The 113,142-nt window shown below is 59.2% G+C and carries 108 protein-coding genes and 1 pseudogene (2 of these 109 running past the window's edge); 59 read left to right on the plus strand and 50 right to left on the minus strand.

The annotated features are described in order from the left end of the window. The 3 genes from F3J36_RS03215 to F3J36_RS03225 form a co-directional block, all read left to right on the plus strand. On the plus strand, positions 1-491 hold the 3' portion of the coding sequence (locus F3J36_RS03215) for a helix-turn-helix domain-containing protein (protein WP_021506147.1). The gene continues 55 nt to the left of window position 1, outside the view; the window shows 491 of its 546 coding nt (coding positions 56-546); the start codon falls outside the window, past its left edge; its stop codon occupies positions 489-491. Positions 492-588: 97 nt separating this feature from the next. Next, a complete protein-coding gene (locus tag F3J36_RS03220) occupies positions 589-1,014 on the plus strand; it encodes a MarR family winged helix-turn-helix transcriptional regulator (protein WP_166718915.1) in 426 nt (141 codons plus the stop codon). A 16-nt stretch (positions 1,015-1,030) separates the two neighbouring features. Continuing rightward, complete coding sequence (locus F3J36_RS03225; protein ID WP_166718916.1) at positions 1,031-1,585, plus strand: isochorismatase family protein; 555 nt, start codon at positions 1,031-1,033, stop codon at positions 1,583-1,585. A 146-nt stretch (positions 1,586-1,731) separates the two neighbouring features. Here the strand turns inward: F3J36_RS03225 and F3J36_RS03230 are convergent, their stop codons facing one another. Together F3J36_RS03230 and F3J36_RS03235 are read right to left on the minus strand one after the other, a co-directional pair. Next, complete coding sequence (locus F3J36_RS03230) at positions 1,732-2,130, minus strand: hypothetical protein (RefSeq protein ID WP_247653122.1); 399 nt, start codon at positions 2,128-2,130, stop codon at positions 1,732-1,734. Beyond that, a complete protein-coding gene (locus F3J36_RS03235) occupies positions 2,131-3,141 on the minus strand; it encodes a hypothetical protein (protein ID WP_166718917.1) in 1,011 nt (336 codons plus the stop codon). Positions 3,142-3,557: 416 nt separating this feature from the next. Here F3J36_RS03235 and F3J36_RS03240 point away from each other — a divergent pair, with 416 nt between their 5' ends. Continuing rightward, entirely contained in the window at positions 3,558-4,037 is a 480-nt protein-coding gene (locus F3J36_RS03240; protein WP_166718918.1) for a DM13 domain-containing protein, read from the plus strand. A 35-nt stretch (positions 4,038-4,072) separates the two neighbouring features. On the opposite strand, the gene pqqU is transcribed toward F3J36_RS03240, so the two are convergent. Beyond that, positions 4,073-6,196, minus strand: coding sequence for a TonB-dependent receptor PqqU (gene pqqU / locus F3J36_RS03245; RefSeq protein WP_211072803.1), 2,124 nt, complete (start codon positions 6,194-6,196; stop codon positions 4,073-4,075). A 215-nt stretch (positions 6,197-6,411) separates the two neighbouring features. Here pqqU and F3J36_RS03250 point away from each other — a divergent pair, with 215 nt between their 5' ends. Beyond that, positions 6,412-7,275 (plus strand): NAD(P)-dependent oxidoreductase, encoded by an 864-nt coding sequence (locus F3J36_RS03250; protein WP_058774730.1) that lies wholly within the window; start codon positions 6,412-6,414, stop codon positions 7,273-7,275. After that, positions 7,276-8,058 (plus strand): annotated as a pseudogene (locus tag F3J36_RS03255) (helix-turn-helix transcriptional regulator). Here the strand turns inward: F3J36_RS03255 and leuA are convergent. Beyond that, on the minus strand, positions 8,009-9,694 hold the full coding sequence (gene leuA, locus F3J36_RS03260; RefSeq protein WP_166718920.1) for a 2-isopropylmalate synthase: 1,686 nt from the start codon (positions 9,692-9,694) through the stop codon (positions 8,009-8,011). The pseudogene F3J36_RS03255 and the gene leuA overlap by 50 nt on opposite strands. Before the next feature lie 119 nt (positions 9,695-9,813). Further along, the gene (pspF, locus tag F3J36_RS03265) at positions 9,814-10,809 is read right to left on the minus strand and encodes a phage shock protein operon transcriptional activator (protein ID WP_166718921.1); all 996 of its coding nucleotides are present in this window, start codon (positions 10,807-10,809) and stop codon (positions 9,814-9,816) included. A gap of 156 nt (positions 10,810-10,965) precedes the next feature. Here pspF and pspA point away from each other — a divergent pair, with 156 nt between their 5' ends. The 7 genes from pspA (at position 10,966) to tyrR (ending at position 16,781) form a co-directional block, all read left to right on the plus strand. After that, entirely contained in the window at positions 10,966-11,631 is a 666-nt protein-coding gene (gene pspA, locus F3J36_RS03270; protein WP_058758491.1) for a phage shock protein PspA, read from the plus strand. A gap of 57 nt (positions 11,632-11,688) precedes the next feature. Then, positions 11,689-11,913 carry an envelope stress response membrane protein PspB gene (gene pspB, locus F3J36_RS03275; RefSeq protein WP_058769745.1) on the plus strand — a complete coding sequence of 75 codons (225 nt, stop codon included), beginning with the start codon at positions 11,689-11,691 and terminating at the stop codon, positions 11,911-11,913. Next, a complete protein-coding gene (gene pspC / locus F3J36_RS03280) occupies positions 11,910-12,257 on the plus strand; it encodes an envelope stress response membrane protein PspC (protein ID WP_058758492.1) in 348 nt (115 codons plus the stop codon). Before pspB ends, pspC begins: the two co-directional genes overlap by 4 nt. Positions 12,258-12,305: 48 nt before the next feature. Further along, positions 12,306-12,554: a phage shock protein PspD gene (pspD, locus tag F3J36_RS03285; RefSeq protein ID WP_021506136.1), complete on the plus strand. Its 249-nt coding sequence runs from the start codon at positions 12,306-12,308 to the stop codon at positions 12,552-12,554. Continuing rightward, complete coding sequence (locus F3J36_RS03290; protein WP_166718922.1) at positions 12,535-13,932, plus strand: YcjX family protein; 1,398 nt, start codon at positions 12,535-12,537, stop codon at positions 13,930-13,932. Before pspD ends, F3J36_RS03290 begins: the two co-directional genes overlap by 20 nt. Then, the gene (locus F3J36_RS03295; RefSeq protein WP_166718923.1) at positions 13,929-15,002 is read left to right on the plus strand and encodes a YcjF family protein; all 1,074 of its coding nucleotides are present in this window, start codon (positions 13,929-13,931) and stop codon (positions 15,000-15,002) included. Before F3J36_RS03290 ends, F3J36_RS03295 begins: the two co-directional genes overlap by 4 nt. 213 nt (positions 15,003-15,215) lie before the next feature. Then, positions 15,216-16,781 (plus strand): transcriptional regulator TyrR, encoded by a 1,566-nt coding sequence (gene tyrR, locus F3J36_RS03300; RefSeq protein WP_021506133.1) that lies wholly within the window; start codon positions 15,216-15,218, stop codon positions 16,779-16,781. A gap of 58 nt (positions 16,782-16,839) precedes the next feature. Here tyrR and tpx read toward each other — a convergent pair whose 3' ends face one another. Then, a complete protein-coding gene (gene tpx / locus F3J36_RS03305) occupies positions 16,840-17,343 on the minus strand; it encodes a thiol peroxidase (RefSeq protein ID WP_058780606.1) in 504 nt (167 codons plus the stop codon). A gap of 151 nt (positions 17,344-17,494) precedes the next feature. On the opposite strand from tpx, the gene ycjG reads away from it, so the two are divergent. Next, entirely contained in the window at positions 17,495-18,481 is a 987-nt protein-coding gene (ycjG, locus tag F3J36_RS03310) for an L-Ala-D/L-Glu epimerase (RefSeq protein WP_166718924.1), read from the plus strand. Here ycjG and mpaA read toward each other — a convergent pair. After that, positions 18,450-19,163 carry a murein tripeptide amidase MpaA gene (gene mpaA, locus F3J36_RS03315; RefSeq protein WP_021506130.1) on the minus strand — a complete coding sequence of 238 codons (714 nt, stop codon included), beginning with the start codon at positions 19,161-19,163 and terminating at the stop codon, positions 18,450-18,452. The two genes, ycjG and mpaA, sit on opposite strands and share 32 nt — an antisense overlap. 188 nt (positions 19,164-19,351) lie before the next feature. On the opposite strand from mpaA, the gene F3J36_RS03320 reads away from it, so the two are divergent. From F3J36_RS03320 to F3J36_RS03330, 3 genes are all read left to right on the plus strand, one after another. After that, positions 19,352-20,971 (plus strand): ABC transporter substrate-binding protein, encoded by a 1,620-nt coding sequence (locus F3J36_RS03320; RefSeq protein ID WP_166718925.1) that lies wholly within the window; start codon positions 19,352-19,354, stop codon positions 20,969-20,971. 128 nt (positions 20,972-21,099) lie between these two features. After that, a complete protein-coding gene (gene zntB, locus F3J36_RS03325; protein ID WP_021506128.1) occupies positions 21,100-22,083 on the plus strand; it encodes a zinc transporter ZntB in 984 nt (327 codons plus the stop codon). Positions 22,084-22,390: 307 nt separating this feature from the next. Beyond that, positions 22,391-22,537, plus strand: a complete 147-nt coding sequence (locus tag F3J36_RS03330) for a hypothetical protein (RefSeq protein ID WP_021506127.1) — start codon at positions 22,391-22,393, stop codon at positions 22,535-22,537. A gap of 53 nt (positions 22,538-22,590) precedes the next feature. Here the strand turns inward: F3J36_RS03330 and ttcA are convergent, their stop codons facing one another. Then, the gene (gene ttcA, locus F3J36_RS03335; RefSeq protein ID WP_021506126.1) at positions 22,591-23,526 is read right to left on the minus strand and encodes a tRNA 2-thiocytidine(32) synthetase TtcA; all 936 of its coding nucleotides are present in this window, start codon (positions 23,524-23,526) and stop codon (positions 22,591-22,593) included. 325 nt (positions 23,527-23,851) lie between these two features. Between ttcA and iraP the strand changes: the two genes are divergently transcribed. Both iraP and F3J36_RS03345 read left to right on the plus strand, forming a co-directional pair. Then, on the plus strand, positions 23,852-24,217 hold the full coding sequence (iraP, locus tag F3J36_RS03340; RefSeq protein ID WP_010618425.1) for an anti-adapter protein IraP: 366 nt from the start codon (positions 23,852-23,854) through the stop codon (positions 24,215-24,217). Between the two features lie 146 nt (positions 24,218-24,363). Beyond that, positions 24,364-24,564, plus strand: coding sequence for a DUF2767 family protein (locus tag F3J36_RS03345; RefSeq protein ID WP_010618426.1), 201 nt, complete (start codon positions 24,364-24,366; stop codon positions 24,562-24,564). A gap of 76 nt (positions 24,565-24,640) precedes the next feature. Here the strand turns inward: F3J36_RS03345 and F3J36_RS03350 are convergent, their stop codons facing one another. Next, entirely contained in the window at positions 24,641-25,297 is a 657-nt protein-coding gene (locus F3J36_RS03350; protein ID WP_021506125.1) for an MgtC/SapB family protein, read from the minus strand. 188 nt (positions 25,298-25,485) lie between these two features. On the opposite strand from F3J36_RS03350, the gene F3J36_RS03355 reads away from it, so the two are divergent. Beyond that, the gene (locus tag F3J36_RS03355; RefSeq protein ID WP_021506124.1) at positions 25,486-25,758 is read left to right on the plus strand and encodes a DUF333 domain-containing protein; all 273 of its coding nucleotides are present in this window, start codon (positions 25,486-25,488) and stop codon (positions 25,756-25,758) included. A gap of 15 nt (positions 25,759-25,773) precedes the next feature. Here the strand turns inward: F3J36_RS03355 and F3J36_RS03360 are convergent, their stop codons facing one another. Continuing rightward, the gene (locus F3J36_RS03360) at positions 25,774-26,766 is read right to left on the minus strand and encodes a 2-hydroxyacid dehydrogenase (RefSeq protein ID WP_166718926.1); all 993 of its coding nucleotides are present in this window, start codon (positions 26,764-26,766) and stop codon (positions 25,774-25,776) included. 165 nt (positions 26,767-26,931) lie between these two features. Between F3J36_RS03360 and F3J36_RS03365 the strand changes: the two genes are divergently transcribed. From F3J36_RS03365 to F3J36_RS03375, 3 genes are read left to right on the plus strand one after another with little or no spacing between them, the layout of a single operon-like run. Continuing rightward, positions 26,932-29,550 (plus strand): YdbH family protein, encoded by a 2,619-nt coding sequence (locus tag F3J36_RS03365; protein ID WP_166718927.1) that lies wholly within the window; start codon positions 26,932-26,934, stop codon positions 29,548-29,550. Beyond that, entirely contained in the window at positions 29,547-29,735 is a 189-nt protein-coding gene (locus F3J36_RS03370) for a YnbE family lipoprotein (protein ID WP_010618431.1), read from the plus strand. The genes F3J36_RS03365 and F3J36_RS03370 overlap by 4 nt, the downstream gene beginning before the upstream one ends. An 11-nt stretch (positions 29,736-29,746) precedes the next feature. After that, a complete protein-coding gene (locus tag F3J36_RS03375) occupies positions 29,747-30,067 on the plus strand; it encodes a YdbL family protein (protein ID WP_166718928.1) in 321 nt (106 codons plus the stop codon). 78 nt (positions 30,068-30,145) lie between these two features. Here F3J36_RS03375 and azoR read toward each other — a convergent pair whose 3' ends face one another. Further along, positions 30,146-30,745, minus strand: a complete 600-nt coding sequence (azoR, locus tag F3J36_RS03380) for an FMN-dependent NADH-azoreductase (protein WP_021506120.1) — start codon at positions 30,743-30,745, stop codon at positions 30,146-30,148. A gap of 254 nt (positions 30,746-30,999) precedes the next feature. On the opposite strand from azoR, the gene hrpA reads away from it, so the two are divergent. Next, positions 31,000-34,896, plus strand: coding sequence for an ATP-dependent RNA helicase HrpA (gene hrpA, locus F3J36_RS03385; protein WP_166718929.1), 3,897 nt, complete (start codon positions 31,000-31,002; stop codon positions 34,894-34,896). Position 34,897: 1 nt separating this feature from the next. Here the strand turns inward: hrpA and F3J36_RS03390 are convergent, their stop codons facing one another. From F3J36_RS03390 to rstA, 5 genes are all read right to left on the minus strand, one after another. Continuing rightward, positions 34,898-35,704: a serine protease gene (locus tag F3J36_RS03390; protein ID WP_021506118.1), complete on the minus strand. Its 807-nt coding sequence runs from the start codon at positions 35,702-35,704 to the stop codon at positions 34,898-34,900. A 278-nt stretch (positions 35,705-35,982) separates the two neighbouring features. Continuing rightward, the gene (asr, locus tag F3J36_RS03395; RefSeq protein WP_071813568.1) at positions 35,983-36,459 is read right to left on the minus strand and encodes an acid resistance repetitive basic protein Asr; all 477 of its coding nucleotides are present in this window, start codon (positions 36,457-36,459) and stop codon (positions 35,983-35,985) included. A 203-nt stretch (positions 36,460-36,662) separates the two neighbouring features. Beyond that, positions 36,663-38,150, minus strand: coding sequence for a carboxypeptidase M32 (locus tag F3J36_RS03400; protein WP_104186709.1), 1,488 nt, complete (start codon positions 38,148-38,150; stop codon positions 36,663-36,665). Positions 38,151-38,162: 12 nt separating this feature from the next. Then, a complete protein-coding gene (gene rstB / locus F3J36_RS03405; protein WP_166718930.1) occupies positions 38,163-39,473 on the minus strand; it encodes a two-component system sensor histidine kinase RstB in 1,311 nt (436 codons plus the stop codon). After that, on the minus strand, positions 39,473-40,195 hold the full coding sequence (gene rstA / locus F3J36_RS03410) for a two-component system response regulator RstA (protein ID WP_021506113.1): 723 nt from the start codon (positions 40,193-40,195) through the stop codon (positions 39,473-39,475). The genes rstB and rstA overlap by 1 nt, the downstream gene beginning before the upstream one ends. Before the next feature lie 175 nt (positions 40,196-40,370). Here rstA and F3J36_RS03415 point away from each other — a divergent pair, with 175 nt between their 5' ends. Continuing rightward, positions 40,371-40,784 carry a hypothetical protein gene (locus tag F3J36_RS03415; protein WP_021506112.1) on the plus strand — a complete coding sequence of 138 codons (414 nt, stop codon included), beginning with the start codon at positions 40,371-40,373 and terminating at the stop codon, positions 40,782-40,784. Here the strand turns inward: F3J36_RS03415 and F3J36_RS03420 are convergent, their stop codons facing one another. Both F3J36_RS03420 and ydgH read right to left on the minus strand, forming a co-directional pair. Then, positions 40,785-42,176: a basic amino acid/polyamine antiporter gene (locus F3J36_RS03420; RefSeq protein WP_021506111.1), complete on the minus strand. Its 1,392-nt coding sequence runs from the start codon at positions 42,174-42,176 to the stop codon at positions 40,785-40,787. 206 nt (positions 42,177-42,382) lie between these two features. Next, entirely contained in the window at positions 42,383-43,339 is a 957-nt protein-coding gene (ydgH, locus tag F3J36_RS03425; RefSeq protein ID WP_021506110.1) for a DUF1471 family protein YdgH, read from the minus strand. Positions 43,340-43,877: 538 nt separating this feature from the next. Here ydgH and pntA point away from each other — a divergent pair. Beyond that, positions 43,878-45,410, plus strand: coding sequence for a Re/Si-specific NAD(P)(+) transhydrogenase subunit alpha (gene pntA / locus F3J36_RS03430; RefSeq protein ID WP_166718931.1), 1,533 nt, complete (start codon positions 43,878-43,880; stop codon positions 45,408-45,410). Positions 45,411-45,421: 11 nt separating this feature from the next. Further along, the gene (gene pntB / locus F3J36_RS03435; RefSeq protein WP_166718932.1) at positions 45,422-46,810 is read left to right on the plus strand and encodes a Re/Si-specific NAD(P)(+) transhydrogenase subunit beta; all 1,389 of its coding nucleotides are present in this window, start codon (positions 45,422-45,424) and stop codon (positions 46,808-46,810) included. 76 nt (positions 46,811-46,886) lie between these two features. Here pntB and uspE read toward each other — a convergent pair whose 3' ends face one another. Together uspE and F3J36_RS03445 are read right to left on the minus strand one after the other, a co-directional pair. Continuing rightward, positions 46,887-47,843 (minus strand): universal stress protein UspE, encoded by a 957-nt coding sequence (gene uspE / locus F3J36_RS03440; protein WP_058769760.1) that lies wholly within the window; start codon positions 47,841-47,843, stop codon positions 46,887-46,889. A 119-nt stretch (positions 47,844-47,962) separates the two neighbouring features. Then, positions 47,963-48,715, minus strand: a complete 753-nt coding sequence (locus F3J36_RS03445; RefSeq protein ID WP_031279133.1) for an FNR family transcription factor — start codon at positions 48,713-48,715, stop codon at positions 47,963-47,965. Positions 48,716-49,012: 297 nt separating this feature from the next. On the opposite strand from F3J36_RS03445, the gene smrA reads away from it, so the two are divergent. Beyond that, the gene (gene smrA / locus F3J36_RS03450; protein ID WP_021506105.1) at positions 49,013-49,579 is read left to right on the plus strand and encodes a DNA endonuclease SmrA; all 567 of its coding nucleotides are present in this window, start codon (positions 49,013-49,015) and stop codon (positions 49,577-49,579) included. On the opposite strand, the gene F3J36_RS03455 is transcribed toward smrA, so the two are convergent. Beyond that, the gene (locus F3J36_RS03455; RefSeq protein WP_021506104.1) at positions 49,576-50,496 is read right to left on the minus strand and encodes a LysR substrate-binding domain-containing protein; all 921 of its coding nucleotides are present in this window, start codon (positions 50,494-50,496) and stop codon (positions 49,576-49,578) included. The genes smrA and F3J36_RS03455 overlap by 4 nt on opposite strands. Positions 50,497-50,820: 324 nt before the next feature. Here F3J36_RS03455 and F3J36_RS03460 point away from each other — a divergent pair, with 324 nt between their 5' ends. Then, a complete protein-coding gene (locus F3J36_RS03460) occupies positions 50,821-52,155 on the plus strand; it encodes an aromatic acid/H+ symport family MFS transporter (RefSeq protein ID WP_058758506.1) in 1,335 nt (444 codons plus the stop codon). A gap of 88 nt (positions 52,156-52,243) precedes the next feature. Beyond that, complete coding sequence (locus F3J36_RS03465) at positions 52,244-53,584, plus strand: VOC family protein (protein ID WP_021506102.1); 1,341 nt, start codon at positions 52,244-52,246, stop codon at positions 53,582-53,584. 68 nt (positions 53,585-53,652) lie between these two features. Here F3J36_RS03465 and F3J36_RS03470 read toward each other — a convergent pair whose 3' ends face one another. Beyond that, a complete protein-coding gene (locus F3J36_RS03470; RefSeq protein WP_058769762.1) occupies positions 53,653-54,087 on the minus strand; it encodes a DoxX family protein in 435 nt (144 codons plus the stop codon). Positions 54,088-54,278: 191 nt separating this feature from the next. Here F3J36_RS03470 and F3J36_RS03475 point away from each other — a divergent pair, with 191 nt between their 5' ends. Continuing rightward, positions 54,279-55,802, plus strand: coding sequence for a carboxylesterase/lipase family protein (locus F3J36_RS03475; protein ID WP_166718933.1), 1,524 nt, complete (start codon positions 54,279-54,281; stop codon positions 55,800-55,802). A gap of 212 nt (positions 55,803-56,014) precedes the next feature. Then, positions 56,015-57,691 (plus strand): methyl-accepting chemotaxis protein, encoded by a 1,677-nt coding sequence (locus F3J36_RS03480; RefSeq protein ID WP_125308763.1) that lies wholly within the window; start codon positions 56,015-56,017, stop codon positions 57,689-57,691. Here F3J36_RS03480 and F3J36_RS03485 read toward each other — a convergent pair. Beyond that, complete coding sequence (locus F3J36_RS03485; protein ID WP_166718934.1) at positions 57,649-58,530, minus strand: LysR substrate-binding domain-containing protein; 882 nt, start codon at positions 58,528-58,530, stop codon at positions 57,649-57,651. The genes F3J36_RS03480 and F3J36_RS03485 overlap by 43 nt on opposite strands. 125 nt (positions 58,531-58,655) lie before the next feature. Here F3J36_RS03485 and F3J36_RS03490 point away from each other — a divergent pair, with 125 nt between their 5' ends. Together F3J36_RS03490 and F3J36_RS03495 are read left to right on the plus strand one after the other, a co-directional pair. After that, positions 58,656-59,822, plus strand: coding sequence for a methionine aminotransferase (locus F3J36_RS03490; RefSeq protein WP_059008773.1), 1,167 nt, complete (start codon positions 58,656-58,658; stop codon positions 59,820-59,822). Between the two features lie 13 nt (positions 59,823-59,835). Continuing rightward, positions 59,836-60,615 carry a transporter substrate-binding domain-containing protein gene (locus F3J36_RS03495; RefSeq protein WP_021506096.1) on the plus strand — a complete coding sequence of 260 codons (780 nt, stop codon included), beginning with the start codon at positions 59,836-59,838 and terminating at the stop codon, positions 60,613-60,615. Positions 60,616-60,678: 63 nt separating this feature from the next. Here the strand turns inward: F3J36_RS03495 and pepT are convergent, their stop codons facing one another. After that, positions 60,679-61,905, minus strand: coding sequence for a peptidase T (pepT, locus tag F3J36_RS03500; protein ID WP_166718935.1), 1,227 nt, complete (start codon positions 61,903-61,905; stop codon positions 60,679-60,681). 114 nt (positions 61,906-62,019) lie between these two features. On the opposite strand from pepT, the gene F3J36_RS03505 reads away from it, so the two are divergent. After that, complete coding sequence (locus F3J36_RS03505; RefSeq protein WP_166718936.1) at positions 62,020-63,615, plus strand: ABC transporter substrate-binding protein; 1,596 nt, start codon at positions 62,020-62,022, stop codon at positions 63,613-63,615. Here the strand turns inward: F3J36_RS03505 and F3J36_RS03510 are convergent. Beyond that, positions 63,605-64,519 (minus strand): LysR family transcriptional regulator, encoded by a 915-nt coding sequence (locus tag F3J36_RS03510; protein ID WP_166718937.1) that lies wholly within the window; start codon positions 64,517-64,519, stop codon positions 63,605-63,607. The two genes, F3J36_RS03505 and F3J36_RS03510, sit on opposite strands and share 11 nt — an antisense overlap. 147 nt (positions 64,520-64,666) lie before the next feature. Between F3J36_RS03510 and F3J36_RS03515 the strand changes: the two genes are divergently transcribed. Both F3J36_RS03515 and F3J36_RS03520 read left to right on the plus strand, forming a co-directional pair. Next, positions 64,667-66,088 carry a M20 family metallopeptidase gene (locus tag F3J36_RS03515; protein ID WP_166718938.1) on the plus strand — a complete coding sequence of 474 codons (1,422 nt, stop codon included), beginning with the start codon at positions 64,667-64,669 and terminating at the stop codon, positions 66,086-66,088. Then, on the plus strand, positions 66,085-67,359 hold the full coding sequence (locus F3J36_RS03520; protein ID WP_166718939.1) for an MFS transporter: 1,275 nt from the start codon (positions 66,085-66,087) through the stop codon (positions 67,357-67,359). The genes F3J36_RS03515 and F3J36_RS03520 overlap by 4 nt, the downstream gene beginning before the upstream one ends. Positions 67,360-67,399: 40 nt before the next feature. On the opposite strand, the gene aldA is transcribed toward F3J36_RS03520, so the two are convergent. The 3 genes from aldA to F3J36_RS03535 form a co-directional block, all read right to left on the minus strand. Further along, positions 67,400-68,836: an aldehyde dehydrogenase gene (gene aldA, locus F3J36_RS03525; protein ID WP_166718940.1), complete on the minus strand. Its 1,437-nt coding sequence runs from the start codon at positions 68,834-68,836 to the stop codon at positions 67,400-67,402. A gap of 159 nt (positions 68,837-68,995) precedes the next feature. Next, entirely contained in the window at positions 68,996-69,094 is a 99-nt protein-coding gene (locus tag F3J36_RS03530) for a YoaK family small membrane protein (protein WP_021313714.1), read from the minus strand. A gap of 14 nt (positions 69,095-69,108) precedes the next feature. Then, complete coding sequence (locus F3J36_RS03535; RefSeq protein WP_058780589.1) at positions 69,109-69,432, minus strand: hypothetical protein; 324 nt, start codon at positions 69,430-69,432, stop codon at positions 69,109-69,111. A gap of 367 nt (positions 69,433-69,799) precedes the next feature. On the opposite strand from F3J36_RS03535, the gene rhaT reads away from it, so the two are divergent. After that, entirely contained in the window at positions 69,800-70,834 is a 1,035-nt protein-coding gene (rhaT, locus tag F3J36_RS03540; RefSeq protein ID WP_021506088.1) for an L-rhamnose/proton symporter RhaT, read from the plus strand. Between the two features lie 41 nt (positions 70,835-70,875). Here the strand turns inward: rhaT and rhaR are convergent, their stop codons facing one another. Together rhaR and rhaS are read right to left on the minus strand one after the other, a co-directional pair. Continuing rightward, positions 70,876-71,742 carry an HTH-type transcriptional activator RhaR gene (rhaR, locus tag F3J36_RS03545; RefSeq protein WP_150058106.1) on the minus strand — a complete coding sequence of 289 codons (867 nt, stop codon included), beginning with the start codon at positions 71,740-71,742 and terminating at the stop codon, positions 70,876-70,878. Between the two features lie 13 nt (positions 71,743-71,755). Then, positions 71,756-72,577: an HTH-type transcriptional activator RhaS gene (rhaS, locus tag F3J36_RS03550; protein WP_166719124.1), complete on the minus strand. Its 822-nt coding sequence runs from the start codon at positions 72,575-72,577 to the stop codon at positions 71,756-71,758. A 289-nt stretch (positions 72,578-72,866) separates the two neighbouring features. Here rhaS and rhaB point away from each other — a divergent pair, with 289 nt between their 5' ends. Genes rhaB through rhaM form a run of 4 tightly spaced genes read left to right on the plus strand, consistent with a single transcriptional unit; the run spans position 72,867 to position 76,746 of the window. Continuing rightward, positions 72,867-74,339: a rhamnulokinase gene (gene rhaB, locus F3J36_RS03555; protein WP_166718941.1), complete on the plus strand. Its 1,473-nt coding sequence runs from the start codon at positions 72,867-72,869 to the stop codon at positions 74,337-74,339. After that, positions 74,332-75,588 (plus strand): L-rhamnose isomerase, encoded by a 1,257-nt coding sequence (locus F3J36_RS03560; RefSeq protein ID WP_166718942.1) that lies wholly within the window; start codon positions 74,332-74,334, stop codon positions 75,586-75,588. Before rhaB ends, F3J36_RS03560 begins: the two co-directional genes overlap by 8 nt. Before the next feature lie 11 nt (positions 75,589-75,599). After that, a complete protein-coding gene (rhaD, locus tag F3J36_RS03565; protein ID WP_088515799.1) occupies positions 75,600-76,442 on the plus strand; it encodes a rhamnulose-1-phosphate aldolase in 843 nt (280 codons plus the stop codon). Then, on the plus strand, positions 76,432-76,746 hold the full coding sequence (gene rhaM, locus F3J36_RS03570; protein WP_132462549.1) for an L-rhamnose mutarotase: 315 nt from the start codon (positions 76,432-76,434) through the stop codon (positions 76,744-76,746). The genes rhaD and rhaM overlap by 11 nt, the downstream gene beginning before the upstream one ends. A gap of 52 nt (positions 76,747-76,798) precedes the next feature. Here rhaM and F3J36_RS03575 read toward each other — a convergent pair whose 3' ends face one another. From F3J36_RS03575 to F3J36_RS03585, 3 genes are all read right to left on the minus strand, one after another. Further along, a complete protein-coding gene (locus F3J36_RS03575) occupies positions 76,799-77,983 on the minus strand; it encodes a sugar transporter (RefSeq protein WP_031279126.1) in 1,185 nt (394 codons plus the stop codon). 325 nt (positions 77,984-78,308) lie between these two features. Continuing rightward, positions 78,309-78,560, minus strand: a complete 252-nt coding sequence (locus tag F3J36_RS03580) for a hypothetical protein (protein ID WP_021506080.1) — start codon at positions 78,558-78,560, stop codon at positions 78,309-78,311. A 168-nt stretch (positions 78,561-78,728) separates the two neighbouring features. Further along, on the minus strand, positions 78,729-79,985 hold the full coding sequence (locus tag F3J36_RS03585) for an MFS transporter (protein ID WP_166718943.1): 1,257 nt from the start codon (positions 79,983-79,985) through the stop codon (positions 78,729-78,731). 94 nt (positions 79,986-80,079) lie between these two features. Here F3J36_RS03585 and F3J36_RS03590 point away from each other — a divergent pair, with 94 nt between their 5' ends. The 4 genes from F3J36_RS03590 to F3J36_RS03605 all read left to right on the plus strand — a co-directional run bounded on the left by F3J36_RS03590 (position 80,080) and on the right by F3J36_RS03605 (position 84,692). Then, positions 80,080-80,976 (plus strand): LysR family transcriptional regulator, encoded by an 897-nt coding sequence (locus F3J36_RS03590; protein WP_166718944.1) that lies wholly within the window; start codon positions 80,080-80,082, stop codon positions 80,974-80,976. A gap of 135 nt (positions 80,977-81,111) precedes the next feature. Continuing rightward, on the plus strand, positions 81,112-82,329 hold the full coding sequence (locus tag F3J36_RS03595; RefSeq protein WP_021506077.1) for an ROK family transcriptional regulator: 1,218 nt from the start codon (positions 81,112-81,114) through the stop codon (positions 82,327-82,329). 105 nt (positions 82,330-82,434) lie between these two features. Further along, positions 82,435-83,136: a dethiobiotin synthase gene (gene bioD, locus F3J36_RS03600; RefSeq protein WP_021506076.1), complete on the plus strand. Its 702-nt coding sequence runs from the start codon at positions 82,435-82,437 to the stop codon at positions 83,134-83,136. Between the two features lie 179 nt (positions 83,137-83,315). Next, positions 83,316-84,692, plus strand: coding sequence for a nucleobase:cation symporter-2 family protein (locus tag F3J36_RS03605; protein ID WP_088515793.1), 1,377 nt, complete (start codon positions 83,316-83,318; stop codon positions 84,690-84,692). A gap of 51 nt (positions 84,693-84,743) precedes the next feature. Here the strand turns inward: F3J36_RS03605 and osmV are convergent, their stop codons facing one another. Genes osmV through F3J36_RS03625 form a run of 4 tightly spaced genes read right to left on the minus strand, consistent with a single transcriptional unit; the run spans position 84,744 to position 88,196 of the window. Continuing rightward, the gene (gene osmV / locus F3J36_RS03610) at positions 84,744-85,880 is read right to left on the minus strand and encodes an osmoprotectant ABC transporter ATP-binding protein OsmV (protein WP_021506074.1); all 1,137 of its coding nucleotides are present in this window, start codon (positions 85,878-85,880) and stop codon (positions 84,744-84,746) included. Continuing rightward, positions 85,880-86,527 carry an osmoprotectant ABC transporter permease OsmW gene (osmW, locus tag F3J36_RS03615; RefSeq protein ID WP_021506073.1) on the minus strand — a complete coding sequence of 216 codons (648 nt, stop codon included), beginning with the start codon at positions 86,525-86,527 and terminating at the stop codon, positions 85,880-85,882. The genes osmV and osmW overlap by 1 nt, the downstream gene beginning before the upstream one ends. 9 nt (positions 86,528-86,536) lie before the next feature. Then, positions 86,537-87,463 (minus strand): glycine betaine ABC transporter substrate-binding protein, encoded by a 927-nt coding sequence (locus F3J36_RS03620; protein ID WP_166718945.1) that lies wholly within the window; start codon positions 87,461-87,463, stop codon positions 86,537-86,539. Between the two features lie 16 nt (positions 87,464-87,479). Continuing rightward, on the minus strand, positions 87,480-88,196 hold the full coding sequence (locus F3J36_RS03625) for an ABC transporter permease (protein ID WP_021506071.1): 717 nt from the start codon (positions 88,194-88,196) through the stop codon (positions 87,480-87,482). 17 nt (positions 88,197-88,213) lie between these two features. Here F3J36_RS03625 and F3J36_RS03630 point away from each other — a divergent pair, with 17 nt between their 5' ends. Together F3J36_RS03630 and F3J36_RS03635 are read left to right on the plus strand one after the other, a co-directional pair. After that, entirely contained in the window at positions 88,214-88,459 is a 246-nt protein-coding gene (locus F3J36_RS03630) for a hypothetical protein (protein ID WP_125308735.1), read from the plus strand. Positions 88,460-88,578: 119 nt separating this feature from the next. Continuing rightward, a complete protein-coding gene (locus F3J36_RS03635; RefSeq protein ID WP_166718946.1) occupies positions 88,579-90,039 on the plus strand; it encodes an MDR family MFS transporter in 1,461 nt (486 codons plus the stop codon). Between the two features lie 31 nt (positions 90,040-90,070). On the opposite strand, the gene F3J36_RS03640 is transcribed toward F3J36_RS03635, so the two are convergent. Next, complete coding sequence (locus F3J36_RS03640; RefSeq protein ID WP_058769782.1) at positions 90,071-90,367, minus strand: DUF1161 domain-containing protein; 297 nt, start codon at positions 90,365-90,367, stop codon at positions 90,071-90,073. 52 nt (positions 90,368-90,419) lie between these two features. Continuing rightward, on the minus strand, positions 90,420-90,755 hold the full coding sequence (locus tag F3J36_RS03645; RefSeq protein ID WP_058758533.1) for a DUF1283 family protein: 336 nt from the start codon (positions 90,753-90,755) through the stop codon (positions 90,420-90,422). A gap of 133 nt (positions 90,756-90,888) precedes the next feature. On the opposite strand from F3J36_RS03645, the gene F3J36_RS03650 reads away from it, so the two are divergent. After that, complete coding sequence (locus tag F3J36_RS03650; protein WP_031279118.1) at positions 90,889-91,215, plus strand: YnfA family protein; 327 nt, start codon at positions 90,889-90,891, stop codon at positions 91,213-91,215. A gap of 45 nt (positions 91,216-91,260) precedes the next feature. On the opposite strand, the gene ydfG is transcribed toward F3J36_RS03650, so the two are convergent. Beyond that, a complete protein-coding gene (ydfG, locus tag F3J36_RS03655) occupies positions 91,261-92,007 on the minus strand; it encodes a bifunctional NADP-dependent 3-hydroxy acid dehydrogenase/3-hydroxypropionate dehydrogenase YdfG (protein WP_010618462.1) in 747 nt (248 codons plus the stop codon). A gap of 66 nt (positions 92,008-92,073) precedes the next feature. On the opposite strand from ydfG, the gene F3J36_RS03660 reads away from it, so the two are divergent. The 3 genes from F3J36_RS03660 to dcp all read left to right on the plus strand — a co-directional run bounded on the left by F3J36_RS03660 (position 92,074) and on the right by dcp (position 95,841). Continuing rightward, positions 92,074-92,256: a hypothetical protein gene (locus F3J36_RS03660; RefSeq protein WP_166718947.1), complete on the plus strand. Its 183-nt coding sequence runs from the start codon at positions 92,074-92,076 to the stop codon at positions 92,254-92,256. A gap of 124 nt (positions 92,257-92,380) precedes the next feature. Next, positions 92,381-93,739: a guanine deaminase gene (gene guaD / locus F3J36_RS03665; protein ID WP_166718948.1), complete on the plus strand. Its 1,359-nt coding sequence runs from the start codon at positions 92,381-92,383 to the stop codon at positions 93,737-93,739. A 50-nt stretch (positions 93,740-93,789) separates the two neighbouring features. Further along, complete coding sequence (gene dcp, locus F3J36_RS03670; RefSeq protein ID WP_166718949.1) at positions 93,790-95,841, plus strand: peptidyl-dipeptidase Dcp; 2,052 nt, start codon at positions 93,790-93,792, stop codon at positions 95,839-95,841. 51 nt (positions 95,842-95,892) lie between these two features. On the opposite strand, the gene hpxO is transcribed toward dcp, so the two are convergent. After that, positions 95,893-97,050 carry an FAD-dependent urate hydroxylase HpxO gene (hpxO, locus tag F3J36_RS03675; RefSeq protein WP_166718950.1) on the minus strand — a complete coding sequence of 386 codons (1,158 nt, stop codon included), beginning with the start codon at positions 97,048-97,050 and terminating at the stop codon, positions 95,893-95,895. A 248-nt stretch (positions 97,051-97,298) separates the two neighbouring features. Here hpxO and F3J36_RS03680 point away from each other — a divergent pair, with 248 nt between their 5' ends. Next, on the plus strand, positions 97,299-97,541 hold the full coding sequence (locus F3J36_RS03680) for a hypothetical protein (RefSeq protein WP_369974293.1): 243 nt from the start codon (positions 97,299-97,301) through the stop codon (positions 97,539-97,541). 75 nt (positions 97,542-97,616) lie between these two features. Next, on the plus strand, positions 97,617-98,876 hold the full coding sequence (locus F3J36_RS03685; protein WP_166718951.1) for a phosphatase PAP2 family protein: 1,260 nt from the start codon (positions 97,617-97,619) through the stop codon (positions 98,874-98,876). A 20-nt stretch (positions 98,877-98,896) separates the two neighbouring features. Here the strand turns inward: F3J36_RS03685 and F3J36_RS03690 are convergent, their stop codons facing one another. The 5 genes from F3J36_RS03690 to F3J36_RS03710 all read right to left on the minus strand — a co-directional run bounded on the left by F3J36_RS03690 (position 98,897) and on the right by F3J36_RS03710 (position 104,110). Beyond that, positions 98,897-99,409 carry an RES family NAD+ phosphorylase gene (locus F3J36_RS03690; RefSeq protein ID WP_166718952.1) on the minus strand — a complete coding sequence of 171 codons (513 nt, stop codon included), beginning with the start codon at positions 99,407-99,409 and terminating at the stop codon, positions 98,897-98,899. After that, a complete protein-coding gene (locus F3J36_RS03695; protein ID WP_021506062.1) occupies positions 99,409-99,891 on the minus strand; it encodes an antitoxin Xre/MbcA/ParS toxin-binding domain-containing protein in 483 nt (160 codons plus the stop codon). Before F3J36_RS03695 ends, F3J36_RS03690 begins: the two co-directional genes overlap by 1 nt. A 95-nt stretch (positions 99,892-99,986) precedes the next feature. Beyond that, positions 99,987-101,474, minus strand: coding sequence for an FGGY-family carbohydrate kinase (locus tag F3J36_RS03700; protein WP_166718953.1), 1,488 nt, complete (start codon positions 101,472-101,474; stop codon positions 99,987-99,989). Between the two features lie 58 nt (positions 101,475-101,532). Further along, positions 101,533-102,372 (minus strand): class I fructose-bisphosphate aldolase, encoded by an 840-nt coding sequence (locus F3J36_RS03705; RefSeq protein WP_058758540.1) that lies wholly within the window; start codon positions 102,370-102,372, stop codon positions 101,533-101,535. Further along, positions 102,356-104,110 carry a glycerol-3-phosphate dehydrogenase/oxidase gene (locus F3J36_RS03710; RefSeq protein WP_166718954.1) on the minus strand — a complete coding sequence of 585 codons (1,755 nt, stop codon included), beginning with the start codon at positions 104,108-104,110 and terminating at the stop codon, positions 102,356-102,358. Before F3J36_RS03710 ends, F3J36_RS03705 begins: the two co-directional genes overlap by 17 nt. Before the next feature lie 184 nt (positions 104,111-104,294). On the opposite strand from F3J36_RS03710, the gene ampC reads away from it, so the two are divergent. The 5 genes from ampC (at position 104,295) to F3J36_RS03735 (ending at position 108,956) form a co-directional block, all read left to right on the plus strand. Continuing rightward, a complete protein-coding gene (ampC, locus tag F3J36_RS03715; RefSeq protein ID WP_166718955.1) occupies positions 104,295-105,425 on the plus strand; it encodes a class C beta-lactamase in 1,131 nt (376 codons plus the stop codon). After that, positions 105,422-105,871 (plus strand): GNAT family N-acetyltransferase, encoded by a 450-nt coding sequence (locus F3J36_RS03720; RefSeq protein WP_211072805.1) that lies wholly within the window; start codon positions 105,422-105,424, stop codon positions 105,869-105,871. The genes ampC and F3J36_RS03720 overlap by 4 nt, the downstream gene beginning before the upstream one ends. Before the next feature lie 234 nt (positions 105,872-106,105). Further along, positions 106,106-107,368 (plus strand): DUF1479 domain-containing protein, encoded by a 1,263-nt coding sequence (locus F3J36_RS03725; protein WP_166718956.1) that lies wholly within the window; start codon positions 106,106-106,108, stop codon positions 107,366-107,368. Between the two features lie 41 nt (positions 107,369-107,409). Further along, a complete protein-coding gene (locus F3J36_RS03730) occupies positions 107,410-108,150 on the plus strand; it encodes a DNA-binding transcriptional regulator YciT (protein WP_058769793.1) in 741 nt (246 codons plus the stop codon). Positions 108,151-108,260: 110 nt separating this feature from the next. Continuing rightward, the gene (locus F3J36_RS03735; protein ID WP_247653123.1) at positions 108,261-108,956 is read left to right on the plus strand and encodes a class I SAM-dependent methyltransferase; all 696 of its coding nucleotides are present in this window, start codon (positions 108,261-108,263) and stop codon (positions 108,954-108,956) included. 31 nt (positions 108,957-108,987) lie between these two features. Here the strand turns inward: F3J36_RS03735 and F3J36_RS03740 are convergent, their stop codons facing one another. The 4 genes from F3J36_RS03740 to F3J36_RS03755 form a co-directional block, all read right to left on the minus strand. Continuing rightward, positions 108,988-109,944 carry a sugar-binding transcriptional regulator gene (locus F3J36_RS03740; RefSeq protein ID WP_166718957.1) on the minus strand — a complete coding sequence of 319 codons (957 nt, stop codon included), beginning with the start codon at positions 109,942-109,944 and terminating at the stop codon, positions 108,988-108,990. Between the two features lie 62 nt (positions 109,945-110,006). Beyond that, a complete protein-coding gene (locus F3J36_RS03745; RefSeq protein ID WP_141495441.1) occupies positions 110,007-110,942 on the minus strand; it encodes a sugar phosphate isomerase/epimerase in 936 nt (311 codons plus the stop codon). A gap of 10 nt (positions 110,943-110,952) precedes the next feature. Further along, entirely contained in the window at positions 110,953-112,482 is a 1,530-nt protein-coding gene (locus F3J36_RS03750; RefSeq protein WP_166718958.1) for a glycerol-3-phosphate dehydrogenase, read from the minus strand. A 3-nt stretch (positions 112,483-112,485) separates the two neighbouring features. Beyond that, positions 112,486-113,142: the 3' end of an FGGY-family carbohydrate kinase gene (locus F3J36_RS03755; protein WP_104092940.1), read on the minus strand. Its footprint extends 900 nt past the window's final position; only the last 657 of its 1,557 coding nucleotides appear in the window; its start codon lies beyond the right edge, outside the window — the gene reads right to left on this strand; its stop codon occupies positions 112,486-112,488.

Here is a 113,142-nt window from a genome sequence, read left to right on the forward strand (position 1 = left end):
ATGGCTGGAGCCTGACGCTGGCGGCGGCGCGCACCGGCGTGAGTAAAGCCATGCTCGGTCAGATTGAGCGCGGCGAGTCGAGTCCAACGATCGCCACGCTATGGAAAATCGCCACCGGCTTTAATGTGCCGTTCTCCTTTTTTGTGCAGAGCGGGGCGCAGCCGTCGGGCGATGTGGCGACCTTCAGCCAGCCCAATGCACAAATGCAGGTGAAGCCGCTGCTGCCGTATGACGCGCGTTTGCGCTTCGATCTGCTGGAAGTGACGCTGGCGGCGGGCGCGCAAAGCGATTCGTCAGCGCACGAAAGCGGGGTGATTGAGCAGGTGGTGGTGCTGGAAGGTGAGCTGTTGCTGGGCATGGCGGGCAGCTGGCGTCGCCTGCAGGCCGGAGAAGCCAGCCAGTTCGCCGCCGATCAGCCGCACAGCTACCGCAATCCGCTGGCCAGCCCGTTGCGCTTTCATAGCCTGATTCACTATTTGCAGCGCAGCTGAGCGGCGGGATACACAATTACAAATTGATACGAAGGCAAACTACACAGTTTACCTGCGTATTTATATACTGCGGTCTCATCAGTAAAGGAGAAGGGCGATGAGCGAGCTGATTAGCGCCGCTGCCGCGTTACGCAGCATCAATGGCAAACTGATGCGCCGCCTGCGTGAATCGGCCCCGCCGGGCGATCTCACCTGGCCGCAGGTTTCCGTGCTGGGGTATCTGGTGCGCGACGGCGCAATGACGGTGACCGAGCTGGCCGCGCGCGAAGGGGTGCGCAGCCAGTCAATGAGTGCCACGGTCGCCAGCCTGCAGACGCTGGGCCTGGTACAGGGCGTGGCCGATGCGAAGGATGGCCGCAAAACCCGTTATCAGCCTACCGCTGCCTGCCTGCAGCTCATCGCCAGCAATCGCGCCCAGCGTGACGACTGGTTGCTGCACAGTATCAGCAGCCTGCTCAGCCCGCAGGAACAGCAAACACTGCTGGCCGCCATTCCCTTACTGCAACGACTCGCTGACCACTAATTTGAGAGGACTCACCATGGCTGTCACCACGTTAGATGCCCAAACCGCCCTGATTGTCATCGACCTGCAGCACGGCATCGTCCGCCTGCCGGTTACGCCGCGCCATCCGGATGAAGTGATTGCACGCGCCACGCAGCTGACGCAGGCGTTTCGCGCGAAACAGCTGCCGGTGGTGCTGGTGAACGTGGCGGGCGGCGCGCCGGGCCGCAATCAGCAGCCGCGTCACGATGCTGCTCTGCCGGCAGACTGGGCGGTGCTGGTGCCGGAAATGACACCGCAGCCGGGCGATATCAGCGTAACGAAAAAAACCTGGGGCGCGTTCCACAATACCGATCTGCACCAGCAGCTGCAGCAGCGTGGCGTAACGCAGGTGGTGGTGTGCGGGATTGCCACCAGTATCGGCGTGGAATCCACGGCGCGTCAGGCGTACGAGCTGGGCTACAACGTCACGCTGGCGACCGATGCGATGAGCTGCCTGAACGCCGAAACCCACCACAACAGCATTGAGCGCCTCTTCCCGCGCCTCGGCGAAACCGGCACCACTGACGAAATCCTCGCGCTGCTGAACTGATCTTTTCCCTCCAGGGCTGGTACTGCCGGCCCTGTTCTCAATATTTTCCTGCCGCAGCCAACCGTCTTCTGGCGGATGTCATCCTGCTGTTAAGCATTCTCTGTTACGGGAATGCTGCATCAGGTCTGAATCAGAAATCGGTCCTGTTATGGAAAAAATCTCGCTTTTAACTCAAGTGCAGCACCCAGGAGGGCTATCAATACACCACAGATGAAACTGGTGAAATGTGCGTAATAAAGCGCAGATATCCAGCCGATAGATTTGCCCTTGTTATCATCAAAAAAATCATAGGCGCTACTATCGCGGTTAAGGAAAAAAACTTTCTTTTTTTTCATAATGCCCATAAAGAAATATGACATGGGCGCAGCGCCAAAAAACCCCACGAGACAATGAAATGAATAGGGAGCCGGGAATACATGTCTTTTTTGAAACTCTTCCAAAAGCGTGTAATATTTCTTTCTGTTATAAGCATAAATCAGTATAGATAATAAGAAGCTGGCTAAACATAGCCCAATGATAAATATGCCAAGAAATTTTATCGTCATTTATAAGCCCATATGATTATAAAAAGCGTCGACACCCCAGTTCATAAACTCCCCGGCTGCATAACCAGCAGCAACTGAACCGACCGCGGCGCAGGCAACGCCTCCCACTCCTGCCGTGGCTATCCCGATAGCCGTGCAAAAACTCAGGCCAATCGCCGATCCTGCAGCGCCAGCGCCAATACCCGCAGCGGTTGAGAGTCCAAATTTCGAATACTGTCTAAACGCAGATCTACTGCACTCACCCTCACGTCCAACCGTACAGGCCTTCATAACATCATTCGTCGCCCCGGCAAAAGAAAACGCAATACCCACATAGCCGCCCATCTTAAGAAAACGTGCCGCTTTGGCGGCATTACCGACATAGGTTGAATAGCCTGGTATGCCTCCCAAACCCACAGTCGACCACTCATGTACTATTGAGCGACTTGAAAGGTTTAGCGCTCGTTTCATATTTTCGTACTGCTGGAATTTAATGGTATAGCGGGAGAGGTTTTTGAGTACAGGCTTATTGACTAGTTCTTTTAATTGATTCAGCAATTGATTACGCTCAACAAAGAACTGCTGGCTAATGAGGGTTCCCTGTGCGCGAAACTGATTCTGATAACTGGCCTCTATTTTTATTAACGTCTGCTCTATTGCACTGAAATATTTTGCTCCGGCATCCCCTGTGATACCAAAAATCTGATTGCCGGCACTCGTTAATGCAGCAATGGTGGCATAATGTTTTTGCATAAAATCCGCTTCATTAACACTGACGCCAATTAATGCATTGTTAATTCTGTGCTTAGCCTGTCTCAAAGCTGTCAAGGCATGCAGCGTAAGAGGAGCCTGAGTTTCAGGATCGGCGACGATTAATATCTGTCCCGGCCTTAACCAGGGCGTATCAGCGTTCAACTGCATAAACATGGTAACTGCTGGAGCACGGGTGTCGCGAAACAATTCTCTGGCCTGGTACTCCAGCGATCCAGCGCGTTCGACAACACAATATCCCGGGGCGATGTTACGTGTCATGAATCCTTTCTCCCTTCCCTGACTAACATCCTGCACGCCTGACTGCAGCAAACAATATAAGTAATTCTATTGCGCGGCGCAAAATATGTTGGCTAACAAATGTGGTGTGAGCGCTCAGATGCGTAAATGCGAAACCGGCACCACTGACGAAATTCTCGCGCTGCTGAACTGATCTTTTCCCTCCAGGGCTGGTGCTGCCGGCCCTTATCTTTGCGGCTCCCTGCCACTGGTTATTCTGCTGCGCCTCGCTTTCCCTGCCGCCGTTGAGAATTGGTTGTAACAGCGCTGGTTACTGTCACAGTATGCACAGCAACACGATAACCAATATTTAGCCTGACTTTACGTTTTTATTAACACCAGTGAGCAGCAGGATCGGGCAGAGCAGTACAGCGCTATTCTGCTGCAGGGAGGTAGGGATGCTAAAAAAATTAAACGTGCTTTATCTCATCGCCAGCCTGTTTTTTCTGGGCACCGGTATTACCTTAGGTCTGGTGCTGTCACCGTTAATTACCGCGGAAGTGAATGCCACGCAAAAGGAGGTTAATCTGGTGAAACAGCAAGCACTATATAGCGGTGAGTTTGATCGCCATCAGCCGGGCAGTGATGCGCTGTACTGGGCCAGCGGCAAGGTCTATCTCAATAAAAACGTCATCGCCTTTGAGGGGGACATTGCCCCCGGTCCACACTATAAAATTTACCTCACCAAAACTCAGGCGTTTGATCAGCACTCATTTCTGCAAATAAAACATCAATCGGCGTTAATTGGCGATTTAAATAACTTTGGTGATTTTATTAAATCGCTGCCGGAAGGCATCGATCCGCAGGAATATTGCGCCGTGCAAATCTGGAGTGAGCAATTTTCGAAATTTGTCGGCTCAGCGCGTTATCGCACCTGAATAAGGCACCGACGTGCGCCGGTGCCCCATTTAGATTACTGGAAAGCGTAGCTTAGCGTCAGGCCGACGCTGTAATTACGCCCCGGTGCGGGTTCGTAATACCGGCCATTGCTCTCATTAACGATGACCGAGCCGATATAGTGGCGGTCGAGCAGATTATCCACACGGCCAAACAGATCCAGCGTCCAGTTCTGCACCAGCCATTTATAGCCGCTGTTCAGTCCCACCACCGTATACGCCGGCGCTTTGACATCATTCTGGTCGTTGGCCGCAATGTCGCTCAGGTAGCGCAGGTCGCCGCCGGCATACCAGCCTTGCTCCGGCGCGTAGGCCAGTCCGGCGTAAGCCATATTGCGTGCAATACCGGGGATGCGCTTGCCGTCACAGCTGTCGCTGCCGCAGGCGTTACTGCGGTAGCGCGCGTCGAGCAGCGTCCACGCGGCTTTCAGGTGCCAGTCATAGCCAAACTGCTGATCGAGTCCGAGTTCCAGGCCTCGGCGGCGCGTCTCACCGGCGTTTTTGTAGCTGGTGCGGCCTTCGTAACTGCTGTCTGACACGATCTCGTTTTTGGTATCGGTCTGAAACAGCGCAGCGGTCAGCAGGCCGTTGCCGAGGCGTTTTTTGCTGCCGAGCTCCACGGTATTGCTGGTGGCCGGCTGCAGGTTGAGATTGAGCCCGGCCTGATCCGCCGCGCGGTAGGAGAGTTCATTGAGCGTCGGCGTTTCAAAGCCGCGACCAGCGGAAACATAGGCGTTCCAGCCATCATTAATCGCGTATTTGAGCGAGGCCGCAGGCAGCCAGCGGTGATAGCGGCGATTGCCGCTGTCATCCGGATCGCTGGCGGTCACGTAATAGTCGTTAGCATCGAAATTGACCGTGCTGAAGCGCACGCCGGCGTCCAGCGACCAGCGATCGCTCAGCTGCCACGCGGTCTGCAGATAGGGATCGAGGTTCCACATCAGGTTGCGCTCGTTGCGGCGCAGATCACCCTGCACGCCGTAGTCGGTGGCACCATCACTGCGGGTGAAGTTCTGATAGCCTTTGCGCTTCTCGCTCATGGTTTCATAGTCGAGGCCGCCGGTCAGGGTCACCGGCAGCGTCAACAGCGTCGCGCGGTGCGTCCAGCGGGTATCAATGCCCTGGTAGTGGCGCGCCAGTGAAATGACACCACCGGGATAGCCGGCTTTCAGCTGGGTTGCCAGCGGGATGGACTGATACTGGGTGGTTTCGCGCTCACCGGCATAGAGCATCACGCTGAGATCGTCGTTGTCGCTCATCTGGCGCTGGTAGTGCAGGCCCGCCTGGGTCTGGTCGACGGTTTTACGCGCGTTGTACAGCGTGACGTTGCTGGCCACCTGGCGCGGATTATCACGCCACTGATCCGGCGTCAGGCCGCCCGGATCCTGCGCCTGAACGTGAACGCTGTTGAACAGCAGCGTCAGGGTGCTGACATCGTCAATGCGCACGCCAAGCCTGGCATTGCCGAGGTTTTTCTGCGCGGCGCTGTGGTCGCGATAGCCGTGCGTGGTGAAGCGCGAAGCCGACACCGTATAGTCAACATCGCCGGCATGGCTGCCATCACCGGTGGCACCGCTCGCTTTTACGCTGTTGCGCCAGCTGCCGTAGCTGCCGTACCAGCTGCTGGCTTCCAGCGTGGTCGGCTGCTGGCCGCGCTGGGTTTCCACATTGATCACGCCGCCCGATGCGTTACCGTACAGCGCGGAGAACGGGCCGCGCAGCACTTCCACGCGATCGATGGAACCGATATCGATATTCGAGGTTTGCCCCTGGCCATCCGGCATGCTGGCCGGAATGCCGTCGACGTACATTCGGATGCCACGTACGCCGAAGGTGGAACGCGATCCAAAGCCGCGCACTGAAATCTGCAGATCCTGCGCATAATTCTGCCGGTTCTGGATTTGCAGACCGGGCACGCTGGTGAGGTTTTCAGACAGGTTAACGCGCGGTGCGGCGTGGCGCATATCGTCGCCGCTGACAACGCTGACCGCCGCCGGGGTATCCAGCTCGGAGAGTCCACTGGCCGCGGGCGCGGCGCTCACCACCAGGGTAGTGCTGGCATTGTCCGCCGCTAATAACGGCAGCGGCAGGAGTGCAGGCAGCATCAGCAACGGTGCCTGTCGCAAAAGAGCAATTTTCATTTTAATAACCGTAAAAGACGTGAAATGAACCAATCGGGACATTTATCGCGCGTATGTTAATCGTTTTAGCGCGGGTTTGAAAAGCGTTAATAGTAGGGCGGAACCCTGTTAAGTGTGGCATGAAAAATGTCCTTTCACCGCACCTCTGGCCTGGCTGTCAGTCCCGATTTCTGTCAGTGTGATCGTTTTGCCTGCGGTAAGAATAAGGAGAAAACATGAGTCAGCAACCCGTAGTGGCGGTACTGGGATTAGGCGCGATGGGGCACGCATTTGCCGCCAATCTGTTGAAGAAGGGCTTTACCGTGCGCGGCTGGAACCGCACGCGTGCCAAAGGCGAAGATCTGGTGGCCGCAGGCCTGACGCTGAGCGACAGCGCCGCGCAGGCTGTGGAAGGCGCAGACGTGGTGATTGCCATGCTGGCGGACGGCGCTACCACGCGCGCCACGCTTAACCAGGTGCAGAACGCACTGCAGCAGGGGGCTACCGTGGCGCAGATGGGCACCATCGGTGTTGAAGCGACCGACGCGCTGATCGCCGGGCTGGCGGCCGCACGGCCGGACGTGGTGTTTATTGATGCGCCGGTCTCCGGTACCAAAGCGCCGGCTGAAAACGCGCAGATTCTGGTGATGGCCAGCGGCGACCGGCAGCGCGCCCAGGCGGCGGAGCAGGTGTTCGCCGCGATTGGTAAAGGGACGCAGTGGCTGGGTGCCGCCGGCGCCAGCTCGCGCATGAAGCTGGTGGTGAATAGCTGGCTGATTGGCCTGATGCAGAGTCTTGCCGAAAGCACCCGGCTGGCAGAGCAGTTTGGTTTCACTACCGACGATCTCTGGCAGGTGCTGGAGGGCGGTCCGCTGGCAGCGCCGTACGCCAAAATGAAACTCGGCATGATTGCCAGCGGCGACTTTACGCCGCAGATGCATCTGATCTGGGCGCTGAAGGATGCGCGGCTGGCGCTGGATGCGGCCGGCGACGCTTCTCTGCCGGCGCTGGAAAACATCGTCGATGTCTGGCAGCAGGCGGTCGATGCCGGTTACGGCGAGCAGGATCTGGCGGCGGTTTATCAGTACCTGAAACGCTAAATGAGTCAGCGGCTCGACTTTGACTTCTCGCAGCGTCCGCTGGTGCCGTATGCGCATGATTATGCGCACGGCGATGCGGAGCCGTGGCACTATCACCACTGCGCGCAGCTGATACATACTTTGAGCGGCGTGGTGAAAGTGGAAACGCAACACGGCAGCTGGATTGTGCCGCCCAGCCGCGGCGTGTGGCTGCCGGCCGGCACGCGTCATGCGCTGCACATCGTTGGCAGCGTGGCGGCGCGCACCCTGTTTGTCGATCCGCTGGCGCGCGCCGATCTGCCCGCCAGCTGTCAGGTGGTGCAGATATCGCCGCTGCTGCGGGAGCTGATTGTCAGCGCGCTCACGCTGCCGGAGCATTACGCGTCTGGCAGTCGCGCCGAGCGCATTTACGAGCTGATTCTCGATGAGATTCGCGTGATGGACGTGCTGCCGTTTGGCCTGCCACTGCCGCACAGCGACCGGTTGCTGACGCTGTGCCAGCAGATTCAGCAGGCGCCGGGCGAGAGCTGGACGCTGGCGCGCGCAGCGGCGCAGCTGTGTGTCGCGGAGCGCACGCTGGCGCGCCATTTCAGTCGCGAAACCGGTTTGCAGTTTAGCGACTAGCTGCGGCGTGCCCGGCTGAGCGTGGCGCTGACCCGGCTGGCACAGGGCGATACGGTGCTGGCCGTGGCGCTCGACCTCGGCTACGACAGCCCGAGCGCCTTCAGCGCCATGTTTCGTCGCGTGCTGGGCGTTACGCCAGCGAACTACTTTCCGGCGGCAGAAAAGCGCCCGCCGCGTTAAGCAACGCCTGCAGCGAGGCGCGCGTCACGTCATTATCAATACCCACGCCCCACGCACGCTCGCCACGCGGCGTGATGCAGCTGATATAGCACACCGAACGGCTGTCGCTACGTTTGCCCAGCGTGTGTTCATGGTAATCCTCAATGGTTACGGCCAGATCGTAGCGCTGACACAGCGCGGCCACCGCCGCTGACAGCAGACCGTTGCCGCGCCCTTCCAGGGGCAGCTGCTGCGGACCCTGCTGCAAGCGCGCTTTAATCCGCGTCTCGCCCTGATCATTGCTATGGCTCTCCGCCTGCAGCAGGCGACACCGCGGCTGTTGCAGGCCGTACTGCTGACAGAACAGCTGCCACAGCGCGTGGTGCGTCATCTCCTGGCCGTGAGCATCGGTCTGCTGCTGCACGCAGCGGCTGAAATCCTGCTGCAGGCCGCGCGGCAGTTGCAGACCGTGATTTTGTTCCAGCAGCCAGGCGGCACCGCCTTTACCGGACTGGCTGTTCACGCGGATCACTGCTTCATAGCTGCAGCCGATGTCCAGCGGATCGAGCGGCAGGTAGGGCATTTGCCATACCACTTCATTACGCGCGCTGCGTTCGGCAAAGCCTTTGCGAATGGCATCCTGATGTGAGCCGGAGAAGGCGGTGAACACCAGTTCGCCGGCGTAAGGATGGCGCGGATGGACCGGCAGCTGGTTACAGCGCGTCACCACTTCCAGCACCTCGCGCATATCGCTAAAGTCCAGCTCAGGCGTCACGCCCTGGGTATAGAGATTCAGCGCCAGCGTCACCAGATCGACGTTGCCGGTGCGCTCGCCGTTACCAAACAGACAGCCTTCAACGCGATCGGCCCCGGCCAGCAGCGCCAGCTCGGCGCAGGCGATGCCGGTGCCGCGATCGTTATGCGGATGGACGCTGATGGCCACCTGCGAGCGCTGGCTGAAGTGGCGACAGAAATACTCGATCTGGTCGGCATACACGTTAGGCGTGTTGACTTCCACCGTGGCGGGCAGGTTGATGATCATCGGCCGCTGCGGTCCCGGCTGCCAGATGGCGGCAACCGCCTCACAGATTTCCAGCGCGAATTCCGGCTCGGTAAAACAGAAAGTTTCCGGCGAGTACTGAAAGGTCCAGCGCGTGGCGGGCTGCGCCGCACAGCGTGCGCGGATTTGCCGCGCGGCGGCGCAGGCCAGCTCGACGATTTCAGCTTTGCTCTGACGAAAGACGCGCTCACGGAACAGCGGGGCGGTGGCGTTATACAGATGGATAATCGCCTGCGGCGCGTCACGCAGCGCTGCAAAGGTGCGATCGATTAAATCGCCGCGCGCCTGGGTTAATACCTGAATAGTGACGTCGTGAGGGATGTGCTGCTGTTCAATCAGCAGGCGCACAAAGTCATAATCGGTTTGCGAGGCGGCGGGAAATGCCACTTCAATCTCTTTAAAGCCGCAGCGCAGCAGCAGTTGCCAGAATGCTAATTTGCGCGCGCTGTCCATCGGCGTAGCCAGCGCCTGATTGCCATCGCGCAAATCGGTTGAGAGCCAACGCGGCGTGCGGGTGATCTGGCGTGACGGCCACTGGCGATCCGCCAGATTGATGACAGGCCACGGGCGATATTTTTCAGCAGGTTGAGTCAGCATGGGGGTCTCCTTGAGGTCTGCCTGTAGTCTGCAGTTACCTGCCGGACGCGGCTCACGCATAGCTGACAACCCGGCGTGCAAAACTGACAGCTGCCGCAGCGATACCCGTCAGTAAAACCCTACTGTGCTTCGATCCCGTGTTTTTTCATCATCGCGCGCAGCTGATGATAAGTGACGCGCAACAGTTCAGCGGCGCGGCGCTGGTTGTATCGCGCCTGTTGCAGACTGGCTTCGACCAGGGCGCGCTCCTGCTGGTTTTGCCACTGGCGTAAATCCAGCGGCAGCGCCGGCAGGGTATTTTCACGCTGTTCTGCTTCCGCTTCAGTTACCGCAGGCGCGCTGCGTGGCGCAAACGGATTGATGATGATGGTGTCGAGCGCCTGTTCGGTGCTGTGATGACGGTACACCGAGCGCTCCACCACGTTTTTCAGTTCACGCACATTGCCCGGCCAGCTGTGCTGCAACAGGGTGAGCTGAGCGCGCTCGCTAAAGCCGGGAAACAGCGCCAGGCCCAGCTCGCGGCACATCTGAATGGCAAAATGCTCGGCCATCACCAGAATATCGCTGCGGCGCTCGCGCAGCGGCGGCAGCTGGACGACATCGAACGCCAGGCGATCGAGCAGGTCGGCGCGAAAACGGCCGGCGGCGGCCAATGCGGGCAGATCCTCGTTGGTGGCGCACACCAGCCGCACGTTAACCTGCAGCGACTGATTGCCGCCAACGCGTTCCAGCTGGCCATACTCAATCACGCGCAGCAGTTTCTCCTGCACCAGCATCGGCGCAGTGGCAAGCTCATCCAGAAACAGCGTGCCGCCATCGGCGCGCTCAAAGCGGCCAAGGTGGCGCTTCTGGGCGCCGGTAAAGGCACCGGCTTCATGGCCGAACAGCTCGGAATCCAGCAGATTTTCATTCAGCGCGGCGCAGTTGAGCGAAATAAACGGCCCCTGCCAGCGGTCGGAGAGGTAGTGCAGGCGGCTGGCAATCAGCTCTTTACCGGTACCGCGTTCACCAGTCACCAGCACCGGTTTCTCCAGTGGTGCCAGTTTCGATACCTGTTCCAGCACCTCTAAAAAGTTATTCGACTCGCCCAGCAGATTGTCTTTACCGTTTGCCATGATGAAATTCACCACTGATTAATTAATTTCACTACCTTAACGGATTGCGCCGCGCTTGTAAAACAGTCAAACCCAGTAAAATCAGCATATTAAAAACTGGCACGCATCTTGTATTAGTTATGGGCGTAAAGACATGACAACCAGAGGAACATCATTATGGGTATTTTTTCTCGTTTCGCCGATATCGTGAACGCTAACATCAACTCGCTGCTGGAGCGTGCCGAAGATCCGCAGAAACTGGTACGCCTGATGATTCAGGAAATGGAAGACACGCTGGTGGAAGTACGTTCCACCTCGGCCCGCGCGCTGGCAGAAAAGAAACAGCTGCTGCGCCGTATTGAGCAGGCCGAAATTCAGCAGGCCGAATGGCAGGAAAAAGCTGAGCTGGCGCTGAGTAAAGAGAAAGAAGATTTAGCCCGTTCGGCGCTGATTGAGAAACAGAAGCTGACCGACCTGATCGCTGCGCTGCAGCAGGAAGCCAGCCACGTTGAAGAGACGCTGGATCGCATGAAAGGCGAGATTGGCGAACTGGAGAAAAAACTCAGTGAAACCCGCGCTCGCCAGCAGGCCCTGACGCTGCGTCACCAGGCGGCTTCATCATCACGCGATGTGCGTCGTCAGCTCGACAGCGGCAAGCTGGATGAGGCGATGGCACGCTTCGAGTCGTTTGAACGTCGCATCGATCACATGGAAGCAGAAGCGGAAAGCCAGCGCTTTGGTAAAAGCAAAACGCTCGACCAGCAGTTTGCCGATCTGAAAGCCGATGACGAAATCAGCCAGCAGCTGGCTGCGCTGAAAGCCAAAATGAACCGCAGCGAGTGATCGCCCCGGGCCTGCTAACGGGCCCGGATTGCCGGGTGTACTGAAAAAGGAGAGTCAATGAGCGCACTATTTCTGGCCATACCGTTAACGATCTTCGTGCTGTTTGTGGCACCGATCTGGTTATGGCTGCACTACAGCAACAAACGCAACGGCGGGGCGCTTTCGTCCGGTGACCTGCAGCGCCTGCAGCAGCTGACGCAGGAAGCGCGCCGCATGCGTGACCGGGTCGAGGCGCTGGAAGCGATCCTCGATGCCGAACACCCGAACTGGAGGCAGCCATGATGAACGGACGCAAACTGTGGCGTATTCCGCAGCAGGGCAAAGTGCGCGGCGTGTGTGCCGGGCTGGCCGAGTACCTGGACATTCCGGTGCGGCTGCTGCGTGTGATTGTGGTGCTGTCGCTGTTTTTCGGTCTGTTTATGATCACCGTGACCGCCTATTTTATCCTTGGCTACGTGCTGGATGAAAAACCGCTGGACGCACCCTCTGAGCGCACACCAACGGCGCGCGAACTGCTGGATGAGCTGGAAAATACGCTCACCGCGGATGAGCGTAACGTACGCGATATTGAGCGTTACGTGACCTCAGAAACCTTCAGCGTACGCAGCCGTTTCCGCCAGATTTAATCCCTGTCGCGGGCCCGTCAGCGGGTCCGCTGCTCTAAGAGAGGCGCTATGCATACGCAACGTTTAACTGCTCTGCGCCGCCGCGCAACGCCTGCGTTGAAGTCGGCGGGAAAATTCATCATCATCAGTGCAGTAACCTATGCGCCCGGCGGCCTGGCCGGCTGGGCAGTGAAATCGGTGGCGCGCCGTCCGCTGCGCCTGTTGCTGGCGGCCGCCCTGGAACCGTTGCTGAGTAAGGCGTTTAACCGCCTGTCGGCACGTTTCATCAGGGAGAGCGATGAAAAGACTGCAAAATGAGTTGATGGGGCTGATGAACCGTGGCGTGGATCGTCATCTGCGCCTCGCCGTCACCGGCCTGAGCCGCAGCGGCAAAACCGCCTTTATCACCTCGCTGGTTAACCAGCTGCTCAATGTCCACAGCGGCGCGCGTTTGCCGCTGTTTTCCGTGGTGCGCGAAGAGCGGCTGCTGGGCGTGAAGCGCGTACCCCAGCGTGAGCTGGGCACGCCGCGCTTTACCTATGACGAAGGGCTGGCCCAGCTGTACGGCACGCCGCCGATGTGGCCGACCCCGACGCGCGGCGTCAGTGAGATGCGCCTGGCGCTGCGCTACCGGCCGGATCAGTCTCTGCTGCGTCATTTCAAAGATACCGCCACCCTTTACCTCGAAATTGTCGATTATCCCGGCGAGTGGCTGCTCGATCTGCCGATGCTGGCGCAGGATTATCTCAGCTGGTCACGCCAGATGGTCGGCCTGCTGCAGGGCGATCGGCAGCAGTGGGCCGCGCGCTGGCACAGCCTGAGCGCCGATCTCGACCCGTTCGCGCCCGCCGATGAAAACCGCCTGGCGGAGATCGCCGCGGCCTGGACCCACTACCTGCATCAGTGCAAAACCGAAGGATTGCACTTCATCCAGCCGGGACGTTTTGTGTTGCCGGGTGACATGGCTGGCGCGCCGGCATTGCAGTTTTTCCCGTGGCCCAACGTCGATGAACAGCAGGCCGGCAAGCTGCTGCAGGCACCGGCCGGCAGCAATTTCGCCATGCTGCAGCAGCGTTTCCACTACTACTGTCAGCATGTGGTGAAAGGGTTTTATAAAAATCACTTCCTGCGCTTCGATCGCCAGATCGTGCTGGTCGACTGCTTGCAGCCGCTCAACAGTGGACCGCAGGCGTTCAATGATATGCGGCTGGCGCTGACCCAGCTGATGCAAAGTTTTCACTATGGCCAGCGCACGCTGTTCCGCCGTCTGTTCTCGCCGGTCATCGATAAGTTGCTGTTTGCCGCCACCAAGGCCGATCACATCACCGCCGATCAGCACGCCAATATGGTGTCGCTGCTGCAGCAGCTGGTACAGGACGCGTGGCAGAACGCCGCGTTTGAAGGCATCAGCATGGATTGTCTGGGGCTGGCGTCGGTGCAGGCGACCGAGAGCGGGTTGGTGGATCATCGCGGAGAAAAATTACCGGCGCTGCGCGGTCATCGCCTCGCCGACGGTGAGCCGCTGACCTTTTACCCGGGCGAAGTACCGCCGCGCCTGCCGGGCAACAGCTTCTGGCAGCAGCAGGGGTTTCAGTTTGAACAGTTCCGGCCGCAGCAGCTGGATGTCGATCGGCCGTTGCCGCATATCCGCATGGATGCTGCGCTGGAATTTTTACTGGGAGATAAATTGCGATGAGCGATGAAACGCCACTCAAACCACGGATAGATTTTGCCCGCCCGTTGCAGGAGCCTGCGGAGCCAGCCCTGCGCGCGGCACACACCTTTAGCAGCGACGCGCAACAGGGGTTTCTGGTGACGCCTGACGCGGAGCCGCTGGAAGAGGGCGCCGGCGAGAAAGTGGTGGAAGCCGCGCTGCGGCCAAAGCGCAGCCTGTGGCGCAAAATGGTGGGCGTCGGGCTGGGTATTTTTGGCATCAGCGTGGTGGCGCAGGGCGCCCAGTGGCTGCACGATGCCTGGCTGACGCGCGACTGGTTTGCACTGGGCAGCGGCGTGGCCGGTGGGCTGATTGTCGCCGCTGGCGCTGGCGCGCTGATTGGCGAATGGCGTCGGCTGTATCGTCTGCGTCAGCGGGCGGAAGAGCGGGACGTGGGCCGTGAACTGCTGGCCAGCCACGGCATTGGCAAAGGCCGGGCGTTCTGCGAAAAGCTGGCGCGTCAGGCGCAGCTGGATCAGGCGCATCCGGCACTGCAGCGCTGGCACGCGGCACTGCACGAAACCCATAACGACCGCGAAATTGTCACGCTGTATGCGCAGCTGGTGCAGCCGGTGCTGGACCGTCAGGCGCGGCGCGAAATCAGCCGCCACGCGGCAGAATCGACGCTGATGATTGCCGTCAGCCCGCTGGCGCTGGTGGACATGGCGTTTATCGCCTGGCGTAACCTGCGGCTGGTGAACCGCATCGCGGCCATCTACGGCATTGAACTCGGCTACTTCAGTCGCATCCGGCTGTTCCGGCTGGTATTGCTGAATATGGCGTTTGCCGGGGCGTCAGAGCTGGTGCGCGAAGTCGGTATGGACTGGATGTCGCAGGACATCGCCGCCCGTCTCTCGGCGCGTGCGGCGCAGGGCATCGGTGCCGGGCTGCTCACCGCCCGACTGGGGATCAAAGCGATGGAATTATGCCGTCCGCTGCCGTGGCTGGCGGAGGACAAACCGCGGCTCGGCGATTTCCGCCGTGAACTGGTGGGACAGCTTAAAGAATCGCTGGCCAAAAGCGGTGATAAAGCAGGTCAGGCTGCTAAATAATCTCACTATGTCTGCCTTTCACGCTGCCGAGGGTGTGAAAGGTGAAATTATCTGTGCTCAGGGTGATTTCTGGCGGGATTATTGTTGGTTGTTCCGCTACACTTCTCTTCGTCACCTGCCTCAGAGTGTCAACTTTTCATGACAGAACCCTTCTGAGGCGCTGCAAGTTAGCGTATTATCTCTAAAATCAAAACCTGACTAAGGCTCATCGCAATGCGTTTGGAAGTTTTCTGCCAGGACCGTATCGGTCTGGCGCGCGAGCTACTCGACCTGCTGGTTGCCCGTAATATTGACCTGCGCGGCATTGAAATTGCCTCGCTGGGCCGCATCTACCTCAACTTTTCTGCGCTGGAATTTGACGCATTCAGCAACCTGATGGCGGAGATTCGCCGTACACCGGGCGTGACAGATGTCCGCACCGTGTCTTTCATGCCGTCTGAGCGTGAACATCGCGCGCTGAGCGCGCTGCTGGTGGCGATGCCCGAGCCGGTGTTCTCCCTCGACCTGAAAGGTAAAGTCGAACTGGCGAATCCGGCGGCGCAGAACCTGTTTAACCTCGACGAACAGAAGATTCGTAACCAGAACGCCGGCACGCTGATTGCCGGCTTTAATTTCCAGCGCTGGCTGGAGAGTGAACGTGTTGACGCGCAGGCGCAGCATGTGGTGATCCAGGGGCGTGATTTCCTCATGGAAGCGCGCCCGATCTATCTGGCGCAGGAAGATGAGCAGAACGACCAGCCGGTAGGCGCGATGATCACCCTGAAATCTACTGCGCGCATGGGGCGGCAGTTGCAGAACCTCAGCGTCACCGATGACTCCGAATTCGATCACATCGTGGCGGTGACGCCGAAAATGCGTCAGGTGATCGACCAGGCGCGCAAGCTGGCGATGCACGATGCGCCGCTGCTGATTGTCGGCGACACCGGCACCGGTAAAGATATGCTGGCGCGCGCCTGCCATCTGCGCAGCGCTCGCGGTAAAAAACCATTCCTGGCGCTCAACTGCGGCTCGATTCCGGATGACGTCGCTGAGAGCGAGCTGTTTGGTCACGCGGCGGGCGCGTATCCCAACGCGCTGGAAGGGAAGAAGGGCTTCTTTGAGCAGGCGAACGGCGGCTCGGTGCTGCTGGATGAAATCGGCGAGATGTCGCCGCGCATGCAGACCAAACTGCTGCGCTTCCTGAACGATGGCACCTTCCGCCGCGTCGGCGAGGATCATGAAGTGCATGTGGATGTGCGCGTGATCTGCGCCACGCAAAAGAATCTGATTGAGCTGGTGCAGCGCGGCGAGTTCCGCGAAGACCTGTTCTATCGTCTGAACGTGCTGACGCTGAATCTGCCGCCGCTGCGCGAACGTCCGCTGGATATTCTGCCGCTCACCGAAATGTTTGTGGCGCGCTTTGCGGATGAGCAGGGGCTGCCGCGCCCGCGTTTGTCACCGCAGCTGACGCCGTTCCTGACGCGCTATAACTGGCCGGGCAACGTGCGCCAGTTGAAAAATGCGCTGTACCGCGCGCTCACGCAGCTGGAAGGTTATGAACTGCGTCCGCAGGATATCGTGCTGCCGGAGCAGGCGCTGGATGTGTCGCTGGGCGAAGAGGCAATGGAAGGGTCGCTGGATGAAATTACCAGCCGTTTTGAGCGTTCAGTGCTGACTCGTCTCTATCTGTCGTATCCCAGCACGCGTAAACTGGCGAAACGCCTTGGAGTGTCACACACCGCGATTGCCAACAAGCTGCGCGAATATGGCCTCGGTCAGAAACGCAGCGAAGGCGAATAATCCGCGTTCTGCATCAACAAGCCGTCTGTGACAGACGGCTTTTTTATCAGCAGTAACCTTACTTCAGCGCTGCCAGTGCCGCTTCATAGTTCGGCTCTTCGGTGATTTCATTCACCAGCTCGCTGTACAGCACCTTGTCGTTCTCATCCAGCACCACCACGGCGCGGGCGGTCAGGCCTTTCAGCGGGCCATCGGCGATCGCGACGCCGTAATTTTCAATAAATTCTGCACCGCGCAGCGTAGACAGCGTCACTACGTTATTGACGTTCTCGGCGCCGCAGAAGCGCGACTGCGCAAACGGCAGATCGGCAGAGATGCACAGCACCACGGTGTTGTCAGCTTCGCCAGAACGCTCGTTGAATTTGCGCACCGACGCGGCGCACACGCCGGTATCAATGCTTGGGAAAATGTTCAGAACTTTGCGTTTGCCTGCATACTGAGAAAGGGACACATCACTGAGATCTTTCGCTACCAGGTTGAACGGTTTTGCCTGCTCGCCAGCCTGCGGGAAGTGGCCGGCAACCGGCACCGGATTGCCCTGAAAGTGAACATTCTGCGACATACAATTTCCTTTTAACGATGAAAAATCTGGCGTTAACCCCACCAGAACAGGTATAGCGTTTGTTTATGACATAAATTTTAAGGGTTTACGAGCCTAATTCAACGTGGAGCTGCACCAGCACGTTATGACGTCATGGATTTGAGGAGTCAGTATGAGAACAGTGAAAAGTTATCCGGAAGCCTGGCCGCTGCACTCGCCGTTTGTGATTTCGCGCGGCAGCCGCACCGAGGCGCACGTGGTGGTGGTGGAGATTGAGCAGGATGGCCTCAAAGGGATTGGCGAGGCCACGCCCTATGCGCGCTATGGCGAAAGTGAGGCTTCGGTGCTGCAGCAGATTGCTTCACAGCTCGGTGCGTTACAAAACGGCATGACGCGGGCAGCGCTGCAACAGGCGTTGCCGGCCGGTGCCGCGCGTAACGCGATTGATTGCGCGCTGTGGGATCTGGAGCGCCAGCAGCAGCGCACCAGCCTGGCGGCGCTGTGTGAGGCGGTGCCGGCACAGGAGATCGTTACGGCGCATACCGTCAGCATCGATACGCCAGAAGCGATGGCCAGCAGCGCGCTGGCGCTATGGCAGCACGGCGCGCGCCTGCTGAAAATTAAGCTGGATAACCATCTGATCAGCGAACGGCTGGTGGCGATCCGCAGTGCGGTGCCGGACGCCACGCTGATCGTCGATGCCAATGAGTCCTGGCAGGCAGAAGGGCTGGCGGCACGCTGCCAGCTGCTGGCGGACTTGCAGGTGGCGATGCTGGAGCAGCCGCTGCCTGCCGCGCAGGATGCGGCGCTGGCCCATTTTATCCATCCGCTACCGATCTGTGCGGATGAGAGCTGCCACACGCGCGACAGTCTGGCAGCCCTGCACGGGCGCTACGACATGGTGAATATCAAACTGGATAAAACCGGTGGGCTGACCGAAGCGCTGGCGCTGGCCACGGCCGCGCGCACGCAGGGATTTGCCATTATGCTGGGCTGTATGTTGTGTACCTCACGCGCCATTCGCGCCGCGCTACCGTTAACGCCGCAGGCTACGTTTGCTGACCTCGACGGTCCAACGTGGCTGGCGGCCGATGTGGAACCGTCGCTGCACTTCTCGCACGGCGTGCTTAAGACGACGGCTGCCAGCGCAGCAGGTTGATCATCGCATCAAGATACACCTCGGTGGCTTCATCCACCGAGATGGCCGGCATTTCGGCGGTGATGCAGGGCAGACTGAGATCGGCGCACCAGCTGCCAAACGAGCCCGGCGTGGCGTAGCCGACGCTGCTCACCACCGGCAGACCGGTTTGTTCCGCCAGCCAGCTGGCCAGCGGGCTATGGTGTGGATCGTCAATACAGGCCAGCGGTTCGTGCCAGGAGACGACCCAGCGCGGTCGGATACGATGAATCAGCTGGCACAGTGCGGCGGTTTCCGGCTCTGACGCCGGCGCGTTTCCGGTTGAGAGCAGCACATCGCGCGCATCGGCCACGCTGTTCCAGCGATAGACAGTATCGCCCGCTTGCCAGTTGGCGGCAGGGAAGTTGCGGTTGAGATCGACACCGTTGACATTGGCGCGCAGCCCGAGCTGGCAGCCGTCCGGATTGACCGCCAGAATCACATGATGACGCCGCAGCGTGTCCGGCAGCGTGCGCATGGCGGCAGAGAGCGTGGCTACCGCCGCGTTTTCATCGCCGTGGGTGCCGGCGATAATCAGTCCGCTGTCCTCGTCGGCCGCCGGTGCCGGAAACCACAGCAGCGGCGCACCCAGCACCGAATGTCCATACTGTTGCCAGACGGCGTCCAGCTTACCGCGCAGCGGGCGCGGGTGGTGTGTCGACATAACCTTCCTCTCTGTCATGCATCGCGTTCAGCCGCAAAAATTGTGAGCTGCAATCCAGCCTCAACATAACGGTAAACAGCAGACGGGGAAATAGCTATTTATCAATCAGCGATTTGCGATAAAGTGCGAAAAGTTGCTGGCGACGCATTGGTTTGGCCGTCGCCCTTTTTTCGGGTCAAGGAGTCGTGATGAAACTAACTTTCCGCACCACGCTGGCCGCGCTCATCATCAGCAGCGCTCTCTCATCCGCCTATGCCGCCAGTGTGCCAGCCGGGGCGCAACTGGCCAGCAGCCAGGAAATCGTGCGCCATATCAAAGATGAACCGGCCTCGCTTGATCCGCTCAAAGCGGTCGGTCTGCCGGAGATTCAGGTGCTGCGCGATCTGTTTGAAGGGCTGACCAACCAGGACGCACAGGGCAAAATCGTGCCGGGCGTTGCGCAGAGCTGGAGCAGCAATGACAACAAAACCTGGCTATTCACGCTGCGCAAAGATGCGCGCTGGTCCAGCGGTGAACCGGTGACCGCACAGGATTTTGTCTACAGCTGGCAACGCCTGGTCGATCCTAAAAATAGCTCGCCTTTCGCCTGGTTTGCCGCGCTGAGCGGCATTGAGAATGCTGAAGCCATCACCAAAGGTCAGATGAGCCCGGACAAGCTGGGCGTGGTGGCGACCGATGAGACGCATCTTAAGGTGACACTGTCACGTCCGCTGCCGTGGTTCCCCGGCATGGTGGCCAACGTGGCGATGTTCCCGGTGCCGCAAAAGGTCATCGCGCAAAACGGCGATGGCTGGACTGCGCCGGGTAAGCTGGTGGGCAACGGCGCTTATCAATTGCAGGAGCGCGTAGTTAACGAAAAGATTGTGCTGGTGCGCAACCCGCACTACTGGGATAACGTCCATTCGGTGCTGACGAAAGTGACCTTTATTCCCATCAATGAAGAATCCAGCGCCACCAAGCGTTACCGCGCCGGGGACATCGATATCACGGAATCCTTCCCGAAAAATATGTACGGCCTGCTGAAAAAAGAGCTGCCGGGGCAGGTGTATACGCCGGATCAGCTTGGCACCTACTATTACGCGTTTAATACGCAGAAAGGGCCGACGGCGGATGTGCGGGTGCGTAAGGCGCTGTCATGGAGCATTGACCGCCGCATTATCGCGGAAAAAGTGCTGGGCACCGGCGAGAAACCGGCCTGGCACTTCACACCGGACGTCACCGCCGGCTTCACGCCGCAGCAGAGCTATCTGCAGCAGCACAGCCAGCAGGAACTGAATGCGCAGGCCAAAGCCCTGCTGACCGCCGCCGGTTACGGCCCGGCTAAACCGCTGCACCTGACGCTGCTGTATAACACCTCTGAAAGTCACCAGAAGATTGCGATTGCGGTGGCCTCGATGTGGAAAAAGAATCTCGGCGTTGACGTGACATTGCAGAATCAGGAGTGGAAAACCTATATCGACAGCCGCAACAGCGGTAATTTCGATGTGATTCGCGCTTCCTGGGTGGGCGATTACAATGAGCCATCGACCTTCCTCAGTCTGCTGACCGCCAGCCACAGCGGCAATATTTCCCGCTTCAGTAACGCGGAATATGATGCGGTGTTGAGTAAAGCCAGCAATGAAACCAGCATGGCGGCGCGCAATGCCGATTACAACAAAGCCGAGCAGATCATCGCTGACCAGGCGCCGATTGCGCCGATCTACCAGTACACCAATGGGCGGCTGATCAAGCCGTGGGTTAAGGGCTATCCCATCACCAATCCGGAAGATGTTGCCTACAGCCGGGAATTGTGGATTGAGAAGCACTGACGCTGAACCGCCACGGAGGGCGGTGAACGACCCGGTTGCGCTGTCATTTTTACTCACACCCTGGTAATTGCAACTGTCCCGCGCCGCGCTAGACTGTATCGTATTGTTTTTGCTAGTGAGGCGAGTACGTGAACGTCATTGAAGGAAAAGCGCTGCAGGTGTCGGATGCGATTGTCGCCTGCCAGTTCGACGGTAAGGGTGGCGTTATCGCCATTGAAGATAAAGATGTCATCAACTGCGAGCGTCACTGCTGGCTGCATCTGAACTACACCCAGCGGCAAAGCGCCGACTGGTTGCAGCACACGCCGCTTATTCCTGATGCGGTGCGGGATGCGCTGGCCGGTGACAGCATGCGACCGCGCGTGACGCGTCTCGGTGACGGCTTTATGATCGTGCTGCGCAGCGTGAATCATAACGCCGATTCGCGCCCGGACCAGCTGGTGGCGATGCGCGTATTTATCAATGACAAGCTGATTGTTTCTACCCGCCGTCGCAAAGTGTATGCCATTGATGAAGTGCTGACCGATCTGCAAAACGGCAACGGCCCGGTGGACGGCGGCAGCTGGCTGGTGGACGTCTGCGATGCGCTCACCGATCACGCCAGCGAATTCATTGAAGAGATGCACGATAAAATTATCGCGCTGGAAGATGCGCTGATGGACCAGCAGGTCCCGGCGCGCGGTGAACTGGCGCTGCTGCGCAAACAGCTGATCGTCATGCGCCGCTATATGGCGCCGCAGCGTGATGTCTATGCGCGGCTGGCAAGCGAGAAACTGCCGTGGATGAGCGATGACGATCGCCGCCGCATGCAGGATGTCGCGGACCGGCTGGGGCGCGGGCTGGATGACCTCAATGCGGGTGTGGCGCGTACCGGTATTCTGGCGGATGAAGTGGCCTCGCTGCTGGCGGAATCCATGAACCGGCGCACTTACACCATGTCGCTGATGGCGATGATTTTCCTGCCTGCCACGTTTCTCACCGGGCTGTTTGGCGTCAATCTCGGTGGCATTCCCGGTGGCAGCTGGCCGCACGGCTTTACCATGTTCTGCGGGTTGTTACTGGTGATGGTGCTGGGGGTCGCGCTGTGGCTGAAACGCCGCAACTGGCTGTGATGTTACTACGGAGTTATCTGCAGGTCATGAACGGGTAATTGTGGCGGTGCAGGGGAGAAAAGCGGAAAAAACCTGATCGACATCAATAAGCGCATAGCCCAACCGGGGCAAACTCTCTCCCGCAGGTGAATGCAACGTCAAGCGATGGGCGTTGCGCTCCATATTGTCTTACTTCCTTTTTTTGAATTACTGCATAGCACATTTGATTCGTACGACGCCGGCTTATCCGCCGGCTTTTTTTTGCCGTTTGGCTTGCTGCCGCATCCTTTCCTATGCTTAACAGATATTCAGCGAACAGGAGAACGGCATGCGCATGATTCACGCCAGCGAACCTATCCCGACCGATCCGCCACCGATTCCCGAACCCGTGCCGCAACCGCAGCCCATTCCCGAGCCTGAGCCGCCGCACGATCCTGAATTTCCGCCGATTAGCGATCCTCCGCCGCACCGCTAATAAAAAAGGCGCGTTGCCGGAGCGACGCGCCTTTATGCTGCAAAGTCACCGCGTTATTTAATTTCCAGCACGTCGAGGCGAGCGCTCAGGTCCGGCTGATCGTCCTCGTCAGCCTGCCAGCCGACTGGCTGCGCTGGCAGCGATTCGCGATCGAAACCGATGTCCCCGCCGTCAACCACCGCATCACCATGCTTAATGCCTTTAAAATCAAACAGATTAATATCAGCCATATGCGATGGCACGATGTTCTGCATGGCGCTGAACATGGTTTCAATGCGGCCCGGATAGCGCTTGTCCCAGTCACGCAGCATATCGGCAACCACCTGGCGCTGCAGGTTCGGCTGTGAACCACACAGATTGCACGGAATGATAGGGTACTGGCGCGCTTCGGCAAACCGTACGATATCTTTTTCGCGGCAGTAGGCCAGCGGGCGAATCACGATATGTTTACCGTCGTCGCTCATCAGTTTTGGCGGCATGCCTTTCATTTTGCCGCCGTAAAACATGTTGAGGAACAGCGTCTGCAGGATGTCATCGCGGTGGTGACCTAAGGCAATCTTGGTGCAGCCCAGTTCAGTGGCGGTACGGTAAAGAATACCGCGACGCAGGCGCGAACAGAGCGAGCAGGTGGTTTTGCCTTCCGGTATCTTCTCTTTAACGATGGAATAAGTGTCTTCGTTGACGATCTGATACTCCACCCCCAGCGTGTCGAGGTAAGCCGGCAGCACGTGTGCCGGGAATCCCGGCTGTTTCTGGTCAAGATTCACCGCCACCAGCGAAAAATTGACCGGCGCGCTCTGCTGCAGGTTACGCAGAATTTCCAGCATGGTGTAGCTGTCTTTACCGCCGGACAGGCACACCATGATGCGATCGCCTTCCTCAATCATGTTGAAATCCGCAATCGCTTCACCAACGTTACGGCGCAGGCGCTTCTGCAGTTTGTTCAGGTTGTACTGCTCTTTTTTATTAACTTCTTGATGTTCAGACATGAATTTCGGTCTCGGTGATCGCTGGTCAGCTGCGGATGTCGCGTTGATGCGGCCCTGGTCAGGCCTGCATTAACCGTGTCCGCGCACGCTGCGGGTCGCTGCGCTGGCCTTTATGGGTGCCGGCTGACCGCAGTCAGCAGGAAAAGTCTGTGGCGTATGGTACGGATTACAGCGCCAAATTCCAGCACGATTTATGGGTTTGCCAGTGATGCGCTCTGTGCGCCGCGCGATCGCGGTCAGAGACCTGTTGCGCTATTCACAATTTTTAGTTTGTCGCGGATTTTGCAAGCGGTACACTGCCTGCTTCCCCAGGGAGGAATAAGCGATGAAAAATGTTGTGTTAAGCATGCTGGCGAAGATTTCACAAATTGATGCCACCACCAAGCAGTTGACCGCGCGCGTTGAGGCACAGTCGCTGCTGATCGGTGCGCTGGTACTGGCCGTCAGTAAGAAAGGCGGTGTCACTGAAGTTATTGAAAGCGCCAACAAAGCCATCAACATGGTGATTGAGTCAGCCGAGGCTGACGATATGCTTAAGTCGGACGCCGCTATTCTGCTGAGCGAGTTTCAGGATCTGTTGACGATTTCGCGTGCGGTTGACAGCGCCGATGATGTCATCAACCAGCAGGCGCTGGAAGGTATTACCGGTGTGAGCAGCGCCAGCGATGATGACAAAAAGGATCCGTCCTAATCGCGCAGCGCCGCAGTCGGCTACCATTGCGCACATTTTGCCAGCGGTAACTGCATATTTATTGATCTGGGTAAAGATTTCTTCTCACTGCGCTGACAGGATGGATTCAGCGCTTTTTTTAGTTTTTAAAGGTGAGGAGAGGAACAATGCAAACGTACGATATGGTGTTTGAGGAGGCGTGCCGGCTGGTGGGGCAATGCTATCTGGAACTGGCGCAGCGCGGTGCCGCTACCGAAAAAGAGGTGCTGGCCAGCGAGTTGCGTAACCTGCAACTGCGCTATCGGGAATTAACCGGCGCGCCCAATCGCGCCGTTGAAATGGCGATTGGACAACTCAAACCCTGCTAACCCAGCCGCCCGGCCTTCAGCGCCGGGCTTTTATCTTCCCTCCACTGCAGCGACTAACCTGCTAGCGCCAGCGCAGTCAAACCATTTCCAGCGACTGCACGCCTTTGATTTCCATCACTTTGTCATAAATGCTGTGCATAGGAAATCTGCGTGACAATGTCACCTCAACACTCAGCTCGCACAGGCCGCTTTCTTCGTTACGATTGACTACAGCGATGTGGCCATAGCGCAAATTTTCGCGCTGCAGTACCAGCAACACCAGCGGTACGCTTTTGGCCTTGAGATGGACGATGAGGGTGTGATGGCGGCCAATCAGCCAGTGGCTGATACGGCGGAACGTTTCCAGCACCACCAGCGCCAGTACCGTGCCGTAAATACCGATTTCATACATGCCGCTACCGATCACCAGGCCAATCGCGGCGGTCACCCACAGGCCGGCGGCGGTCGTCAGGCCTTTCACAATCTGCTTTTGAATGATGATGGTGCCAGCGCCAAGGAAGCCCATGCCGCTGACCACCTGCGCCGCAATACGGCTGGGATCCAGCGCCACATGGTCGTTAGTCAGCATATCGGCAAAGCCATATTTTGACACCAGCATGAACATGGCGCTGCCAATACCGACCAGAATGTGGGTGCGCAGGCCCGCTTCTTTAGCGCGCATCTGGCGCTCCAGGCCAATCAGTCCGCCCAGTATTCCGGCTAACGCGATGCGGATGAGCATGTCGGCTAACATCCTTCCTCCTTAATGATTGATGTTTTGTATGAACAGGCAGAGAAAGAGGGAAAACGCTGCAATCAGGATAATTCTGCTTGCCAACGACGATATTAAATTTTGTAAAAAGCTGTGTCGCCTATCGATCGCGCACCGCTGCTGACATATGCTGGTGCGACTTTTCCGCTCACACTCCCGGAGCCCGACCGATGAAAGCCGCAACTTTACTGCTGGCCGGCGCAGCGCTGTTACTCTCTGCCTGCAGCAGCAACAGCGACAATGAACCGCCGCAACAGGCCACCGCCGCGCACGTGCAGCCACACGTCGTGATGTCGTCCATGGCAGAAGCCAACTGCAACAGCGCAGGTGGCACGCTGGCGTTCTCGCGTCAGTTAGACGGTTCACGCATCGGGATGTGTCAGCTGGCTAACGGGCGTCGCTGCGACGAACAGGCGCTGATCGGCGGTGCCTGCGCCCGCTAACGCAGGCGCAAAACGTTACGCCTTAACCTGATTTGAACAGGTTTCCCCGCGCGCCAGCTGCTGTAAATTGCTGAGCGTGGTTTCTGAAATCGCCGTCAGCGCTTCGGCGGTGAGAAAGGCCTGATGGCCGGTAAACAACACGTTGTGACAGGCCGACAGGCGGCGGAACACGTCGTCCTGAATCACGTCATTTGACTTGTCTTCAAAAAACAGGTCGCGTTCGTTCTCATACACGTCCATGCCGAGCGAGCCGATTTTCTGCTGTTTCAGCGCCTCAATCGCCGCCTGTGAATCAATCAGCCCACCGCGGCTGGTATTGATAATCATCACGCCATCTTTCATCTGGCTGAACGCCTGTGCGTTGAGCAGATGATGGTTTTCCGGCGTCAGCGGACAGTGCAGGGTGATGACATCGGACTCCGCCAGTAGCGTTTTCAAATCAACATATTCCGCCCCGAGCGCCAGCGCGGCGTCACTGGGGTACGGATCGTACGCCAGCAGACGCATTCCAAAACCTTTCAGGATGCGCATCGTCGCCACACCAATCTTGCCGGTGCCGACCACGCCAGCGGTTTTATTGTGCATGTTGAAACCGGTCAGGCCGTCCAGCGAGAAGTTGGCATCGCGCGTGCGCTGGTAAGCGCGGTGAATGCGACGGTTGAGCGTCATCATCAGACCTACCGCGTGTTCCGCCACCGCTTCCGGCGAATAGGCGGGCACGCGCACCACCTGCAGTCCCAGCGCGGCTGCGGCGTCGAGGTCGACGTTATTGAAACCAGCACAGCGCAGCGCGATATATTTCACGCCCAGCGCCGCCAGCTCCTCCAGCACCGCTTTGCTCCCGTCATCGTTAACGAAGATACAGACCGCATCACAGCCAGCGGCGTTTTTCGCTGTGGTTTCGCTCAGCAGGAAGTCAAAAAACTGCAGCTCAAATCCGTAGCCTTCGTTAACGCGCTCGAGGTATTTCTGGTCGTAATGCTTGGTGCTGTAAACCGCAACTTTCATTGTTTCGCTCCTGAAAAATGTTACGTCGGTATCACATCAGGATAACGTTTTCCGCGTCATTTTGCTGTTCTTCAGCCAGACTAAAGCGGTAACGCCTTCATTTGCCGGGCGTAACATGCCATCATCTCTGTCAGGATTGGGTAAAGAACAGGAACGTTAACAGCCATGACGCGGGGCCTCCGTCGACTACTTGCTGCGCTACTGGCGCTGATACTGCTGCTGCTGGGATTGCTGCTGACGCTGACGCACTGGCTGCCGCGGCTGGCAGGTATCTGGCTGCCGGAAAATACCCGCGTCGAGCTACACGGCGCGCCGCACTGGCAGCAGGGCCGGCTGGTATTTCCTGATGTGCGCTATCTGGCCGGTGACTGCCTGCTGGCGCAGGTCGCCGACGTGGGGCTTGGCCGGACGCAACAGCGCTGGCAGCTTGATGCGCGCGAGGTGGCGCTCAACAGCGACTGTCTGCAGGCGCTGCCGCACAGTGCCACGCGCGATGCGCCGCGTAGCCTCGCAGAGTGGCAGCAGATGCTGCCCGGCGCGGATATCCATCTGCAACAGCTCAGTATTTTGCCATGGCAGCAATATGCCGGCCGCTTCGATCTGACTTTAGATAAAGACCATCAGCAGCTGCGTTATCAGGGCGACAACCTGCGCGTCGCCGCGCGCCTGCAGGGGCAGCAGCTGCACATTGATCAGCTGCAGCTCAGCCATCCCATACTGACGCAACCGGTCGAACTGCATGGCAATCTGACGCTACCAACGTTTGCCGATGGCCTGCCAGTGGCGGGTGAGCTCAGTGGTGCGCTTAACCTGACGCAGTGGCCGCAGCCGCTGGCGCTGACGCTTAACTGGCAGCAGCAGCAGGGCGAGCTGGTGGTGCGCCAGCAACAGGAACCACAGCCGTTGTTACAGCTGCCGTGGCAGGTCGATGCACAGCAAATCCGCATCACTGCCGGTCACTGGCGCTGGCCGTTCGGGTCGCAGCCGCTGTCGGGCGGCGTGGCGCTGACGCTGGATGACTGGCAGCAGGGGCTGGAACAGACGCAGATCCGCGGCCGCTTCAATTTACTGACCGCCGGACGCGGCGGGAAAGGCAACCTGGTACTGAGCGTTGGGCCGGGCAAGCTGAGCCTGACTGACAGCGCACTGCCGTTCCAGTTAACCGGCGAAAGCAAGTTTGCCGACCTGCAGCTGTACGGCACCATTCCCGGACAAGTACATGGCATGCTGAGCGATCCGCAGCTCAGCCTGCAGCCTGGCGCACTGCTGCGCCTGCGCGGACGCTTACTCTCGACGCTGGAAGTGGATGAAGCGCGCTGGCCGCTGGCCGGCGTCAGCGTGGCCTCGCGCGGCATCAACGGCCGGTTACAGGCGATTCTCAACGCGCACGACCCCAGTTTCGGCCGCTTCAGGCTGCATCTCGACGGGCGCGCCAGCGACTTCTGGCCAGACAGCGGACGCTGGAACTGGCGTTACTGGGGCGAAGGCGTGATGGCGCCGCTTAGCGCCAAATGGGATGTGAAGGGCACCGGCAGCTGGCACGACACCCTGATCAGCCTCGATACGCTGAACACCGGGTTCGATCAGCTGGCGTACGGCATGGTGCAGGTGGATAAGCCGCGCCTGACGCTGACCGCGCCGGTGCGCTGGCAGCGCGATGTGGCACAGCCGGCGTTTAACGGCGGGTTTGCGCTGCGTTCCGGCCAGACCCGCTTTAGCTACGGTGGCTGGCTGCCGCCGTCCGAACTGCGTTTCGATGCCAAAGGGCGCGACCCGGGGCATTTTCTGTGGCGCGGTCAGCTCACCGCGGAAGACATCGGACCGCTGCGCGTGCATGGCCGCTGGGACGGCGAACGGCTGCGTGGTGAAGCCTGGTGGCCGGCGCAGTCGCTTAGCGTATTTCAGCCGCTGCTGAGCAGCGATCTGAAGATGCGTATTCAGTCTGGCGAGCTGCGCGCGCAGATGGCCTTTTCTGCCGCCAGTGGCCAGGGGTTTGAGGCGGGTGGTTTCTGGGCGGTGAAACAGGGCAGCGTGTGGATGCCGGACAGCGAAATCAACGGCATCGATTTTACCCTGCCGTTCCGCCTGAAAGATCATCAGTGGCAGCTGGGGCGCCGCGGGCCGGTGTCGCTGCGCATCGCCGAAGTGAAAAACCAGTTTGCGCTGCAGAACATTACCGCGGATCTGCAGGGCCACTATCCGTGGCAGGAGCGCCAGCCGCTGACGCTCAGCAACGTCAATCTCGATCTGCTCGGCGGGCACGTCAGCATGCCAGCATTGCGTTTACCGCAGCACCAGCCGGCGCGGATTTCGCTGCGTGACATTGATCTCAGCCGGCTGGTGACGGCGCTCAAGCCGAAGCAGTTTGCCATGTCCGGTAAAGTGAATGGCGAATTGCCGCTGTGGGTGAACAATCCGCACTGGCTGATCGAAAAGGGCTGGATCGCCAACAGTGGCCCGCTGACATTCCGCATGGACAAAGACATGGCGGATGCGATTGTCAGCAATAACGTGGCCGCCGGGGCGGCGATGGACTGGCTGCGCTACATGGAGATTGCCCGTTCGTGGGCGACGCTGGATCTGGATAACTTCGGTAACCTGATTCTGCAAAGCGAGGTGAAAGGCACCAGCCAGTTCAGTAACCGCCGCCAGTCCGTCAATCTTAATTACCGTCATCAGGAAAACCTGTTCCAGCTGTGGCGCAGCCTGCGCTTTGGCGATAATTTGCAATCCTGGGTGGAGCAAAACGCCACCCTGCCATCCAACAAGGACCCGAAACCATGAGCCTGAGGGCATTACTGGTGCTGACAGCGGGACTGCCGCTGCTGGGCTGTGTGCCGCGCATCGAAGTCGCCGCACCCAAAGAGCCAATCACCATCAACATGAACGTAAAAATCGAACATGAAATCCACATCAAGGTGGATAAAGACGTCGAAGCGCTGCTGAAGAATCAGAGCGGACTGTTTTGAGGAGAGGCTCGATGAAACGCAAGGGGATAGCGCTGTTAGTGGCGCTTTTGCTGGTGCCGTCGGCCTGGGCGCTGACGCTGGATCAGGCGCGCCAGCAGGGGCGTGTGGGCGAAACGCTGAGCGGTTACATCGCCGCCCGTCAGCAGGATGACGAGACGCTGGCACTGGTTAAGCGCATCAATGACGGCCGCAGCCAGCAGTATCAGCGCGTGGCGCAGCAGAACAACCTCACCACCGCCGAGGTGGCGCGCATCGCCGGCGAGAAGCTGGTTAACCGTGCCGGCAGCGGCGAATATGTGCGCGGGATAAATGGTCAGTGGGTGCAGAAATAACTGCTTCCACGATAGCGCAGGCATAAAAAAGCCGGGCACTCAGGCCCGGCAAGACAGATAGCATTGTTTTAATGATGATTACGCAGCAACAATCTGTTTGATGGCGTCTTTGGCATCGCTGGCGGCTTTGGTTGCCACTTCCGGACCGTAGGCAATGCCTTCGGCGAACACGAAGTCAACGTCGGTGATGCCGATGAAGCCGAGGAACAGTTTCACGTACGGGGTCAGCAGATCAGTCGGGGTGTCTTTGTGAATGCCGCCACGGCTGGAGAGGATCACCGCGCGTTTGCCTTTCACCAGACCTTCCGGGCCTGCTTCGGTGTAGCGGAAGGTGACGCCGGCACGGGCAATCAGGTCAAAGTAGTTTTTCAGCTGAGTAGGAATGTTGAAGTTGTACATCGGGGCGGCGATAACCACGGTATCGTGCGCCTGCAGTTCAGCAATCAGTTCATCGGACAGGGCCAGCGCGTCCTGCTGACGTGGCGACAGCGGCGCGTCTGAAGGACGCAGGGCGCCAACCAGTTCACCGTCCAGTACCGGAATCGGCTGGGCAGCCAGATCGCGTACCGTGACTTCGTCGCCTTTGGCGCGGGCTTCATCAGCGTAGAAGTCTGCCAGCTGGTTAGACTGTGAGTAACCGGCAAGGATGCTTGATTTCAGAACTAAAACTTTGCTCATGGTATTTTCCTGTACGTTACGCGGTTGGCTTACCGCTCAATGCGTTACACTCTACGGAGTTCATCCGGCAGGTAAAAGCGCAATATTTCGAGGCCTATGTTCGAAATTATTGAATAAGGTGGCACGTCCGGTCAGGTGAGATGTTCCAATCTGTGCTAAGATGGCGGGCATTAATCGATTGAATCCGCCGGAAAATTCTGCCCGGCGCCGAGCCGCGAGTGCCGGCTCACTGCAACAACAGGTAATTCATCACTATGTCATCATCCGTTACGTCACCTCTGGCCCCCCTCTGGTCGCGGCTCGATAACCTGATGCTGCGCGACCGCAAAGCGCTGCAGCGTCGTCTGCACGGGGCGGCAAAGGTGAAAAATCCCGCGGCGCAGCAGGAAATTATGGCTGAGCTGGAGCCGGTGTTCTCCGCGGCAGAACAGCGCGTGGCGCAGCGCGCCGCCGCGACGCCGCGCATTACGTTTCCGGACAATCTGCCGGTCAGCCAGAAGCAGCAGGACATCGCCGACGCGATTCGCGATCATCAGGTAGTGATTGTCGCCGGTGAGACCGGCTCAGGTAAAACCACCCAGCTGCCAAAGATCTGTCTGGCGCTCGGGCGCGGTGTGAAAGGGCTGATTGGGCATACGCAGCCGCGTCGTCTGGCGGCACGCACCGTGGCGAACCGCATTGCCGAAGAGCTGGAAACCACGCCCGGCGGCACCGTCGGTTATAAGGTGCGGTTTAACGATCAGGTCAGCGAAACCACTCAGGTCAAACTGATGACCGACGGTATTCTGCTGGCGGAAATTCAGCAGGATCGTCTGCTGCTGCAGTATGACACCATCATCATCGATGAAGCGCACGAACGCAGTCTGAACATCGATTTCCTGCTGGGTTACCTGCGCGAACTGCTGCCGCGTCGCCCCGATCTGAAAGTGATCATCACCTCCGCGACCATCGATCCGCAGCGCTTCTCGCGCCACTTCAATAATGCCCCGGTAATCGAGGTTTCGGGCCGCACGTATCCGGTCGATGTACGCTATCGTCCGGTGGTCGAAGATGCCGAAGACACCGAACGCGATCAGCTGCAGGCAATTTTCGATGCGGTTGACGAACTGAGCAGCGAAGGGCGCGGCGATATCCTGATCTTCATGAGCGGTGAGCGCGAAATTCGCGATACCGCCGATGCACTGATGAAGCGCGATTTACCGCACACCGAGATTCTGCCGCTCTATGCGCGCCTGTCCAACGCCGAACAGAACCGGGTGTTCCAGGCGCACAGCGGCCGCCGCATTGTGCTGGCGACCAACGTCGCCGAGACCTCGCTCACCGTGCCGGGCATTAAATATGTCATCGATCCGGGCACCGCGCGCATCAGCCGTTACAGCTACCGCACCAAAGTGCAGCGTCTGCCGATCGAGCCGATCTCGCAGGCGTCGGCTAACCAGCGCAAAGGGCGCTGCGGCCGCGTGTCGGAAGGGATCTGTATTCGCCTCTATTCGGAGGATGATTTCCTCAGCCGCCCGGCGTTTACCGACCCGGAAATTCTGCGTACCAACCTGGCGTCGGTGATTTTGCAGATGACGGCGCTTGGACTGGGCGACATCGCCGCGTTCCCGTTCGTCGAAGCGCCGGATAAGCGCAATATTCAGGACGGCGTGCGCCTGCTGGAGGAGCTCGGCGCGATTACCCTGAGCGAGGAAGGTGCGTACAAACTGACGCCATCCGGGCGCAGTCTGGCACAGCTGCCGGTCGATCCGCGGCTGGCGCGCATGGTGCTGGAAGCGCAGAAATTTGGCTGCGTGCGCGAAGTGATGATTATTGCCGCTGCGCTGTCGATTCAGGATCCGCGCGAGCGTCCGGTGGAGAAACAGCAGGCATCTGACGAGAAACACCGGCGTTTTGCCGACAAAGAGTCGGACTTTCTCGCTTTTGTCAATCTGTGGAACTACCTGCAGGAACAGCAAAAAGCGCTGTCCGGCAACCAGTTCCGCCGCCAGTGTAAAAGCGATTATCTCAATTACCTGCGCGTGCGCGAATGGCAGGACATCTATACCCAGCTGCGTCAGGTGGTGCGGGAACTGGGTATGCCGCTCAACAGCGAGCCGGCACCGTACCGCGAAGTGCACTGCGCGCTGCTCACCGGTTTGCTATCACACATCGGTCAGAAAGATGCGGAAAAGCAGGAGTTTACCGGCGCGCGCAACGCGCGGTTTGCTATTTTCCCCGGTTCCGGGCTGTTCAAGAAGCCACCAAAATGGACCGTGGTGGCGGAACTGGTGGAAACCAGCCGCCTGTGGGGCCGCGTTGCGGCGCGCATCGATCCGGAGTGGATCGAACCGCTGGCCCAGCATCTGCTGAAGCGCAGCTACAGTGAACCGCACTGGGAGAAAGCGCAGGGCGCAGTCATGGCCACCGAGAAAGTTACGCTGTACGGGCTGCCGATTGTGCAGGCGCGTAAGGTCAATTACAGCCGCATCGATCCGCAACTCAGCCGGGAGCTGTTTATCCGTCATGCGCTGGTGGAGGGCGACTGGCAGACGCGTCACGCCTTCTTCCGCAACAACCTGAAACTGCGCAATGAAATCGAGGATCTGGAGCACAAATCGCGGCGGCGCGACATTTTAGTCGATGACGAGACGCTGTTTGCGTTTTACGATCGCCGCATTGGCAGCGAGGTGGTCTCAGCGCGGCATTTTGACAGCTGGTGGAAACAGGCCAGTAAGGACAATCCGGATCTGCTGAGCTTTGATAAGCAGATGCTGATCAAAGACGGCGCGGAGAAGGTCAGCCAGCTGGATTACCCGAATTTCTGGCATCAGGGCAACCTGAAACTGAAGCTCAGCTACCAGTTTGAACCGGGGGCCGATGCGGATGGTGTGACGGTGCACATCCCGCTGCCGCTGCTCAACCAGGTCGACGAAGCCGGCTTCGAGTGGCAGATCCCCGGCGTGCGCCGCGAGCTGATCATCGCGCTAATCAAGTCGCTGCCCAAGCCGGTGCGACGCAACTTTGTGCCGGCGCCCAACTATGCCGAAGCCTTCCTTGGCCGCGTGACGGCGCTGGAGCAGCCGCTGCTGGATGCGCTGGAGCGTGAGTTCCGCCGCATGTCTGGCGTCACCATTGAGCGCGACGCCTGGCAGTGGGATCAGGTGCCCGATCATCTGAAAATGACCTTCCGCGTGGTGGATGAGCACAACCGGAAGCTGCAGGAAGGCAAAGACCTGCATCAGCTGAAGCAGGTGCTGAAAGGCAAGGTGCAGGAGACGCTGTCCAACGTGGCGGATGACGGGCTGGAACAGCGCGGGCTGCATCTGTGGAGCTTCGGTGATTTGCCGCAAAGTTACGAGCAGAAGCGCGGCAACTATCAGGTCAAAGCCTGGCCGGCGCTGGTGGATGAAAAAGACAGCGTCGCGATTCGCCTGTTTGACAGTGAACGCGAGCAGCAGAAGATGATGTGGCGCGGCCAGCGGCGGTTATTGCTGCTGAACATTCCTTCGCCGATCAAGTATCTGCACGAGAAGCTGCCAAACAAAGCCAAGCTCGGACTCTATTTTAATCCGTACGGCAAAGTGCTGGAGCTGATTGATGACTGTATCGCCTGCGGCGTGGCTAAGCTAATGGCGGACGCCGGTGGGCCGGCATGGCAGCAGGAAAACTTCGAGCAGCTGCGCGATAAAGTACGCGCCGAACTCAACGACACGGTGGTGACCATCGCCAGCCAGGTCGAGCAGATTCTCACCAGCGTGTTCAATATCAACAAGTTCCTCAAGGGGCGGGTGGACATGACGCTGGCACTGGCGCTGGCGGATATCAAAACGCAGCTGAGCGGCCTGGTGTATCGCGGTTTTGTCACCGGCAACGGCTATCAGCGGCTGGGTGACACACTGCGCTATCTGCACGGTATTGAGCGCCGGCTGGAGAAGCTGCCGGTCGATCCGCACAGCGATCGGGCGCGGATGCTGAAAGTGCAGGCGGTAGAGCAGGCGTGGCAAAGCTGGCGTAACAAGCTGCCGCCGCAGCGTCAGGACGATGAAGAGGTACAGGCGATCCGCTGGATGCTGGAGGAGCTGCGCATCAGTTATTTTGCGCAGCAGCTGGGCACGCCGTATCCCATCTCCGACAAACGTATTCTGCAGGCGATGGAGCAGCTGGGCTGACTTATTGCGCCAGCGCTTCCAGCTTGTCTTTAAAGGATGTAACGGCGATGGCGCGGTTATCGGCGCGATAGCGATCGGCCGGTGCCGGCGCCGAGCTCTGTACCGCAATCAGCTGCCACTCGCCGTCGCGCTTCAGCAGCAGCGGTGAACCGCTGTCGCCGGGCAGGGTGTCGCACTGGTGCGACAGCACGGCGCGCTGCGCCCAGCCGGTGATCAGGCAATCGCTGTGCGAGTAGAGTGTATCCAGATGGTCAGCGGGATAACCGGCCTGTGTCACTTTGCGGTCGGTGGTTTTCAGCGCGGCGGTTAAATCGCTGCGCGAACCGTCAAACAACGGAATCGGCACGATACCGGACGGCGGATTGTGCAGAATCACCAGGCCGTAATCGTAAGGTGCCGCGTCTGGCGGCACGATCCAGCCTTCACCATCCGCCTGCAGACGCCGCGCCAGCGAAGGCTCCACGCGCGCGTCAATATCATGAATTTCGTAACGCCAGCCTTTGGCACCCGCCATAAAGCGCAGCGCGACCGGCTTGTCGAATTTGCCTGGGGGCGTCAGTAAGCAGTGTCCGGCCGTCAGTGCCAGATGGGCCGAAATCAACGTGGCACTGCACAGATTGCCGCTTTCCGTCTCTAACTGACCAATGGCATCCCACGGCGCCGCACTGACGTCGGTAATGGCTTTACGATGATCTTTGCCAAAGAACAGGGTCTTAATCTCTTCCGGGCTGGGGCCGTCTTCATCATCGGCATGTGCTGTGAGGTTAAAGCTAAAAAGACCTACAAATAACAGGATAGCCAGGCGCATAGTTCTCTCAATGGCGAGAATAAATAGAGGTTATGGTCATCACGCTTGAGCGATAACTATAGTCGGTGAGCGGTAAAAAAGGGAGAAATATTGGAGTAATCAGCACGCTACAACGACTAGATAAAAAAGCTGGCCGCAATAATGCCGCACAGAATCATGACAATCAGGATAATTTCGAAGCGATAGCGACGCACCATTTTTCGCTACTCCAGTAAATAAACACCCGGCAGAACCGGGTGTTTTCAATCATTAATGCGGTGTTGGCGCGCAAGGCAACCTTATTTAGCAGCTTTTTTCGCTTTGTGGTGCTTTTTAGCAGCCTGAGCTTTCTGAGCAGCAGGTTTGGTTACTTTTTTGTGGTGCTTTTTAGCCGCCTGAGCTTTCTGTGCAGCTGGCTTGGTGGCTTTGTGGTGTTTTTTAGCAGCCTGGGCTTTCTGAGCCGCTGGCTTGGTGGCTTTCTTGTGGTGCTTTTTAGCGGCCTGGGCTTTCTGAGCAGCTGGTTTGGTGGCTTTCTTGTGGTGCTTTTTAGCCGCCTGCGCTTTCTGAGCCGCTGGTGCTTTCTTCTCTACTTTCTTGTGCTTTTTGGCAGCCTGCGCTTTCTGAGCAGCGGCTTTTTTGTGGTGAACAGCTTTATGCTTAGCCGGTGCAGCGGTAGTTGCAGCAGCAGCAGGAGCAGCAGTTGTTGTCTCAGCAGCGAAGGCTACAGAAGACAGACCCATAGCAGCGGCGATCACCAGCGCAAATAATTTTTTCATTGCAAAACCCTCGAACTATTTTTTCATGTGTAGCCCACTGCGGGGCCGGTGAATGCACTATATGTAAAACAATTCGTGCCTTCAGTGAGGGAATGGTATCGGCGTGTAACGGATTGTACAAAGCAGGAAAACCGGGCAGGGCGGGGATAATTGCGGATCACTCTCCGCGCAAAAAACGGCGGCCGGGCAGGCCGCCGCACGGATCAGGCAGAGAGATAACGCTGTTCCAGATGCTGACGGAAATAGTGTGGATTGAGCGCTTCGCCAGTGGCATTGATCAGCAGCTGCTGCGTCGGGAAGCGGCTGCCGTGCTGCCAGATGTTCTGCTGCAGCCAGTCAAACACCGGTTGCAGTTCGCCCTGCTGAATCAATTCGTCCACCTGCGGAATGGCGCGTTTTACTGCCTGGAACAGCTGAGCGGCGTACATCGCGCCCAGCGTGTAGGTCGGGAAGTAGCCGAAGGCGCCATCGGTCCAGTGAATATCCTGCATACAGCCGTCGCGGTAGTTGCCGCGCGTATCGATCCCCAGCGACTGCTGCATTTTTTCATCCCACAGCGCCGGAATATCCTCGACTTCAATCTCGCCTTCAATCAGCGCTCGCTCGATTTCGTAACGTAAAATCACATGGGCCGGATAGCTCAGCTCATCGGCATCGACGCGAATAAAGCCCGGCTTCACGCGCTGGGTCAGCCGAATAAAGTTGTTGCGCTCCAGTGCCGGCTGGTCGCCCATCAGCGCCACCACCTGGGGATGAATATGCTGCAGGAAGGCGTGACTGCGCCCCAGCTGCATCTCCATAAACAGGCTTTGCGATTCATGCATCGCGGTCGAGCGCGCCAGCGCCACCGGCTGTCCGCGCCACTGCTGTGGCAGATTTTGTTCATAGCGCGCATGGCCGGTTTCGTGGATCACGCCCATCAGCGCGCTGAGAAAATCGTTTTCGTTGTAGCGTGTGGTGATACGCACATCTTCCGGTACGCCGCCGCAGAACGGGTGCGCGCTCACGTCCAGCCGGCCGTGATTAAAATCAAACCCTAACGTCGCCATCACGCTCAGTCCGAGCTGCTTCTGCGATTCAATGGCGAAGGGGCCGACCGGCTGGGCAATCGGCGTTGCCTGCTGGCGGGCTACCGCTTTTTGCAGCAGATCCGGCAGCCAGCTTTTCAAATCGCCAAAGGTGCTGTCGAGCTGCGCGCTGGTCATGCCTGGCTCAAACACATCCAGCAGCGCATCGTAGCGTGATACGCCGAGCGCATCGGCGCGCAGCTGAGCCTCTTCGCGGCTCAGCCTCACCACTTCTTTCAGGTTAGCGCTGAAGCCCTGCCAGTCGTTGGCCGGACGCTGACTGCGCCACGCGTGTTCACAGCGCGAGCCGGCCAGCGATTTAGCTTCCACCAGCGAGGCCGGCAGCAGCGTTGCCTGGCGCCACGCGCGCTGCATTTCGCCCAGATTGGCCTGCTCCACATCGTTCAGCGACTCCTGTCCGGCGGCGTCAAACAGCCCGCCGAGGCGCTTGTCGGTCAGCAGCTCGTGCATAAATACGCTCAGCTCCGCCATCGCTTCTCCACGCGCCTGGCTGCCGCCCGGCGGCATGGTGGTTTGCATATCCACGCCGGCAATCGCGCCCAGATGGCCAAAACGCGCCAGGCGCTGAAAAGTGCGGCTAAGTTCCTGATAAGCTGCAGTCATGTAACAAGCTCCTTATGAAGGTAAGCGCGGCGTCACGTCGCGCAGGGGGAGATCAACCGGCCAGCAGAAGCGTACGCAGGCGCCGCCCAGCGGACTGCTCTCAATCGAGACCTGGCCCTGCAGCGCCTGCGCAATAGAGTGCACAATCGCCAGACCGAGGCCGCAGCCGCCGGTGGCGCGATCGCGGCTGGGATCAAGCCGTACGAAAGGCTCGAATACCCGCTGGCGTTCATCCGGCGGAATGCCCGGACCATCATCTTCAACCTGCAGATTGCCGATGGCGCCGTCAAACCACAGGCTGACACGCAGTCGCTGCTGTGCATAGCGCAGGGCGTTATTCACGAGGTTATCCAGCACCCGCTCCATCAGGCGCGTATCTGCCGCGCCAATGTTTTCCAGCTGCGGAATATCCAGCGTAATGTGCGTTTGCGGATTCATGGTCTGCACGTCAGCGATGTGCATGCGCAGCCACTGGGCCAGATCGAAAGATTGCAGATTGAGGTCAACGCGCGGCCGGTCGAGGCGCGCATAGGTCAGCAGCTCCTCAATCAGGCTCTCCAGCTGGCCGACGTCACGGTTCAGCGCCGCGGATTCTGCCGCGCTGAGGTTTTCACTCATCTCCAGCCGGTAACGCAGCCGGACCAGCGGCGTGCGCAGCTCGTGCGCGATACCGTCAATCAGCTGTTTTTTACTCGCCACCAGGGTATTGATGTTGTCCGCCATCTGGTTGAACGCCACGCCAAGGCTGTGCAGGCTGGAGGTATTTTCAAAATGGGTGCGCACGTCAAGCTCGCCGCGACCAAAGCGCTGAGCCGCTTTCTCCAGCCGCTGCATCTCCTGCCAGTGCGGCCGCAGCCAGATAAACACCGGCAGCGCCAGCGACATGCCAATAAACGCCAGCAGGGCGATATCAAGGATGCGCATCTGGTGCAGATAAAACAGGTAAGGAATCGGTCCGACCGACAGCACATAGTGGCTGCGCGGGATGTGCTGCAGGAAGGTGTACTGATCGTCGAGGGCGACGATCTCACCGGCGCGCAGCCGCTTCATATCGGCTTCGTCCAGCTGATATTTGCTCATCGGTTCGATGTGCAGCTCAAAGGATAAATCGAGATCGAGGTTGCGGATGGTTTTGTTCCAGTCGCGCGGCGGGATCTCACGCAGTTCGCTGCGCATCAGAAACAGCGAGCTGGCCATCAGGTCGTTCATTGACTGGCGTCCGGCGCGCTCGGCGGTGAATTTGTACACCAGACCCACCAGCAGCGTCATCACCAGGAAGCAGACGAACAGCAGCAGATAGAACTGAATGAAGAGCTTTCTCATCAGGAGCGGGTATCCCAGGCCTGCGGCGCGAACAGATAGCCTTTGTTACGGATGGTTTTGATGCGGAACGGCTCGGTGGCGCTGTCGTACAGTTTCTTGCGCAGGCGTGAAATGGCGACGTCGATGCTGCGATCCATGCCGTCATAGCTCACGCCGCGCAGGGTTTTCAGCAACGCGTCACGGTCGAGAATTTCTCCGGCGTGGCTCGCCAGCTCCCACAGCAGATCAAAATCGGCGGTCGAAAGGGTGATGGGTTCGTCGAACAGGATCACCTGGCGGTTGAGCGCATCAATGGTGAGTGAACCAAACCGCAGCACCTTTTGCGAGCTCTGCACGGCGGGTGCGGCTTCCGGTTTGGCCACGTGCGCCTGGCGCAGATGCAGGCGCAGACGCGCCAGCAGCACCGCCGGCGGCGTGGTTTTCAGAATATAGTCATTGGCGCCCATCTCCAGCGCCAGAATGTGGTTCATGTCGCTGTCGAGCGAGGTCAGCAGCACAATCGGGCCCTGCCAGTGCGCACGCAAATCGCGGCACAGCGTCATGCCATCTTTGCCTGGCAGCATGATATCCAGTAATACCAGATCCGGATCGGCGGCGAGAATGGTCGCTTCCGCGCGATCGCCGCGCGTCTCAACCAGCACCTCAATATCGTGGCGGCCAAGATAAGCCGCAATCAGTTCGCCGACTTCCGGCTCATCTTCCACATAGACAATTTTGTTCATAATGCTCTGTCATGGCTGAGAATGTCAGCAGCATAGCTTTTCCTGGTCCTGAGCTCTACGCTACCGCACGAATTATCCTTGTCTTACTGGTATGTACACCGTGAAATGTGCCATTATTACCGGCGCGTTCTGGCGCAAGGTTCGGAATCGTACTGAAAACAGGAGGAGTGCGAGGGTGTCTGATAAAGAGCTGGCTTCAGCCGGATACAGTGACCGCATCTGCTTCAACTACAGTGACTTCCTTTCCGCTTCCTGCAAAAAACGCTGGAGCTTTGTCGATGCCATTTACGGCGTGATGCCAATTTTTGGCATGGTGACGCGCAAGTCCGGGCACAGTTTACAGGCCAGCGACGACCATCTGAAAGAATTAGCATTACAAATCATTTCAACCCAGGTCAGCGACGAAATTAACATCGCCCGACTGATCACCCTGGCCGAACAGCAGCACATCAGCCGCTTCGATATTCAGCTGCCTTATCCGCTGTCCGCTGAGCAGCTTGACGCCATCCATCTGGAATACCGCAAGCCGCTCAATCTGACACAGCAGAATGATCTGCTGTGCGTTTCCATTCCTTTACAACCGCACTGATTAGCGCGTCAGCTGCCACAGCGCGGGCAGTGAGGCGGCAATTAACAGCACGATGGCGATGCGCTCCAGCGCAAACAGCGGTTGATCGCCGCGGCCACCGCGTCGTGCATACAGGAACAGCAGCAGACCCGGCGCGTAAAGCACCACCGACAACAGCAGATGCAGCGGCCCCGAGGCGTACAGCAGCCAGAGTCCATAGGCGCTGGCACCGAGACCGGTCAACAGGGCCAGCGGTTTGTGCTGACCGCGTACCACTTTGACCAGATACAGACCCACCAGCAGATAGGGCACGAGGATCATTTCTGAGGCTATAGTCAGCAGCGTGTTGTAATCCGCGCCGGTAACCGCAATCAGAATCAGGCACACCTGCACGCTGCCGTTAGTCAGCCACAGCGACGCCGCCGGCGCGTTATGGCGGTTCTGCCGGGCAATGCTGCGCGGAAACGCGCCCTGCTGCGCGGCGAGGAACGGGACTTCTGCCGCCATAATGGTCCAGCTGAGATAGGCGCCGCACACCGAGATAATCAGGCCAACCGCAATCACCGCATCGCCCCAATGACCCAGCAGGCGTTCCATCAGACCGGCCATCGACGGATTGCGCATCTGCGCCAGTTCCGCACGCGGCACCACGCCAAGCGACAGCAACGTCACCAGCAGATAGACCAGCAGCGCGGCCAGCACCGCCAGCAGCGTGGCGCGCCCGACATCTTTCTTGTGGCGCGCGCGGGCAGAGACTACCACCGCGCCTTCCACGCCAATAAATACCCACAGGGTAATCAGCATGGTCTGTTTGACCTGCTGCCACAGCGGCTGGCCGAGCGCTGCGCCGTCAAAGTCAAAACGGAAGCGATCGTAATTAAACGCCAGCAGCGCCAGCACCACGAACAGCAGCAGCGGCACCAGTTTGCCCAGCGTCGCCAGCAGGTTGATGCTGGCCGCCGTCTGTACGCCGCGCAGCACCAGCCAGTGCACCAGCCACAGCAGCACGGAAGCGCCAAGCATCGCCTGCCAGGTGTTGCCATCGCCAAACACGATGCGATCCGGCGTATCGGTAAAGAAGCTCAGCGCTGAAAACACAATTACCAGATACGAGACGTTGGCAATCACCGCACACAGCCAGTAACCCCATGCCGAGCAGAAGCCGGTCAGCTCGCCGAAGCCGGCGCGCGCGTAGGTGAAGATGCCGCCATCCAGTTCCGGGCGCAAACGCGTCAGCAGCAACATCGCCAGCGACAGAAAGAGGATACCGACACCGGTGATCAGCCAGCCGATCAGCAGCGCCGCCGGACCGGCAACCGCCGCCATATTTTGTGGCAGGCTAAAGACGCCCGCGCCGAGCATCGAGCTGAGCACCAGCGCAGTGAGCGCGCTAAGACCTAATTTTTTATCCAAAACGCCATTCCTGAGCAGCAGAGTGTGCTGGGTAGTAGTTGTTCAGCCAGAGTGTAACGTGGCAATCAGTCCCGTTTAAAACGGAATACCCTGAAAACAGGCGGCAGATTTTACGGAGAGCGAACGGTGAAGGCAATGCAAGACTATGCAGATTTGCACACGGATTATGCAAACGGCAGGGCGACGGGCGCCGCCCTGCGCGGGGATTATTTAAACAGGTCAGCGGTGACGGTCAGGTTGCCGCCGCTCTGGTTCTGCCACTGGCGCGTAATGTGATAATACTTCGCGCCTTTGGCGATGGCGCGTTTGCCCACGGCTTCTGAGATTTCGGTTGGCGTGCCGAAGTGATCGGAGAAGGAGATGGTGTCAAACGGCTGCATCTGTGCGGCCGTGATCGCATTGACTTCCTGCACGCTGCGGCCATCCGGCTGCGTCACCGTATAACGCTGACCGGTAGAGCTTTGGGTTTCAAAGAAACGACCCACGCTGGTGCTCGGCGTATCTGAGGAAGCAACGCCAGGGATCGCCACTTTCTTCGCCGCTGCGCCGCCCGCAGCCAGGGCTGCTTTACCGGCTTCTGAATCAGCCGGAATGGAGTCAGAGGTGTCCTGCACCACGCGCGCTTTGGCATCGGCTTTATACACGTAGGCGGTCACGTACTGGTTGCCACCGTTGTTAGCATCCACCTGACGCACAATAAAGAAGGAGGCCGCGCCTTTGTTTTTCGCCGCTTTGGCGATGGCTTCGTTCACGTCCGGCTGGCTGGAGAAGAAGCCGCTGACGGAGACGGTGTCAAACGGCTCAAGGCGATATGCTTCCGCCTTAGGCAGCTCTTTCACGCCGTTGAACATCCGGTATTGCGTGCTTTGCTCCACTTTCGCTGCATTGGCTTTGTACAGATCGGCGGTAACGCGCCAGTTGCCACCGTTACCGTTGCTGTCGTTGATGCCCTGCACGTAGAAAGAGTCCGCGCCTTTGGCGTCGGCGGCTTTAGACACGGCGTCTGTTGCATCGCCAATTGCATTAAAACGGCCGCTAATATTGATACGTTCGAATGGTTTTAACGCGGCCGCTTGTTCTGGCGTTAACTCTTTGGCAGCAAACGCATTGGCTGCCAGCAGTGATAACAGGGTCGACGCCAGAATGGTGTTCTTCAGCTTCATAAAAATGATCCTTCGCCTTACGCAAATTGAGTACGAAAACGTGCTGGACTCTTGATGTATAACAGATTAGCCGCTGATTATTGCATGTAATAATCGGCCTGTCTCAGCCAATTTATGCGCATAACATTGACAATCCCAGCATTTTATTCATCGGCCTGTCATCTTTCGCTGTTATGGCTTTTTTTTGGTCAGCTTACCGCTTTAACCGGTATCGCTTAGTACCATAATAGTTAACGCATTGTTAAATATAGGTTTTATAAAACAGTTAATTCGTCATGACACGATTAGGCACAGCAGATTATTTTCCATAATGCCGCAAACCTGGTCGCATCCCGCGGTATTCATCGCTGGCATCTGAATATCTGTGTGAATGTCATAAGTGTGCGTTATGGCGCTAGATCGTCCTGGGCATTTTCAGTAGGTTATAAAGACTTTGTTACATAGTGCATTTCGCTCATAAAAAGCTGAAACAGCGTTTCGGCTTTTAAGCATGTGCCCCTTACAGAACCTCATCCTTTAATCATGGAAAGGAAACAGTATGTTAATTGGGATACCCAAAGAGCGGTTAGCTAACGAGTCCCGCGTCGCAGCGACGCCAAAGACCGTTGAGCAGCTCATCAAGCTGGGATTCAGCGTCACCATTGAGCAGGGCGCCGGGTTGCGCGCCAGCTTTGATGATGACAGTTTTATCGCCGCCGGTGCCAGCATCAGTAATCCGCAAGATGTCTGGCAGTCCGACATCGTGCTGAAGGTTAACGCGCCAGACGACAGCGAGATCGCCCTGACGCGCGCGGGCAGCACGCTGGTGAGCTTTATCTGGCCAGCGCAGAACCCGGCGCTGCTGGAGAAATTAGCCGCACGCAACATCACCGTGATGGCGATGGATTCCGTACCGCGTATTTCGCGCGCGCAGTCGCTGGATGCGCTCAGCTCGATGGCGAACATCGCCGGTTACCGTGCCATCGTCGAAGCAGCCCATGAGTTTGGCCGCTTCTTCACCGGGCAAATCACCGCCGCCGGTAAAGTGCCACCGGCCAAAGTGATGGTCATCGGGGCTGGCGTGGCCGGTCTGGCGGCGATTGGCGCGGCGGGCAGCCTCGGTGCCATCGTGCGCGCCTTTGATACCCGTCCGGAAGTGAAGGAGCAGGTGCAGAGTATGGGCGCCGAATTCCTTGAACTCGACTTTGAAGAGGACGCGGGCAGCGGCGACGGTTACGCCAAAGTGATGTCCGAAGCCTTTATCAAGGCGGAGATGGCGCTGTTCGCGGCGCAGGCGCAGGAAGTGGATATTATCGTCACCACCGCGCTAATCCCGGGCAAACCGGCACCGAAGCTGATCACCGCAGAGATGGTGGCCAGCATGAAGCCGGGCAGCGTGATTGTTGATCTGGCGGCAGCCACCGGCGGTAACTGCGATCTGACCGTCGCCGACCGCGTCACGCTGAGCGACAACGGCGTCAAAATCATCGGCTACACCGATCTGCCGAGCCGGCTGCCAACGCAGTCCTCGCAGCTGTACGGCACCAACCTGGTGAACCTGCTGAAGCTGCTGTGTAAAGAGAAAAACGGCGAGATCGTGGTTGATTTTGACGATGTCGTGGTGCGCGGCGTCACGGTAATTCGTGACGGCGAAGTGACCTGGCCTGCGCCACCAATTCAGGTTTCTGCTGCGCCACAGGCCGCAAAACCTGCCGCACAGCCGCAGGTGAAAGCGGCAGAGAAGCCCGCTGCGCCGTGGCGCAAATATCTGCTGCTGGCGCTGGCGGTAGTTCTGTTCGGCTGCCTGGCCAACGTCGCGCCAGCGGAATTCCTGTCGCACTTCACCGTGTTCGCGCTTGCCTGCGTCGTCGGGTATTACGTGGTGTGGAACGTCAGTCACGCGCTGCATACGCCGTTAATGTCCGTCACCAACGCCATCTCCGGCATTATTGTGGTGGGCGCGGTGCTGCAGATGGGCCATGGCGGCTGGGTCACCTTCCTGGCGTTTATCGCCGTCCTGATTGCCAGCATCAATATCTTCGGTGGTTTCACCGTCACCCAGCGCATGCTGAAAATGTTTCGTAAGAATTAAGGGGTAACAACATGTCTGGCGGATTAGTGACTGCAGCATACATTGTTGCCGCAATTCTGTTTATTTTCAGCCTGGCCGGGCTCTCGAAGCATGAGACCTCAAAGCAGGGCAATATCTTTGGTATCAGCGGCATGGCGCTGGCGCTGCTCGCCACCATTTTTGGTCCGCACAGCGGCCACGTGGCGTGGATTCTGCTGGCGATGGTGATCGGCGGTGCGATTGGCGTGCGTCTGGCGAAGAAAGTCGAAATGACCGAAATGCCGGAGCTGGTGGCGATTTTGCACAGCTTTGTCGGTCTGGCGGCGGTGCTGGTCGGGTTCAACAGCTACCTTGACCACGCGCCAGGACTGTCGGCAGTGATGGAAAATATCCATCTGACCGAAGTGTTCCTCGGCATCTTTATCGGCGCGGTGACCTTCACCGGTTCGGTGGTGGCGTTTGGCAAACTGCGCGGCAAGGTCTCCTCAAAAGCGCTGATGCTGCCGCATCGCCATAAAATGAATCTGGCGGCGCTGGTGGTCTCATTCCTGCTGATGCTGTGGTTTGTGCGTACCGACAGCACTACCGCACAGGGCGTTGCGCTGCTGCTGATGACGGTGATTGCGCTGGTGTTCGGCTGGCATCTGGTAGCGTCGATTGGCGGTGCGGATATGCCGGTGGTGGTCTCGATGCTCAACTCTTACTCGGGCTGGGCGGCGGCGGCGGCGGGCTTTATGCTGAGCAACGACCTGCTGATCGTCACCGGTGCGCTGGTGGGCTCTTCCGGTGCCATCCTGTCGTACATTATGTGTAAAGCGATGAACCGTTCCTTTATCAGCGTGATTGCCGGCGGGTTCGGTACTGACGTGAGCGGTGCAGACGCGGGCGAAGAGGCGGGTGAACACCGTGAAATCAGCGCGGAAGAGACGGCAGAACTGCTGAAAAACTCGACCTCGGTGATCATCACGCCGGGCTACGGTATGGCGGTCGCCCAGGCGCAGTATCCGGTGGCAGAGATCACCGAGAAGCTGCGCGCGCGCGGTATTAAGGTGCGTTTCGGTATTCACCCGGTAGCCGGTCGTTTGCCGGGGCACATGAACGTGCTGCTGGCGGAAGCCAAAGTCCCGTACGATGTGGTGCTGGAGATGGATGAGATCAACGATGATTTCAGCGATACCGACACCGTGCTGGTTATCGGTGCCAACGACACCGTCAACCCGGCGGCTCAGGACGATCCGCGCAGCCCGATTGCCGGTATGCCGGTGCTGGAAGTGTGGAAAGCGCAAAACGTCATCGTGTTCAAACGCTCGATGAACACCGGCTATGCCGGGGTGCAGAACCCGCTGTTCTTTAAAGAGAACACTCAGATGCTGTTTGGCGATGCCAAAGCCAGCGTCGAAGGCATTTTGCGCGCGCTGTAGGAAAAGAAAAGGGCGGTGATGTCACCGCCCTGACAAGCTCAAACCGGGGCGGTACAGGATGGCCGCCCTGCGTTATTTAATCCTCTTCATCTTCCTCATCGTCGAGGTCAATCGGCGATTTGAAATCATCCGGCTTAATCGCCAGCAAATCACAGCGCAGGTGATCGATTACCTGTTCAGCGGTATTGCCGAGAAACGCAGCTGACAGACCGGTACGACCGATGGTGCCCAGCACCACAATCCCGGCGTCGAGATGCGACGCGATATCCGGGATGACTTCTTCCGGCAGGCCCTTCGCCACGTGGGTAAACTCCTCGCCGATGGAGAATTTCTGGCGCAGCGCTTTCATCGCCACCAGATGCTGGCCGCGAATCGCATCGTTATAGACGCTGGGATCAAAATCCGGCAGTTCGATAGCAATGTTAATCGGCGTGACGGGATAGGCGCCCACCAGATGCACCTCGGTGTGATTCACCATTTCGGCCAGCTGTGTGGTCTCGCGGATCAGTTTTTGATTAAGCTCATCATGATGCGGTTCCTCGCTGGCGAGGTTTACCGCCACCACCGCTTTGCCACCTTCCGGCCACGGCTGATCTTTGACCATCCACACCGGGCACGGGCACTTACGCAGCAGGTGCCAGTCGGTGGGGGTGAAAATCACTGCTTCCAGACGATCGTGCTGGTGCGCCATCTTCAGGACCAAATCATGCTGATGCGCCAGCACTTCCTGAATGATGGCTTCGTACGGCCGGTTATGCCACACCACTTTGATCTCGATATCCACGCCGGCTTCCAGATAGGCCTGCGCCTGTTCGCGGATCCATTCGGTACGCTGGCTAATCACCCCTTTGCGCATGTTGACGCGCTCGTCGGGCGACAGCAGGGTGGTCATTTCGTAGGAGAAGTCGTAGATAGGCAGGAAAGCTTTGATTTTTCCGCCGATACGTTGATTGAGATACACCGCACGCCGCAGCGCCGGCTGGTCGTCCTGCTGAGCATCAATCGCCACCAGAATATGCTGATACCGGGACATAAGGCACTCTCCTCAAACCAAAGCGAAGTTGGATTAAAGATAGCCTAAGATGGCGCAGGGCAGAAGCGGAAAAGTTGTTGCCGGATCAATAAAATAACATTTATCGACCCGGCAGGCGGTTACGCTGCCTGATCGGTCTGGCCGGCCAGTTCAGCCAGCAGCGCATGGTTTTCGATGGTGATATATTTGCCTTTCACCGCCAGCATGCCGCTTTTCTGGAAACGTCCCAGCAGACGGCTGATGGTTTCGACGGTGAGTCCCAGATAGTTACCGATGTCGCCGCGCGTCATGGTCAGGCGGAATTCACGCTGTGAGAAACCGCGCTGGCCGAAGCGGCGCGACAGGTTCCAGATAAACGCCGCCAGACGCTCTTCCGCGTTCTTTTTCGATAACAGCAGGATCATATCCTGATCGCCTTTGATCTCGCCGCTCATCAGACGCATCATCTGCTGACGCAGCGCCGGCATTTTACCGGACAGATCGTCGAGGGTTTCAAACGGAATTTCACATACCATGGCCGTTTCCAGCGCCTGAGCGAAGCTCGGATGATGCGCGCTGACGATGGCGTCAAAGCCCACCAGATCGCCCGCCAGATGGAAACCGGTGATCTGTTCATCACCCTGTTCGGTAATGGTGTAACTTTTAATGGTGCCGGAGCGGATAGCATAAAGGGATTTCAGTTCATCACCGGCTTTGAACAGCGTCTGGCCTTTCTGAATCGGCTTTTTGCGTTCAATAATATTGTCCAGCTGATCCAGTTCATGTTCGTTCAGCGTGAAGGGAATACACAACTGGCTGATACTGCAATCCTGACAGTGGATGGCACAACCGCCAGACTGAATACGTCGAATGCTGCGTTTTTCCGGGATCATATAGGTACGCTCGATGATTATTGACTGTCGTCAATTTTAACATTTTTCTTTGTCATGTGAACTCATCCGAGCAGTAATAATGATCAAAACCGCACAAATGCTGGGTATTCGAGGCTTTGATGTCTGCAAATTACCAACCGGTTTTTGATCTGGAACGTTTTCTTTCCATATTTACATCCGGACACAACCTGATCCTGCGCAGAAAGTGACGGATGTGATAGCGGATAACCTTTGCTACTATTTTGCTTTCGGGTGGCATGTTGCGCCCGATTCACCACCAGGCGTGAGGAAAACACCATGAACCTTGATGATGAAGACCTTTTCCGCGATGCCATGGGTGATGTAACCCCGTTAAAAGATTGCGCCAACACCCAGTGGCTGCGCGCGCCGTCTACTAAAGCGCCGCGCCAGCAGCCGCATGACGACGCACCGGAAAACTTCCTGACGCGCGGCTTCCTTGAGATTATCCCGCGCGACACGCCGCTGGAATATAAAGCCGATGGCATTCAGCAGGGCGTGCTCGACAAGCTGCGGCTGGGCAAATATACGCTGGACGCCAGTCTTAATCTGTTACGCCAGCCGGTGGAGACCTGCCGGCAATCGCTGTTCAGCTTTATGCTGGAAGCGCGCAAACAGGGCCTGCGCAATCTGCTGATTATTCATGGCAAAGGGCGGGATGATGAAGCGCACGCCAATATTGTCCGCAGCTACGTGGCACGCTGGCTGCGGCAATTTGACGACGTTCAGACCTTCTGCAGTGCGCAACCGCAACACGGCGGCAGCGGTGCAGTTTATGTCGGGCTGCGCAAAACCGATCGCGCGCGCCTCGACAATCGCGAACGCCACGCCAAACGCAGCCGTTAACTGTGAAATTTGCGGATAGTGGCCATCAGCACTTCCGCGCTGAGCGAGAGCGAGTGGCCGCTGCGGGTAATAATGCCCACCGGCTCACCGGGGCCAGGCGATGCGATGGGCAGCGCGCTGAGCGCATTGTGACTTAAATCTTCCTTCACCGCGCCGGATGGCACAAACCACACATAGTCATAACGCAGCGCCAGCTGGCGGGCCAGCGAGGTGGACGAGGTTTCGACACAGTTGCCCGGCAGCGAGCAGCCTTGTTCATCCAGCATGTGCTGGGCAATACGCCGCGGCGCGGTGCCTTCAGGCGAAATCACCACCGGCCACTGCATGGCGCGGGAAAGTGTGACGTTGTCACTTAAAAGCGGGTGCTCCGGTCGCACCACCAGCTTGAGCGATTCGAGAAACAGCAATTCGTAGGTCAGGCCGGTCATCATTTCGCTGTCCGCCATACGGCCAATGCCAATATCAAACTCCCCGGCGCGCAGGCCAGCCAGCAGCACATTATTGTGCAGCGTGGCCACCTGTACTGTGGTGTTCGGCTGCTGTTCGTGGAAGCGATCCAGGATCTGCGGCAGCATCCCCATGGCGGCGGTGGTGAGGGCGCCAAGGCGGATCACGATTGGGCGTCCGGAAACCGGCGAGTTGAAACTTTGTCCGGCGTGGTTAAGCGCATCCAGTACTTTCACCGCGTGGGTCAGGAACTGTTCTCCCAGTGTCGTCAGCTGAGCACCGAGGCGACCGCGCTCAAACAGACGGGCGCCCGCCAGTTCCTCCAGCTCATTGAGCGTCTTAGACAGCGCCGGCTGACTCAGATTAAGGGTTTCCGCCGCGCGGCCCAGCGTGCCCTGTTGCGCGACTGCCACAAAGGTGTGTAAATGGCGCAGACGAATGCGCTGATTAAAGAGATGATTTTTGTCCATAAACGCCAGCGTAATGAGTCAGAGTGGTCAGCGGCAAGTGGCTGACCGAGATTCTGTTAACTTACCTGCAAAATTATATTAACAAAAACAGTCAGCGTGAGAAGTTTTAGTAAGTGGCTGTATTGGTTAGCTTTATAAATAACCGGGCGTCCGGGCGCGTTTCTGTACTCAGCGTTATCAGTAGCTTAGCGGGTAAAATGTTGAATAATTCTCAATTTCACTTAAAAATCCTGCCCGTTATTGTTAACGATGCGCTATCATAAGCGCCGTTTTTTTTTACCAAAACTGATGACCTATTCGTGATAATCCTGCAGGAGTGGTACCGTGACCAGCGCTGAAGCCATTGACGTCCGCCAGCTCATCAACCAGAGCGCGTTAAGCAGCTGGCAGAAGCGTTTAATTGCGCTGTGCTTTGTCGTGGTGGCGCTGGATGGCATGGATATCGCGCTAATGGGCTTTATCGCGCCGACGCTGAAAGCCAGCTGGGGCGTGACCAATCATCAGTTGGGGATGGTGATCAGCGCGGCACTGATTGGCCTGGCGCTGGGCGCCATGGTGGCTGGACCGCTGGCCGATCGCTACGGCCGCCGCGTGATGATCCTGCTCAGCGTGCTGTTTTTTGGCCTCTGGACGCTGGCGACCGCCATGGCGCAAAACATCGAACAGATGATGCTGTTCCGCTTCCTCACCGGTCTGGGGCTGGGAGCGGCGATGCCCAACGTCGGCACGCTGGTGGCTGAATACGCGCCCGAGCGGCGTCGCTCGTTTATTATCACCGTGGTGTTCTGCGGCTTCACCTTTGGCGCGGCCTCCGGCGGTTTTGCCGCCTCGTGGCTGCTGCCGCGCTATGACTGGCATTCGGTGATGCTGATGGGCGGCGTGCTGCCGCTGCTGGTGCTGCCGTTTCTGCTGCGCGGCCTGCCGGAGTCGGTGCGCTTTCTCATCAGCCAGCGCGCGCCCGCTGCGCGCATTCACGCTATTCTGGCGCGCATGCTGCCGGGCAGCGTCCGGCCTGACAGCCATTTTCAAAGCAGTGAACCGCTGGCCGCGCGCCACGGTGCAGTGGCCACCGTCGTCTCACCCCGCTATCTGTTTGGCAGCCTGATGCTGTGGGGCGGCTACTTCATGGGGCTGTTTCTGGTCTACCTGATTGGCAGCTGGCTGCCATCGCTGATTAACACACTGGGCATGTCTGTCACCGAAGCGGCTATCGTCACCGCCATGTATCAGGCGGGCGGCACCGTTGGCTCACTGTTTGCCGGCTGGCTGATGGACCGCATCAACGCCAATCTGGCGCTGGCCATCATTTACTTTTGCGGCGGCATCGCCATCGTGGCGCTCGGGTTTTCCCCGGCGCAGGTCGGGTTGATGAGCGCCATCGCCTTCTGCAGCGGCTTCTGTTTTAACGGTGCCAACACCGGCATGAATGCACTCTCGGCCAGTTACTATCCCACCCATGCCCGCGCGACTGGCTCCAGCTGGATGCACGGCGTTGGCCGCATCGGCGCGATCATCAGCGCCTTCGTCGGCGCTGAGCTGCTGTCCCTCGGCTGGTCGTTTAGTCAGATCTTTCTGCTGCTGGCGCTGCCGGCGGCGCTGACCACGCTGATGCTGGTACTGAAATGCCGCTTTGGTGACCAGCCGCGCGCCACCGAGTGACAGGGCGATCACAGTTCCGCGAAAATGTTACCCGCCGCTAAAGGGTTGATCTACAGTAGCAGCAACCCTTTAGCCCAAGGTGATGACCATGGATAACTTTCTCACCCGCGATGCCATCCGCACGCTGTTCTCTCAGGCCATGTCGGCCATGTACCAGCAGGAGGTGCCGCAGTATGGCACCCTGACGCAGCTGGTTACCGCCGTTAACGAACGCACCTTAGAAGCGCAGCCGGCGCTGAAAAACCGTCTGGCCGCTGCCGATGAGCTGAGCCGGCTCGGCGTGGAGCGTCACGGTGCCATTCGCGTCGGCACTGCCGCAGAGCTCAGCACGCTGCGGCAGATGTTTGCCGTGATGGGGATGGAGCCGGTGGGCTATTACGATCTGTCACAGGCGGGCGTGCCGGTGCACTCTACTGCCTTTCGCCCGGTCAGCGACAGCGCGCTGCGGCGCAATCCATTCCGCGTTTTCACCTCGCTGCTGCGGCTGGAGCTGATCGACGATGCCGCCCTGCGCGACAAAGCCGCGGCTATTCTGGCGGCGCGCGACATCTTCACGCCTGGCTGCCGGGCACTGATCGCGCAGCATCAGCAGCAGGGCGGTCTCAATGCTGCCGATGCCGCCCGCTTTGTTCAGGAGGCGCTGGAAACCTTTCGCTGGCATGCGCACACCACGGTGGACAGCGCCACCTACCGCGCGCTGAGCCAGCAGCATCGCCTGATTGCCGACGTCGTGTGCTTCCGCGGCTGCCACATCAATCACCTGACGCCACGTACGCTGGATATCGATCGCGTGCAGGCGCTGATGCCTTCGCGCGGCATCGAACCGAAAATCCTGATTGAAGGGCCGCCGCCGCGCGCGGTGCCGATTCTGCTGCGCCAGACCAGCTTCAAAGCGCTGGAAGAGGCGGTGCATTTTAATGATGGCACGCCGGGCACCCATACCGCGCGCTTTGGTGAAATTGAGCAGCGCGGCGCGGCACTTACGCCTAAAGGCCGCGCGCTGTACGACCGGCTGCTGGCACAGGCCGGTACCGGCAGCGATAACCAGCAGCATCAGCAGCACCTCAGCGCGGTGTTTCGTGATTTTCCTGATGATGAACAGACGCTGCGCGAGCAGGAGCTGGCGTGGTTCCGCTACCGTCTGACGCCGCAGGGCGAGCATCAGCCGCCGCGCGCCGGGGAAACCGTGGCGCAGCTGCTGGCCGCCGGACGTTTACAGGCGGAACCGATTGTCTACGAAGATTTTCTGCCGGTGAGCGCGGCCGGGATTTTCCAGTCTAATCTGGGCAACCAGACTCAGGCACGCAGCGCCGGCAATGCCAGTCGTGCCGATTTTGAAGCCGCGCTCGGTGCCGCCGTGCAGGATGAGATGGTGCTGTATCAGCAGACGCAACAGCGCAGTCTGGCGCGCTGCGGCGTGCAGGAGTAGGGCGTAAAAAATCGGCCTGAAAAGTGACAGGATCACTTTTACAGGCCGGCTGGTTTTCTTTCTAATGATTATTGCAGGCGTGCGTCGCGCACCAGCGTATATTTTCCGGCACCCAGGAACAGGATGGCCAGCGCGCCCAGCAGGTAAAGCGCTTCCGTTTCCAGCGACCAGGCGCCGACATCGGTGCGATGCCAGAGTGCGCCCATTTTCACCAGCAGCGTTGCGACTACCATGTTAACGGCAATGATAAAGGCCGCCGGGCGCGTCAGCAGGCCAACGATGACCATGATGGGTGCCACAATTTCCCCGATGTAAGCACCGTAAGCGATGAAACCTGGCATGCCTTTGACACTGAGCAGATGGGCGATCCAGCCGACGCCATGAATCGCCTTAAACTCGCCATGAAACAGCAATAGCCCGCCGAAGGTTAAGCGTAACAGCAATTTACCGAAATCCGGGTGATCGCTCATCCGGGTGAACAGCTGATTGATGCCAGCAAACATCGCGTCTCTCCGTCACGCCAGGTTAACTTGCAACCATAAAACAGAATGCGCCGCTGCAGTTAACCAAAAAATTTGATGAAGTTGTTCAATGAATCGGTCGCTTATTCGGCTTAATCTGCAAATGCTTGCAGAACATAGACATTCCACTGAGGCCTGCAAATAATGGAATCAGGCTTTACCAGGAACCCGCAATGAAAAATGAACGACGTCTGAGGATCATGACGGCAGAAGGTGAACTCAGAGGCCTGATGGATGATGAACTGTTTACCTTTAAAGGAATACCTTATGCAGCGCCGCCGGTTGGCGCACTGCGCTGGCGTCCGCCGCAGCCGGTGGTACCGTGGCAAACGCTGCGCGATGCCACCGCGTGGGGCGATGCCAGCTGGCAAAATCGTGACTACTGTGTGGCGGCTGGCGGCGGCGATCCGGGCCGCTTCAGCGAAGATTGCCTCTATCTCAATGTCTGGACGCCGGATGTCGAACCCGCTACGCCGTTACCGGTGATGGTATGGCTGCACGGCGGCGGCTTCAGCATCGGCGCCGGCAGCCTTGATCCCTATCGCGGCAAAGCGCTGGCAGCGCAGGGCGTGGTGGTGGTGACACTCAATTACCGCCTTGGCCATTTCGGCTTTTTTGCGCATCCGGCGCTCGACGCCCAGTATCCGCCGGGCAAGGTGGTCAATAATTTTGCGCTGCTGGATCAGATTGCCGCGCTGCAGTGGATTCAGCGTAACATCCCGGCATTTGGCGGCGATCGCCATAACGTCACGCTGTTTGGCGAATCGTCCGGCGCGCGCAGCGTATTGTCGCTGTGCTGCTCGCCGCTGGCCGAAGGGCTGTTCCATAAGGGCATCGTGCAAAGTGCCTACAGCCTGCCGGACGTGCCGCATAAGCAGGCGCAGCAAACAGGCCTGCAGGTGGCAGCGCATTTCAATCTGGCCGCGGATGCCAGTGCGGAACAGTTGCGCGCACTGCCGGCCGACAGTTTCTGGCCGCTGGAGCGACCGCTGGCGCTGGGGCCGGTGGCCATCAGCGGCGATGCGGTGCTACCCAGACCGATGCTCGACACCTTTATGGCGGGTAAACAGCATCGCGTGCCGTTGATGATTGGCAGCAATAGCGACGAAGCCAGCGTGCTGGACTACTTCGGCGTGGATGCCCGCAGCGTGTTACAACAGCTGCGCAGCAAAAGTCGCCTGAGTTATCGCCTGCTGAAGTGGCTGTACGATATCCATGATGACAGCCTGCTGGGACGCGCGGTGGCGCGCGACATGGCGTTTACCGTCATGCCGCTGCTGGTGGCGCAGTCGCAGCACAGCATCGGCATGCCTGCGTGGCGTTACTGGTTTGATTATGTGTCAGAAAACGCGCGTCACCTCTACCCGCACGGCACCTGGCACGGCAACGAAATTCCTTATGTCTTCAATACGCTCGCGACGCTGCCGCCGCCGGGTGACTGGCATTACAGCGCCAGCGATATCGCCTTTGCCGGGCGCGTCAGCGCCTGGTGGGTGGCCTTTGCGCGGGATGCCAGTGAGTTCAGGCATCGGCTGCGGCTCGACGGGGAACCCGACTGGCCGGTGTGGCGGCCGGGTGAAGATTTGACTCTCGCCTTTGGCCACGACGGTAAAGCGGAATCGGTGCTGAAGGCGCGATTTATGCGCGGCCGTCTGCGTCTGTTTCGCCTGATGATGCGCAGCCACGTTAAACTTTAATAAGCCTGCTAATCATGTAAAAACATCAATGTTTTTTTAAGGCAAATTGGCCGCTATCTGCCTGATTTTACGACCGCTCAGCCGCCCCGCGCGGCACCCCATCCTGCAATTAATTAGCTTACAAAACATTTATCTTTTCCCGGTTCGCTGCCGATAAATACCCTAAGCCCTGTTTTATCCGGGCTGCCAGCGTTCACACCAGGGGATTATGTATGGGTATGTTAAAAAACTTCACGATTCGCGCCGTTATGCTGACCATTCTCGGGCTTTTCTGCCTGTTATGGTGTGGCGTAGGGCTGTTCAGCGTCCACTCGCTGAATGCGCTCGGCGAGGGTAACGAGATTGATCGTCAGCTGGTAAACCAGATGACGGCGCTCAGCAAAGGCAACGATCAATATTTCCGCGTGGTCACGCGTCTGTCGCGGGTAATGGAAGGCCGCACCGCCGGTAACGCGCCGACCGCAGAAGCGTTCGCACCGGTGCAGCAGGCACTGGATAACATGAAACAGCAGTTAACCCAGTTCAAAGCCATGGCGCCGGGTCCGATGGACAGCGAAACGGTGAACAATGTGATCAGCAGCTGGCAGAAACTGCTGGATGAGGGGATCGCGCCACAGGTGGCGCTGGCGCAGCAGGCTTCACTGGATGCATGGCGCGCGCAGGCCAACAATGTCACACCGCCGCTGAGCCGGGCGTTTGGTGCCAGCGCAGAAGCGTTTAATCAGGCCGCCAGCAGCAAGCTGGATGAGACCCGCGTGACCGTGGACACGCTTACCAGCATGACCAAAGTGATTATTGTGTCGGCGGTGGTGTTCGGCTTATTGATTCTGCTGTTCACTGACCGTTACCTGGTGACGATGCTGGTGAAACCACTGGATCGCATTCGTAACCATTTTACCGTGATTGCGCAGGGCGATCTCAGCCAGCCGGTGGAAGAATTTGGCCGCAACTGCGTCGGCAAACTGGTGCCACTGCTGCGGGCGATGCAGGACAGCCTGCGTGAAGCAGTCAGCGCCATCCGCAGCGGCACGGAGAACATCTACCGCGGCGCGGCAGAAATTTCAGCCGGCAATAACGATCTTTCATCGCGCACCGAAGAGCAGGCGGCCGCGCTGGAACAGACCGCAGCCAGCATGGAGCAACTGACCGCCACGGTAAAATTCAACGCCGACAATGCACGTCAGGCCAGCGCGCTGGCGGAGACCGCCACCGGCACCGCGCAGCAGGGCGGCCGTCTGGTTGGCGAAGTGGTGACCACCATGCAGGGCATTTCCGGCAGTTCGAAAAAGATTGCCGAAATCACCAGTGTGATCAACGGCATCGCTTTCCAGACCAACATCCTGGCGCTCAACGCGGCAGTCGAAGCGGCGCGTGCCGGTGAGCAGGGGCGCGGCTTTGCCGTGGTGGCCAGCGAAGTGCGCAACCTGGCGCAACGCAGCGCCGGCGCCGCAAAAGAGATCGCCACGCTGATTGAAGATTCGGTGTCACGCGTTGAAAAGGGCTCGGAGCTGGTCAGCAGCGCCGGCAGCACCATGCATGACATTCTGAAGTCGGTGCAGGATGTGAATGAGATCATGAAGCACATCGCTGCTGCGTCGGAAGAGCAGAGCAAAGGGATTTCGCAGGTCGGCACCGCCGTCACCGAAATGGACAGCGTCACCCAGCAGAACGCGTCGCTGGTGGAGCAGGTGTCGGCGGCGGCCAGCGCGCTGGAGCGTCAGACCGAAGAGCTGCAGGCGTCGGTGGCGAAGTTCCGCCTGTCCGACAGCGCACCGCGCGCGCAGGCCGTGGCATCCGCTGCCGCGCCTGCGCTGCGCCGGCCTGTGTTATCTGCCGCCGCAGGCGCTCAGGGTAAACCCGCCAGCAGTGAAGAGTGGGTTTCATTCTGAGGCTGACACAACCACGCCACCAGCTGCGGCAAAAATGGTGGCGCATCTTTTTCCGCCCGCTGTAACAGGCTGTAGCTCGCCCCGGTTGCCACACTCGCGGCAAACGGGGCGATTAACCGCCCATTGACCAAATCATTCTCCACCAGCGTAATATCCGCCACCGTCACGCCAAATCCCTGAATCGCCGCGCTGATCGCCAAATCCATGGTGGCGAAGTGCTGATTGCGCGCCATCGGCAGCTGCTCCGCCTGGCCGGACAGCCACAGCTGCCAGTCGCGCGTATCGCCGGTCGGATGCAGGAAGGTGAATTTGGCCAGTTCGCTGACATGGCGCGGCGCCGGCACGCTGCTGGCCAGCACCGGCGTCAGGCGCTCGGCAAACAGCGGAATGGCACCGGCAGGCGGCGTGCCGAATACAATCGCGGCATCAAAGTTTTCCAGCTGCGACGCGTGATCGAGCGTGGTGGTGAGCGCCACGTGGATGTCTGGCCGCTGCTGCTCCAGCGCCACCAGACGCGGCACCAGCCAGCGCATGGCGCAGGTCGGGGCTTTCAGCCGAATCGAGGCGTTGCTGCGGCTGGCTTTCTCAGTGGCATTGACCAGCAGATTGAATCCCTGCTGCAGCTCCGGCAGCAGCGCCGCGCCCTGAGCGGTGAGATGCAGACCGCGCGCGTGGCGTTCAAACAGGGCAAATCCCAGCCAGCTCTCCAGCGCCGCAATTTTGCGGCTCACCGCGCCCTGAGTGATGCACAGTTCGCTGGCGGCGCGCGTCAGGTTGAGATGACGGGCGGTGACCAGAAAGGCATGAATGGCGTTGAGCGGCAGAGCAGAGCGGGACATAACGGCCTCGAGCTATGATTTTTTATCATGGCTATTATGACAACAATTCGCTTGTCGACTCAAGCGTCGCGCCGTTGAATAGAAATCTACTTACGATACGTGGTTATGCAACCTGTGGAGCAATGATGACCCTGAACAGCAGCGTGAAGCTCTCCTCCAAACAGCCGGACGTCGGCACCACCATTTTTAGCGTGATCGGCCAGCTGTCCGCACAGCACCAGGCCGTTAATCTCTCTCAGGGCGCACCCAATTTCCCGTGTGACCCGCAGCTGGTTGAGCTGGTCAGCCAGGCGATGCGCGACGGCCATAATCAGTACGCCGCGATGACCGGTTTACCGGCGCTGCGTGAAGCGCTGGCGGAGAAGGTGCACCGCCTGTATGGCCAGCAGTACGATGCCGCCAGCGAAGTCCTGATCACCGGTAGTGCCAGTCAGGGCATCTACATGGCGATTTCGGCGCTGGTGCATCCGGGTGATGAAGTGATCTTCTTTGAGCCAGCCTTTGACAGCTACGCGCCGGTGGTGCGGTTACAGGGCGCGACGCCGATCGGCCTCAAGCTGCAGGTGCCGGATTTTGCGATTGACTGGGACGAACTGCGTGCCGCGATCACGCCGCGTACGCGCATGATTATCATCAATACGCCCCATAACCCGAGCGGACAGGTGCTGAATGCCGCCGATCTCGACCAGCTGGCGGCCCTGACGCGTAATACCGACATCGTGGTGTTGTCTGATGAAGTCTACGAACACATCGTGTTTGACGGCCAGACGCACTGCGGCATGGCCACGCACGCGGAACTGGCACAGCGTAGCGTGGTGGTGTCCTCCTTCGGCAAAACCTTCCACGTCACCGGCTGGCGCGTTGGCTATGCGCTGGCGCCTGCTGCGCTGATGGCGGAGATCGTCAAGGTGCATCAGTTCATGATGTACGCCGCCGATACGCCGATGCAGGTTGGCTTCGCGCAGTATCTGCAGAACCCGCAAAACTATCTGCAGCTGTCGTCGTTTTATCAGGCGAAGCGCGACCGGCTGCAGACGCTGCTGCAGGATTCACCGTTCAGGCTGTTACCGAGCGCCGGTTCGTTCTTTATGTTGGCCAGCTACGGACATTTCAGTGACGAAAGCGACAGTGAAATGGTAAAACGTCTCATCGTCGATCACGGTGTGGCTACCATTCCGCTGTCGGCGTTTTATATGGATGGCACTGACAATAAATTAATCCGCCTTTCTTTTGCTAAAGACGACGCAACGCTCGAAGCCGGCGCGCAGGCGCTGTGCCGGGTTAAAGGGTAATTAGGGGAAAATAATGAAAAAACTGAACGCACTGTTTATCGCACTGGGCATGATCACCTCCGTGCAGGCGCTGGCGCAGGAGAGCCTGCGCTACGGTCTGGAGTCACAATATCCGCCGTTTGAAAGCCGCAACGCGCAGGGCGAGCTGGAGGGTTTTGACATCGAACTGGGCAAAGCCATCTGCCAGGTCGGCCATTTTGACTGCAAATGGGTTGAGAGCAGCTTTGATGCGCTGATCCCGGCGCTGCAGGCGAAAAAATTTGATGCGATTAACTCGGCGATGAACATCACCGAGGCGCGGGCGAAAAGTATCGATTTCACCAACCCGATCTATCGCATTCCTACCATGCTGATTGTGAAGCAGGGCGAGAAACTCGAGCCGACGGCGGCGTCGCTGAAAGGAAAAAACATCGGCGTGCTGCAGGGCTCGATTCAGGAAACCTACGCTAAAAAGCACTGGGAATCCCAGGGCGTGACGGTGACGTCGTATCAGGATCAGAACCAGGTGTACAACGACATGGTCGCTGGCCGTCTTGACGGTACGCTGGTGATGTCCGCCGCCGGTCAGTCTGGTTTCCTCGATAAGCCGCAGGGCAAAGGTTTCGCCTTCGCTGGTAAGCCGGTGGAAGACGACACCATTCTCGGTTCCGGCATTGGTTTCGGTCTGCGCAAAGGCGATAGCAAGCTGAAAGGTGAACTGGATGCGGCCATCGCTAAAGTCCAGGCCGACGGCACCGTCACTAAACTGGCGGCGAAATTCTTCCCGGGCATTGACGTCAGCGTCAGCAAGTAAGCGGGTGCCAGCCTGACCGGCAGTTGCCGGTCAGGCAGTCTCAACGTTTCTCTGCAACCGCGCTTATCGGGCCGCCAGATAACAGAGCGCTTCCGCCACCTGATACGACTTCACAAATGACGGGATCGGCAGGAATTCAAAACGCGAATGGAAATTGTGCGCGCCGGTGAAGAAATTCGGCGTCAGTAACCCTTTGGCCGACAGCGCAGACCCATCGGTGCCGCCGCGCATCGGAATCACTTTGGGTTCCACGCCCACCTGCTGCAGCGCAGCAAAAATCAGATCGATTGCCCGCCGGTCCTCACCTATCGCGTTACTGATGTTGCTATAGATATCATTGATCTTCAGCGCGACGTGACCAGTCGGATAGTGCGCGGCGATCTGATCGGCGACTTCCACCAGCTGCTGCTTCTTCGCATCAAAACCTTTTAAATCGAAATCGCGAATCGACGCTTTCAATACCGCCTGGCTGGCATTGGCCTGCATATCATTGAACCAGATATAGCCTTCGCGCCCGGCGGTATGCTCGGGCGTGGCAAGCCGGTCGAAGCGGGCGATGAAGTCGTGCGCCATCAGCAACGGATTCACCAGCACGCCTTTGCCCGACATGGGATGCGCCGGCACGCCGGTGAAGGTAATTTCAGCGGAGGCGCCGTTGAAGCATTCATACACTACTTCCCCCAGCTCGCAGCAGTCGATGGTCCAGGCGAAATCGACGTTAAAGCGCGTCTCCAGGTCCAGCGCCTTGGCGCCGCGCAGGCCGATCTCTTCGTCCGGCACAAACGCCACCACCACGTCACCGTGATCGCCACGCAGGTTCTCCACCAGCGTCATCACCACGCTGACTGCCGCTTTGTTGTCGGCCCCCAGCACGCTGGTGCCGTCGCTGAACACAATCTCCTGACCGAGATACGGCAGGATTTCCGGATGCTCCGCCACCCGCAACCAGATGTCCTGCTGCGCATTCAGACACAGATCCGTGCCCTCAAAGCGCAGGGTTTGCGGATGGATATCCGGTGATAGCCCGACATCGACGGTATCAATATGGGTGATAAAGCCCACGCGCGGCGCGCCAGGCCGGTTGCCCGGTTTCACGGCGGTCACCGTGGCATGCTGATCAATCACCACATCCTGCAGACCGAGATCGCGCAGCTCCTGCGCCAGCAGTTCCGCCATGGCGTGTTGCGACGGCGTACTGGGCAGCGTGCTGGATTTGGCATCGCTCTGGCTGGAGACCGCCAGATAACGGTAAAAACGCTGGGTCAGCTGACGGGCAAGTTGGTCTGTCATCACAATTCCTTATTAGCTTTGCGCCACTGGAGATACGCCAGACGGCTAAATCATGTTATTTATGAAATAAATACCGATGCTGGCTCATGGAAGTCAATAAAAAGCGAGAAGACGATGAAAAAGATGATAGGAAAACTGGCGCTTAGCGCACTGGGGTTAGCGGTTGCAGGCGGCGTCTCGGCGAAGACGCTGGTTTACTGTTCTGAAGGCTCGCCGGAGAACTTCAACCCGCAGCTCTACACCTCCGGTACCAGCGTGGACGCCAGCGCCGTGCCGATTTTTAACCGCCTGGTGGATTTCAAACCGGGCACCACCGAGCTGGTGCCCAGCCTGGCGGAGCGCTGGGAGATCAGCCCGGACGGCAAGGTGTATACCTTCCATCTGCGCAAAGGGGTTAAGTTCCAGAGCAATAAACTGTTTACGCCGTCGCGCGATCTCAACGCCGATGACGTGATCTTCTCGTTTATGCGCCAGCTCGATACGAAAAATCCTTATCACACCGTTTCGGGCGGTAACTATGCCAACTTTGAAAGCCTCGAGCTGGCAAAACTGATCACCCGTATCGATAAGGTGGATGATCTGACGGTGCGGATTACGCTGGCCCATGCCGAAGCGCCGTTTCTCGCCGATCTGGCGTGGTATTTCGCCTCGATTCACTCGGCGGAATATGCCGGCCAGATGCTGAAAGCCGGTACGCCGGAAAAGGTCGACATGCAGCCGATTGGCACCGGACCGTTTGAGCTGGTGCAGTATCAAAAAGATTCCCGCATTCTCTACAAAGCCTTCCCGCAGTACTGGCAGGGCAAGGCTAAAATCGATCGGCTGGTGTTTTCCATCACCCCGGACGCCTCGGTGCGCTATGCCAAACTGGAGAAAAATGAGTGCCAGGTGATGCCGTTCCCTAATCCGGCCGATCTCGACAACATGCGCCACAACCCGAACATCACGCTGGAACAGAAATCTGGCCTCAACACCGGTTTCCTGTCGTTCAACACCACCAAAGCCCCGCTGGATAACGTGAAAGTGCGCCAGGCGCTGGCGATGGCCATCAATAAGCAGGCGATCATTGATGCCATCTTCAAAGGTACCGGCACGGTGGCGAAGAATATTCTGCCGCCGGATGTGTGGAGTGCAGATAAAGATCTGCAGGATTACGCCTACGATCCGCAACAGGCCAAAGCGCTGCTGCAGCAGGCCGGCATTCAGCCGGGCACCGAAATTTCGCTGTGGGCGATGCCGGTCCAGCGGCCGTATAACCCCAACGCCCGCCGCATGGCTGAGATGATTCAGGCCGACTGGGCAAAAGTGGGCATCAAAGCCAACATCGTCAGCTATGAGTGGGGCGAATACCTCAAGCGCGTCAAGGGCGGCGAGCATCAGGCGGCGCTGATGGGCTGGACCACCGCCACCGGCGATCCGGATAACTTCTTCGGGCCATTGTACAGCTGCACCTCGGCGAACGGCGGCTCCAACTCGTCCAAATGGTGCTATGCGCCGTTTGAGAAAATCATCACCGAGGCGCGCGCCGAACAAAATCACGACAAGCGCGTGGCGCTGTACCGCGAGGCGCAGCAGATGATGCATGACCAGATGCCGGCAGTCATGATTGCGCACTCAACGATTTTCGAGCCGGTGCGTAAATCGGTCAGCGGCTACCAGGTGGATCCGTTCGGCAAACACATCTTCTATCCGGTGGATATCACGCCTTAATCGCAGCGGACAGCGCGCTGAGCTGCTGTTGCAGAAAGGTCAGAAACAGAGTCAGGGCGGCGCTGCGGGGTCGCCCTGACTGCGTCTGCAGCTGCAGCGTACGCTGGCTCAGCTGATCGATATTGACCGCGCGCATCACCAGACCCTGCTGCTGCGCCTCTTCCGCCAGGGTAAAACTGCTGCAAATAGTCACCGCCAGCGGCGTGCGCAGTAAAAAATGGAACAGGGTGGAGAAATTGTCGCAGGTCAGCACCGGTTCAATCAGGTGGCCACTCATGTGGCTGGCCAGCTCAAACAGCTGGCGTACCGTGGTGTTTTGCTGCGGTAGCGCCAGCGGATAGTGGCTGAGATCGGCCAGCGCCACCTGCGGCACGCCCGCCAGCGGATGGCTGTCATGCATCACCAGCAGCACTGGCGCCGGCCATGAGCCCACCACCTCAACCGCACGTTCCGCGTGCAGGCTGAATTGCAATGCCACATCGCACTCGCCGCTGCGCAGCAGTTCAGCCACGCCCTGCGCGCTTGCCACCCGGACGTCAAACAGCACACCGGGATGATCGCGGCGAAAGGTGGCAATCAGCCGGGGCAGCAGGGTAAACGCCAGCCCGTCGGTGCAGGCGACACGAATCAGCGTGCGCCGCACCGCCTTCAGGCCTTTAATCTCCGCCAGCGCATACTCCATATCCAGCAGATTTTTGCGCACGTGATGGGCAAAAATCTCGCCGGCCTCGGTCAGCACCATGCCGCGCGCATGACGGGCAAACAGCGTCACGCCCAGCTGCTGCTCCAGCCGCTGAATCTGGCGGCTGATGGCAGAGACCGCCACAAACAGCTGGGCGCTGGCCGCGCTGAGCGAACCGCAATCGGCTACCGCGAGAAAATAACGCATTTCCGTGCTTAACATGCCATGGCCTCCGTCTGTGCCTGCCTCGAAATCGGGCAACGCAGCTTTGCTTTAAAGGCAAATCTTACTCGATAAATTGATAATTGTGGCAAAGCTGCCTTTCCGCAAAGATGAAAAAACAGCAGACCTATAACAGGCAGGGCAAACATGACAGCACAACAGGCGGTTCAGCAGGCCACCGCATATTTCGACAGCGGGGAGTTTCAACGTATCCTGGCGCGCCGCGTGGCGTGGCGCACCGAGAGCCAGCGCGACGATCGCGATGCGGCGTTACAGGACTATTTGCAGCAGGAGATTGCGCCGCAACTGCAGGCGCTGGGCTTCACGCTACAGCTCATCGATAACCCGCACGCCGCCGGCCGGCCATTCCTCGTGGCGGTGCGCATGGAAGATCCCGCCTTACCGACCTTGCTGAGCTACGGACACGGTGATGTGGTATTCGGCGATGACGAAAACTGGCGCAGCGGGCTGTCGCCGTGGCAGCTGACCGAAGAGGGCGATCGCTGGTACGGACGCGGCAGCGCCGACAACAAAGGTCAGCACTGCGTCAATCTTGCGGCGCTGGAGCAGGTGTACCAGGCACGTGGCGGCCGTCTCGGCTTTAACTGCAAATGGCTGTTTGAGATGGGCGAAGAGATCAGCTCGCCGGGGCTGGCGCAGCTGTGTCAGCAGCAGGCGGAACTGTTGCAGGCTGACCTGTTCATTGCCTCCGACGGTCCGCGGCTCAACGCCGTGCGGCCGACGCTGTTCCTCGGTTCGCGCGGTGCGGTAAATTTCTGCCTGACCATCAACGCGCGTGACAATGCTTATCACTCCGGCAACTGGGGCGGACTGCTGAGCAATCCCGGCACCCGGCTGGCCAGCGCCATCGCCACGCTGGTGGACGCGCAGGGCGTGCTGCAGGTGGAGGCGCTGCAGCCCGATTCGCTGACGCCGCAGGTGCGCGCCATTCTCAGCGATATCGAGGTGGGTGGCATGCCAGGCGATCCCGCGATTGACACCAACTGGGGCGAGCCAGGCCTGACGCCTGCCGAACGCCTCTACGGCTGGAATACGCTGGAAGTGCTGTCGTTTCTCACCGGTAACCCGGCACGCCCGATGAATGCCATTCCCGGCAGCGCGACGGCGGTGTGCCAGCTGCGTTTTGTGGTCGGTACCGACTGGCAGCGGCTGGCGCAGCACGTCAGCGCGCATCTGGCGCAGCACGGCTTCCATGATGTTGAGGTTGAATTTTTGCGTGGTTCACCCGCCACGCGTCTCGATCCTGACGATCCGCTGGTGCACTGGGTGCTGAACAGCATGGCGGCAACCAGCGGCAAAAAACCGGCACTGCTGCCCAACCTTGGGGGATCGCTGCCGAATGAAGTGTTCGCGGAGATTCTGGGCCTGCCAACGCTGTGGGTGCCGCATTCGTATCCCGCCTGCGGTCAGCATGGCGTGAATGAGCACATGCTGAAATCGATTGCCCGCGAAGGGCTGCAGATCATGACGCAGCTGCTGTGGGAGCTGGGCGAGCAGGGCACGGAATGGCTGGCGCAACACCGCGCCTATGCCGGAGGTGGCGCATGAGCAGCCTCAGCCATAGCGCGCCGCTGAGCGGTGTGAAGCCTAACCTGCATAAAACGCTGTTTGCGACCTGCATCGGTAATGCGCTGGAGTGGTTCGACATTGCGGTATATGGCTTCTTCGCCAGCTATATCGCCCACGCCTTCTTTCCCACCAGCGATGCGTCGGTCTCGCTGCTGCTGACCTTTGGCAGTTTCGGCGTCTCCTTTCTGATTCGCCCGCTGGGCGCGGTGGTGCTGGGCAACTATGCCGATCGCCACGGGCGTAAAAAAGCGCTGCTGCTCTCAATCAATCTGATGATGCTTGGCGGAGCCATCATTACTTTTATGCCGGGCTACGACAGCATCGGCCTGCTCGCACCGCTGCTGATCCTGCTGGCGCGCCTGGTGCAGGGCTTCTCTGCCGGTGGCGAATTTGGCAGCTCTACGGCGTTTCTGGTCGAGCATTTTCCCGAGCGCAAAGCCTTTATCGCCAGCTGGCAGTTCGCCACCCAGGGCGCCAGCACGCTGATGGCCTCGGCGTTTGGTCTCGGTCTGACGCAGATCCTGAGCGAAGGCCAGATTCAGGCATGGGGCTGGCGTATTCCGTTTGCCTTCGGCCTGCTGATTGGCCCGCTCGGGCTGTATATCCGCCGTCACGTGCACGAGCCCGCCAGCTTTGCCGCACAGACGCCGGAAGCGGCCCCGCTTAAACGGCTGTTTGGCCGGCAAAAAGCGCTGATGCTGCTGGCGATTGGCCTGATGGTGATCTCCACGGCGGTCAACTACATGCTCAACTACGTGCCGACCTACGCAACCAAAAATCTGCATCTGCCGGGCTCGGTGGCCTTTACCGCCACGCTGCTGGCCGGGGTGATTCTGACGGTAGTGACGCCGCTGATGGGATTGTGGGCGGAGCGCATTGGCCGCCTGCCGCTGATGTGGGGCTCGCTCATACTGCTGATGGTCACCATCTATCCGGCCTTTCGGCTGGTGGTCAATCACACCACGCCGGCCACGCTGATTGTGCTGGTATGCTGGATGGCGCTGCTGAAATCGATCTATTTTTCTACCGTACCCTCGGTGATGGCGGATCTGTTCCCGATTGGTACGCGCGCCAGCGGCATGGCCATCAGCTATAACATTGCGGTTACGGTGTTTGGCGGTTTTGCGCCGCTGATTTGCACGCTGCTGATCAGTGCCACCGGCACCAGTCTGGCGCCGGGCTACTACCTGATGGCGATGTCGCTCTTTAGCGGGATAGCGCTGCTGCGCAGTCAGAAACGGATACGCTAAGTGGCAACCGGTGCGCGCGCTGCGCACCGGTGTTTACGCATCAGGCAAACTGCAGATAGGCGACGTGCGTTTGCAGATACTCCTCCAGCCCGTGGCGGCCATCGGCACCGCCGATGCCGGATTTGCGCCAGCCGGCATGGAATCCCTGCATCGCTTCAAAATTTTCGCGGTTAATGTAGGTTTCCCCGAATTTCAGCCGGCGCAGCGCGATCATCGCGGTGTTCAGATCGCGGGTATAGAGCGATGAGGTCAGGCCATAGTCGCAGTCGTTAGCCAGCGCGATGGCTTCATCCAGCGTGTTAAAGCGCATCACCGGCAGCACCGGGCCAAAAATCTCCTCACGCATGATCGCCATCTCCTGACGTACCCCGGTGATGATGGTTGGTTCAAAATAAAAGCCGCGTTCACCGGCACGTTTGCCACCCAGCACCACCTTGCCGCCCTGCGCGACGGCGCTGGCGACCTTTTGCCCGACGCGGTCGCACGCGGCTGCGCTAATCAGCGGTCCCATATCCACATCGGCCTGCAGCGCCGGATCGCCAAATTTCACCTGCTGCATCGCCCCGGTCAGGGCGCTGATAAAGCGATCGTAAATGCCGTCTTGCACATACACGCGCTCGACGCAGTTACACACCTGACCGCTGTTAATAATGCGCGAACTGACGATAGCCCTGACGGCCAGATCGAGGTCGGCGTCGTCCATGACAATTGCCGGCGCTTTACCGCCCAACTCCAGCGACACTTTGGTCACATTCGGTGCCGCGGCGGCCATGGTGGCGATGCCGGCGTTGACGCTGCCGGTCAGGCTCACTAACCCGACTTTCGGGTTGGCGGCCAGTTCCTGTCCCACCTCCGGGCCATAGCCGTAAACGATGTTAATTACCCCGGGCGGCAGGCCGATATCGTCGATAATGGCGGCGAACAGGGCGGCGTTGTTCGGGGTGATCTCACTCGGCTTCAGCACGATAGTGTTGCCGGTGATCAGCGCCGGTGCCGCTTTGCGCGCAATCAGGAAGAAGGGAAAATTCCACGGCAGAATACCGGTGGTCACACCAATCGCTTTCTTAAACACAAAGATGTTTTCGTTTGGGCGATCGCTGTTGACGATTTCCCCTTCGTAGCGTCGCGCCCATTCCGCCATGTAGTCGAGGTAGTCAGCGGTAAACAGCACTTCGGTTTGCGCCAGCGCCTGGGTTTTGCCGCCCTCCGCGACGAGGGTGGCGCTCAGCTCAGGCTCGCGCTGGCGAATTGCCGTGGCGATGCGGTGCAGCCAGTCGCCGCGCGCCACCGCCGGTAACGCTTCCCAGCCGGGCTGAGCGGCTTCTGCGGCGGCAATGGCTGCCGCCGCCTGCTGTTTGCTGCCCTGGGGCACGCGTGACAGCAGGGTCTCCGTCGCCGGGTTAATCACTTCAATCCAGCTATCGTTATGCGCCTCGACAAACGCGCCATTAATGTAGTGTTGATGATGAAGGGTCATGTGCAGGGGCTCCACGCTCGGTTTTGTTAAACTGATGTGAAGGAAGAGTGAAGCAGATGAACGCTGGCGACCTTTTTATCACTGCCAGCACCGGCAGGGCGCTGGCAATAGCGGCAAGAATCACGCGACCGACGCAGCATTCTGCGTCAGTGGACCGTTTCAGGAACCAGGCATCATGGCGCCGCTGGCAATAAACCAGACCAGAAAACTGACACCGGCAACGATAATGGCGATGGGGAACAGCAGACCGATTTTCATATGCATCCTGAGCGTTAGGCGAGCTGGATTAGCGCGCGGTGGGTTTTCATCATACTGAATAGCTGAAATTGTGTCGCGTCATCGACCTGACGCAGATGTTCGCCTTTCTGATACTGAATCTGATGCACATGGCCGAGCTGACGCCACACCACAATGGCTGACGCCAGCAGCGCGCAGTTCTCTTCGCTCTGCACGCAGTCCAGCGTGGCGTAGTGAGTAGTATCTAAGCCATTAATGAACACATTCAGCGCCTCGGGCGGCACGATGGCGCGGATGTCATCCAGCATCACGCGGCTCACCGCCTGCGACAGCACCAGCGTTAACCGTTTGCTCTTCATCTCAATCCCTGGTTCCGATGATTTTTCCCACGTTATACGGATTTAACCCCGTCGGGGGAAGTGCTTCGCGCAGCTTTGTGTGAGTGCCATGTTAAGCGGCGCGCTGGCAACAGAGGAAAAACTGTGCCGATCAACACAACATAAATTAAAAATATGCCGAATAATAAGCAACTTAAAGAACTTGTCCGGCATAACAGCGGCAAATGCGAATTTGTGATCCTTATGTTGCATACCCCCCCGATTTTGCCAGTCAGCCTGGCTTTACGGCAACCATCTAAAGGCTGAGTCCACGCAGTGCGCCATAGACTGCCACTAATCGGAAACCGCAGGTGTTTCCGTCTGGCCTCAACCTTACGAAGGAATAACAATGAACAGTGCCATTCTTGCAGGTATCTTCTGGCATCTGGTGGGTGCCGCCAGCGCCGCCTGTTTTTATGCTCCGTTTAAACAGGTTAAAAAGTGGTCATGGGAAACCATGTGGTCGGTCGGCGGCGTGATGTCGTGGCTGATTCTGCCCTGGGCAGTCAGTGCCGCGCTGTTACCAAACTTCTGGGCGTACTACAGCAGTTTCAGTTTGTCGCAGCTGCTGCCGGTGTTTCTGTTCGGTGCCATGTGGGGCATCGGCAACATCAACTATGGCCTCACCATGCGCTATCTGGGGATGTCGATGGGGATTGGCATCGCCATTGGCATTACGCTGGTGGTGGGGACGCTGATGACGCCGCTGTTGCAGGGCCGATTTGTTGAACTGTTCAGCTCCGCCGGCGGCCGGATGACGCTGCTGGGCGTACTGGTTGCGCTGCTGGGTGTGGCGATTGTGTCGCGCGCCGGGCTGCTAAAGGAGCGGGCGCTGGGGATCAACGCCGAAGATTTCAATCTGAAGAAAGGCCTGGTGCTGGCAGTGCTGTGCGGCATCTTCTCTGCCGGCATGTCGTTTGCCATGGATGCGGCGAAGCCGATGCATGAAGCCGCTGCCAGTCTGGGCATTAATCCGCTGTATGTGGCATTGCCGAGCTACGTGGTGATCATGGGCGGTGGCGCGCTGATCAACCTCGCGTACTGCTTTATCCGCCTGGCGGTGAAGCCGGAGCTTTCGCTGCGCCGCGATTTTTCCGTGGCAAAACCGCTGCTGATCGCCAATATCGCCTTCGCCGTGCTGGGGGGAACCATGTGGTATCTGCAGTTCTTCTTCTATGCCTGGGGCCACGCAAAAATTCCTCCACAGTACGACTTCGTAAGCTGGATGCTGCACATGAGCCTGTACGTGCTGTGCGGCGGCCTGGTGGGACTGGTGCTGAAGGAGTGGAAATCGGTGGGGCGTCGACCGGTGAGTGTGTTATCGATTGGCTGCGTGGTGATCATTATCGCGGCAAACATTGTCGGTCTCGGTATGGCCGCCTGACCGCGCTTAACATCACACCGCCTGACGCGTCTCTGCGCGCGTCAGGCTTTTTCTTTGTCTGCCATCGGTTCGCGCGGCGACAAAAAACGCTGACGCCACGCGCTGGGCGTTAACCCGGTTTCGCGCGTAAACACCACGGAAAAGTAGTTGCTGTCATCAAACCCGCAGCGCGCCGCCACTTCGCTAATCAGACATGCCTGCGTGCGCAACAGATATTTTGCCTGACAAAGCTGCAGCTGACGCAGGTAGTGGCCGATGGTCATGCCGGTTTGCTGACGGAACAGCTGTTTCAGCGACCGTTCGCTGAGCTGATTTTGCTGGCAGAAATGGGGCAGATCGAAGGGGCGGCTGATATCGCCGAGCAGCGCCGACATCAGCAGATCGAGCTGTTCGCCCTCGGGCAGCACCCACGGGCGATCGGCGGCGTAGCCGTGACGGCGCAATATCAGTGCCAGCTGCAAAAACAGCGCTTCCGACAGCTGAATCGATAGCGAATCACTTTTGCGACTTTCGCGCTCCAGCTGGCTGATGACGCCGCGTGCCAGCGCCATGCCGCGCGTGGTCAGACGCCAGCTGGCGGGTGTCTCTTCATCCTGTGGCGGCAGCAGCTGCTGCCAGTCGAGCGCCAGGCTGAAGCGATCGCGGCAGTAGAGAATATTGTCGAGCGCCAGATCGTTGACGCTATCAAAACTGTGGCAATCACTGTCGCGGATGTAAAACACATCGCCGCAGGTGATCAGCCACGGCCGCTCGTTGAGGATATGCAGGCCATTACCGCGCCAGACAATCACAATCTCGCTGAACTCATGCCGGTGCGGTGGAAAAGAGGGCTGCGGCATGCGTTCTGCCACGGCTATGGGCAAATTGCTGGCCGGGAAGTAATCCTCGCGCGTCAGTAACAGCGGCATGTCAGCCCTCCGGTTACCCCATCTGCTGGCGCGCCATGCGCGGCGCGCAGCCAAATTCCCGCCGGAACAGGGTGGAGAAGTGATTACTGTCACCAAACCCACACTGATAGGCGATGTCCGTGATGCGCATCTCGCTGTGGCGCAACAGGTGCCGCGCCTGCAATAAACGCAGCCGATTGAGATAGCGCTGCGGCGTGCTGCCGGTCTGCTGCTTCATCTGGCGATGCAGGGTACGCAGCGACAAACAGAAGCGATCGGCCAGCGCTTCCCACGCAATCTCCTCACTGTAGTGCGCATTCAGCCAGTCCAGCAAGCGGTGCAGGCGGGCATCCTGGTCCTGCGCCTGATCGTTGTGCGCCGCCTCGCGCAGCAGCACCAGCAGCTGCAAAAAGTACTGTTCCTGCTGCGCCTGACGTTCCAGCGACCAGCTGGCCGGCTGCTTCATCTGCGTCACCAGCTGCAGCGCCTGCGCCATCACTTTATGGTTGATCCGCCAGTGTGAAACATACTGGCCGTCCTGTTCGCGCGGCAGCAGCGCCTGCAGGCCGGACAGAAAGCGGAACGCTGCCGGACTGCGATACAGCACATTCGTCAGGCACAGATTGTCGGTCTGCTCGTACAGATGGCGATCGTGATCGCGCACAAAACAGACGCAGCCGGCGCTGAGCGCCTGCGGCTGACCGTTGAATACGTGGATGCCCGAGCCCTGTTCCACCAGCACAATTTCATGAAAATCATGGTGATGCTCCGGAAACGCCGACTGCGGCACACGTGGCTCAATGGCTATCGTGTAATCACCGGCCGGAAAGAAATCAGCACTGTGTAATACCGTCATCATGCGCCCTCAGTTAACAAAACCGTAACCGAGTCTACGCAGCTGCCTGCCACCTTACCTTGAATTTTGCACCGGGCAGCGCAGGAAAATCGCCAATTATTCAAGATCGCCTAAGTGATTGATGGAATTGCGGCAAGGCTCACAACTCTGCCGTTATGCGGTTCTGTGAGCTCACTCACGAACACCTTTGCAAACCTGCCAGCGGTGATGCCCCGCTGGCACTCGCGGGAAGGTGTCTGCGGCGCAGGATTTCTACTCTGTCGCCATGTCTTCACAGGGAGTACTCGCCATGAGTCTGCGTAATATTGTTGCCATCGATTTAGGCGCATCCAGTGGCCGCGTCATGCTGGCCAGCTGGCAGGCTGACCATCAGCAGCTCAGCCTGCGCGAAGTGCGGCGTTTCGCCAACCCGCGCGTGCAGCGCGGCGATTATGACTGCTGGGATTTGGACCGGCTGGAACAGGAGATCCGCGCCGGGCTGCAGCAGCTGGATGAGGAGGGCATTGTGCCGGACAGCCTCGGCATTGATACCTGGGGTGTAGATCTGGTGCTGCTGGACGCGCACGGCGAGCGGGTGGGAGAAGCGGTCAGCTACCGTGATAAACGCACCGACGGCCTGATGGCCCAGGCGATGCGTGAACTCGGGAAACCGGCGCTGTATCAGCGTACCGGCATTCAGTTTCTGCCGTTCAACACGCTGTATCAGCTGCGCGCGCTGCATCTGCAGCAGCCGGACTGGCAGGCGCAGGTGAAGCACGCGCTGATGATTCCGGATTATCTGCACTATCGCCTGACCGGTGAACTCAACTGGGAATACACCAACGCCACCACCACCCAGCTGCTCAATATTCACAGCGGCGAATGGGATCGCGAGCTGCTGGCCTGGGCGGGCGCCGACGCCAGCTGGTTCGGCACGCCGCGTGCGCCGGGTAACACCGTCGGTTACTGGCGCAACGCCAGCGGCCAGCGCATCCCGGTGATCGCCGTCGCCACCCATGATACCGCCAGCGCGGTGCTGGCCACGCCGCTGGAGCAGGACGATGCTGCCTATCTCAGCTCCGGCACCTGGTCGCTAATTGGCATCGAAAGCCTGCAGCCCTGCGTCAGCGAGGCGGCGCTGCAGGCTAATCTGACCAATGAAGGCGGTGCGGAAGGCTATCGGGTGCTGAAAAACATCATGGGCCTGTGGCTGTTGCAGCGGGTGTGTAGCGAGCTGCACATCAGCGATCTCACTGCGCTGATCGCCGACGCCGCGCGGGAACCGGCCTGCCGCGCCCTGATTCACCCTAATCATCACCGCTTCATCAATCCGGCCAGTATGGTGCAGGAGATCCAGAATGCCTGCGCCGAACAGGCGATGCCCGTGCCGCACAGCCCGGCGGCGCTGGCGCGCACCATCTTTGACAGCCTGGCGCTGCTCTATTCGCAGACGCTGCAGGAGCTTAGCGAGCTGCGCGGCACTGCGCTGCGTCAGTTACATATCGTCGGTGGCGGCTGCCAGAATCCGCTGCTTAACCAGCTGTGCGCCGATGCCTGCCAGCTGCCGGTGTTTGCCGGTCCGGTAGAAGCCTCGACGCTGGGCAACATCGGCTGCCAGCTGATCGCGCTGGGTGAGTTGCGCGACGTGGCCGATTTACGCCGCTGCATTCGTCACAATTTCCCGTTAGAAAAATTTATCCCGCTGAATCACAGCGTCTTTGCGACCCATCAGGCTCGCTTTGCGGCGCTGAGCCTACCTGCTAAGGAACTTGCATATGACTAAGCTGACTGAACAGGCCTTTGAACTGGCCAGACAACGCTACGCCGCCATTGGGGTGGATGTGGAACAGGTGATGGCACAACTGGATACCATTCCGGTGTCGATGCACTGCTGGCAGGGCGACGATGTGCGCGGGTTTGAGAATCCGCAGGGGGCGCTCACCGGCGGCATTCAGGCGACCGGCAACTATCCGGGGCGGGCGCGCAACGCAGTTGAACTGCGTGCCGATCTCGACAAAGCGATGTCGCTGATTCCCGGCGCCAAACGCCTCAACCTGCACGCCATCTACCTCGAGAGCGACCGCCCGGTGGAACGTGATGCGATTGAGCCGCAGCACTTCAGCAACTGGCTGGAGTGGGCGAAAAGCAAAAAGCTGGGGCTGGATTTTAACCCAACCTGTTTTTCTCATGCGCTCAGCGCAGACGGGTTTACGCTGTCGCATGCCGATCCGGGCATTCGCCAGTTCTGGATCGACCACTGCACCGCCAGCCGCCGTATTTCCGCCTGGTTTGGCGAGCAGCTGGGCACGCCGTCAGTCATGAATATCTGGGTGCCGGACGGCATGAAAGATCTCACCGTCGATCGCCTTGCGCCGCGCCAGCGTCTAGCCAGCGCGCTGGATGAGATCATCCGCGAACCGCTGAATCCGCAGCACCACATTGATGCAGTGGAAAGCAAACTGTTTGGCATTGGCGCGGAGAGTTACACCGTGGGTTCCAGTGAGTTCTGCCTCGGTTACGCCACCAGCCGCCAGACCGCGCTGACGCTGGATGCCGGCCACTTCCATCCTACCGAAGTGATCTCCGACAAAATCTCCAGCGCCATGCTGTTTGTGCCGCGCCTGCTGTTGCACGTCAGCCGTCCGGTCCGCTGGGACAGCGATCACGTGGTGCTGCTGGATGATGAAACCCAGGCGATTGCCAGTGAGATCGCCCGTCAAAAGTTGTTCGACAGGGTGCACATCGGTCTCGACTTCTTCGATGCCTCGATCAACCGCATTGCCGCCTGGGTGATCGGCACGCGCAATACTCAAAAAGCCCTGTTGCGGGCGCTGCTGGAGCCGGGCGAACAGCTGCGTCAGCTGGAGCGTGATGGGGATTTCACCGCCCGGCTGGCGCTGCTTGAAGAGCAGAAATCGCTGCCGTGGCAGGCGGTATGGGAAGCGTGGTGCCTGCGCCACGATGTGCCAGCCGATGCCAGCTGGCTAAGCGAAGTCCGTCACTACGAACAACACGTGCTGCGTCAACGTTAAGGAATCGATTCATGCAAACAATTCTCTCCGCGTGGTTTGTGCGCGACATGGTTAAAGCCACCAGTGACATGTGGCTGAAAGGCTGGGATGAACGTAACGGCGGCAACGTCAGTCTGCGTCTGTTGCCGGAAGAGGTCAGCGCGTATGCCAGCGATTTTTATCCGGCACCGCGCTGTATTGAACTGAGCAAGCCGGCGCCCGCGCTGGCCAACGACTGGTTCCTGGTGACCGGCTCCGGAAAGTTCTTTCGCAACGTGCAGCTCGATCCGGCAGACAGTCTGGTGCTGCTGCAGGTGGATGACAAAGGGCTGTCATACAAAATTCACTGGGGGCTCAGCAACGGAGGGCTGCCAACGTCCGAGCTGGCGGCGCACTTTCAGTCACACAGCGTACGCAAGGCACTGAGCCACGGCGCGGACCGGGTGATTATGCACTGTCACGCCACCCACTTTATGGCGCTCAGCTATGTGGTGGATCTGGATGCGGCGCGCTTTACCCGCCTGCTGTGGGAGGGCAGCACCGAGTGCCTGGTGGTGTTCCCCGATGGCGTCGGCATTTTGCCCTGGATGGTACCGGGTACCGATGGCATTGGTCAGGCGACGGCAGAAGCGATGGCCAGTCATAGCCTGGTGATGTGGCCTTTCCACGGAATCTTTGGCGCCGGACCGACGCTCGACGAAACCTTTGGTCTGATTGATACCGCTGAGAAGTCATCGCAGGTGGTGGTCATGGCGCTGTCGATGGGCGGCATTCGTCAGAGCATCACCACCGAACAGCTGATTGCGCTGGGCGAGCGCTTTAACGTGAAGCCGTGGCCGGCGGCGCTGCAGGCGGAGCGCAGTGATGTTGCGTAAAGCGTTCGTCATGCAGGTCTATGCGCACTGCCATGCAGAGTATCAGCGCCGTCACACGCCGATCTGGCCAGAGCTGGAACGGACGCTGAAAGCACATGGCGCGCACAACTACGCGATCTGGCTGGATGCTGAACGCAACCTGCTGTTTGCCAGCGTCGAGGTTGAATCCGAAGCGCGCTGGCAGGCCGTGGCGCAAACCGAGGTGTGTCAGCGCTGGTGGGCGTCAATGCGTGACCTGATGCCATCAAATCCCGACGACAGCCCGGTGAGCAAAGCCCTGCAGCCGATGTTTTTCCTGCCTTAGCCGGCCATGTCAGCAGCGGTGCCGCCAGGGGCGCCGCTGCCTGTGAAACGCACTAGCCGTTGGAACGCAGCTGCGGATAACGGCGGAAAATGGCGATGCACCAGAACAGTCCCGCCAGGCCAATGATGGCGCCCACGTTGCCCACGTCTGCCATCTGCAGATGCAGACTGACCTGGTTACCGAGTAGCGCGCCTGCGCCGATGCCGATGTTATAAATACCGGAAAACAGCGACATGGCGACGTCGGTGGCGTCCGGTGCCAGCGATAGCACGCGCACCTGCATCGCCAGGCCGATCATCATCATTGCCATTCCCCAGATAATACACAGCACGGTAATCGCTGCCGGACGTACCGCAGCAAACACCAGCAGACCCATACACAGGGTAATCAGCGCAATGGCGGCGATCAGCAGCGCGGACGGGAATTTATTGCCCAGCGTACTGAACAGAATGCTGCCCAGAATGCCGGCTGAGCCGAACAGCAGCAGTAACAGGGTGGTGAAGTTCTCATCGGCACTGGCCACTACCTGCATAAACGGCTCGATATAGCTGTAAGCGGTGTAGTGCGCGGTCACCACGACGGTGACCAGAATGTACATCGCCACCAGCGCCGGGCGGCGAAACAGCATCGGCACGCTGCTGAGTGAACCGGTGTGCTCACTCGGCAGGCGCGGCAGTATCCGCACCAGCATAATCAGCAGTACCAGTGCTGACAGGCCGATCATACCAAAGGTGGTACGCCAGCCCAGATATTGACCCACAATACGACCAATCGGCACGCCCAGCACCATCGCCAGCGCCGTGCCCGTGGCCAGCATACTCAACGCCTGGGTTTTCTTGCCGGCTGGCGCAACGCGAATCGCCAGCGAGGCGGTGATCGACCAGAACACCGCGTGCGCCAGTGCAATGCCAATGCGCGACAGCACCAGCGACGTGAAATCCCACGCCACGGCCGATAACAGGTGGCTGGCAACAAACAGAATAAACAGGATGGCCAGCAGCAGGCGGCGCTCGACGTTGCGCGTCAGCAGCATTAACGGCAGCGATAACAGCGCCACGACCCAGGCGTAGATGGTCAGCATGATACCGACATCAGCGGTTTTCATTGCAAAGCTGCTGGCGATGTCCGACAGCAGGCCAACCGGCACAAATTCGGTGGTATTGAAGACAAAAGCAGCGATAGCCAGCAGCACCACGCGTAGCCAGGCTGTTTTACGGGAAACGGTTGTTGATTGCATTGAATTCAAATCGGCTAAACGACGAGTGAGGGGGCAGGAACGCACCCGGTAAAGTGACCTCGATCACAAATTTCCGCTATTGTGGAGCATTAGTCAGCCGATGAAAACCGTTAACCCGGGTTTTATCACTGAATATTTCTTATCGCGCTGAGCGTGGTAAATAGCCTGCGGTTATGGGGAGCTGCTGCGCCAGCGTGCTGCCGGCCCGCGAGTCTGCCGTACCAGCACAGGCTAAGTCAGGTGTTTCTGTAATAGAAAAATCGCTTAGCCGTGCTGAGGGTGGGTACCGTGCGGGCGGGTACGGTTCAGACCAGGATTATCAGAGTCACGCCATATGCTTTAGTGCCACGCTAAAGTTGTGGGTCGGATTTTTTTTTACGCCCACCGGGCAGCAGTGTTCGCAGCCCAACGCAGTGGCGTAAAATTTACGCGCCTGCTGGATTGCAGCCCCGGGCGTGTAAAAAGTCCCGAGAAAACGGCGACCGCCGTCGGAAGGCAGGAACGGACAGCCCTTCGCATGCACCACATGATTGTCGTTATAACCGGCATGCTTATCGACATAATAGTAAAGCTCCATCTGACTACCTCATTGCTGTGTAAAAAATAAGTCTATGTATTATTGGAATAGAACGAATTATAGCGATGAATTGCTATTTTGTTTTAAGTGGTACGGCGCGAATGCCCGATTATTCGAATCCAGCGGAGCAGGCGGGACGCTGAGGTCCCGCGCTAACGATGAAGGGTATTACAGTTTGCGGCCCTGTAAACGCAGGCCAACCAGCAGTGCCAGCACCAGCAGGGCGCTGATAAACAGGGTCACGCCCGGCCAGCCGTAGCGGTGCCAGAATACGCCGCCGAGGGTGCCGGCCACGCTGGAGCCCACGTAGTAGCTGAACAGGTAAAGTGATGATGCCTGGCCTTTCGCCCGGCGCGCGCGCGGTCCAATCCAGCCGCTGGCCACCGAATGGGCGGCAAAGAAGCCGGCAGTGAACAACATCATGCCCGGCAGAATCAGCCACAGCGAATTAAAGGCGGTCAGCAGCAGACCGGCCAGCATGATCGCCGTGGCGCCCGTCATTACCGGACCGCGACCAAAGCGGCTGGTCATCGCGCCAGCTTTCGGCGAACTCCACGAACCGGTGAGATACACCACTGACAGCAGCCCAACCACCGCCTGGCTCAGTGACCACGGCGCGCTCAGTAAACGGTAGCCGATGTAGTTAAACAGCGTGACAAACGCGCCCATCAGCAGAAAGCCTTCGGCAAACAGCAGCGGCAATCCTTTGTCGCGCCAGTGCAGGCGGAAGTTGATCAGCAGACTGCGTGGCCGCAGCGAGGCAGGGCGAAAATGGCGCGACGCGGGCAGAATTTTCCAGAACATCAGTGCGCCAGCCAGCGCGCAGCAGCCAATGACGCCAATGGCAATACGCCACGAGAAAAAGTCGGTCAGCACACCGGAGAGTAAACGACCGCTCATGCCGCCAATCGAGTTACCGCTGATGTACAGCCCCATGGAGAAGGCGATGACCCGCGGATGCATCTCTTCGCTCAGGTAAGTCATGCCCACCGCCGCGACGCCACTGAGCGACAGACCGGTCAGCGCGCGCATTAGCAGAATCCCCTGCCAGCTGCTCATGGTGGCGGAGATCAGCGTACAAATCGCCGCCAGCATCAGCGCGGTCACCATTACCGATTTACGTCCAATCGCATCTGACAGCGGGCCGGTGAACAGCAGGCCCAGCGCCATCAACCCGGTGGAGAGCGACAGCGAAATACTGCTTTCGGCAGGCGTCACGCCAAACTGCTGTGACAGCACCGGCAGAATCGGTTGTACACAATAGAGCAGGGCGAAGGTGGCAAGACCGGCAGAGAACAGCGCCAGCGTCACGCGCATAAACTGCGGCGATCCACGTTCTATCCATTCAGTAGCGGTATCGGCGGTAACAGGCTTCGTGGACAAGCTGTCCTTATCAAGCGTCACAGCCTGGGAAGAGCGACTCACAGTACTTCCTCAATTCAGCAAATGTCTGAATACTGTAGGAAAGGCTAAATAGGTTGTACAATATATTAATAATCTCAAATGAGACGTTTAAGATATGATGATTGAGCTGCGCCATCTGCGCTACTTTATTGCCGTTGCGGAAGAGCTGCACTTTGGCCGCGCCGCACAGCGGCTGCATATTTCTCAGCCGCCGCTCAGTCAGCAGATTCTGCAACTGGAACAGGCGCTGGACGCGCAGCTGTTCACCCGCACTAATCGCAGCGTACAGCTCACGCCGGCCGGCCAGTCGTTTTTACAGGATGCGCGCGCGGTTTTATTGCAGGTAGAACAGGCGGCCGGGCGCGCGGCGCGCATTCATCACGGTCAGCAGGGAGAGCTGCGCATCGGCTTTACCTCCTCGGCGCCGTTTACCGGACTGGTGTCGGATGCGCTGTATCACTATCGGCAGCGCTGGCCGGACGTGCATATTCAGATGCAGGAGTACAACACGCGCCAGCAGCTGGCGCCGCTGCACGAAGGGCGACTCGACCTGGGCGTCATGCGCAATACACCGTTGCCGGAGGATCTTCAGCACCGCCTGTTGCTGCGTGAACCACTGTGCGCAGTGGTGCACCACGCGCATCCGCTGGCACAGACGACGTCGATTAGCATCCGGGCGTTAGCCAGCGAACCTTTTGTTTTCTTTGATGCGCAGGGCGGCACGGCCCTGTACGGTGAAATTCTGGCGCTGCTGCATCGCTACCAAATCAAACCTTACATTACCCAGGAAGTAGGTGAAGCCATGACGATTCTCGGCCTGGTGGCAACCGGGCTGGGCGTGTCGATTTTACCCGCCTCGTTTGCCCGCGCGCGACTGGCGGAAGTTGCCTGGATTCCGCTACAGGAAAGTGATGCCATTTCTGAGGTGTGGCTGGTGTGGTCAGCATTGCGCCAGCCGAGTGCGCAGATGAGCAATATGATGACGCTGCTGCTGCACAATGCCGAGGAATGAACCCGCGGGTACAGAAAACCGCGTCCTTTGTGTGCGATAAATCACATTTCTAATCAAATATTTGACGCTGCGCGCCAATCTGCATCACCATAGCTGCTGTTTATTTAGAAGCGCGAAAATATCCGGGAGCAGGGCGTGAATCTGGACAGTCAGCCTGGCCATATTGACCAAATTAAACAGACCAATGCCGGTGCAGTGTATCGTCTGATTGACCATTACGGTCCGATTTCGCGGATTGAGCTGTCGAAACGTGCCCAGCTGGCCCCGGCCAGCATCACCAAAATTGTGCGCGAAATGCTGGATGCGCATCTGGTGCAGGAGACCGAGTTTCAGGAGCCGGGTAGTCGCGGACGGCCGGCGATAGGGCTGATCCTCGATACCCTGGCCTGGCACTATCTGGCTGTTCGCCTCCAGCCGGGGTTCATCACCCTGACGCTGCGCGATCTCAGCAGCCGCGCGCTACAGGAAGATCGCCTGCCGCTGCCCGCCAGCGCCGACACGCCGCTGCTGCAGACGCTGCAGGAGCTGGTCAACGCCTTTTTCATTCGCCATCAGCAAAAACTTGAGCGTCTGACCGCTATCGCCATTACCCTGCCGGGACTGATCAACGCCGCCTCCGGCGTGGTGCACCGTATGCCGGGCTATGACGTACAGGATATGCCGCTGGGCGAAACCCTGGCGCAGCGCACCGGGCTGCCGGTATTCGTCCAGCACGATATCTCCGCATGGACGCTGGCAGAGGCGCTGTTTGGTGCCTCACGGGGGGCGCAGGACGTGATTCAGATTGTCATTGACGAAACGGTGGGCGCCGGGGTGATTAGCGGTGGCCAGCTGTTGCACAAAAGCGGACGCGCGCTGGTGGAGATTGGTCATACGCAGATCGATCCTTACGGCCAGCAGTGTTACTGCGGTAACCATGGCTGTCTGGAAACGGTGGCCAGCACCGGCAGCCTGCTGCAGCTGGCGGCACAGCGTTTATCATCGCAGCCGGACAGCCAGCTGCACCAGCAGCCGCTGACGCTGGCCTCGCTGTGTGCCGCTGCGCAGCAGGGCGACCGGCTGGCGCGGGACGTCATTGCCGGCGTCGGTCATCATATCGGACGCATGCTGGCGATGATGGTCAACATTTTTAATCCTCAACAAATTCTTATCGGTTCACCGCTTAACCAGGCGGCGGACGTGCTGTTCCCGGCAGTCAGCAGCACCATTCGCCAGCAGGCCCTGCCGGCATACAGTCACGCTATCCAGCTAACCCCCGCGGCTTTCAACGATCCCGGCACGCTGGGCGGCGCGGCGCTGATCAAAGACGCGCTCTATAGCGGCCATTTACTGATAAAACTGTTGCAGGGCTAACGCCAGCCCGCCTTAAGTTTGCGCTAACGCAAGCTCTCGCCTGGGACAAATCCTTAAACTGCCTCCTTTGCAGGTTACACATCGCTTTAATGAAGGAGGAGAAAGGTGAAAACGATTTTTGTCACCGGTACCGACACCGCGGTGGGTAAGACCGTGGTTTCCCGCGCACTGTTACAGTGCTTTGCCAAAGCGAATCTGTGTGCCGCTGGCTACAAGCCGGTTGCCAAAAGCGCGCAGCACACGCCGGAAGGGCTCCGTAATAAAGATGCCGTACTGCTGCAGCAGGCATCCGGCCTCACGCTGAACTACAGCGACGTCAATCCCGTGACGCTGGAAGAGGATGAAATCAGCACCAGCCCGGCGCAGCGCATCGATTATCCGTTACTCAATCGCGGACTGGCTGGCTTACAGGATCGCGCTGCACGCGTGGTAGTGGAAGGCACGGGCGGCTGGCGCAGCCTGATGAACGACTTACGGCCGCTGTCGCAGTGGGTGCAGCAGGCGCAACTGCCGGTGGTGCTGGTGGTGGGCATTAAAGAGGGTTGCATTAGCCACGCTTTACTGACCGCCGAAGCGATTGCCGCCGATGGCCTGACGCTGGCGGGCTGGGTCGCCAATCGCATCAATCCCGGACTGGCGCACTATGCTGAAATCATTGATGTTCTGCGCGATAAGCTGAACGCGCCGCTGTTGGGTGAACTGCCTTATCTGCCGCGCGCCGAACAGCGTGATTTGAGTGGTTATCTGGATATTACGTTACTCGGGGGTGATGCGCTGCACAGCGAGAGTGCAAAGCCCGCCGCCTGATGAAACAAAATGCGGCATATCGCACGCAGCTGAATCCGGAGTTTCAGGAGCGGCTGCTTTTTTTTATGCCGTAAACCTTTTTATATTCAATCATCTGTCCTGAATTTTCCCTGTCCGCTGTCGCCCTGGCGCGTTTCATGCATCAGGCAAACTGATAAATCGTTTGCCGGAGCCCTGCTATGTCGCACCCAGAAGAAGAGAAAGGTTTGTTATACGGGCTGGATGCCCGCATCGGTCCTGCACCGGCGTTCTTTGCCGCCCTGCAGCACGTGCTGGCCAGCGTGGTCGGTATCATCACGCCGCCGCTGATTATCGGTTCCGTGCTGGGGTTACAGGCCTGGATTCCGTATCTCATTAGCATGTCGCTGCTGGTTTCCGGACTCGGCACCTTTCTGCAGGCGCGCCGTTTCTGCGGCATTGGCGCAGGCATGATCTGTCTGCAGGGCACCAGCTTCGCCTTTCTCGGCGTCATTCTCTCGGCGGGGATGACGGTGAAAGCGCAGGGCGGTTCACCGCAGGCGATCCTCGCTATGATTTTTGGCTGCAACCTGGTGGCGGCGCTGATCCCGATGCTGATTAGCCGCTGCATCACACCGCTGCGAAAAGTGCTGACCCCGGTGGTGACCGGTACGGTGATCACCCTGATTGGTATCAGCCTGATAAAAGTCAGTATTACCGACTGGGCGGGCGGGCATAACGCCCGCGATTTTGGTGCGCCGGGTAATCTGGCGCTGGGGGCGCTGACCCTGCTGGTGATTATCGTGCTCAACCGCTCCCACTCGCGCTGGGCGCGGCTGGTGGCGGTGGTCGCCGGCATTGGTGCGGGCTGCATCGCGGCGGCGCTGAGCGGTCATCTGCCGCTGAAACCGATGGCGGATACGCACTGGCTGGTGCTGCCTTCGCTACTGCATTTTGGCTTTGATTTTAGCTGGACGCTGTTTGTGCCGATTGCGCTGGTCTCGGTGATCTGTGTGATTGAGGCGGTGGGCGATCTGACCGCCAACTGTCTGATTTCACGCCAGCCGCTGGAAGGCGACGGGTTTCAGCGCCGGCTGCAGGGCGGGATTCTGGCCGATGGCCTCAGCTGCCTGCTGGCGGCATTGTTCTCAGCGTTTCCCAATACCACCTTTGCGCAGAACAACGGGGTGATTCAGATGACCGGTGTCGCCAGTCGCTACGTGGGGATGGTGATTGGCCTGATGCTGGTGCTGCTGGGCATCTTCCCGCTGGTCGGCAACCTGCTACAGCAGATTCCGCCGCCGGTGCTGGGCGGGGCAACGCTGGTGATGTTTGGCAGCGTGGTCGCCGCCGGTATTCGCGTGATGACGCAGGCACCACTGGGGCGGCGTGAGATGCTGATTGTGGCGGTGTCGTTTGGCATTGGCCTCGGGGTGGAAGCGGTTCCGGACGTGCTGAAACAGTTCCCGCCGCTGGTTAGCAATCTGTTTGGTCATGCAGTCACCACCGGCGGGATTCTCGCCATGCTGCTGAACGTGGTGCTGCCGAATGAAGCTAAAACGGTTGCGGCGGTCGGCGCGGTTGAAGAGAGCCACTGACGCACAATTTACCTGGAGAATCGCGCCCTCCGTGGCGCGGTTCGGTCGGGGTTACGGGTTGAGACGACGGCGTGTACGGCCGGAGCTGAGGTAATCCGCGATGTAATCCTGCGAAATTTCGCCGCTGTAGCGACCTTCCTCATCGACAATCGGCATCCATACCGTGTTGTGTTCATACAGCTTCGACAGCACCACGCGCAGGTTCTCCTCCGCTTTGCCGGTGACCTTAAAGGTGTGCAGCATCTCCTCGCAGCGGCCGGTGGCACCGCGCGCTTCACGACGTTTGACAAAGCCCAGCGGTTTGCCATCTTCGTCGACCACCGTGACCGAACGCATGTCGTTGTCGTCCATGGTCGCGAACGCCTCCTGCAACGGGGTACTGCGCTGCACGGTGATGGTTGGCTGTTGATCGGTGACGTCGCCCGCCTGCACCAGCAGCAGACGTTTCAGCGTACGGTCCTGACCGACGAACGAGCCGACAAATTCGTTGGCCGGCTGCGCCAGCAGTTCGTCCGGGCTGGCACACTGCACGATTTTGCCCTGGCCAAACACCGCGATGCGGTCACCGAGTTTCAGCGCCTCATCAATATCATGGCTCACCAGCATCACGGTTTTCTTCAGCTGGCGCTGCATATCGAGGAACTCGTTCTGAATCACCTCGCGGTTGATCGGGTCGACGGCACCGAACGGTTCATCCATCAGCAGTACCGGTGGATCCGCCGCCAGCGCGCGGATCACGCCGATGCGCTGCTGCTGGCCGCCCGACATCTCACGCGGGTAGCGATGCAGAAACTTCGTCGGGTCAAGCGCCACCATGCTCATCAGCTCCGTCGCCCGTTCCCGACAGCGTTTTTTGTCCCAGCCCAGCATGCGCGGCACCACGGTAATGTTCTCTTCAATGGTCATGTTCGGGAACAGACCAATCTGCTGAATCACATAGCCGATATTGCGGCGCAGCGTGACGGTATCCTGCCCGCTGGTGTCTTCGCCATTAATTAAAATCCGCCCGCTGCTGGCGGGGATCAGACGGTTAATCATCTTCAGCGTGGTGGTTTTGCCGCAGCCGGACGGGCCCAGCAGCACACACATCTCCCCGGCAGGCACTTCCAGGCTGACGTTATCGACGGCATTGAACGTGGTGCCGTTTTTTTGCGTAAAGGTTTTCGTCAGGTTTTCCAGTTTTATCATTATCGAATCCCCTTAGGAGTCAGCGCCGACTGCAGACGGTGCAGCAGCCAGTCAAGAATAATCGCCAGTAAACAGATCATCAGTGCGCCGGCTATCAGCATACGCACATCGCTGCCGCTGATGCCGTCCAGCAGTTGCAGGCCCAGGCCGCCGGCACCGATCACCGCCGCAATGGCCATCACGCCGACGTTCATCACCACGGCGGTACGGATACCGCCAAAAATCACCGGCAGCGCCATTGGAATTTCCACCCAGCGCAGGCGTTGCCAGAAGGTCATGCCGATACCGCGACCGGCTTCGCGCAGCCCGGGCGGTAGATTTTCCAGCGCGGTATGGGTATTACGCACAATTGGCAGCAGTGAATAGAGAAACACCGCGGTAATCGCCGGCAGGGCGCCAATCCCCTGACCGATCAGTGAAAACAGCGGAATCATCAGGCCAAACAGCGCAATGGTCGGGATGGTCAGCACGATGGTAGCGATGCCCAGCACCGGTGTTGCCAGCCATTTGAAGCGGACAATCAGAATGCCCAGCGGCACGCCGACGAGGATGGCAAAACCTACCGCCACCAGCACCAGCCAGGTGTGCTGCCAGGTCAGCGCCAGCAGCGTGTTCCAGTTATCCATGATGTAATGCAGGGTATCCATTGCGCCTCCTTACAGCATGTTTTTGGATTTGAGGAAATCACGCGCCACCTGCTGCGGCGACTGGTGATCGATATCGACGCGCTTGTTCATCTCGGTGATGGCTTCATCGGTGATCAGCGGCGACAGCGCATTCAGCGCGGCCTCAAGGCCGGGATGGCTTTCCAGCACATCCTGACGCACTACCGGCGTGACGTTGTAACTTGGGAAGAAGTGCTTATCATCCTCCAGTACTTTCAAATCAAAGCCTTTTACCCGGCCATCGGTGGTGTAGATCAGTCCGGCATCGACAAAGCCGTCGCGCACCGCGTTATACACCAGGCCGGGGTCCATCTGACGAATCTGCGGGCGATCCAGCGGCATGTTGTAGGCTTTCTGCAGCGGTTTCAGACCATCCGAGCGGCCGGCAAATTCCAGATCGAGACCGAGTTTCCAGTTGTGATCCGGATCGGTGTTGCGCACCTGTTCCAGCTTCGCCACCAGCTGCGACATGGTGCTGATGCCTTCCGCCTCAGCGCGCTGGCGCTGCATGGCAAACGCGTAGGTGTTATTCATCGGGGCAGGATTGAGCCACACCAGTCCCAGCTTCGCGTCCAGCTGTTTAACGGTTTTGTACGCCTCTTCAGACGACATCGGCTTGTTGATATGGTTAAAAATAATCAGCGAGGTGCCGGTATATTCCCACGTCATATCAATCTGCTTGTTGATCATCGCGTTGCGCCCGATGGTGGTGGCGATGTTGGTTTTCGGGATGACCTGAAAACCTTTCTTTTGCAGCCACATCACCGTCATGGCAGACAGGATATGCTGCTCGGTAAAGCTTTTGGTCGCCATCACGATGGGCGCGGCGGCGAGCGCGCCGTGACTGAGGGTTAAGGTGGCGGTCAGGACCAGCGCGGTGCGTTTGACCCAGCGCGCCAGCAGATTAGCAGTGGCCATAATTACATGCTCCGGGTTAAGCCGCAGAGTGCGGGCTGAGAACGCGTCCCAATGCTGCCAGCAGCATGTCGAGGATCAGGGCAAACAGGGCGGTGGCCACTGCGCCGAGGATCAGCGTCGGGAAGTCGTTGAGATAAATACCGGGGAAAATCAGCTCGCCATAGCTGCTGGCACCAATTAGGAAGGCCAGCGGCGCGGTGCCGACGTTAATCGCGGTCGCGATGCGCACCCCGGCGAGGATCACCGGCAGCGCATTCGGCAGTTCAACCCGGCGCAGCCGCTGCAGTTTGGTCATGCCGATACCGTTGGCGGCTTCAATCAGCGACGGCGGCACCGCGCTCAGACCGGCATAGGTGTTGCGCACAATCGGCAGCAGCGAGGCGAGGAACAAGGCGATCAGCGCCGGGCGATCGCCAATGCCGACAATCACCATCGCCAGCGCCAGCACAGCCAGCGGTGGCAGCGTGTTACCGACATTGAAGATTTGCATCACATATTCAGCCCAGCGACGGGCGAAGGGACGGCTGAGCAAAATCCCGCTCGGGATGCCAACCAGTAAAGCGCATAACATCGACCAGAACACTAAGTACAGGTGTTGCTGCCCAAGGTAAAGTAAATCCACCTTGCGGTCGCGCAGCGTATCCAGCCCTAAACCCCACACCAGCAGGGCTATCACCACCACGATGGCGAGCAGTGCCAGCCCGGCACGTCGGGCGAGCGATGCATTGTGCATAGCGTGCGTCTCCCTGATTGAAAAAATCGATTGATTTTATGACGTTATTTTCAGCGTACCGGCGTTATGCGGTGCAATACACAGACGAAAATCCAGCACGCTGTCAAATTGCAGTTAAAATGACTGTTTCCCGGCTTTTTCACAGTGAAAAACCAGAAACTGCCTTTAGAGCTATAGCAACGCTTGATGATCATTGCCAGTTTTCACGGCAAAATCAGGTAGATACAAAAGCGGTAAAACTAAGCGAAACCCGCATGAAATAAGGTGTCGCTCGACAATAAAAAATTTTCATCAAGATAGGTGACATTGTCACAAGCAGGCGCACACAGAGGAAACTGAGTCGGCGAAATTTCGACTAGCCTTGTAAGAAAAAGGGAGACGTATGACTGAAAGCGCACAATTACAAACGGAACATCGCCACTGGATTCTGATTGCCTGCATGCTGGCGATGTTTATGGCTGCCATTGAGGTCACGATTGTGGCCACGGCTATGCCAACCATCATTGCCGATCTTGGCGGTTTCGCGCAGTTTGGCTGGGTATTTTCTATTTATCTGTTAACGCAGGCGGTAAGCGTCCCGTTGTATGGCAGACTGGCGGATATCTGGGGCCGCAAACGATTATTTTTCATCGGCGTAACGCTGTTTTTGCTGGGCTCGGTGCTGTGCGGTTTTGCCCATAGTATGACGTGCCTGATTGTGTTTCGTGCCTTTCAGGGCCTGGGTGCCGGGGCGATTATGCCGCTGACCACCACCATCGTGGCGGACATCTATTCGCCGCGCGAGCGCGCCAGCGTACAGGGCTGGCTCTCCAGCGTCTGGGGCGTCGCGGCCGTCATTGGTCCGCTGAGCGGCGCCTGGCTGGTTCAGCACTTTAACTGGTCGGTGATTTTCTGGGTAAACGTGCCGATTGGTCTGCTCTCCATGCTGCTGCTGGCGCGTTTTCTGCCGGCGCGCGAACAGCATCAGGGCGCAACGCTGAATCTGACCGGCAGCTGCTGGTTGATGATCAGCGTCACAGCACTGCTGGTGGCGCTGTTACAGGCGGAAGCGCTGGGTTTCTGGCTGGTGCCGTTTCTGGCGCTGGCGCTGCTGGCCGGCTGGCGGCTGAAACATCATGAGCAGCGCGCCGATGCGCCGCTGTTTCCGCTGGCGCTGTGGCGCAGCCGCCTGATTGTGGCCGGCAATGCCGGGAACCTGATTATCGGGGCCACCATGATGGGCATCAGCGCGTTTCTGCCGACGTGGATTCAGGGCATTACTGGCGGCACGCCGCTGCAGGCGGGCAGCGCGCTGGCGATGATGTCAATTGGCTGGCCGCTGGCCAGTACGCTCAGCGGGCGCCTGATGCTGATCACCTCATATCGATTTACCGCGCAGCTCGGCGCGTTTTTACTGATTGCCGGTAGCGCGCTGTTACTGCTGCTGCGCGCCGACAGCAGCATCATGCAGGCCGGGCTGACGGCGTTTGTTATTGGCACCGGGATGGGCATGACCAGCACCACCTTTCTGGTGTCGGTACAAAATCATGCGCACTATGAAATTCGCGGCATCTGCACCGCCTCGATCATGTTCAGCCGCATGCTGGGTTCAGCCATCGGCACGGCGATAATGGGCGCGGTGCTCAATCTCAACCTGTCGCTGCGGCTGCCGCAGGCCAGCGATCCGATGCAGAAAATTATGGCACCGGAGAGCCGTCAGGCGCTGCCGCAGGAGCAGTTACACTTCTGGACCGGACAGATTGCCAGTTCGCTGCACTGGGTATTTGTGGTGGCATTGCTGATTGCGCTGTTGACGTTGTGGATTGCGTGGCTGATGCCGCGTCAGCGGCCGGAAGCGGAATAAAGCAGGGCGGCCGACCAGCCGCCCGAAGGGATTACTGTGCGGGAGCATCCTGCGAGCTGCCCGCGCTATCCGGCACGCTGCTATCCGCATCGCGACCGTTTTTCTTGTAAACGATTTTCTGCGTGTCGTTTTCACAGTGGCCAACGACCTGACCGCCTGCCTGATCAACCTGATCGTTCGGCACGATATCCAGCGTAAAATCTGATTCCGCCACGCCATTGTTGATGATCTTTTTGCTGATGTCGGCGCGCACGCTTTCGCAGGACGCCTGTACCGCCAGCGGTAACGCCAGCGCCATTAGCAACACAACTGCATTACGTTTTTTCATCACTCACTCCTTGTTGCGTCATTCCCGTGAAAACTATAGCAGCTGGCGCGCATCACGGCGCCAGCGGACGGCCGGTGCGGCGATCGAGGCAGCGCAGGGTGTTCGGTTCCCAGTACGCATTAACGTTGTAGCTTTTTTCGCAGGCGTCGCGGGTATCAAAGGCCCGGTCTGCCTTGTCGAACTCTTTCTCCACGCGGGTATTCACCTTGTTACGCAGGTTGCGTGTATCGTTCCACTGCTCTTTGCTCTGACGCGCCGCCTCGTTGCTGGCCGCGTTGTTGCCATCTTCAATAATCAGGCGATCCGTCTTAGCGACAGCCAGCGGCGCAGTCAGCATTACGCTGGCGGTCAGCGTGGTAGCCAGCAGGGCGGAAAACAGTTTTTTCATCGTCATTTCCTTTCGTTAACTCCAGCACAGCGCGCAGGGCGGCTGTCACAACACTGTCTGCCAGTATATCATCGCTGCTTCTTTGCTCACCAGCGGTGAGCGGTTTGTTTAACGATCAGAGAGACTTTGTATGCTGGTGAAAACCGCGCTGCTGTTTTTTATCACTGCGATTGCCGAGATCACCGGCTGTTTTCTGCCGTGGCTGTGGCTGAAGCGCGGCATGAGCGCCTGGCTATTGTTACCGGCCGCAGCCAGCCTGGCGCTGTTTGTCTGGCTGCTGACCCTGCATCCGGCAGCCAGCGGCCGGGTATATGCGGCTTATGGCGGCGTGTATGTGTTAACGGCGCTGATCTGGCTGCGGCTGGTCGATGGCGTCAAACTGAGTGCGTGGGATTGGGTCGGTGCGCTGGTGGCGTTCAGCGGCATGCTGATTATCGTTATCGGCTGGGGCAAGGCCTGAACCGGCCGCGCAGGGCGACCCGACGGGCCGCCACGCTAAGCTTGCTTATCCTTTAAACACTTTCAGTCCGGCGGTGGTTTGCGTCACCGGCATGATTTCCAGCGTGTTGATGTTGACGTGCTTCGGCAGCGTGGTCACCCAATAGACCGCTTCCGTCACGTCTTCCGCCGTCAGCGCGGTGGTGCCTTCATACACCGCATCCGCGCGGCCATCGTCACCTTTGAAGCGCACGTTCGAAAACTCGGTGCCGCCCACCAGGCCAGGCTCGATATCGGTGACGCGCAGCGCGGTGCCGTGCAGGTCGGTGCGCAGGTTGAGGCTGAACTGGCGCACAAACGCCTTGGTTGCCCCGTACACGTTGCCGCCGGCGTACGGCCAGCTGCCGGCTATCGAGCCAATGTTGACGATGTGACCGACGTTGCGCTCTACCATGGCAGGCAGCACGGCGCGCGTCATGTACACCAGCCCTTTGTTGTTGGTGTCGATCATATTTTCCCAGTCTTCAACACTGGCTTTATGCGCCGGTTCGACGCCCAGCGCCAGCCCGGCATTGTTAACCAGCACATCGATATCACGCCATTCGGCGGGCAGGGCGGCGATGGCTTCTTCGATAGCCGCGCGGTTACGCACATCCAGCTGCACGGTGTACAGGTTGTCGCCCAGTTCCTGTTTTAATTCCTGCAAACGCTCAGCACGGCGTCCGCTGGCGATCACTTTGTGACCTGTAGCAATGAAGCGGCGGGTGATACTTTGACCAAAACCGGCGGTCGCACCGGTAACAAAAATAATCATCTCACTGTTCCTTATACGATTTCAGGTTCTCTGCCACACCTTAGCATTAACCCCGCAGCGGCGCTCATGAAAAGCGTGAGCGGCGTGTTGCAGAATCTTTCCTGCACGTTTGCGGTGCAGCCCTGCACCATGAGCGTGCCCGATCAGGCACCTTTTCCCGGCGTAAAACGCCAGCACAATGCGCAAGGGCAATACCACGAACAGGCAATCGGTTACGCATACGATTGCCTGCAATTTTTGCGACGATAATCGCGCTGAAATTGTGTATTTATCTGAATTTAAAGTGATTTTTGGATGGGCTTGCCTGGCATGCGGTTTGCAATATCTTTGCTATATCTATCTGAAACCTGCATTACACCCTGAAGGAAGCGTCATGTCTGACTCTGTTGTAACCCGCCTGCGCGCCAGTTTTTTTGATTTTCCCGCGCTGGCCGACCAGCCCGATGGCCTCGCCGACCAGGCACGCTATCTCGAAGACGGTCTGCTGACGCTGCGCGACGGCAAAGTGGTGAGTCTGGAGCGCTGGCAGCCGGCACATCAACACCTGGAATCAACGCAGGTGATCGATCTGCGCGGCAAGCTGATCCTGCCGGGGTTTGTGGATACCCATATTCACTATCCGCAGACCGAAATGATTGGCGCGTTCGGTGAACAGCTGCTGGAGTGGCTCAATCAGTACACTTTTCCGGTCGAGAGCCAGTACCACTGTGCGGCGCACGCGGCGCGCATGTCAGCGTTTTTCCTGCAACAGCTGCTGGCCAACGGCACCACGACTGCGCTGGTGTTTGGTACGGTGCATCCGCAATCGGTAGACGCGCTGTTCAGCGCCGCCGAACAGCTGGAGATGCGGCTGATTGCCGGCAAGGTGATGATGGATCGCCACGCACCGCCGGAACTGACCGAAACGCCGGCGCAAAGTTATCAGCAGACGCGTGAGCTGATTCAGCGCTGGCACCAGCGCGGGCGTCTCGGTTATGCGCTGACGCCGCGCTTTGCGCCGACCTCATCGCCACAGCTGCTGGAAAAAGTGCAGCAGCTGAAAAACGAGTTTCCCGATACCTGGCTGCATACCCATCTCAGCGAAAATCAGCAGGAGATCGCCTGGGTAAAAACGCTGTTTCCCGCCCATGATGGCTATCTTGATGTGTATCACCAGCATCAGCTCACCGGCAAACGCAGCGTATTTGCCCACTGCCTGCATCTGGAGGATCGCGAATGGGAGTGCCTGCACGACACCGACTCGGCGATGGCCTTCTGTCCGACCTCCAACCTGTTCCTCGGCAGCGGACTGTTCAATCTTAAACGCCGCTGGCAGCAGCGCGTGCGCATGGGCATGGGCACCGATGTCGGCGCCGGCACCACCTTCAATATGCTGCAGACGCTGGGTGAAGCCTATAAGGTGGGGCAGCTGCAGCAGTACAAACTCAGTGCCGCAGAAGCGATTTATCACGCCACGCTGGGCGGCGCCCATGCGCTGGATCTTGATGACAAAATCGGCAACTTCAACCCCGGTAAAGAGGCAGATTTTGTGGTGATCGATCCTGCCGTATCACCGCTGCAGCAGCTGCGCATGGCCAACAGCGACGATATCCATCAGCGTTTGTTTGTCCTGATGACGCTGGGTGATGACCGTAACATCGCGCAAACCTGGGTCAACGGTAAGTGCGTATGGCAGCGCGAAAGCCATACGCACGCGCAAGGTTGTTGCCAGGCGACGAAACTGCCAGGATAAAAGCATCCCGCCGCAGGTGGCTGCGGCGTTGCTGATTATCAGGAGCGATAATGACTTCACGTGCCAATCCGTTTTTTAACGTCAGCCCGTTGCCGTACCAGACACCGCCGTTTGATCTGATCGACGAAGCGCATTTCCTGCCAGCGCTGGAAGCCGGAATCGCCGAAAAGCGCCAGGAAGTGGCGGCCATTGCCAGCAACCCCGAGCCGGCAACCTTTGCTAATACCTATGAAGCGCTGGAGCGCAGCGGTAGCCTGCTAAATCGCGTGTACCCCGTTTTTGCCGCGATGACCTCAGCCAATACCAGCGAGCGGCTCCAGCAGGTTGACGAGCTGATCACCCCGCAGCTGACGGCGCTCAATGACGAAATCTACCTTAACCCGGCGCTGTTTGCGCGGCTCGACAGCGTGTATCAGCAGCGCGGTTCGCAGTGCCCGGATGCCGAAGCGATGCGTCTGGTGGAAGTCACCTGGCAGCGCTTCCAGCTGGCCGGTGCCAGCCTGAGTGAGAGCGATAAAGCGCAACTGCGCGCCTGCAATCAGGAGCTGGCCAGTCTGGGCACGCGTTTCGGTAACCGGCTGCTGGCAGCAACTAACGCCGCCGCTTATACCGTCAGCAGCGCGGCGGCGCTGGACGGCCTGTCGCCGGCGGCGCTGGCACAGGCGAAGGACGCCGCCGAGGCGCGCGGGCTGCACGATGCATGGCTAATCCCTCTGCAAAATACCACCCAGCAGCCGGTGCTGCAGTCGCTGACGGTGCGCGCCACGCGCGAAGCGCTGTTTCAGCAGGCGCTGACGCGCAGCGAGCAGGGTGACGACAACGACACGCGCGCCATCGTATCGCGCATGGCGCAACTGCGTGCGCAGCAGGCCAGTCTGCTGGGCTTCGACAGCTTCGCAGCATGGAGCCTGCAGGATCAGATGGCGAAAACGCCGGAAGCCGCCCAGTCCTTTATGCGCAACATCGTGCCCGCCGCGACGGCGCGCGCCGGGCGTGAAGCGGCGGATATTCAGCAGCTGATCGCCGATCAAAACCACAGCTTCACGCTGCGCGCCTGGGACTGGAATTACTACGCGGAGCAGGTACGCACCGCGCAATACGCGCTGGACGAAGGGCAAATCCGCCCCTATTTTGAGCTCAACACTGTGCTGGAAAAGGGCGTGTTCTGGTGTGCCAGCCAGCTGTATGGCATTCGCTTTGAACAGCGCCACGATCTGCCGGTCTACCATCCGGACGTCAACGTTTATGAGATTTTCGATGCCGACGATGCACCGTTAGCGCTGTTCTACACCGACCTCTTCACACGGGATAACAAGAGCGGTGGCGCATGGATGGGCAATTTCGTCGACCAGTCGACGCTGCTGGAAAGCCGGCCGGTGATTTACAACGTCTGCAATTACAGCAAGCCGCAGCCCGGTCAGCCGGCACTGCTCAGCTGGGATGAGGTGATCACGCTGTTCCATGAGTTTGGCCACACGCTGCACGGCCTGTTCGCCACCCAGCGCTATGCCAGCCTGTCCGGCACCGCCACACCGCGTGATTTTGTCGAGTTTCCGTCGCAAATCAACGAACACTGGGCCAGTCAGGATCAGGTGTTTGCCCACTATGCACGTCATTATCAGACCGGTGAAGCGATGCCCGCTGCGCTGCGCGACAAAATGGTGCGCGCCGCGAAATTCAACAAAGGCTATGACATGACCGAACTGCTGGCGGCGGCACTGCTTGATTTGCAGTGGCACTCGCTGTCACCGCACGATAATCCGCAGGATGTCAGCCATTTTGAGCAGCAGGCGCTGGCGGCGGAGAATATTGCCCTGAGTGCCGTGCCGCCGCGCTATCGCTCCAGCTACTTCCGTCATATCTGGGGTGGCGGCTATGCGGCCGGGTATTACGCCTATATCTGGACGCAGATGCTGGCCGACGATGGTTATCAGGCGTTTGTCGAGCGGGGCGGTCTGACGCGCGAAAATGGTCAGCGCTTCCGTGAGCAGATTCTGTCGCGCGGTAACAGCAGCGATCTGCAGCATCTGTGGCTGGCCTGGCGCGGTAAAGCGCCGGACATCGGGCCGATGCTGAAACACCGCGGCCTCGACGAGGCGTAACGCGCCGTAACCGAAGGGCCAGCCAGCGCTGCAGCTGGCTGGCCTGCACGCTTATCCCAGCGGACCGCCTTCAATGGTGTCACACATGCCGGCCAGCACGCGCTCGCCGGTTTCCTCTTTCAGTCCGGCATACCATTCCGCGGTGACCGCCGCATCTTTGGCGTGGGTGACATCACAACGCTTGCGCGCTTTCAGCACCAAATCACGGGTGCGCGCCACGCGCCGCGCTTCATAGCGCAGCAGCCCGTCCTCAATGCCCAGGGAGTGGGCGGTCAGGGTTTGCGCCAGTACCACCGCATCTTCCATTGCCGCACAGCCGCCCTGACCGATATCCGGCGTAGTGCTGTGTGCCGCATCCCCCAGCAGCGCCACACGTCCTCTGACAAAGCGGCTGAAGGGTTCGATATCATGAATCTCCACGCGATTGGTGGTTTGTGCGTCAATGCTGGCGATCAGCCGCTGGACCTGTTTGGCCCAGCCGGCAAAATAGCCGCGCAGATCGTCTTTCACCGTTGCGCGATCCTGCGCCAGCCCTTTCGGCAGCGGGACATCAAAGAAAAAGTAGAAGCGGTTACCGCTCACCGGCATCAGCGAGACGCGCTTGCCCTCGCCGACAAACGTGGTCCACTGATCGGCGGGCGCGATGCTCTCATCAATAGTGACCAGGCCATTCCAGTTGACGTAGCCTGCGTAGCGGCGCTCGACGTGTTCGCCCAGCACGTGATGGCGAATCACCGAGTGGGTGCCGTCGGCGGCCACCATAAAATCCCCTTCAGCCTGGCTGCCGTCATCAAACCAGGCGGTCACGCCGCTGGCATGCTGCTCCACCCGTTCAACGCGTTTGCCAAAGCGGATGCGTTCGCGGCCGTAGCTGTCGATCAGCAGCGCCTGTAGCTCTGCGCGTGCGACCGGATAGGGATACTCGCCAACCTGCTGCACCAGCGGTGACAAACTGAAGCGGGTCAGGGTGCTGCCGCTGTGGCCATCGTTGTAAGCCATAAACGCCATATTGCCGCCGAGCGCGCGCAGCTGTGCCTTGAGACCCAGCGCATTGAGGCACTTCACGCCGTTAGGCCAGATAGAGATGGCCGCGCCGACCGGTTTCATCTCTTTCACCGCTTCATATACCGCGGTGCTGAAACCCGCTTTTTCCAGCGCCAGCGCCGCGCTCATGCCGCCGATGCCCGCTCCAATCACAATCGCTTTCATTACCGTCTCCTTTACTGTGCACCCTAAGCCCTGCAACTTTTGTACCATCTTGCAGGGTCAGGGTGATGGCGAGTTAAGGTATTGAAAATAATGATTTATATTCTGGTTGGGTCAGACGCTGCTTCGGCAATGGGCGCAGATGCTGCACCTTAACAGGGCATCAACAGGAGTAAGGTGAACCAAAGGTTTCACGCTGGCAATCATCCGGCCAGCGTTCATACTCTCTACATCCATCCTGCGAGGACTGAATGATGAAGTGGATAATGATGTTATGGCTGCTGGGCAGCCTGAGCGCAGCGGCGCAAACGCCGTGGCAGCCTGAGAGAAAAGGGGATTTGCCGCAGCTCACGCCGGTAGCAGCGAAGTGTGATGTCTCTTCCTGTCAGCAGAATTGTTACGTGCAGCAATCGCAGTGCAAGAATGACAACGGCGGCGGCTGTGGCTCGCTGGCGCAGATTTGCGTACAAAACTGTGCCAGCCAGTGCCGCTGAATGAAATAAAACTGTCATAACAGGGTGCTAGCGTATTTCCCCGGCAAGGTAATGTTCTGATAACAGGGGAAAATAATGAAAACCCGCTTCACACTGCTGGCAATGGTGCTCCTGCTGGCACAGCCGGCACATGCTGTTTCTCTTTCTCAGGCGGCGGCGCTGGCCGCAGCGACCGCACCCGGTGCTTCTCCCGCCTATAGCGCGCTGGCCCGACAGGCGCTGGAGGCTGAGCGGCGCTATCTGCAGGGTGATAATCCCAGGCTGACGCGTGCGCAGCTGGAACAGGCGAAGCAAAGCGCCAGCCGCGCGGATGTTGCCTGGTTGAAGGCCAGCGGCTATGACTTCAGGATTAAAGAAAACCAGCAGGCCGGTATCGCACTGCTGGCAAGCTTCAGCGCGCTGCCGCCGGCGGTGCTGGATGCCAGCCGCGCCAATGTGACCGCCATCAATCTGAACGCCACCGCGCCGGTGCGGCGGCAGGCGCTGGCGGATGCGGAAGCCATCAGCTCGCTTTACTTCCTCGCCGATGCGCTGGGACCGCGCCTTGGTAAGGCGTTTCTTGCCGCTTACGACAAGGGGGAAATTGCGCAAGCTGCGGCGTTGATCAAAGCCAGTGAAGTCAGTACCAGCGCGGCAAAAAAACATTTCAACTATCCGCGACCGTTTCTGCAGCCGGGAAATACCATTCACCTGGTGCCGGATGACGTGGTCATCAACGATAATCAGCGCTATACCGCCGACGGCGGCTCATTCCCCAGCGGTCATACCAATACCGGCTACACCGATGCGCTGTTGCTGGCGGAAATGGTGCCCGAGCGCTTCAACGCCCTGCTGACGCGTGGCGCGCGCTACGGCTATTCGCGGCTGGTGCTGGGCGTGCACTATCCGCTGGATGTGATCGGTTCACGCATGGTGGCTGAGCGTAACGTCGCGCATTATCTCAACGATGGCCAATATCAGATGCTGTTCCGGCAGGCGCGCGCGCAGTTGCGCAGTGCACTGGAGAAGGAGTGCGGCACCACGCTGGCGCAGTGTGCACGCAGCGCCGGCCGGGACGATCCCTACGCTGCGCCGGCGATGCAGGCATTTTACCGCTTCACCATGAGTTATAACCTGCCAAAAGTCAGCACGAAATCTGTCCCGCTGCAGGTGCCACCGGGCGCAGAAGTGCTACTGAAAACAGCGATGCCGCAGCTGAGCAACGCACAGATTCGCCGGCTGATGAGCGAAACGGCGCTGCCCGATGGCTATCCGCTTTCAGGCGATGCGCAGCAGTCGTTCTGGCAGCGGGTGGATTTGAACGCCGCTTACGCCCGGGCAACCGCTGGGCGCTGAGGCGACGGCGGGGCGAGGGTTCAGCCCGCCGGATCGTCTTTGATGCGGCGATCGATGGCGAAGGGAGCGTAGGTCGCTGTGGCAATCAGCGCGGCCGCGCCCGGATGATCGGGGTTAAACAGCGCATTATCTTCGCCGGTGAGGATGCTGGGTACCGTCATCAGCAGGGGAAAGCCGTTGTGCGGATCGAGAAACGCCGCGCCGATGGCCTGCGTCTCCTCCTGCTGCTGATATTTTTCCCAGCCGGCCGGCAGTTTACTGCTGTCGAGGGCGATGATGTCGGATTCCGGTACCGCCACGGTAAACACCACAAAGCGGCTTTGCTCCAGCAGCGTTTTTCCGGCGTGCACCACCAGTTCCAGCGTCGCCAGCGCTTTTGAGCTGCTGAGGTAAACCGCTTTCATCCCGGGCGGATTCCAGCGGCCACCCCATTTTTCTGCGCCAGCACCGTTAAACGCCTGGCTGGCGTACTCCGCTTTGACAATTCGATAGAACACCCTGACGGGTGCGGCCGGATCCTTCCGTCGTGTCATCAGACAATCACTCCGTGCTCCAGGCGGCCAATCAGCGTCAGCACCGCATCGCAGCCGGCGGGCGTACTGAGCATGTTAATCGGCTGCGCGTTGTCGAGCGCCAGCGCAGGCTGATACATCCAGTGCATCGCCACTTCCGGATCGCCAGCGAACAGCTGGATCACCGCATCCAGCACTTCAAACACCTGATAGATGCGTGCACCCTGTTCGACCGAGAGCTGCGATCCGGACTTCTCGCGGCGCCGGTAGGTATTGCGGTCAATCGAGACCATTTGCGCGATGTCGATCGGCGTCGCTTTCAGAATCGTGGCGGCGCGTTCGACAATGCCGACATCCATGCCGTCGGTGATCAACTTATGCGCCTTAAGCCGGTTACGCGGCAGCCCCATCTGATCCATAAAAGAGGGGCGGGCGTGCTGAATCAGCGACGGATCAAAGATGCGCGATCCGCTGGTGGGATTAAAAGCCGATGCGGTGGACATCACAACCTCCTGATAATGTTCATGTGAACATTTTTATGCATCAAGTGTACAGCATTTGCCCGCCGGTGTCATGGTTTGTTCACGCCGCACCGCCATTAACTGGCGGTGCGCCAGATGTCGCTCATCGCCAGCTCAAGTTTTTTAAACAGCCGGTAGCGGGTGTCATGGAACGCGAAGCGCGCCGCGCGGGGCTGCAGCGCCTCCGGCGCAAGGGTAACCGCCTGTTGCACGGCGGCAGCCAGATTCGGCCACTGACCCACACCCACGCCCGCACACAGGGCCGCACCCAGCGCCCCGGTTTCGTGGCAGGTTGCGACGCGAATCGGCATCCCCAGCACATCGGCAAACATTTGCGGCCAGACACTGCTGCGCGTCGCGCCGCCGGAGAGCGTGGCCTGGTTGACCGTAATGCCGGCCGCGCGCAGCCGGTCAATGTGCGCCCGGTGGGCAAAGGTCACGCCTTCAAACAGGGCAAACAGCATGTCAGCGCGCGTATGCCAGCCGCCGAGGCCGTAAAAGCCGGCTTTGGCGGGTTCGGCTTTCCGCCCTGAATAGAGGTAAGGGTGATACAGCGGCAGCTGCGCGTCAGGCCTGACCTGTGCCACGCTGTCGCTGCTGCGCGCCGCCCCCTGGCCGGCGCGGCCATCATCAAATTCACGCAGGAACCAGTCAAGATTGGCGGCAGAAGTGGCGCTGGCCTCGATCGCCATGTAGCGGTCGCGTTCGATGATCGAATTCATAAACACCGGGCGCAGATAGTCAGGTTTGTCGACCACCACCTGATTGATGCTCCAGGTACCGGCGACAATGGAGGCCTCACCGCAGTTCACAACGCCCGAGCCAACCGCGCTGGCAACCACGTCAAACATGCCGGCCACCACCGGGATGCCGGCCGGTAAACCGGTGAGCTGTGCCGCCCGGGCCGAGACCACGCCGGTAACCTCGCAGGATTCACGCAGCGGTGGTAGCAGGGCGAGCGCCTCTTCAATGCCATATAACGCCAGCAATTCACGACTGTAGCTGCGCTGGCGATAATCAATCAGCCCGGCACCGGCGGCATCCGAATAGTCCGCGCTGACGTTGCCGCACAGAAAATGGGCGATGACATCTTTGGCACACAGCAGATGGCCGATCTGCGCCCAGCGTTCCGGCTGATGCTGACGTATCCAGCTGATCAGCACCGGCGTGGCGGCGGGCCACGGTTTCTGCAATGACAGCGCGTAAATCTGCTGCGCCGCACCGCTGGATTCCAGCGCCTGCACCGTGGCGCTGGCGCGATGATCAATCGACTGGATGCCAAACAGTGGGCGCTGCTGACGATCCAGCGCATACAACCCGTTGCCGTGACCGGCGGCCCCGACGGCAATCACTTCGCTGCCACGCGTGCCGGCTTGCTGCAGGCAGCGACTCACCGCGTTGCTGACGCCGCGCCAGATATCTTCAACTGGCCGTTCAGCATAGCCTTCCTGCGGCTGATGCGTTTCGCCGGCGCACTCCGCTACCGACAGCACGCGACCGCTCAGGTCAAACAGTACCGCCTTGATCATGGTGTTTCCGGCATCGATGCCGAGAATCTGGCTCATATCCGACTCCGTTTCAGGCGAAGACGGCGCACCGCTTAAGCGCCGGTGCAGGTCACGCTTAACCCTGCTGGTAGATGTCCAGCGCATCCGCGCCGCTGACACCCTGATGGATAATCGCCATCAGCGCGCTGACCACGCGTGACGGATTATCATGTTGATAAACGTTGCGGCCATATACCATGCCGCTGGCACCCTGCGCCATCAGCGCGGCGCTTTTCGCCAGCACCGCGCCCAGTTCCCCTTTACCGCCGCCGCGCACCAGCGTCGGACAGCGCGCCGCCTCCACCACGCGATGGAAATCCTCTACGTTGTCCGTGGGGTCGGCTTTAATGATGTCGGCGCCCAGCTCCCGCGCCAGCCGCACCAGCGGCACGATTTGTCTGACGTCACCCAGCGAGCCGTACGCCGCGCCCTGGCCGGCGGGGGCCATCACCAGCGGCTCCACCATCAGCGGCATGGCATAGCGATCGCAGGCCTGGCGCAGGCGGCCAATGTTCTCCACGCACATGCGAAAAATGCCCGGTTCATCCGGGATCTGGTAGAGATTGACCACCACCGCGGCGGCATCCATCTGCAGCGCGGCAAGAATCGGTGCCTCCGGATTGTGCAGCACCGCCCACATTTCGCGATGGCGCGCCGCGTTATAGGCATTGCCGACGTCGGTGCGCATCACCAGCGCCGGTTTGCGCCCGGCAACGCACTGCAGCAGATCGGCCTGACCATAATTGACCTGGATCGCATCCGGCTGTGCGGCAATCAGGTTGCGCATCACGCTTTCAATATCTTCCAGCCCCAGCAGAAAGTCGGGCTCGTTGGCGATGCCGTGATCGATCGCCACATCCAGGCACTTGCCGTGGTGAAATAACCGGTTGAGGCGAACTTTAGGGGTGAGTGACATCCTGAACTTCCTCCTGTGAAAACGCGGATGCGAGCGCGTGCAGCCCATGGCGCTGTGCCAGGCTGATTGCGGTGTGCTGCAGATGTTCAGCGCGCTGACTGTCTTGCCAGCCGAGCGAGTCAGCCAGCAGCTGCGAAATTTCCTGCATGAGCGGCGGCGTTAATTCACCGCAGATAGCCAGCGACGTGCGACGCACCAGCACATCTTCCAGCTGGCACACCTGTTCATGCTCAATCAGATAGCGCAGTTCGGTGGCGCTGTAACCGGCATGATGCTGCAGCGGCTGTTCGCCGTGCTGCTGAATCTGCTGCAACAGCGGCAGGGCCCGGCTGCCGTAGCGTTTCGCCAGTTGCGTCACGCGCACCAGCGGAAGGTCATATTGCTGCGCCAGCGCACTGAGCCAGGCGGGCTGGGCGGACGGCGCCGGAAAATCCCGGCCGCCGCCAATCGGCAGGTCGCTGCTGGAGACGCGACGCTTTTCTCCCAGCAGGCGCAACACGCGGTCGGCGGCCTCTTCCCCGAAGCGGCGGAAGGTGGTCCATTTACCGCCGACCAGACATAGCGTGCTCCAGGCACGCGCGTGGTCAGGCGGCAGCAGCACCAGCGAATGGTTACGTGAAATCTGGCCATTCACTTTGGCCTCGCTGGCCGGCAGCGGGCGCACGCCGCAGAAGGTGTAAACCACTGCGGATGCTGGCACCACAATGTCAGGAAATACAAAGCGCAGCGACTCAAGAATGTAAGCCTGCTCTTCGGCTTCGCACACCACGCTATCGGGATCATCAACGCGGATATCGGTGGAGCCCACCAGCACTTTGCCGAACCAGGGAAACATGATGCACACCCGGCCTTCCTGATTTTCGAAATAGACCATTTCACCGTCCAGCATCTGTAACAGCTGGGGATGATCGAGGATCAGATGCGACCCTTTGGTGCCGCCTATCAGTCTGGTCGGTGGTGAATACACGGCCAGCTGCTGATTCAGCTGGTCGATCCACGCGCCGCCGGCATTCACCAGCACGTGCGGCTGCAGGCTAAAGCGCTCACCGCTCAGCGTATCTTCCAGCAGCACCGTCTCGTCGCTGGCGCTGACCACCCGCAGATAATTGAGCGCCAGCGCCTCCGGGCAGGCGCGTTCCGCATCTTCAATCAGCTCAAACCCGAGTCGCTCCGGCGCGCTGATCCACGCATCGTAGTAGCTGGCGCTGTATTTCACCCAGGGCGCGAAGCCAGGCCAGCGATCGCGCGTGGCGGCTTCGTTACGCAGCTGGTGGCGCGGCATAGCGCCATACTGTCGCGTGTAGAGGTCGTACAGGCTCAGGCCGGTTTTGATCAGCAGCGCGCCGCGCCGGGTGGGCTTATCGCTCAGGCGCAGGAAACGTCGCGTGGCGTTAACCAGTCCACCGCCGAGATTATCGATCGGTACGGTGGTACGCAGCGGAAACACATAGTGCGCGGCGTTTTTCAGCAGGCGATCGCGCTCCATCACCGACTCCTTCACCAGGCCAAACTCGCCGGTCTCCAGATAGCGCAGGCCGCCGTGAATCATGCGCGACAGCGCGCCGCTGGCCGCCTGGCACCAGTCACCTTTCTCCACCAGCACCGCAGGAATGCCCTGTAATGCCAGCTCACGAAAAGTACTGATGCCGTTGATGCCGCCGCCGACGATCAGCACCGGCAGCGAACTGCGCGCGCGCAGGCGGCTAAGCCGTTGTTTGCGGGTCAAAACCTGTTCCATTGTCAGCTCCTTGCGATGAACGCTTACTTGTCAAAGGTATAGGAGCGGGCGCAGCAAACGGCAAATCAGGTCATAGAGGATGTGATTTTGTTCACTACCAATGAGAATTGTCGGGAAGCCTGGCAGGGGTAACGATATACTGCCGGTCAGACATCATGGTTAACCTGCAGGAAAAGGAATTTTCATGTTTTCATGGGCCCGATTAAGCGCACTTGCGCTGCTGGTCAGCGGCAGTGCGCTGGCAACGACATCACCAGACAGCATCATCAAACCGCTGATGCAGCAGTATCAGATCCCCGGTATGGCGGTGGCGATTCTGCACGACGGCAAAACCGAATTTTATAACTACGGCGTGGCATCGAAAGAGAGCGGACAGCCAATCAGCGAGCAGACGCTGTTTGAAATCGGTTCGCTGAGTAAAACGTTTACCGCCACCTTAGCCAGCTATGCGGCGCAGCAGAACAAACTGAAATTCAGCGACGCGGCCAGCCAGTGGCTGCCGGAACTGAAAGGCAGTGCTTTTGATCGCGTCTCGCTGCTGAATCTGGCGACGCACACCAGCGGCACGCCGCTGTTCGTACCGGATGACGTGACCAATACCCGCGAGCTGATGCGCTGGTACAAACAGTGGCAGCCAGAGGCCCAGCCGGGCACGGTGCGGGTTTATTCCAACCTCGGTATCGGTATGCTCGGCATGATTGCGGCTAAGAGTCTGCATCAGCCGTTCATCAGTGCGATGGAAAAGCAGCTGCTGCCGGCGATGGGCATGACGCACAGCTATGTGCAGGTGCCTGCATCGCAGATGGGGCGCTACGCCCAGGGTTATAACAAGCAGGATCGCCCGGTGCGGGTGACGCCAGGCCCGCTGGATGCGGAATCCTATGGCCTGAAATCCACCTCTGCCGATCTGATTCGCTGGCTGGCCATTCAGCTGCAGCAACAGCCGGTCGCGCCCGCATGGCAACAGGCGGTGGCCGCGACGCATCAGGGCTATTACCACACCGAGGCCGCTTTTACTCAGGCGATGATGTGGGAGTATTACCCGTTGCCGGTGACCACGCAGCAGCTGGTGGACGGCAACAGCGGCGCGCGCATCATGAAGGGCATGAAAGCCACGCTGATTACGCCGCCGCAGACTGCGCCGCAGCAGGCGTGGTACAACAAAACCGGCTCCACCAACGGATTCGCCACCTATGCGGTCTTTATTCCGTCGCAGCGGGTTGCGCTGATTATGCTGGCAAATAAGTGGTTCCCGAATGACGATCGGGTGGTGGCTGCGGAAAAAATCATCAGCAACATCGGGACGGGCGAATGATCACCATCAGAGCGCTGCGCGCAGAAGATTTTATGCCGTGGCTGGCGCTGTGGCAGGGCTATCAGCGCTTTTATCAGACCACCATTGACGATAACACCACCGGCGAGAGCTTTCGCCGCTTGCTGTCCCGCGCGGAACCCATGCACTGTCTGGTGGCCGAGCAGGACGGCGCGATGGTTGGGCTGGTGCATTTTCTTACCCATTGCTCAACCTGGACTCAGGGCGACTACTGCTATTTGCAGGACCTCTACGTCAGCGAAGCCGCGCGCGGTCTGGGCGCCGGCAAGGCGCTGATTCTGGCGGTCTATGAACAGGCGGAGAAGCTCGGCTGTTCGCGCGTTTACTGGCTGACGCAGGCGTCTAATAGCCACGCGCGGGCGCTGTACGATCGGCTGGCGCAACAAACCGACTTTGTGCAGTACCGTCATTTATTCGATCAGCCGTAATTTTCCCGGGCTGCCATGGAGGGCGGCCCCCGCGTGCCTGGTCAAGGCGCGCTTGCGTTATTCATCTCATCATTTCGCTCCCTGAACCCTTTCAAACGAAAATCCCTCAGATAAATAACTGTGACCATGCTCGCTATTTTCTGCCTGAGTGCTGTCTTTTTGTTCGCTGGATGTTATGAATGAATATGTAATGTGTTTCGATTGAAACTAAAGCGTAAACAGACGGAGTGCGAGATGATCACGACTTTTACCTCAGAACAACAACCCGACGATTTTAAACAGCATGTGCGCCTGATGAAGCAGGCGCTCAGAGCACAGATTGGCGATGTCGAAGGCCTGTTTGAGCAGGTCAGAAGTAAGATTGTCAGTGAAATCGCGGCCGCGCGCGCCGAAGAGAAGCAGCACGGAACGGCGTGGCCGCAGGTCAGCTTCGCGGATCTGGCCGCTGGCCGCATCAGCGAACAGACCAAAAATCACATCCGCCGCCGTGGCTGCGTGGTGGTAAAGCAAACCTTCAGCCGTGAGCAGGCGCTGGCGTGGGATGCTGACATGCTCAACTACCTTGACGACAATGATTTTGACCGTGTCTATCAGGGGCCGGGTGACAACTTCTTTGGCAACCTCGACGCCTCGCGGCCGGAGATCTATCCCATTTACTGGAGCGATGCGCAGATGTCGGCCCGCCAGAGCGAGGCCATGGCGCAAACCCAGGCGTTCCTCAATCGCCTGTGGAAATTCGAATCCGCCGGTACGCGCTGGTTTGATCCAGACGTGAGCATCATCTATCCGGATCGCATCCGGCGCCGGCTGCCGGGTACCACCTCAAAAGGGCTGGGCGCGCACACCGATTCCGGCGCGCTGGAGCGCTGGCTGTTGCCGGCCTATCAGCAGGTGTTCAGCAAGATCTTTTCTAACCAGTTCGATCAGTACGATCCGTGGGATGCGGCGCACCGCACGGATGTGCAGGAGTATCAGTCTGGCACCACCACCAAATGTTCGGTGTTCCGCACTTTCCAGGGCTGGACCGCACTCTCTGATATGCAGCCCGGTCAGGGACTGCTGCACGTGGTGCCGGTGCCGGAAGCCATGGCTTATCTGCTGCTGCGTCCGTTACTGAAGGATGTGCCGGAAGAGGAACTGTGCGGCGTGGCGCCCGGCAAAGTGCTGCCGGTATCGGAGCGCTGGCATCCGGAATTAATTGCCGGCCTGTGTTCGATCCCGGCGCTGCAGGCGGGCGATTCGGTGTGGTGGCACTGCGATGTGATACATGCGGTAGCGCCGGTAGAAAATCAGCAGGGCTGGGGCAACGTGATGTACATTCCCGCCGCGCCGATGTGCGATAAAAACGCCGACTATGCGCAGCAGGTGGCGCAGGCGCTGGCGACTGGTGTCTCACCGGGCGATTTCCCCAAAGAGGATTACGAAGCCAGCTGGCGCGGTCGTTTTACGCCGCAGGATCTGAATGAAAACGGCCGGCGCAGTCTGGGATTAGCGTGATTTCTGCTAAGCTGGGCAAAAACTTTTTTACAGCAGGCTCTATGAACGCACGTCATCAGCACATTATTCAACTGGTCAGCGAGCGCGGCAGCGTCAGCGTCAATGAACTGGCGCAAACCACCGGCGTTTCGGAGGTGACGGTGCGCCAGGATTTGAACCTGCTGGAGAAGGGCGGCTTTCTGCGCCGCGTGCACGGTTCCGCCGTGGCGCCGGAAAGTGATGACGTAGGCGCGCGCATGCAAACCCGCTTTGCGGTGAAAAAACGCCTGGCGGAGTACGCCGCCGGGCTGGTTAACCCCGGCGAAACGGTGTTTATTGAAGGTGGTAGCACCAATGCGCTGCTGGCGCGAGAGCTCAGCCATCGGCAGGACATCACCATCATCACCGTCAGCCATTACATCGCCGGACTGCTGCGTGAGCAGGGCGGCGATGTGATTATTCTCGGCGGGCTGTTTCAGAAAAGCAGTGAGTCGGTAGTCGGGCCGTTAACGCGGCTGTGCATTCAGCACCTCAACTTCCATAAAGCGTTTATTGGCATTGACGGCTGGGATGAGGCGACCGGTTTCACCAGCCGCGACATGCTGCGCTGCGATGTGGTGAACGCCATCATGGAAAAGCCCACCCACACCGTCGCGCTCACCGACTCCTCCAAATTTGGTCAGATTCATCCCTATGCGCTGGCGCCGCTACAGCCGTTTAAGCAGGTGATTACCGACGCGGAACTCGCCGCAGGCTGGCAGCAGCAGCTGCGTGCGCAGTCGCTGCAGCTCAGTCTGGTTTAACCTTTATTGCGTTCAATCTCTCCCTCAGGCTTAGCGTTATCAGCTATTGATTGCATCGACGCACTATTCATGTAATAAATAAAGTTACATGAAGGCAACCGATCGGGACAATGATGACGCAAAATACCAACGATATCTTCAACGAAGAGTTTGCGCGGCAGTACGACGCGTATAACGGCAAACATCAGCCAATCGCCGATAATCTGCATCTGCTGATTTCACTGGTGCTGGACAACGCGCCGCCGCAGGCGCGGGTGCTGTGTGTGGGCGTCGGGACCGGCAGCGAAATTATCCGGCTGGCGCAGCAGCACCCGGAATGGCAGTTTACCGGTGTCGATCCTTCACCGGACATGCTGGCGGTCTGCACAGAAAAACTCACCGCCGCCGGGATACGGGCGCGCTGCCAGCTGCATCAGGGCTACCTTAACGACGTGCCGGTTACCGCCGATTACGATGTGGTGCTTTGCCTGCTGGTGACGCATTTTATCCAGCATCCGCAGCGGGCGGGTATTTATCAGCAGATGCAGCAGCAGCTCAAACCGGGCGGACGCTTAGTGACGGCAGAAATTGCCGGCGATGTGCAGGATACCGGCTTTGATGAACAACTGCTGTTCTGGAAAACCATGCATGAGAGCGCCAGCGGCAGGGCGCAAAATCTGGATGAGATGAAGCAGATGCTGACGCAGCGGCTGCTGTTGCTGCCTGCAGCCCAGACCGAAGCGCTGATGGCGCAGGCCGGGTTCACGCCGCCGCAGCGCTTCTTTCAGTCGCTGCTGATACATGGCTGGACGGCGCGCAAGCGCTAAACCGCTTAATAAGGTTGAGTGAGCTGACGATTCATGAAGTTAGCAGCGCCTGCGCGGTCAGCTCGTCGGTGATCAAACCGGTGACGAGTCCGCTGGCCAGCACCGCGCGGATCGCCGCCACTTTGCTCGGTCCGCCGGTCAGCGCCACGATCTCTGCGCGCTGCGCCAGATCCAGCGGCACCGACAGCGTGCGTGCCGTCAGCGAGTTGTGAATCATCTGCCCGTCAGCGGCAAAAAAGTGCCCCAGCAGTTCGCCCACCGCGCCGGCTTCCGACAGGGCGCGGATCTCGGCTGCATCGATCATCCCGGCTTCCACCAGCTGGGCGGCCGGTTCCACGGTGCCAATGCCCACTAGCTTCACTTCACTGTGCGCGGCCATGCTAAACACTTCGCTGACACCACGCTGCGCCAGCAGCACATCGCGATCCTCTTCGGTGTTAGCAAAAAACGGTACCGGCATCATGTAGGCCTGCGCACCGGTTTTTTCGGCGATGCGATGCATGACGTCATGCGGATTGAGCGCGTAGTTGCGCGTCAGGCAGCCGAGCAGGGAGACAAAGCGCAGGTGCGGCGCGTCGATGCGTGCCAGCTGGTGAATTGCTGCCGACAGCGTCCGGCCGTGGCCGAGACCCAGCGTGATCGCCGGCGTGGAGGCCAGAAGATTACGCAAATAGTCGGCACCGGCCATGCCCAGCGCGCGCACCGGCAGGTCTTCTTCACCGAGATCGGGTGCCACCTGACAAAAGTTCAGGCCGTAGCGGCTGCGCAACTGCTCTTCCAGCGTCACGCAGGCGACAATCGCGCCGTCGATGGTGACTTTCACCGCGCCTTCGGCCACCATGCGCGCAATCAGCCGATGGGTTTTCACCGACGGCAGGCCGAGCCGTTTGGCCACTTCAGCCTGCGTCAGGCCGCCAACATAGTGCAGCCAGGCCGCCCGCAGGGCCAGAGAGTCATCGCGTTCAGCGGAAGTCGGTGCGGATTTCATCGGGTTGTCCCTGTCTGGTTGAGGGGTGCTGCGGGCTGACGAAAGCCCTCAGCACGGCATGCTCACGCGAGATGCAAATCCTGCACCCCGGTATCAATATGGTCGGCCCAGAACGCCACGCTTTCGGCAATCTCCGCCACCACATTGCTGTCGGTGGGTTCGCGCTCTTTGAAGCTTAGCTCGAGGCAAATCTCGTTATCCTGCGCGCCGCCGCGCGCCAGCGCCTCAAGCAGCGGCTGCGGCTGAATGCGACCGCCGGCATTGTACTGCAATGTAAAGGGCCTGTGCCCGCCTTTATCCATCATGCTCTGCTTTATATGGATGATGGGCGAAAAGCGCGGCACCGCTTCAGCCCAGGCGTAAGGGTCGTAGTCACGCGGATCGGCAGAAGTGACATCGCCATGATCGATATCCGCCATCATCCACATCGGCAGGGCAAACTGTGCTGCGCTCAGTCGCTGCTGCAGCGCCATACAGGCGGGAATGGTTTCGCCAAATTCGCGTCCGACGCTCATCGGTTCCCAGAACAGGTAACGCAGACCGGCCGCTTTGGCGTGTTCCGCCACTTCCGCCCAGCAGTCAATAGCGATGGCAATCAGCGCTTCACGCCGCGCCGCATCGTTAAAATCCCGCTGGGTGAAGATGGCAAACTGCGAGCCTACCGCGACGCCGCCCAGTTCCGCGGTGATGTCGGCAAAGGTTTTAAACCAGTCAATGTAGTAGCGACGTACCGCCGCATCCGGATGACCAAAATGGTTGAGGCGGCCATACGGGCCGGTCATGCCGGAGGTGACGCGCACGCCGGTGGCACGCAGCGCCTGCTGCATGCGGCGCGTCATGTGGGTGAGCGTGGCAGCAGGCCAGCCGGGATTGATAAACTCATGCGTCAGCTGCAGATCGCGGATGCGGATCTGCTGCGCCACGGTGTGAATTAAATCGCCGGGATCGGCGAAGCGGTTCACCAGCGGATTGGTATTCAGCGAAAGCGTTAATGGCATGCGGCACCTCTCAGCCAGCGTGGGCGCGCAGCGGCGCGGCAGGGTGGAAAGTCTGTTCGAACCACTGGCTGAACGCGGTGCGCTGTGCAGCGCTCAGGTGCAGCTGATGTTTGGTGCGACGCCAGAGAATGTCTTCCGGCTGCTGCGCCCATTCGTACTGCACCAGGTAACGCACCTCGGCCTCGTACAGCTGGCCGCCAAAATGCTCACCGAGATCGCTCAGCGAACTGGCGTTGCCCAGTAGCGTGCTCATACGCGCACCGTACAGTCGCGCATAGTGCTTGCGCAGCGGCTGCGGCAGCCACGGCCAGCGCGCTTTGATCTCCTCCAGGAAGCTGTCAAAATCGGCATGGGCGATCTCGCCGCCCGGCAGCGTGGCGCTGCGCGTCCAGTCCGCGCCCATGTTGGGGAAAAACGGCGCCAGCTGTTGCAGCGCATGCTCGGCCAGCTTGCGGAACGTGGTAATTTTGCCGCCGAACACGTGCAGCAGCGGGGCATCCTGTTGATTATCGAGGTCGAACACATAATCCCGCGTCACCGCCGAGGGGTTGCCTTTGCCGTCGTCAAACAGCGGCCGTACGCCGGAGAAGCGGGTAATCACATCGCTGGCGCGCAGCTTAACCTTGAAGTAGCGATTCACCACGTCAATCAGATACTGCTGCTCGCTATCATCCGCACTGACATCTTCCGCTTTGCCCTGCCAGGGAATGTCGGTGGTGCCGATTAACGCTTTATCGCCCTCATAGGGATTGATAAAAATCACCCGCTTGTCGGTGTTTTGCACCAGATAGGCCTGCTGGCCCTCCCAGAATTTCGGCACGATGAGGTGCGAGCCTTTCACCAGCCGCACGCTGCGCTGGCTTTGCGTATGGCTAACCTGATTGACGATATCCAGCACCCACGGCCCGGCGGCATTCACCAGCGCGCGGGCGAACACCGTGCGCTGCGCGCCGCTGGCCTGATCCTGCAGGGTAATTTGCCATTTGCCCGGCAGACGCTGCGCTGCCACGCAGCGGGTGCGTGGCAAAATAGTGGCGCCGCGCTCGGCGGCATCCAGCGCATTGAGCGTCACCAGCCGGGCATCGTCCACCCAGCAATCGGAGTACTCAAAGCCTTTCTGGTAGCTGTCCAGCAGCGGCGCGCCTTCAGGATCGCGCGTCAGATCGAGCACGCGCGTGCCCGGCAGTTTTTTGCGTCCGCCAAGGTGGTCATACAGAAACAGCCCCAGCCGTACCAGCCACGCCGGACGATCGGACGGGCTGTGCGGCAGCACAAAGCGCATCGGCCAGATAATGTGCGGCGCCGCGTTCAGCAGCACCTCGCGTTCAATCAGCGCCTCGCGCACCAGGCGGAATTCGTAGTACTCCAGATAGCGCAGGCCGCCGTGCACCAGTTTACCGGAGCGCGAGGAGGTGCCTGCGGCAAGATCGTCTTTTTCACACATCATCACCGACAGCCCGCGCCCGGCGGCATCGCGCGCGATACCGGCACCGTTAATGCCACCGCCGATCACAAACAGATCCAACGTGTTGTCACTCATGCGTTACTCCTTAAAACTGTTTAATGCCTGCCAGGCGGCAGGAAGATCGCGGCGGATCTGCTGATACTGGGGGAACAGCTGCTGGTAGCGCTGCATCAGCGCAGGCGACGGCGCTTCGGCGTCGTCCAGCAGCGGGCGCACCCAGCGTTCAACGCAGTGCGCCATGTCCGGATACGCGCCAATCGCCACCGCCGCCATCATGGCCGCACCCGCTGCGCCGGCCTCCTCGCGCTGGCTGATGCGCACCGGCGCGCCAATACAGGCGGCAAGGATTTGCCTGAGCGGTTGCGATCGCACCGCACCGCCGGTAAGGCGAATTTCTCCCGGCAGCGTGGCGCCCATCGCCTGATAACAGTCGCGTGCCGCCATGCCGATGCCTTCAATCACGCCGCGCACCAGGTCGCCAAAGTTGTGCTGGTAGTTGAGGCCGGTGAAACTGGCGCGCGCGTCGGCGTTGACGAACGGTCCGCGCTCACCGGCCAGCGAAATGTAAGGATGGAACAGCAGGGTGCCCGGCTGCGCGTCGTTGAGCCAGCGATCGATCTGCTGCACCAGCCGCGCATGATCGGTTTCACAACCAAAACTGCTCAGCAGATCGCTGGCCACGTTCAGCAACCAGTCGAGATTGAGCGTGGAGGCCATGTTGGTTTGCACCTGAGT

The organism is Pantoea sp. Cy-640 (genome assembly GCF_011752635.1).
GTDB lineage: Bacteria > Pseudomonadota > Gammaproteobacteria > Enterobacterales > Enterobacteriaceae > Pantoea > Pantoea dispersa.

Excerpts from the sequence above, each read along its gene's own strand:
- pntA (WP_166718931.1), top strand. The coding sequence starts at position 43,878 with ATGTTAATTGGGATACCCAAAGAGCGGTTAGCTAACGAGTCCCGCGTC.
- ampC (WP_166718955.1), top strand. The coding sequence starts at position 104,295 with ATGTTTTCATGGGCCCGATTAAGCGCACTTGCGCTGCTGGTCAGCGGC.
- F3J36_RS03580 (WP_021506080.1), bottom strand. The coding sequence starts at position 78,560 with ATGGAGCTTTACTATTATGTCGATAAGCATGCCGGTTATAACGACAAT.
- rhaS (WP_166719124.1), bottom strand. The coding sequence starts at position 72,577 with ATGACGGTATTACACAGTGCTGATTTCTTTCCGGCCGGTGATTACACG.
- F3J36_RS03390 (WP_021506118.1), bottom strand. The coding sequence starts at position 35,704 with ATGCGCCTGGCTATCCTGTTATTTGTAGGTCTTTTTAGCTTTAACCTC.
- F3J36_RS03660 (WP_166718947.1), top strand. The coding sequence starts at position 92,074 with ATGAAAAGCGTGAGCGGCGTGTTGCAGAATCTTTCCTGCACGTTTGCG.
- F3J36_RS03235 (WP_166718917.1), bottom strand. The coding sequence starts at position 3,141 with ATGACACGTAACATCGCCCCGGGATATTGTGTTGTCGAACGCGCTGGA.
- ycjG (WP_166718924.1), top strand. The coding sequence starts at position 17,495 with ATGAGAACAGTGAAAAGTTATCCGGAAGCCTGGCCGCTGCACTCGCCG.
- F3J36_RS03225 (WP_166718916.1), top strand. The coding sequence starts at position 1,031 with ATGGCTGTCACCACGTTAGATGCCCAAACCGCCCTGATTGTCATCGAC.
- F3J36_RS03350 (WP_021506125.1), bottom strand. The coding sequence starts at position 25,297 with ATGTTAGCCGACATGCTCATCCGCATCGCGTTAGCCGGAATACTGGGC.
- rhaM (WP_132462549.1), top strand. The coding sequence starts at position 76,432 with ATGTTGCGTAAAGCGTTCGTCATGCAGGTCTATGCGCACTGCCATGCA.
- F3J36_RS03330 (WP_021506127.1), top strand. The coding sequence starts at position 22,391 with ATGCGCATGATTCACGCCAGCGAACCTATCCCGACCGATCCGCCACCG.
- F3J36_RS03710 (WP_166718954.1), bottom strand. The coding sequence starts at position 104,110 with ATGGAACAGGTTTTGACCCGCAAACAACGGCTTAGCCGCCTGCGCGCG.
- osmV (WP_021506074.1), bottom strand. The coding sequence starts at position 85,880 with ATGATAAAACTGGAAAACCTGACGAAAACCTTTACGCAAAAAAACGGC.
- F3J36_RS03355 (WP_021506124.1), top strand. The coding sequence starts at position 25,486 with ATGAAAGCCGCAACTTTACTGCTGGCCGGCGCAGCGCTGTTACTCTCT.
- F3J36_RS03495 (WP_021506096.1), top strand. The coding sequence starts at position 59,836 with ATGAAAAAACTGAACGCACTGTTTATCGCACTGGGCATGATCACCTCC.
- tyrR (WP_021506133.1), top strand. The coding sequence starts at position 15,216 with ATGCGTTTGGAAGTTTTCTGCCAGGACCGTATCGGTCTGGCGCGCGAG.
- F3J36_RS03480 (WP_125308763.1), top strand. The coding sequence starts at position 56,015 with ATGGGTATGTTAAAAAACTTCACGATTCGCGCCGTTATGCTGACCATT.
- pntB (WP_166718932.1), top strand. The coding sequence starts at position 45,422 with ATGTCTGGCGGATTAGTGACTGCAGCATACATTGTTGCCGCAATTCTG.
- F3J36_RS03725 (WP_166718956.1), top strand. The coding sequence starts at position 106,106 with ATGATCACGACTTTTACCTCAGAACAACAACCCGACGATTTTAAACAG.
- guaD (WP_166718948.1), top strand. The coding sequence starts at position 92,381 with ATGTCTGACTCTGTTGTAACCCGCCTGCGCGCCAGTTTTTTTGATTTT.
- F3J36_RS03295 (WP_166718923.1), top strand. The coding sequence starts at position 13,929 with ATGAGCGATGAAACGCCACTCAAACCACGGATAGATTTTGCCCGCCCG.
- F3J36_RS03635 (WP_166718946.1), top strand. The coding sequence starts at position 88,579 with ATGACTGAAAGCGCACAATTACAAACGGAACATCGCCACTGGATTCTG.
- F3J36_RS03720 (WP_211072805.1), top strand. The coding sequence starts at position 105,422 with ATGATCACCATCAGAGCGCTGCGCGCAGAAGATTTTATGCCGTGGCTG.
- F3J36_RS03485 (WP_166718934.1), bottom strand. The coding sequence starts at position 58,530 with ATGTCCCGCTCTGCTCTGCCGCTCAACGCCATTCATGCCTTTCTGGTC.
- pspC (WP_058758492.1), top strand. The coding sequence starts at position 11,910 with ATGATGAACGGACGCAAACTGTGGCGTATTCCGCAGCAGGGCAAAGTG.
- azoR (WP_021506120.1), bottom strand. The coding sequence starts at position 30,745 with ATGAGCAAAGTTTTAGTTCTGAAATCAAGCATCCTTGCCGGTTACTCA.
- F3J36_RS03250 (WP_058774730.1), top strand. The coding sequence starts at position 6,412 with ATGAGTCAGCAACCCGTAGTGGCGGTACTGGGATTAGGCGCGATGGGG.
- F3J36_RS03240 (WP_166718918.1), top strand. The coding sequence starts at position 3,558 with ATGCTAAAAAAATTAAACGTGCTTTATCTCATCGCCAGCCTGTTTTTT.
- F3J36_RS03530 (WP_021313714.1), bottom strand. The coding sequence starts at position 69,094 with ATGAAAATCGGTCTGCTGTTCCCCATCGCCATTATCGTTGCCGGTGTC.
- asr (WP_071813568.1), bottom strand. The coding sequence starts at position 36,459 with ATGAAAAAATTATTTGCGCTGGTGATCGCCGCTGCTATGGGTCTGTCT.
- F3J36_RS03445 (WP_031279133.1), bottom strand. The coding sequence starts at position 48,715 with ATGATCCCGGAAAAACGCAGCATTCGACGTATTCAGTCTGGCGGTTGT.
- F3J36_RS03520 (WP_166718939.1), top strand. The coding sequence starts at position 66,085 with ATGAGCAGCCTCAGCCATAGCGCGCCGCTGAGCGGTGTGAAGCCTAAC.
- F3J36_RS03290 (WP_166718922.1), top strand. The coding sequence starts at position 12,535 with ATGAAAAGACTGCAAAATGAGTTGATGGGGCTGATGAACCGTGGCGTG.
- F3J36_RS03700 (WP_166718953.1), bottom strand. The coding sequence starts at position 101,474 with ATGAGCCAGATTCTCGGCATCGATGCCGGAAACACCATGATCAAGGCG.
- F3J36_RS03470 (WP_058769762.1), bottom strand. The coding sequence starts at position 54,087 with ATGTTTGCTGGCATCAATCAGCTGTTCACCCGGATGAGCGATCACCCG.
- F3J36_RS03685 (WP_166718951.1), top strand. The coding sequence starts at position 97,617 with ATGAAAACCCGCTTCACACTGCTGGCAATGGTGCTCCTGCTGGCACAG.
- pqqU (WP_211072803.1), bottom strand. The coding sequence starts at position 6,196 with ATGAAAATTGCTCTTTTGCGACAGGCACCGTTGCTGATGCTGCCTGCA.
- ttcA (WP_021506126.1), bottom strand. The coding sequence starts at position 23,526 with ATGTCTGAACATCAAGAAGTTAATAAAAAAGAGCAGTACAACCTGAAC.
- pspD (WP_021506136.1), top strand. The coding sequence starts at position 12,306 with ATGCATACGCAACGTTTAACTGCTCTGCGCCGCCGCGCAACGCCTGCG.
- F3J36_RS03360 (WP_166718926.1), bottom strand. The coding sequence starts at position 26,766 with ATGAAAGTTGCGGTTTACAGCACCAAGCATTACGACCAGAAATACCTC.
- F3J36_RS03740 (WP_166718957.1), bottom strand. The coding sequence starts at position 109,944 with ATGAAATCCGCACCGACTTCCGCTGAACGCGATGACTCTCTGGCCCTG.
- F3J36_RS03750 (WP_166718958.1), bottom strand. The coding sequence starts at position 112,482 with ATGAGTGACAACACGTTGGATCTGTTTGTGATCGGCGGTGGCATTAAC.
- F3J36_RS03640 (WP_058769782.1), bottom strand. The coding sequence starts at position 90,367 with ATGAAAAAACGTAATGCAGTTGTGTTGCTAATGGCGCTGGCGTTACCG.
- F3J36_RS03590 (WP_166718944.1), top strand. The coding sequence starts at position 80,080 with ATGATGATTGAGCTGCGCCATCTGCGCTACTTTATTGCCGTTGCGGAA.
- F3J36_RS03400 (WP_104186709.1), bottom strand. The coding sequence starts at position 38,150 with ATGACTGCAGCTTATCAGGAACTTAGCCGCACTTTTCAGCGCCTGGCG.
- F3J36_RS03620 (WP_166718945.1), bottom strand. The coding sequence starts at position 87,463 with ATGGCCACTGCTAATCTGCTGGCGCGCTGGGTCAAACGCACCGCGCTG.
- rstA (WP_021506113.1), bottom strand. The coding sequence starts at position 40,195 with ATGAACAAAATTGTCTATGTGGAAGATGAGCCGGAAGTCGGCGAACTG.
- pspA (WP_058758491.1), top strand. The coding sequence starts at position 10,966 with ATGGGTATTTTTTCTCGTTTCGCCGATATCGTGAACGCTAACATCAAC.
- rhaR (WP_150058106.1), bottom strand. The coding sequence starts at position 71,742 with ATGCCGCTGTTACTGACGCGCGAGGATTACTTCCCGGCCAGCAATTTG.
- F3J36_RS03370 (WP_010618431.1), top strand. The coding sequence starts at position 29,547 with ATGAGCCTGAGGGCATTACTGGTGCTGACAGCGGGACTGCCGCTGCTG.
- F3J36_RS03320 (WP_166718925.1), top strand. The coding sequence starts at position 19,352 with ATGAAACTAACTTTCCGCACCACGCTGGCCGCGCTCATCATCAGCAGC.
- F3J36_RS03645 (WP_058758533.1), bottom strand. The coding sequence starts at position 90,755 with ATGAAAAAACTGTTTTCCGCCCTGCTGGCTACCACGCTGACCGCCAGC.
- F3J36_RS03535 (WP_058780589.1), bottom strand. The coding sequence starts at position 69,432 with ATGAAGAGCAAACGGTTAACGCTGGTGCTGTCGCAGGCGGTGAGCCGC.
- F3J36_RS03455 (WP_021506104.1), bottom strand. The coding sequence starts at position 50,496 with ATGGACAAAAATCATCTCTTTAATCAGCGCATTCGTCTGCGCCATTTA.
- F3J36_RS03345 (WP_010618426.1), top strand. The coding sequence starts at position 24,364 with ATGCAAACGTACGATATGGTGTTTGAGGAGGCGTGCCGGCTGGTGGGG.
- F3J36_RS03745 (WP_141495441.1), bottom strand. The coding sequence starts at position 110,942 with ATGCCATTAACGCTTTCGCTGAATACCAATCCGCTGGTGAACCGCTTC.
- pepT (WP_166718935.1), bottom strand. The coding sequence starts at position 61,905 with ATGACAGACCAACTTGCCCGTCAGCTGACCCAGCGTTTTTACCGTTAT.
- tpx (WP_058780606.1), bottom strand. The coding sequence starts at position 17,343 with ATGTCGCAGAATGTTCACTTTCAGGGCAATCCGGTGCCGGTTGCCGGC.
- F3J36_RS03735 (WP_247653123.1), top strand. The coding sequence starts at position 108,261 with ATGATGACGCAAAATACCAACGATATCTTCAACGAAGAGTTTGCGCGG.
- F3J36_RS03375 (WP_166718928.1), top strand. The coding sequence starts at position 29,747 with ATGAAACGCAAGGGGATAGCGCTGTTAGTGGCGCTTTTGCTGGTGCCG.
- mpaA (WP_021506130.1), bottom strand. The coding sequence starts at position 19,163 with ATGTCGACACACCACCCGCGCCCGCTGCGCGGTAAGCTGGACGCCGTC.
- rstB (WP_166718930.1), bottom strand. The coding sequence starts at position 39,473 with ATGAGAAAGCTCTTCATTCAGTTCTATCTGCTGCTGTTCGTCTGCTTC.
- aldA (WP_166718940.1), bottom strand. The coding sequence starts at position 68,836 with ATGACCCTTCATCATCAACACTACATTAATGGCGCGTTTGTCGAGGCG.
- F3J36_RS03505 (WP_166718936.1), top strand. The coding sequence starts at position 62,020 with ATGAAAAAGATGATAGGAAAACTGGCGCTTAGCGCACTGGGGTTAGCG.
- F3J36_RS03560 (WP_166718942.1), top strand. The coding sequence starts at position 74,332 with ATGACTAAGCTGACTGAACAGGCCTTTGAACTGGCCAGACAACGCTAC.
- pspF (WP_166718921.1), bottom strand. The coding sequence starts at position 10,809 with ATGGCAAACGGTAAAGACAATCTGCTGGGCGAGTCGAATAACTTTTTA.
- F3J36_RS03680 (WP_369974293.1), top strand. The coding sequence starts at position 97,299 with ATGATGAAGTGGATAATGATGTTATGGCTGCTGGGCAGCCTGAGCGCA.
- F3J36_RS03490 (WP_059008773.1), top strand. The coding sequence starts at position 58,656 with ATGACCCTGAACAGCAGCGTGAAGCTCTCCTCCAAACAGCCGGACGTC.
- iraP (WP_010618425.1), top strand. The coding sequence starts at position 23,852 with ATGAAAAATGTTGTGTTAAGCATGCTGGCGAAGATTTCACAAATTGAT.
- ydfG (WP_010618462.1), bottom strand. The coding sequence starts at position 92,007 with ATGATTATTTTTGTTACCGGTGCGACCGCCGGTTTTGGTCAAAGTATC.
- F3J36_RS03220 (WP_166718915.1), top strand. The coding sequence starts at position 589 with ATGAGCGAGCTGATTAGCGCCGCTGCCGCGTTACGCAGCATCAATGGC.
- F3J36_RS03230 (WP_247653122.1), bottom strand. The coding sequence starts at position 2,130 with ATGACGATAAAATTTCTTGGCATATTTATCATTGGGCTATGTTTAGCC.
- smrA (WP_021506105.1), top strand. The coding sequence starts at position 49,013 with ATGAACCTTGATGATGAAGACCTTTTCCGCGATGCCATGGGTGATGTA.
- F3J36_RS03365 (WP_166718927.1), top strand. The coding sequence starts at position 26,932 with ATGACGCGGGGCCTCCGTCGACTACTTGCTGCGCTACTGGCGCTGATA.
- pspB (WP_058769745.1), top strand. The coding sequence starts at position 11,689 with ATGAGCGCACTATTTCTGGCCATACCGTTAACGATCTTCGTGCTGTTT.
- hrpA (WP_166718929.1), top strand. The coding sequence starts at position 31,000 with ATGTCATCATCCGTTACGTCACCTCTGGCCCCCCTCTGGTCGCGGCTC.
- F3J36_RS03475 (WP_166718933.1), top strand. The coding sequence starts at position 54,279 with ATGAAAAATGAACGACGTCTGAGGATCATGACGGCAGAAGGTGAACTC.
- F3J36_RS03695 (WP_021506062.1), bottom strand. The coding sequence starts at position 99,891 with ATGTCCACCGCATCGGCTTTTAATCCCACCAGCGGATCGCGCATCTTT.
- uspE (WP_058769760.1), bottom strand. The coding sequence starts at position 47,843 with ATGTCCCGGTATCAGCATATTCTGGTGGCGATTGATGCTCAGCAGGAC.
- F3J36_RS03690 (WP_166718952.1), bottom strand. The coding sequence starts at position 99,409 with ATGACACGACGGAAGGATCCGGCCGCACCCGTCAGGGTGTTCTATCGA.
- osmW (WP_021506073.1), bottom strand. The coding sequence starts at position 86,527 with ATGGATACCCTGCATTACATCATGGATAACTGGAACACGCTGCTGGCG.
- F3J36_RS03705 (WP_058758540.1), bottom strand. The coding sequence starts at position 102,372 with ATGTCACTCACCCCTAAAGTTCGCCTCAACCGGTTATTTCACCACGGC.
- rhaD (WP_088515799.1), top strand. The coding sequence starts at position 75,600 with ATGCAAACAATTCTCTCCGCGTGGTTTGTGCGCGACATGGTTAAAGCC.
- rhaT (WP_021506088.1), top strand. The coding sequence starts at position 69,800 with ATGAACAGTGCCATTCTTGCAGGTATCTTCTGGCATCTGGTGGGTGCC.
- leuA (WP_166718920.1), bottom strand. The coding sequence starts at position 9,694 with ATGCTGACTCAACCTGCTGAAAAATATCGCCCGTGGCCTGTCATCAAT.
- dcp (WP_166718949.1), top strand. The coding sequence starts at position 93,790 with ATGACTTCACGTGCCAATCCGTTTTTTAACGTCAGCCCGTTGCCGTAC.
- rhaB (WP_166718941.1), top strand. The coding sequence starts at position 72,867 with ATGAGTCTGCGTAATATTGTTGCCATCGATTTAGGCGCATCCAGTGGC.
- ydgH (WP_021506110.1), bottom strand. The coding sequence starts at position 43,339 with ATGAAGCTGAAGAACACCATTCTGGCGTCGACCCTGTTATCACTGCTG.
- F3J36_RS03465 (WP_021506102.1), top strand. The coding sequence starts at position 52,244 with ATGGATAACTTTCTCACCCGCGATGCCATCCGCACGCTGTTCTCTCAG.
- F3J36_RS03625 (WP_021506071.1), bottom strand. The coding sequence starts at position 88,196 with ATGCACAATGCATCGCTCGCCCGACGTGCCGGGCTGGCACTGCTCGCC.
- F3J36_RS03605 (WP_088515793.1), top strand. The coding sequence starts at position 83,316 with ATGTCGCACCCAGAAGAAGAGAAAGGTTTGTTATACGGGCTGGATGCC.
- F3J36_RS03730 (WP_058769793.1), top strand. The coding sequence starts at position 107,410 with ATGAACGCACGTCATCAGCACATTATTCAACTGGTCAGCGAGCGCGGC.
- F3J36_RS03575 (WP_031279126.1), bottom strand. The coding sequence starts at position 77,983 with ATGCAATCAACAACCGTTTCCCGTAAAACAGCCTGGCTACGCGTGGTG.
- F3J36_RS03515 (WP_166718938.1), top strand. The coding sequence starts at position 64,667 with ATGACAGCACAACAGGCGGTTCAGCAGGCCACCGCATATTTCGACAGC.
- F3J36_RS03510 (WP_166718937.1), bottom strand. The coding sequence starts at position 64,519 with ATGTTAAGCACGGAAATGCGTTATTTTCTCGCGGTAGCCGATTGCGGT.
- hpxO (WP_166718950.1), bottom strand. The coding sequence starts at position 97,050 with ATGAAAGCGATTGTGATTGGAGCGGGCATCGGCGGCATGAGCGCGGCG.